General features: G+C 57.1%; 121 protein-coding genes and 3 pseudogenes (1 of these 124 only partly in view). 69 read left to right on the top strand and 55 right to left on the bottom strand.

The annotated features are described in order from the left end of the window. Positions 1-280: 280 nt before the first annotated feature. The 15 genes from FO488_RS20295 to FO488_RS00050 all read left to right on the top strand — a co-directional run bounded on the left by FO488_RS20295 (position 281) and on the right by FO488_RS00050 (position 8197). Positions 281-406 carry a hypothetical protein gene (locus FO488_RS20295; RefSeq protein ID WP_255516537.1) on the top strand — a complete coding sequence of 42 codons (126 nt, stop codon included), beginning with the start codon at positions 281-283 and terminating at the stop codon, positions 404-406. 140 nt (positions 407-546) lie between these two features. Continuing rightward, positions 547-693: a hypothetical protein gene (locus tag FO488_RS19740; RefSeq protein ID WP_240732085.1), complete on the top strand. Its 147-nt coding sequence runs from the start codon at positions 547-549 to the stop codon at positions 691-693. An 11-nt stretch (positions 694-704) separates the two neighbouring features. After that, positions 705-932, top strand: a complete 228-nt coding sequence (locus FO488_RS19745; protein WP_240732086.1) for a hypothetical protein — start codon at positions 705-707, stop codon at positions 930-932. Positions 933-1035: 103 nt separating this feature from the next. Continuing rightward, entirely contained in the window at positions 1036-1446 is a 411-nt protein-coding gene (locus FO488_RS00010; RefSeq protein ID WP_255516538.1) for an ATP-binding cassette domain-containing protein, read from the top strand. After that, entirely contained in the window at positions 1443-1634 is a 192-nt protein-coding gene (locus FO488_RS20300; protein ID WP_255516563.1) for an ATP-binding cassette domain-containing protein, read from the top strand. The genes FO488_RS00010 and FO488_RS20300 overlap by 4 nt, the downstream gene beginning before the upstream one ends. 209 nt (positions 1635-1843) lie before the next feature. Then, entirely contained in the window at positions 1844-2212 is a 369-nt protein-coding gene (locus FO488_RS19750; protein WP_240732087.1) for a hypothetical protein, read from the top strand. Beyond that, entirely contained in the window at positions 2184-2516 is a 333-nt protein-coding gene (locus tag FO488_RS19755) for a cytochrome c3 family protein (protein ID WP_240732088.1), read from the top strand. The genes FO488_RS19750 and FO488_RS19755 overlap by 29 nt, the downstream gene beginning before the upstream one ends. Positions 2517-2591: 75 nt before the next feature. Then, positions 2592-2828, top strand: coding sequence for a cytochrome c3 family protein (locus FO488_RS19765; protein WP_240732089.1), 237 nt, complete (start codon positions 2592-2594; stop codon positions 2826-2828). 3 nt (positions 2829-2831) lie between these two features. Next, entirely contained in the window at positions 2832-3071 is a 240-nt protein-coding gene (locus FO488_RS00020) for a hypothetical protein (protein WP_149208640.1), read from the top strand. Between the two features lie 557 nt (positions 3072-3628). After that, on the top strand, positions 3629-4477 hold the full coding sequence (locus FO488_RS00025) for an MtrB/PioB family outer membrane beta-barrel protein (protein ID WP_149208641.1): 849 nt from the start codon (positions 3629-3631) through the stop codon (positions 4475-4477). Next, positions 4465-4839: a hypothetical protein gene (locus FO488_RS00030; protein WP_149208642.1), complete on the top strand. Its 375-nt coding sequence runs from the start codon at positions 4465-4467 to the stop codon at positions 4837-4839. The genes FO488_RS00025 and FO488_RS00030 overlap by 13 nt, the downstream gene beginning before the upstream one ends. 90 nt (positions 4840-4929) lie before the next feature. Continuing rightward, complete coding sequence (locus FO488_RS00035; protein ID WP_168205803.1) at positions 4930-5880, top strand: ABC transporter substrate-binding protein; 951 nt, start codon at positions 4930-4932, stop codon at positions 5878-5880. Positions 5881-5944: 64 nt separating this feature from the next. Further along, entirely contained in the window at positions 5945-6331 is a 387-nt protein-coding gene (locus tag FO488_RS00040; protein ID WP_149208643.1) for a response regulator, read from the top strand. Between the two features lie 163 nt (positions 6332-6494). Then, complete coding sequence (locus FO488_RS00045) at positions 6495-7346, top strand: OmpA family protein (RefSeq protein ID WP_149208644.1); 852 nt, start codon at positions 6495-6497, stop codon at positions 7344-7346. Beyond that, a complete protein-coding gene (locus FO488_RS00050) occupies positions 7346-8197 on the top strand; it encodes a Smr/MutS family protein (protein WP_240732063.1) in 852 nt (283 codons plus the stop codon). The genes FO488_RS00045 and FO488_RS00050 overlap by 1 nt, the downstream gene beginning before the upstream one ends. Positions 8198-8295: 98 nt before the next feature. On the opposite strand, the gene FO488_RS00055 is transcribed toward FO488_RS00050, so the two are convergent. Next, positions 8296-8997 (bottom strand): AAA family ATPase, encoded by a 702-nt coding sequence (locus FO488_RS00055; RefSeq protein ID WP_149208645.1) that lies wholly within the window; start codon positions 8995-8997, stop codon positions 8296-8298. A gap of 179 nt (positions 8998-9176) precedes the next feature. Between FO488_RS00055 and FO488_RS00060 the strand changes: the two genes are divergently transcribed. From FO488_RS00060 to FO488_RS00075, 4 genes are all read left to right on the top strand, one after another. Beyond that, positions 9177-9467, top strand: a complete 291-nt coding sequence (locus tag FO488_RS00060) for a Dabb family protein (RefSeq protein ID WP_149208646.1) — start codon at positions 9177-9179, stop codon at positions 9465-9467. A 260-nt stretch (positions 9468-9727) separates the two neighbouring features. Continuing rightward, complete coding sequence (locus tag FO488_RS00065; RefSeq protein WP_149208647.1) at positions 9728-11323, top strand: acetyl-CoA hydrolase/transferase C-terminal domain-containing protein; 1596 nt, start codon at positions 9728-9730, stop codon at positions 11321-11323. Between the two features lie 168 nt (positions 11324-11491). Then, positions 11492-12196 (top strand): DUF4388 domain-containing protein, encoded by a 705-nt coding sequence (locus tag FO488_RS00070; protein WP_149208648.1) that lies wholly within the window; start codon positions 11492-11494, stop codon positions 12194-12196. A gap of 12 nt (positions 12197-12208) precedes the next feature. Further along, the gene (locus FO488_RS00075) at positions 12209-12904 is read left to right on the top strand and encodes a roadblock/LC7 domain-containing protein (protein WP_149208649.1); all 696 of its coding nucleotides are present in this window, start codon (positions 12209-12211) and stop codon (positions 12902-12904) included. Positions 12905-13033: 129 nt separating this feature from the next. Here the strand turns inward: FO488_RS00075 and xerC are convergent, their stop codons facing one another. The 3 genes from xerC to FO488_RS00090 form a co-directional block, all read right to left on the bottom strand. Continuing rightward, positions 13034-13933: a tyrosine recombinase XerC gene (gene xerC / locus FO488_RS00080; RefSeq protein WP_149208650.1), complete on the bottom strand. Its 900-nt coding sequence runs from the start codon at positions 13931-13933 to the stop codon at positions 13034-13036. Between the two features lie 430 nt (positions 13934-14363). Further along, positions 14364-14786, bottom strand: coding sequence for a hypothetical protein (locus FO488_RS00085; protein WP_149208651.1), 423 nt, complete (start codon positions 14784-14786; stop codon positions 14364-14366). Continuing rightward, positions 14783-16615: a bifunctional homocysteine S-methyltransferase/methylenetetrahydrofolate reductase gene (locus tag FO488_RS00090; RefSeq protein ID WP_149208652.1), complete on the bottom strand. Its 1833-nt coding sequence runs from the start codon at positions 16613-16615 to the stop codon at positions 14783-14785. The genes FO488_RS00085 and FO488_RS00090 overlap by 4 nt, the downstream gene beginning before the upstream one ends. A gap of 106 nt (positions 16616-16721) precedes the next feature. Between FO488_RS00090 and FO488_RS00095 the strand changes: the two genes are divergently transcribed. The 3 genes and pseudogenes from FO488_RS00095 to FO488_RS00105 all read left to right on the top strand — a co-directional run. After that, positions 16722-17330 (top strand): DedA family protein, encoded by a 609-nt coding sequence (locus FO488_RS00095; RefSeq protein WP_149208653.1) that lies wholly within the window; start codon positions 16722-16724, stop codon positions 17328-17330. Between the two features lie 40 nt (positions 17331-17370). Next, positions 17371-18171, top strand: a complete 801-nt coding sequence (gene pgeF / locus FO488_RS00100; RefSeq protein WP_149208654.1) for a peptidoglycan editing factor PgeF — start codon at positions 17371-17373, stop codon at positions 18169-18171. Between the two features lie 162 nt (positions 18172-18333). Further along, a pseudogene (locus FO488_RS00105) lies at positions 18334-19386 on the top strand (YifB family Mg chelatase-like AAA ATPase); the annotation flags it as partial. Here the strand turns inward: FO488_RS00105 and FO488_RS00110 are convergent. Then, complete coding sequence (locus tag FO488_RS00110; protein WP_149208656.1) at positions 19316-20863, bottom strand: recombinase family protein; 1548 nt, start codon at positions 20861-20863, stop codon at positions 19316-19318. The pseudogene FO488_RS00105 and the gene FO488_RS00110 sit on opposite strands and share 71 nt — an antisense overlap. Before the next feature lie 152 nt (positions 20864-21015). Here FO488_RS00110 and FO488_RS00115 point away from each other — a divergent pair, with 152 nt between their 5' ends. Continuing rightward, complete coding sequence (locus FO488_RS00115) at positions 21016-21246, top strand: hypothetical protein (RefSeq protein ID WP_149208657.1); 231 nt, start codon at positions 21016-21018, stop codon at positions 21244-21246. On the opposite strand, the gene FO488_RS00120 is transcribed toward FO488_RS00115, so the two are convergent. After that, positions 21243-21803 carry a helix-turn-helix transcriptional regulator gene (locus FO488_RS00120; RefSeq protein ID WP_149208658.1) on the bottom strand — a complete coding sequence of 187 codons (561 nt, stop codon included), beginning with the start codon at positions 21801-21803 and terminating at the stop codon, positions 21243-21245. The two genes, FO488_RS00115 and FO488_RS00120, sit on opposite strands and share 4 nt — an antisense overlap. A gap of 112 nt (positions 21804-21915) precedes the next feature. On the opposite strand from FO488_RS00120, the gene FO488_RS00125 reads away from it, so the two are divergent. The 16 genes from FO488_RS00125 to FO488_RS00190 all read left to right on the top strand — a co-directional run bounded on the left by FO488_RS00125 (position 21916) and on the right by FO488_RS00190 (position 31529). After that, the gene (locus FO488_RS00125) at positions 21916-22137 is read left to right on the top strand and encodes a helix-turn-helix domain-containing protein (protein ID WP_149208659.1); all 222 of its coding nucleotides are present in this window, start codon (positions 21916-21918) and stop codon (positions 22135-22137) included. Positions 22138-22228: 91 nt separating this feature from the next. Further along, complete coding sequence (locus FO488_RS00130) at positions 22229-22945, top strand: hypothetical protein (protein ID WP_149208660.1); 717 nt, start codon at positions 22229-22231, stop codon at positions 22943-22945. 39 nt (positions 22946-22984) lie between these two features. Continuing rightward, positions 22985-23137 carry a hypothetical protein gene (locus FO488_RS19220; protein ID WP_168205804.1) on the top strand — a complete coding sequence of 51 codons (153 nt, stop codon included), beginning with the start codon at positions 22985-22987 and terminating at the stop codon, positions 23135-23137. After that, complete coding sequence (locus FO488_RS00135) at positions 23124-23435, top strand: hypothetical protein (RefSeq protein WP_149208661.1); 312 nt, start codon at positions 23124-23126, stop codon at positions 23433-23435. The genes FO488_RS19220 and FO488_RS00135 overlap by 14 nt, the downstream gene beginning before the upstream one ends. Then, a complete protein-coding gene (gene trfA / locus FO488_RS00140) occupies positions 23432-24295 on the top strand; it encodes a plasmid replication initiator TrfA (protein WP_168205805.1) in 864 nt (287 codons plus the stop codon). The genes FO488_RS00135 and trfA overlap by 4 nt, the downstream gene beginning before the upstream one ends. 499 nt (positions 24296-24794) lie before the next feature. Next, positions 24795-25373, top strand: a complete 579-nt coding sequence (locus tag FO488_RS00145; RefSeq protein ID WP_149208663.1) for a hypothetical protein — start codon at positions 24795-24797, stop codon at positions 25371-25373. Position 25374: 1 nt separating this feature from the next. Then, positions 25375-26301: a ParM/StbA family protein gene (locus tag FO488_RS00150; protein ID WP_149208664.1), complete on the top strand. Its 927-nt coding sequence runs from the start codon at positions 25375-25377 to the stop codon at positions 26299-26301. A gap of 5 nt (positions 26302-26306) precedes the next feature. Next, complete coding sequence (locus FO488_RS00155; RefSeq protein ID WP_149208665.1) at positions 26307-26621, top strand: hypothetical protein; 315 nt, start codon at positions 26307-26309, stop codon at positions 26619-26621. Between the two features lie 163 nt (positions 26622-26784). Next, on the top strand, positions 26785-27075 hold the full coding sequence (locus FO488_RS00160; RefSeq protein WP_149208666.1) for a helix-turn-helix domain-containing protein: 291 nt from the start codon (positions 26785-26787) through the stop codon (positions 27073-27075). A gap of 82 nt (positions 27076-27157) precedes the next feature. Continuing rightward, entirely contained in the window at positions 27158-27319 is a 162-nt protein-coding gene (locus FO488_RS19225) for a hypothetical protein (protein ID WP_168205806.1), read from the top strand. Between the two features lie 394 nt (positions 27320-27713). Continuing rightward, positions 27714-28250 (top strand): lytic transglycosylase domain-containing protein, encoded by a 537-nt coding sequence (locus tag FO488_RS00165; protein WP_149208667.1) that lies wholly within the window; start codon positions 27714-27716, stop codon positions 28248-28250. A 24-nt stretch (positions 28251-28274) separates the two neighbouring features. Then, the gene (locus FO488_RS00170; protein ID WP_149208668.1) at positions 28275-28994 is read left to right on the top strand and encodes a DUF2786 domain-containing protein; all 720 of its coding nucleotides are present in this window, start codon (positions 28275-28277) and stop codon (positions 28992-28994) included. 43 nt (positions 28995-29037) lie between these two features. Next, on the top strand, positions 29038-29649 hold the full coding sequence (locus tag FO488_RS00175; protein WP_149208669.1) for a hypothetical protein: 612 nt from the start codon (positions 29038-29040) through the stop codon (positions 29647-29649). Then, positions 29650-30282 carry a hypothetical protein gene (locus tag FO488_RS00180; RefSeq protein ID WP_149208670.1) on the top strand — a complete coding sequence of 211 codons (633 nt, stop codon included), beginning with the start codon at positions 29650-29652 and terminating at the stop codon, positions 30280-30282. 1 nt (position 30283) lies between these two features. Next, positions 30284-30658 carry a TSCPD domain-containing protein gene (locus FO488_RS00185; protein ID WP_149208671.1) on the top strand — a complete coding sequence of 125 codons (375 nt, stop codon included), beginning with the start codon at positions 30284-30286 and terminating at the stop codon, positions 30656-30658. Next, positions 30648-31529 carry a radical SAM protein gene (locus FO488_RS00190; protein WP_149208672.1) on the top strand — a complete coding sequence of 294 codons (882 nt, stop codon included), beginning with the start codon at positions 30648-30650 and terminating at the stop codon, positions 31527-31529. Before FO488_RS00185 ends, FO488_RS00190 begins: the two co-directional genes overlap by 11 nt. A gap of 140 nt (positions 31530-31669) precedes the next feature. Here FO488_RS00190 and FO488_RS00195 read toward each other — a convergent pair whose 3' ends face one another. Next, entirely contained in the window at positions 31670-32086 is a 417-nt protein-coding gene (locus FO488_RS00195; protein WP_149208673.1) for a type II toxin-antitoxin system HicB family antitoxin, read from the bottom strand. A gap of 13 nt (positions 32087-32099) precedes the next feature. Beyond that, positions 32100-32288, bottom strand: a complete 189-nt coding sequence (locus tag FO488_RS00200) for a type II toxin-antitoxin system HicA family toxin (protein WP_149208674.1) — start codon at positions 32286-32288, stop codon at positions 32100-32102. Positions 32289-32931: 643 nt separating this feature from the next. Between FO488_RS00200 and mobF the strand changes: the two genes are divergently transcribed. From mobF to FO488_RS00275, 15 genes are all read left to right on the top strand, one after another. Continuing rightward, positions 32932-35784: a MobF family relaxase gene (gene mobF / locus FO488_RS00205; RefSeq protein WP_240732294.1), complete on the top strand. Its 2853-nt coding sequence runs from the start codon at positions 32932-32934 to the stop codon at positions 35782-35784. Between the two features lie 19 nt (positions 35785-35803). Then, a complete protein-coding gene (locus tag FO488_RS00210; RefSeq protein ID WP_149208676.1) occupies positions 35804-36037 on the top strand; it encodes a hypothetical protein in 234 nt (77 codons plus the stop codon). Then, positions 36027-36257, top strand: coding sequence for a hypothetical protein (locus FO488_RS00215; protein WP_149208677.1), 231 nt, complete (start codon positions 36027-36029; stop codon positions 36255-36257). Before FO488_RS00210 ends, FO488_RS00215 begins: the two co-directional genes overlap by 11 nt. A 306-nt stretch (positions 36258-36563) precedes the next feature. Then, positions 36564-37130, top strand: a complete 567-nt coding sequence (locus FO488_RS00220; RefSeq protein ID WP_149208678.1) for a hypothetical protein — start codon at positions 36564-36566, stop codon at positions 37128-37130. Between the two features lie 60 nt (positions 37131-37190). Further along, entirely contained in the window at positions 37191-37508 is a 318-nt protein-coding gene (locus FO488_RS00225; protein ID WP_149208679.1) for a ribbon-helix-helix protein, CopG family, read from the top strand. Then, entirely contained in the window at positions 37505-38053 is a 549-nt protein-coding gene (locus FO488_RS00230; protein ID WP_149208680.1) for a hypothetical protein, read from the top strand. Before FO488_RS00225 ends, FO488_RS00230 begins: the two co-directional genes overlap by 4 nt. A gap of 15 nt (positions 38054-38068) precedes the next feature. Continuing rightward, on the top strand, positions 38069-39946 hold the full coding sequence (locus tag FO488_RS00235; protein WP_149208681.1) for a type IV secretion system DNA-binding domain-containing protein: 1878 nt from the start codon (positions 38069-38071) through the stop codon (positions 39944-39946). Between the two features lie 137 nt (positions 39947-40083). After that, positions 40084-40980 (top strand): hypothetical protein, encoded by an 897-nt coding sequence (locus tag FO488_RS00240; protein WP_149208682.1) that lies wholly within the window; start codon positions 40084-40086, stop codon positions 40978-40980. Between the two features lie 4 nt (positions 40981-40984). After that, a complete protein-coding gene (locus FO488_RS20515) occupies positions 40985-41461 on the top strand; it encodes an RNA-guided endonuclease TnpB family protein (RefSeq protein ID WP_205743392.1) in 477 nt (158 codons plus the stop codon). A 214-nt stretch (positions 41462-41675) separates the two neighbouring features. After that, positions 41676-42074 carry a phospholipase D family protein gene (locus tag FO488_RS00250; RefSeq protein ID WP_240732091.1) on the top strand — a complete coding sequence of 133 codons (399 nt, stop codon included), beginning with the start codon at positions 41676-41678 and terminating at the stop codon, positions 42072-42074. Positions 42075-42341: 267 nt separating this feature from the next. After that, complete coding sequence (locus tag FO488_RS20520; protein WP_370514296.1) at positions 42342-42629, top strand: DUF3775 domain-containing protein; 288 nt, start codon at positions 42342-42344, stop codon at positions 42627-42629. A gap of 131 nt (positions 42630-42760) precedes the next feature. After that, entirely contained in the window at positions 42761-43693 is a 933-nt protein-coding gene (locus FO488_RS00260; protein WP_149208684.1) for a hypothetical protein, read from the top strand. A 104-nt stretch (positions 43694-43797) separates the two neighbouring features. Beyond that, positions 43798-44076, top strand: coding sequence for a type II toxin-antitoxin system RelE/ParE family toxin (locus tag FO488_RS00265; RefSeq protein ID WP_149208685.1), 279 nt, complete (start codon positions 43798-43800; stop codon positions 44074-44076). 16 nt (positions 44077-44092) lie between these two features. Next, positions 44093-44389, top strand: coding sequence for a HigA family addiction module antitoxin (locus FO488_RS00270; RefSeq protein WP_149208686.1), 297 nt, complete (start codon positions 44093-44095; stop codon positions 44387-44389). 117 nt (positions 44390-44506) lie between these two features. Beyond that, positions 44507-45202, top strand: coding sequence for a hypothetical protein (locus tag FO488_RS00275; protein ID WP_149208687.1), 696 nt, complete (start codon positions 44507-44509; stop codon positions 45200-45202). 439 nt (positions 45203-45641) lie between these two features. On the opposite strand, the gene FO488_RS00280 is transcribed toward FO488_RS00275, so the two are convergent. The 29 genes and pseudogenes from FO488_RS00280 to FO488_RS00415 form a co-directional block, all read right to left on the bottom strand. Beyond that, entirely contained in the window at positions 45642-49109 is a 3468-nt protein-coding gene (locus FO488_RS00280) for a conjugal transfer protein TraG N-terminal domain-containing protein (RefSeq protein ID WP_149208688.1), read from the bottom strand. A 9-nt stretch (positions 49110-49118) separates the two neighbouring features. Next, the gene (locus tag FO488_RS00285) at positions 49119-50606 is read right to left on the bottom strand and encodes a conjugal transfer protein TraH (protein WP_168205807.1); all 1488 of its coding nucleotides are present in this window, start codon (positions 50604-50606) and stop codon (positions 49119-49121) included. Then, positions 50594-51301 carry a hypothetical protein gene (locus tag FO488_RS00290; RefSeq protein WP_149208690.1) on the bottom strand — a complete coding sequence of 236 codons (708 nt, stop codon included), beginning with the start codon at positions 51299-51301 and terminating at the stop codon, positions 50594-50596. Before FO488_RS00290 ends, FO488_RS00285 begins: the two co-directional genes overlap by 13 nt. Positions 51302-51303: 2 nt before the next feature. Continuing rightward, positions 51304-52029, bottom strand: a pseudogene (gene traF, locus FO488_RS00295) (conjugal transfer protein TraF); the annotation flags it as partial. Positions 52030-52204: 175 nt separating this feature from the next. Next, a complete protein-coding gene (locus FO488_RS00300; RefSeq protein WP_149208692.1) occupies positions 52205-52753 on the bottom strand; it encodes a S26 family signal peptidase in 549 nt (182 codons plus the stop codon). Further along, positions 52722-53072: a hypothetical protein gene (locus tag FO488_RS00305; RefSeq protein WP_149208693.1), complete on the bottom strand. Its 351-nt coding sequence runs from the start codon at positions 53070-53072 to the stop codon at positions 52722-52724. The genes FO488_RS00300 and FO488_RS00305 overlap by 32 nt, the downstream gene beginning before the upstream one ends. Next, a complete protein-coding gene (locus FO488_RS00310) occupies positions 53062-53373 on the bottom strand; it encodes a hypothetical protein (protein ID WP_149208694.1) in 312 nt (103 codons plus the stop codon). Before FO488_RS00310 ends, FO488_RS00305 begins: the two co-directional genes overlap by 11 nt. Further along, on the bottom strand, positions 53355-53627 hold the full coding sequence (locus FO488_RS00315; protein WP_168205808.1) for a hypothetical protein: 273 nt from the start codon (positions 53625-53627) through the stop codon (positions 53355-53357). Before FO488_RS00315 ends, FO488_RS00310 begins: the two co-directional genes overlap by 19 nt. A gap of 53 nt (positions 53628-53680) precedes the next feature. Continuing rightward, positions 53681-54769: a vitamin K epoxide reductase family protein gene (locus tag FO488_RS00320; protein ID WP_168205809.1), complete on the bottom strand. Its 1089-nt coding sequence runs from the start codon at positions 54767-54769 to the stop codon at positions 53681-53683. Further along, complete coding sequence (locus FO488_RS00325) at positions 54756-55373, bottom strand: HD-GYP domain-containing protein (RefSeq protein ID WP_168205810.1); 618 nt, start codon at positions 55371-55373, stop codon at positions 54756-54758. The genes FO488_RS00320 and FO488_RS00325 overlap by 14 nt, the downstream gene beginning before the upstream one ends. Positions 55374-55380: 7 nt before the next feature. Continuing rightward, the gene (locus tag FO488_RS00330) at positions 55381-56193 is read right to left on the bottom strand and encodes a TrbC family F-type conjugative pilus assembly protein (protein ID WP_205743313.1); all 813 of its coding nucleotides are present in this window, start codon (positions 56191-56193) and stop codon (positions 55381-55383) included. A 2-nt stretch (positions 56194-56195) separates the two neighbouring features. After that, complete coding sequence (locus tag FO488_RS00335; RefSeq protein WP_149208699.1) at positions 56196-57188, bottom strand: TraU family protein; 993 nt, start codon at positions 57186-57188, stop codon at positions 56196-56198. Beyond that, a complete protein-coding gene (locus FO488_RS00340; RefSeq protein WP_149208700.1) occupies positions 57166-57777 on the bottom strand; it encodes a hypothetical protein in 612 nt (203 codons plus the stop codon). Before FO488_RS00340 ends, FO488_RS00335 begins: the two co-directional genes overlap by 23 nt. Continuing rightward, entirely contained in the window at positions 57774-58892 is a 1119-nt protein-coding gene (gene traN / locus FO488_RS19230; RefSeq protein ID WP_168205811.1) for a conjugal transfer protein TraN, read from the bottom strand. Before traN ends, FO488_RS00340 begins: the two co-directional genes overlap by 4 nt. A gap of 2489 nt (positions 58893-61381) precedes the next feature. Further along, the gene (locus tag FO488_RS00350) at positions 61382-63424 is read right to left on the bottom strand and encodes a hypothetical protein (protein WP_149208702.1); all 2043 of its coding nucleotides are present in this window, start codon (positions 63422-63424) and stop codon (positions 61382-61384) included. Then, the gene (locus tag FO488_RS00355) at positions 63396-65963 is read right to left on the bottom strand and encodes a TraC family protein (protein WP_168205812.1); all 2568 of its coding nucleotides are present in this window, start codon (positions 65961-65963) and stop codon (positions 63396-63398) included. Before FO488_RS00355 ends, FO488_RS00350 begins: the two co-directional genes overlap by 29 nt. Before the next feature lie 4 nt (positions 65964-65967). After that, on the bottom strand, positions 65968-66429 hold the full coding sequence (locus FO488_RS00360; RefSeq protein ID WP_149208704.1) for a TraV family lipoprotein: 462 nt from the start codon (positions 66427-66429) through the stop codon (positions 65968-65970). Continuing rightward, entirely contained in the window at positions 66392-67705 is a 1314-nt protein-coding gene (locus FO488_RS00365; RefSeq protein ID WP_149208705.1) for a TrbI/VirB10 family protein, read from the bottom strand. Before FO488_RS00365 ends, FO488_RS00360 begins: the two co-directional genes overlap by 38 nt. Beyond that, positions 67695-68705: a type-F conjugative transfer system secretin TraK gene (locus FO488_RS00370; protein WP_149208706.1), complete on the bottom strand. Its 1011-nt coding sequence runs from the start codon at positions 68703-68705 to the stop codon at positions 67695-67697. Before FO488_RS00370 ends, FO488_RS00365 begins: the two co-directional genes overlap by 11 nt. Continuing rightward, entirely contained in the window at positions 68695-69318 is a 624-nt protein-coding gene (locus FO488_RS00375) for a TraE/TraK family type IV conjugative transfer system protein (RefSeq protein ID WP_149208707.1), read from the bottom strand. The genes FO488_RS00370 and FO488_RS00375 overlap by 11 nt, the downstream gene beginning before the upstream one ends. 12 nt (positions 69319-69330) lie before the next feature. Next, a complete protein-coding gene (locus FO488_RS00380) occupies positions 69331-69609 on the bottom strand; it encodes a type IV conjugative transfer system protein TraL (RefSeq protein WP_149208708.1) in 279 nt (92 codons plus the stop codon). Positions 69610-69675: 66 nt separating this feature from the next. Further along, positions 69676-69981, bottom strand: coding sequence for a hypothetical protein (locus FO488_RS00385; protein WP_149208709.1), 306 nt, complete (start codon positions 69979-69981; stop codon positions 69676-69678). Positions 69982-69983: 2 nt separating this feature from the next. Next, positions 69984-70697 (bottom strand): DsbC family protein, encoded by a 714-nt coding sequence (locus tag FO488_RS00390; protein WP_149208710.1) that lies wholly within the window; start codon positions 70695-70697, stop codon positions 69984-69986. Then, positions 70694-71323, bottom strand: a complete 630-nt coding sequence (locus tag FO488_RS20525; protein WP_149208711.1) for an OmpA family protein — start codon at positions 71321-71323, stop codon at positions 70694-70696. The genes FO488_RS00390 and FO488_RS20525 overlap by 4 nt, the downstream gene beginning before the upstream one ends. Continuing rightward, a complete protein-coding gene (locus tag FO488_RS00400; protein ID WP_149208712.1) occupies positions 71320-71637 on the bottom strand; it encodes a hypothetical protein in 318 nt (105 codons plus the stop codon). The genes FO488_RS20525 and FO488_RS00400 overlap by 4 nt, the downstream gene beginning before the upstream one ends. After that, positions 71634-71810 carry a hypothetical protein gene (locus FO488_RS19235; protein WP_168205813.1) on the bottom strand — a complete coding sequence of 59 codons (177 nt, stop codon included), beginning with the start codon at positions 71808-71810 and terminating at the stop codon, positions 71634-71636. Before FO488_RS19235 ends, FO488_RS00400 begins: the two co-directional genes overlap by 4 nt. Then, complete coding sequence (locus tag FO488_RS00405; RefSeq protein WP_205743315.1) at positions 71807-72592, bottom strand: hypothetical protein; 786 nt, start codon at positions 72590-72592, stop codon at positions 71807-71809. The genes FO488_RS19235 and FO488_RS00405 overlap by 4 nt, the downstream gene beginning before the upstream one ends. 20 nt (positions 72593-72612) lie before the next feature. After that, positions 72613-72846 carry a hypothetical protein gene (locus FO488_RS00410; protein ID WP_149208714.1) on the bottom strand — a complete coding sequence of 78 codons (234 nt, stop codon included), beginning with the start codon at positions 72844-72846 and terminating at the stop codon, positions 72613-72615. A gap of 515 nt (positions 72847-73361) precedes the next feature. Then, positions 73362-73826: a helix-turn-helix transcriptional regulator gene (locus tag FO488_RS00415; protein ID WP_255516539.1), complete on the bottom strand. Its 465-nt coding sequence runs from the start codon at positions 73824-73826 to the stop codon at positions 73362-73364. Here FO488_RS00415 and FO488_RS00420 point away from each other — a divergent pair. The 12 genes from FO488_RS00420 (at position 73742) to FO488_RS00475 (ending at position 90777) form a co-directional block, all read left to right on the top strand. After that, complete coding sequence (locus FO488_RS00420; protein WP_149208716.1) at positions 73742-74302, top strand: ATP-binding protein; 561 nt, start codon at positions 73742-73744, stop codon at positions 74300-74302. The genes FO488_RS00415 and FO488_RS00420 overlap by 85 nt on opposite strands. A gap of 320 nt (positions 74303-74622) precedes the next feature. After that, positions 74623-75840, top strand: coding sequence for a cytochrome c3 family protein (locus tag FO488_RS00425; RefSeq protein ID WP_240732077.1), 1218 nt, complete (start codon positions 74623-74625; stop codon positions 75838-75840). 30 nt (positions 75841-75870) lie between these two features. Continuing rightward, positions 75871-77061, top strand: coding sequence for a hypothetical protein (locus FO488_RS00430; protein ID WP_168205814.1), 1191 nt, complete (start codon positions 75871-75873; stop codon positions 77059-77061). A gap of 59 nt (positions 77062-77120) precedes the next feature. Continuing rightward, positions 77121-77651: a cytochrome c3 family protein gene (locus tag FO488_RS00435; protein ID WP_149208719.1), complete on the top strand. Its 531-nt coding sequence runs from the start codon at positions 77121-77123 to the stop codon at positions 77649-77651. 48 nt (positions 77652-77699) lie between these two features. Further along, entirely contained in the window at positions 77700-79625 is a 1926-nt protein-coding gene (locus FO488_RS00440; RefSeq protein ID WP_149208720.1) for a hypothetical protein, read from the top strand. Between the two features lie 19 nt (positions 79626-79644). After that, positions 79645-80709 carry a 6-bladed beta-propeller gene (locus tag FO488_RS00445; RefSeq protein WP_149208721.1) on the top strand — a complete coding sequence of 355 codons (1065 nt, stop codon included), beginning with the start codon at positions 79645-79647 and terminating at the stop codon, positions 80707-80709. A gap of 4 nt (positions 80710-80713) precedes the next feature. Beyond that, entirely contained in the window at positions 80714-81505 is a 792-nt protein-coding gene (locus FO488_RS00450; RefSeq protein ID WP_149208722.1) for a cytochrome c3 family protein, read from the top strand. A gap of 23 nt (positions 81506-81528) precedes the next feature. Continuing rightward, positions 81529-82527 carry a cytochrome c3 family protein gene (locus FO488_RS00455; protein ID WP_149208723.1) on the top strand — a complete coding sequence of 333 codons (999 nt, stop codon included), beginning with the start codon at positions 81529-81531 and terminating at the stop codon, positions 82525-82527. A 529-nt stretch (positions 82528-83056) separates the two neighbouring features. After that, positions 83057-83845, top strand: a complete 789-nt coding sequence (locus tag FO488_RS00460) for a cytochrome C (protein WP_149208724.1) — start codon at positions 83057-83059, stop codon at positions 83843-83845. Between the two features lie 51 nt (positions 83846-83896). Continuing rightward, positions 83897-88108: a hypothetical protein gene (locus FO488_RS00465; protein WP_149208725.1), complete on the top strand. Its 4212-nt coding sequence runs from the start codon at positions 83897-83899 to the stop codon at positions 88106-88108. Between the two features lie 470 nt (positions 88109-88578). Then, a complete protein-coding gene (locus FO488_RS00470) occupies positions 88579-88896 on the top strand; it encodes a hypothetical protein (RefSeq protein WP_149208726.1) in 318 nt (105 codons plus the stop codon). Between the two features lie 9 nt (positions 88897-88905). After that, on the top strand, positions 88906-90777 hold the full coding sequence (locus FO488_RS00475; protein ID WP_149208727.1) for a tetratricopeptide repeat protein: 1872 nt from the start codon (positions 88906-88908) through the stop codon (positions 90775-90777). A gap of 51 nt (positions 90778-90828) precedes the next feature. Here the strand turns inward: FO488_RS00475 and FO488_RS00480 are convergent, their stop codons facing one another. From FO488_RS00480 to FO488_RS00565, 18 genes and pseudogenes are all read right to left on the bottom strand, one after another. Then, complete coding sequence (locus FO488_RS00480) at positions 90829-91599, bottom strand: glycosyltransferase family 2 protein (RefSeq protein WP_149208728.1); 771 nt, start codon at positions 91597-91599, stop codon at positions 90829-90831. Between the two features lie 57 nt (positions 91600-91656). Continuing rightward, the gene (locus FO488_RS00485) at positions 91657-93534 is read right to left on the bottom strand and encodes a tetratricopeptide repeat protein (protein ID WP_149208729.1); all 1878 of its coding nucleotides are present in this window, start codon (positions 93532-93534) and stop codon (positions 91657-91659) included. Continuing rightward, a complete protein-coding gene (locus FO488_RS00490; RefSeq protein WP_168205816.1) occupies positions 93531-95207 on the bottom strand; it encodes a tetratricopeptide repeat protein in 1677 nt (558 codons plus the stop codon). The genes FO488_RS00485 and FO488_RS00490 overlap by 4 nt, the downstream gene beginning before the upstream one ends. A 13-nt stretch (positions 95208-95220) precedes the next feature. Further along, on the bottom strand, positions 95221-96843 hold the full coding sequence (locus FO488_RS00495; RefSeq protein ID WP_149208731.1) for a tetratricopeptide repeat protein: 1623 nt from the start codon (positions 96841-96843) through the stop codon (positions 95221-95223). A gap of 56 nt (positions 96844-96899) precedes the next feature. Next, entirely contained in the window at positions 96900-97568 is a 669-nt protein-coding gene (locus tag FO488_RS00500) for an FKBP-type peptidyl-prolyl cis-trans isomerase (protein ID WP_149208732.1), read from the bottom strand. Between the two features lie 60 nt (positions 97569-97628). Further along, entirely contained in the window at positions 97629-98423 is a 795-nt protein-coding gene (locus FO488_RS00505) for a glycosyltransferase family 2 protein (RefSeq protein ID WP_205743316.1), read from the bottom strand. Between the two features lie 49 nt (positions 98424-98472). Then, complete coding sequence (locus FO488_RS00510) at positions 98473-99651, bottom strand: glycosyltransferase family 2 protein (RefSeq protein WP_149208734.1); 1179 nt, start codon at positions 99649-99651, stop codon at positions 98473-98475. A 458-nt stretch (positions 99652-100109) separates the two neighbouring features. Continuing rightward, positions 100110-101300 carry a glycosyltransferase family 4 protein gene (locus tag FO488_RS00515; protein ID WP_149208735.1) on the bottom strand — a complete coding sequence of 397 codons (1191 nt, stop codon included), beginning with the start codon at positions 101298-101300 and terminating at the stop codon, positions 100110-100112. A gap of 68 nt (positions 101301-101368) precedes the next feature. After that, positions 101369-102459, bottom strand: a pseudogene (locus tag FO488_RS00520) (DegT/DnrJ/EryC1/StrS family aminotransferase). A gap of 41 nt (positions 102460-102500) precedes the next feature. Continuing rightward, positions 102501-103613 carry a glycosyltransferase family 2 protein gene (locus FO488_RS00525; protein ID WP_149208736.1) on the bottom strand — a complete coding sequence of 371 codons (1113 nt, stop codon included), beginning with the start codon at positions 103611-103613 and terminating at the stop codon, positions 102501-102503. Beyond that, positions 103613-104569 carry an SDR family oxidoreductase gene (locus FO488_RS00530; protein WP_149208737.1) on the bottom strand — a complete coding sequence of 319 codons (957 nt, stop codon included), beginning with the start codon at positions 104567-104569 and terminating at the stop codon, positions 103613-103615. Before FO488_RS00530 ends, FO488_RS00525 begins: the two co-directional genes overlap by 1 nt. After that, complete coding sequence (locus FO488_RS00535) at positions 104566-105534, bottom strand: NAD(P)-dependent oxidoreductase (RefSeq protein ID WP_149208738.1); 969 nt, start codon at positions 105532-105534, stop codon at positions 104566-104568. The genes FO488_RS00530 and FO488_RS00535 overlap by 4 nt, the downstream gene beginning before the upstream one ends. Beyond that, a complete protein-coding gene (locus tag FO488_RS00540; RefSeq protein WP_149208739.1) occupies positions 105531-106508 on the bottom strand; it encodes an NAD(P)-dependent oxidoreductase in 978 nt (325 codons plus the stop codon). Before FO488_RS00540 ends, FO488_RS00535 begins: the two co-directional genes overlap by 4 nt. Before the next feature lie 37 nt (positions 106509-106545). Next, positions 106546-107004: a dTDP-4-dehydrorhamnose 3,5-epimerase family protein gene (locus FO488_RS00545; protein ID WP_149208740.1), complete on the bottom strand. Its 459-nt coding sequence runs from the start codon at positions 107002-107004 to the stop codon at positions 106546-106548. 54 nt (positions 107005-107058) lie between these two features. Further along, positions 107059-108279 (bottom strand): class I SAM-dependent methyltransferase, encoded by a 1221-nt coding sequence (locus FO488_RS00550; RefSeq protein WP_149208741.1) that lies wholly within the window; start codon positions 108277-108279, stop codon positions 107059-107061. A gap of 64 nt (positions 108280-108343) precedes the next feature. Continuing rightward, positions 108344-109675, bottom strand: a complete 1332-nt coding sequence (locus FO488_RS00555) for a flippase (protein ID WP_149208742.1) — start codon at positions 109673-109675, stop codon at positions 108344-108346. Between the two features lie 114 nt (positions 109676-109789). Next, a complete protein-coding gene (locus FO488_RS00560) occupies positions 109790-110776 on the bottom strand; it encodes a hypothetical protein (protein WP_149208743.1) in 987 nt (328 codons plus the stop codon). A 70-nt stretch (positions 110777-110846) separates the two neighbouring features. Beyond that, positions 110847-111608 carry a hypothetical protein gene (locus FO488_RS00565; RefSeq protein ID WP_149208744.1) on the bottom strand — a complete coding sequence of 254 codons (762 nt, stop codon included), beginning with the start codon at positions 111606-111608 and terminating at the stop codon, positions 110847-110849. Between the two features lie 279 nt (positions 111609-111887). Between FO488_RS00565 and rplU the strand changes: the two genes are divergently transcribed. The 3 genes from rplU to FO488_RS00580 all read left to right on the top strand — a co-directional run. Then, positions 111888-112196 (top strand): 50S ribosomal protein L21, encoded by a 309-nt coding sequence (gene rplU, locus FO488_RS00570; RefSeq protein WP_149208745.1) that lies wholly within the window; start codon positions 111888-111890, stop codon positions 112194-112196. Positions 112197-112226: 30 nt separating this feature from the next. Beyond that, on the top strand, positions 112227-112481 hold the full coding sequence (gene rpmA / locus FO488_RS00575) for a 50S ribosomal protein L27 (protein WP_149208746.1): 255 nt from the start codon (positions 112227-112229) through the stop codon (positions 112479-112481). A gap of 201 nt (positions 112482-112682) precedes the next feature. Further along, a protein-coding gene (locus tag FO488_RS00580; protein ID WP_168205817.1) for a methyl-accepting chemotaxis protein crosses the window boundary here: on the top strand, positions 112683-113781 show its 5' portion. It continues 1028 nt past the right edge of the window; the window shows 1099 of its 2127 coding nt (coding positions 1-1099); its start codon is at positions 112683-112685; its stop codon lies off the right edge, out of view.

A 113781-nucleotide genomic window follows, 5' to 3' on the forward strand; every position in this document is an offset into this window, starting at 1 on the left:
TGAAGAAGGCCCTGGCGCTGGACCCGTCCGACGGCCATGCCGCTTATGAATACGGCGAGGCGCTCTACATCCTGGGGCGCTACGATCAGGCGGCCGAGGTCTGGGCCGAGGCGCTGGCCGGCCTGGCGGAGGGTGAGCGGGCGCGCCTTGAGACGCGCATCGCCGCAGTTCTGGCCGGCAAGGTCCCGCTGGTCCCCCCTGGATTATCTGACGCCCTGTCGGTGGCATTGGGGAGCGCCAGGCCGGGCGCAACGATGAGGCCGCCGCCATCATCGAAGATGTGCTGGCAGACCCTTTCTTTGCCGAGCAGTTCCCCATGGGCGAGGTCTATTACCTGCTGGGCACCTGTTACCAGGAGATGGGCATGGAGAACGAAGCGGCAGAGGCATTCAGGAGGAGCGCATAAATGTTGTTCGGGTTCAGTGTCGCCGATTGGATTTTCATAGGATTCATCCTGGTCGTCATCTTTGTCTGCGTGGTCCTGAGCGACATGCGGCGGAGCAATAAGCGGGACAAGGCCGCATAACGGCATTTGCCGAGGTGCCCATGGAAGAGATCGACAACGACGGCGAAGAGCGGCGGCCCCTGGGCATTGTCCTGCTGGGGGGACTGTACCTGTTCTTCTTCATGCTGACCGTATCCACCTTCGGCCATCCTTTTCCGCTGCTGGGGACGATCTACCAGGGCGCGTAGCGGAAGCGCTGGTGTTCGCGGACAGCCTGATCAGCCTCTATCTCTTCCTGGGCCTGATGAAGCGGCAGACCCTGACCTGGTACCTGCTGATCGGTTACAATGCTTTCGAAGTGGTGAATACGCTGATCAATCTGATAGGAATTTCCGCGGAGAACTGGAAAAAGCGCTCGGCCAACCGGTCGATGTGCGCGGATTGGCGGCTGACAACCTGTCGGTCATGGTGGCCATACTGTTGCTGACGGCCTTTATTTACAAGCATCGCGGGTATTTCACCAACCGGTCCAAGTATCTGCTGACCCGGTAGGCACGTATACTGCATTTAAATTTTTTCGAGAGTCCTCCATGTCCGTGCACGGCATTGCCGTTCGAATTGAAAAGCTGAATAAATCCTTTGGCGGCAATCATGTCCTCAAGGATATCGATCTCGATATCGCGCCGGGAGAGACCTTTTCCATCATCGGTCCCTCCGGCACCGGCAAGAGCATCCTGCTGAGGCACATTATCCGCCTGGAAACGCCCGATAGCGGCCAGATCTACTTTAACGGCCAGCCGGTGTTCGACAATGGCCGCCCGCTGCCCCAAACGTTCCGCAGCAGCATGGTGTTCCAGTCGTCGGCCCTGTTCAACTCACTGACCGTTGCCGAGAACGTGGGACTCTGGCGCGGGAGCACCGCATCTGCCCCGAGGCGCGCATCCGCGAGCTTATTACGGAGAAGCTCGCCATCGTCGGGCTGGAAGGTACGGAAGGGCTGAACACCTCGGAATTGTCGGGCGGTATGCGGAAGCGGGTCGCCATTGCCCGCTCCCTGGCGATGGAGCCGGACCTGGTTCTCTACGATGAACCGACCGCCGAACTGGACCCGGTCACCACTGACGAGCTGGCGGAGACGATTCTCTCCCTGAAAAAAGACCGGCAATACGACGATCATCGTCACCCATGACCTGAACTTTGCCCTGTACCTGTCCGACCGCATCGCCATGATGCACCGGGGCGAGATCATCGAAATCGGCGTGCCGGACCAGATACGGAACAGCGCCAATCCGATCGTGCAGCGCTTCATCCGCACCACCACCAAGGGGATTCAGGGGGGCTGATTGCAGTCCGGAAGCGTGAAGGAGACCGCGATGAACAAACGTTGGCAGAGCTGTTGTGTTTGCGGGCATCGTCCCGGGCGCCCTGGTCCTCGTGTCGCTGCTGGCCGCCGGGTGCGCCGGGATGAAGCAGTCCCATCCGCTCCTGCCGGTCGCCGAGTACGAGAAGATGATCGTCGGCCGCCTGGATGCCGACTACGTGGGGACGGACAACTGCGTGGCCAAGTGCCACAAGCATGACAAGATCACCAGCGATTTCAAGCGGAGCGTGCACGGCGAGCAGATCAAGCCTGAAACCGGGTTGCCGCTGGTCAACTGCGAATCGTGTCACGGGCCGGGGAGCCTGGCCATCGCCAATATTGAGGAAACCAAGCGCTTCACGGCGAAAAAGGGGACAAATGCGACGTCTCCACCCTGCTCGATCTGAAAAAACTCCCCCCCCAGGCCAATCCCTGATCTGCCTGAAATGCCACTCCGCCGCCTCGACCCCGGCCCTGGCCCACTGGCATTCCAGCCCCCATGCCCTGAACGATTTGAGCTGTTTTTCCTGCCACCAGTTGCATGAGGGGCCCCAGCAGAAGGTGAGCCACGACAAGATGGCCGAACTCTGCTATGGCTGCCACCCCGACGTCAAGGCCCAGTTCAGCCTGTTTTCCCCACCCGGTGCGGGAAAAGAAGATGGGAGCTTCGACTGCCATGATCCCACGGTTCAATGCAGCCCAAGCTGTTGAAGGGGAGCACGCAGCGCGACCTCTGCACCCGCTGCCACATGGAGAAGAGCGGCCCGTTCGTCTACGAGCACGGGGATGTTCACCGAGACCTGCACCAATTGCCACGTGCCCCACGGTTCGGTCAATCGCCGGCTGCTCTCGGCGGCCATGCCGTTCCTCTGCCTGCAGTGCCACAATCCGGGGCACCGCAGCGTCATGAACAGCGACTCATCCATGAAATCGCTTTTTTCCAACCGGTGTACCGACTGCCATTCATCTGTCCATGGTTTCCGATACCCCGATAACCGCGGGTACGGAACATTGAGGAAGTGAGCCATGTCGAGCCGTTCTCGCCAAACAATGCTGTTTGCTCCGCTGGTCGTCTGTTCTGGCCTGATGTTGCTGACGCTGCCGGCCCTTGCCTCCGACGGCGCCGCGCCCGACGTCGGGGTGGAAAATCATGAGGCCCAGGCGGAGTCGGAAACCGAGGCCTATCGTTTCGCCACCTCCAGGCGGGATACCAGTTCCTCACCCCCGATGGCCCAGGCGCGGCGGCGGCCCCCTACACGCGTCTGAAATCCGGCCTGGCGGGTGGGTTCTCCGCGGCACGCTCGACTCCTGCCTCAAGTTGTCGGGGGAGGGCCTCATACTCCACGAGGACGATTATCGCGCCAACCTGTTTCTCGACTATGGCGGCTACTACCGTCTGCACCTGGAAACCGAGGCCTTCTGGCACAACCTGCTGACGGAGCAGCTTCCCCGGTCAGCCACCGGCCAGTATGCGACAACCCAGTCGCCCGCCCCGGCGGACGGCTATGGCATGCGTATCGGCATCTCCCAGGTGGAAAACCGCATCAAGCTGGGCAACAACCCCGTCCACATCAACCTGGGATACTGGGAGCTGAGCCGCCGGGGGACCGATCAGCTCCGTTTCGCCGACTACTATTTCAGCGATCCGCAAACAGGATCGTCTCCATCAACCGGCAGGTCAACCAGGTCACGCGGGAGGGGAGTGCGGGGGCCGACGCCCACCTGGGATTCTTCGACGTCGCCTACGGGTTCCGCATCAGGGAGTTCTCGAACCAGGCCCCGGACACCCGCTACCCTTTGCCGTAACCGGCAACGGGGCGCTCGTGCCGGGCACCCAGGCGACCAACGTCGTTTCCGACAGCCGGGTGACGTCCCACACGGTCAGGGTTTATACCGACATGAGCGGCGGTCTGGTGGGGACGGCCGCCTATGTCCTGACCCAGCGGGAAAACGATGCCGACCGCGGCGATGCGCGCCCCTCGTCCAAACCTACCCAGACGCTCCATTCGGTGGCGGGAGACCTGACCTATACGCCGTTCAAGGAGCTGTCCCTCGCCCTGAAATACCGGCGGCAGGAGAGCCAGCGGGAGACGCCCGCGACGATTTCATCCTCCTATTCCCAGATTCCGTCCACGACCACGCTGCCCGGCGTCTATACCTCCACGTCGGGGGTTCTGCTGGTGCGGCCCGGCATCGACACGACCAAGGATACCTTCACCCTTTCCGGCATGTACCGTCCCAGCCAACAGGTGACGTACCGCCTGGAGTACCGTGCCGTCCTGGAGTCCCGTGACAACGTGCCCAACAGCGACCTCTCGCCCGGCGACCCGGCGGCGATCCACAACGAATACCGCCAGACCCATACCGGCCTGGCCAACGTCGCCTGGCGACCGTTGCCGGGGTTCAAGATGAACGCCACCTACACCTACAAGACGGCGGATAATCCGGAATGGAAGACCTCCGCATCGGAAAGCCACAAGGGGGAGCTGTTTGCCACCTATGCGAAAAGCGGCGTCTGGGGGGGTACCGCCAGCTTCATCACCACGTTTGAGCAGAGCGAAAGCTCTGCCTCCACCGTCGCCCCGGCCCCGGTCGCCAGCTATACCCTCCCCGGGAGAACCGCTCCTATTCGGCCAATGCGAGCCTGTGGTTCACCCCTGTGGAGCGCCTGACCATCACCGCCAACTATTCGTACCTGGAGACGGTGACGGACCAGTCCATGCTGTTTTCCAATATCATTGTGGACCCGGACCCGCTCGTGGCGACCACCTACCGGTCCACGGCGCATGTGTACGGCATCGATGCCGTCTATGCCGTGGCGGAGCCGCTGGACCTCTCCTTCGGCATTCAGCAGGTGCGTTCGGCGGCGCGGTTCGATGTCCCGGTCAGGGTGTTTACCCTCGCAAACGTGACGGGCAGTTTCGATACCAGCGGCATCACCAGCCTCACCCGGCTGGACACGGTGGAAACCGGCGTAACGGCCCGGGCCCGACTGGCGCATCAGCAAGCATGTGGGTTGTTCGATGAACTATAGTTTCCGGAATTACAATTCCGGCGATGCTCTCTACGACGGCTCGGTCCACACGACCATGGTGTCGTTGACTTCACGGTGGTAGCGGAAGGTATGCGCCGAAGAATCCTCTCCATAACGCTGATGGTCCTTTTCCTGTCGTGCTGGTGCTGGCCTTCGGATTGCCGCGCCGCCGGCAAGGTCATCGCCGCCATCATGAGCAGCGACCAGCCCCGCTATCGCGAGGCGCACCAGGCGTTCATCAAATCCCTGGCCGCTTTGGGCTATACCTCTGCCAATGTGGAGATCATCCTGCAAGTGCCGAACCCCGATCCGCTCTCCTGGTCCAATACGATCAGGAAATTCAACGCCTACCGTCCCGATTTGATCGTGGCCTACGGGGCTCCGGCGGCATTCGTGGCCATGAGGGAGTCGGACGGGATCCCGGTGGTGTCCGTGGATGTCTTTGTCTCGGACGGACCGCATCGGGGCATGTGCGGCGTCAGTTCGCGGGTGCCGTTGGTCACGCTGATAAAGACCCTGAAGGACAGCCGTGAGCACATCAAACCGTACCGGCGGGTCGGGGTCGTTTACAATTCCCGTGAAAGCGGCTCGCAGAGGCAGCTTGAGGAAATCAGGAAATTCGCGCCCCAGTACGACATGGTGGTGGCGGAGGCAAACGTTGCCTCGTCCGCTGCCCTGGACTCGGCGCTCCCCTCCCTGCTCGACCATTCCGATGTCATCTTCGCCACGGAGAGCGGCGTCGTTTCCCGGCAGTTCGCCAAGATCGTCGCCCGCGCCCGGGCCCGCAACATCCCGGTGCTCTCCACCATGCCCGGCGCCGCCGAACGGGGCGCACTCATCTCCCTTGAGATCCATCCCGAAGAGCAGGGGCACCTGGCGGCCGACATCGCCACCCGCATCCTGGAGGGCGCCCGGCAGAGCCATCTCTCCCTGATCTCACCCCGCCGTATCGAGCTGGTCATCAACATGCGCGCTGCCCAGGAGCTTGGGATCAACCTCCCCTTCACGGTCTTGAGCAATGCCACGCGCGTCATCAAGTAGCGTCCTGCGGGCCCCGTATTTTTTTGCTTCATGGGCGCGGTAAAATCGACTATATTGTACTACTATGGGTAGAATATTATTGATCGACGACGACCAGGCCTTTACCGAATTCCTGGCCGGGTACATACATGACGCCTATCCCCTGTTGCGGGTTGATATCTGCAACAGCCCGGTAACGGCCTTGAACTCCATCAGGGCCGGCGGATACGACCTGTTGCTCATCGACCTGGAAATGCCGGCCATGGATGGTTTGAAGCTGCTTTCGTTCGCGACCCAGGCGGGGATGGACAAAAACCGGGTGGTGATCCTCTCCGGCCGGGATGCCGACTTTCTCCACGACCTCTGTCCCATGGGCACCTGCCTGGCGGTGCTCAACAAGTTCGAGGCCCGGCAGAAAACGGTGCTGGACATGATCTTCAGCTCTCTCAGCAAAAAAACCGCCGGGCGGTAGCGCCGGCAGTCCCTGCATACCCCCGCTCCCAGAGCGGTTCCCCATGAAAAACCTCATTGCAAAACCTGCCGAGAAGTATAAAATCGAAGCCAGGGTACCGCCCGAAGCCCGAACGGATGGGCCGGTGCCGTGTGCCTGCCGAGAAACCCCAAGGAGGTCGCGTATGCTGAAACGAGTCATATATCTGGCAGTGGCAGGTCTGATGGTCCTGGTGTTCACGGGCTGTGTTTCCCAGGGGACGTATCAATTGAAGGAAAACGAAGCCAAGGGATTGGCGGGGGAGCTTGGCGACCTGAAGCAGAAATACGGGCAGTTGAGTTCCGACAACAACGCGTTGAAGGCCGAGTTCGACAAGCTGAAGACCGAGGCCGCCGGGCTTGAGAAGGACCGGCAGGCGCTCACCAAGGACAGGAATGAACTGGAGCAGGTGCTCAAAGCCAAATCAGACACCCTTTCCAGGAATATCAGCGACCTGCGCCAGAAGATAACCGATCTGGAAGGGGAGAACGGGCGGCTCAAGGGTGAGATCGCCAGCCTCCAGAAGGCCAAGGAGGAGAAGGTCAAGGAGGTCAGCAGCACGTACGAGCATCTGCTGGAGAACATGAAGAGCGAGATCGCCCAGGGACAGGTGACCATTTCGGAATTGAAGGGGAAACTGACCGTCAACATGGAGGCCGCCATCCTGTTCGATTCCGGCAAGGCCGATGTCAAACCGGACGGCGTCACCATCCTGCTCAAGATGATCCCGACCCTGAAAGAGGTCAAGGACAAGTCGATCCGCATCGAGGGGCACACCGACAACGTGCCGATCAGGTCGGCCCAGTTCCCCTCCAACTGGGAGCTTTCCGCGGCCCGTGCCATCAACGTGGCCAAATATCTCCAGCAGCAGGGGCTCGACCCGGCGAATCTCTCCGCTGCGGCCTTTTCCGAATATAGGCCGGTGGCCGACAACGACACCAGGGAAGGGCGCGCCAAGAACCGCCGCATCGAGATCACTCTGGTGGCCAAGGACTGATGGGCAAGAAGCAGCGCCACGAAAAGCCGGCAGCGGCCGCTCAGTTTCGCGCCAGCCATTTTGCTGCCCTGAAAGGGGTGGCTCTCGCCCCGAAGGAGGAGCCGGCTCCGGCTGCGCCCCCTCCCCAGCCGCCCCGCCGCGAAACGCAGCCGGTGGAGGATGACGACCTGTTTCTGCGGGCCATGGCCGATGTCAAGGTTGTGCGCACCCGCGGAGGGGGCCCCAAGGCCGGAACGGAGCGTGAACGACCGGCTCCGGGCGGCCCGGCCGAGGATGGGGAGGCTGAACTGTTCCGGCGCGCCATGTCCGGCGTGAAAGCGTTGTCCGTACCTCCGGAGGGCGCGGCAAAGGCCGGGACGGCTCCGCCTGGTGCCCGCGCGCAGGCCCCGTTGCCATCTCCTCCCCCCCCGGACGGCGACCGTGAATCCGCGGAACTGTTTCTGCAGGAGATCGGGCGCTTGAAGCTGGAAACGAAATTCGCCGATGCGCTGCCGGCCGATGACGAGTTGAAACCGCTTTCGGGCAATCGCCTGCGCCAGGTGAAGCAGGGGATCATCGCCGTCACCCACCAACTCGACCTGCACGGATTGACGCGGGAGGAGGCCCTGGCGGCGTTGCCCCGTTTTTTGAACACGGCACGCCACAAGGGGCAGAAAGCGGCCCTGGTCATTACCGGCAAGGGGAACAACTCGCCGGGCGAGCCGGTGCTCCAGCAGGCGGTCGCATCCTGGCTGCGGGACGCCGGGCGCGGGATGGTGCTGGAATTTGCGCCGGCCCCGCGGGAGATGGGCGGAAGCGGTGCCTTTATCGTCTTTCTCCGCCCCCTGGCGGAAGCTCCCGCCGGTGCCTGACCCGGCGCTGCCGGCAACAGTCCGCACATGCGAAGAGGGGTGCTTTCCGGCACCCCTCTTCATTTTTTTCGCCCCCCGTATCCTCCGGCGGGGTGGCGCTACAGGGCCGTCACATACTCCGCAATGGTGCGGGCCATGGTGTCCACACTGTTCTTGTCGTTGTTGAGCACCAGGTGGTAAAAGCCCAGGTCGCGGGCATCCCGGTCCAGAAAGTCGCGGATGAAGTTGTCCCGCTGCTTCTGCTGTTTGGCGATGATTTTTTCGGCCTCTTCGGCCTCAACCCCCATCCGGTGCGCTATGGAGCGCACCTTGAACCCCGGTGAGGCGAACAGGCGGAAATGGAAGCAGTTTTTCAGGGGCTGGGTGACAATCGAGCTGCCCCGGCCCACGATGATCACGTTGCCCTGTTCCGCCAGGGAAAGCACATGGCGGCACAGTACCCGGAAATGGTCCTTCTCGCTTTTCCAGCGTGAAGAGAACGTGGCCAGGATCTCGTCCAGGAAACGGCTCTTCTCTCCCAGGCTGTTCAGCACGTTGGCGGACAGGTGGTGGTCCTGGGCGACCTCGTCGAGCAGCCCTTTGTCCAGCAACACCCACGGTTCGCCGTGCTTCTTCTCCATGATCTCCCGCAGGCGTTCCGCCATGGGGTATGCCTCGCAGCCGAACTCCCGTGAGATGGTGATGGTCTGCCGCTTTTTGTGTTTGGCGGGGGATGATGCCTCCATGTCACGCTTGCGGTTGAACTCCAGCAAGGAGCCGAGCCTCATTTCCACGGACGGTATCAAGAGTTTTTCCGGCATGGCGACCTCCGTAGCCTCGAAATGGTCTGTCTGGCATCAACTGTAGCACGCGGGCGGCGATCCGCAAGTGCGGCGCTGATTGGTGCGACGGCGCCATTGACACGGGCGGTGCGGCGCGGTATACGGATAGGCATTCCCTCGAGGCCACCGCCAGCCATCAGCCAAGGAGCTATCTTGCCATGATCACCCATATCGTTTTTTTCAAGCTGTCCGACGCGAGCCCTGAAAGTCTTGCGGTTACCCGGGAAAAACTGCTCAGCATGCAGGGTAACGTCCCCCAACTGCGCCACCTGGAGGCCGGCATCGATGTCATCCGCTCCGAACGCTCCTATGACATCGCCCTGGTGACGAAGTTCGACTCCCTGGACGACCTCGAGGCCTACCAGATCCACCCCTACCATGCCGGAGAGGTGCTCCCCCATATGAGGTCGGTATGCTCCTCCATCGTCGCCGTCGATTACCGGGACTGACCGGCTTCAAACCGCCCGGACCTGCGCGCCGCGCCGGGATGGGCGGCTTTTCGTGCGGCGGTGATCCCCAAACTGTATACATTTTGACTTGACTAAACATGTTTGCACGCGTAAAATCCAGTTCTATTCACACTGCTTCTCGTTTGACCGTACAATATTCTGTAATTGCTGATTATTTGCTGACATGGTGTAGTTCTGCTCGCAAGGGTGCCGGAATAGTTTTGAGGCTGTAGACACTAAATGCAAACAGGAGGTAGAAAATGTCGGAGTATGGTACATTACAGGATCGCGTACGTCACAAATCGCTTCTGAGCAAGGTCATGACAGCCGAAGAGACCATCCAGTTCTTCAAGCCGGGGATGAACCTGGGGTGGTCCGGCTTTACCCCCGCCGGCTACCCGAAGGTGGTCCCGATTGCGCTGGCTGACCATGTGGAGAAGAACAACCTCCAGGGGAAATGGAAATTCAACCTGTTCATCGGCGCTTCGGTAGGGGCTGAAACCGAGGACCGCTGGGCTTCTCTCGACATGATCGACCGCCGCTGGCCGTATCAGACCGGTAAGAACATCGCCGCCGGCATCAACGAGGGACGCATCCGCATGGGCGACAAGCACCTCTCCCTGTTCGCCCAGGACCTGGGGTACGGTTTCTACACCAAGGACACCGAAACCGGCAAGCTCGACCTGGCCATCATCGAGGTTTCGGCCATCACCGAGGACGGGGGCTTGGTCCCCACCTCCTCCTGCGGCGTCATTCCGGAGATCCTGATGATCTGCGACAAGATCATCATCGAGGTCAACACCGGCGAGCCGTCGTTCGAGGGGATCCACGACCTGGTTTCCTGCGGCACTCCGCCGAATCGCCAGGTGTTGAACATCACCAAGGCCGGCTCCCGCATCGGCTCCACGTCGATCCCCTGCGACCCGAAGAAGATCGTGGCCGTGGTGGAATCGAAACTCCGCGACCAGGGGCGCGCCTTCGCCGAGCAGGACGACACGTCCGAAGCCATCGCCAGCCATATCATCGATTTCTTCACCCATGAAGTCAAGATGGGGCGCCTGCCGGACAACCTGCTGCCGATCCAGTCGGGGGTCGGTTCCATCGCCAACGCCGTAATCGGCGGCCTGGCCAAGGGGCCGTTCTACAACCTGTCCGTCTATACCGAGGTGCTCCAGGATACCATGCTCGACCTGTTCGATTCGGGCAAGCTGGACCACGCCTCCTCTTGCTCGCTCTCCCTTTCGGCGACACCCGGCTTCCCCAAGTTCTTCGAGAACATGGACAAGTATTTCGACAAGATCACCCTGCGGCCGCTCTCCATCTCCAACGCCCCGGAGCCGATCCGGCGCCTGGGGGTCATCGCCATGAACACCCCGGTGGAGATCGATATCTACGCCCACGCCAACTCGACCCTGGTCGGCGGCACCCGCATGATCAACGGCCTGGGCGGCTCCGGCGACTTCCTGCGCAACGGCTTCCTCAAGATGATGCATACCCCGTCGAGCCGTCCGAGCAAAACCGACCCGACCGGCATCTCCTGCGTGGTGCCCCACTGCTCCCACATCGACCACACCGAGCACGACCTGGACTGCGTCATCACCGAGCAGGGGTTGGCCGACCTGCGCGGCCTCTGCCCGCGGGACCGGGCCAAGGTCATCATCGACAAGTGCGCCCATCCGGACTACAAGCCGATCCTCACCGAGTACTTCGAAATGGCCAAGGCCGACTGCCTCAGGCGCAAGGTCGGGCATGAGCCCCAGTTGTGGGACCGTGCCTTCAAGATGCATCTCAACCTGGAGAAGAACGGCACCATGAAGATCAAGAACTGGGACGTGAAGGTGGACCTCTGCGAATAGCGGCGTCACCCATTCCCGCAAACGACCCCGCCGGCACAGCCGGCGGGGTTTTTTCATGCTACCCCGCCCATATACTGCTTGAACTTGTCCCGCACTTATGCTTTAAATAACACGATTTACCTGCCTGTCACCACCATGAGAATCAATTTCACTCCCGGGGCGGTAGCGATGGCTGATACGATAAGCGGTTTCCAAGGCGCCGTGGTGGGTCTTTCCCTTACGGACGTCATCCAGCTCAAGGGACACAACAAGTATACCGGCGGCATCACGATCGAATACGGTGAGCAAAAAGGGGCCATCTATTTCGCCGACGGCGAGATCATCCATGCCGAACTGGGGCCGGAGATCGGCGAGGAGGCCATCTACCGGATTATCAAGTGGCCGGGCGGCATCTTCAATATCCACCCCGAAATGACCTCCAACGTCTGCACGATCCACTACCGCACCGATTACCTGCTGCTCGAAGCCCTGCGCCGCATGGATGAAGAAAACGCCGGAGCGCCCGGATCAGGCGGCGAATCGGCCCCGGCAGTGGCCCCGCGGCGGACCATGAGCAAGGTCGCGGCGCGGCTCCAGGACATTGAGGCGGTCACGTACGCGGTGCTGCTGGACAAAGCAGGCAACCCGCTCCAGGATAACAGCATCGAAGCCGTGGCCCTGGCCGCCAAGGGACTCTTCCTGGCCACCACCGGCAACCGTTTCGGTGAGCTTCTGGGGCTGGGAGAGATCAAGGCGGCGGCCGTGCAGACGAAGCAGTATCACCTGCTGATGTACGACTCCAAACAACATTATCTCAGCATCGCCGTCAAACCGGAAGCCAACCTGGAGAGTGTGGAGAGAGAGATCAGGGCGGTATTGATCCCCGGCAAGTAGGAGATTGGCACCATGCAGGATATCTTGCAGCATATCAACAGTGTCGAGGGGGTTATCGGCAGCGCCGTTTTCGGCGGCAGGGGCGAGGTCCTCGCCCACGCCTTTCCCTCGCTGATCGATGCTGAATCCCTCAAAAAAACGGCGGCCCTGTCGCTGGAGTGCACCTACGGGCTGCAGATCGAACAGAACCTCGATATCCTGGACCTGCGCTACGCCGATGGCCGCATCCTGGTGAAGGCCTTTCCCGGGGCCATGCTCTGCCTTCTGTGCGCCAAGAATATCAATCTCCAGGTTCTGTTCATCACCCTCAACCTGGCGGTCAAGAAACTGGAATCGCTTCTGCCCAAGCAGGGCGAGCCCACGGCGGCGGTGCGGCAGACCGACGCCCCGGCTGACCAGGGAGGGGCGGCCGCCGCCCTGAGGCTGCGCATCAGCCACCTTGCGAACAAGGAGGCCAGCAGCAGCTTCGATTCGTTCGGCATGGTCGCCATCAGTCAGCCCACCTCCAAGTATATCGGCGATTTCTACAAGGCGCCGTTCAAAAAGCTCAGGCTGGTCAACGAGGCTGCGGGCACGAGCGGGACATTCCCGGTCATGGTCATGAACGACATGGGGCAGCAGTACGACGGCACGATCATCGTCGGACCGGGGATCGAAAAGAAGCTCAAGGTGAGCGACGGGGACAAGATCGAGGTGGCGCTCGGCTGACGCCGGCAGGCAGCAGTGAAACGTAACGGGGGGCGGGATTCCGCCTCCCGTTTTTTTGTGGCCGGGCGGTGGCGTAACGAAGGGGCCGGGGCGGTACGGTTGCAGGTGCCGTGAGCCGGATGGCAGGGGTTACCCCGGGTTCTTTGCCTTGGGATGCGCCTTGTCGTAGACCTCCATCAGGCGGTCGATGCCGACGTGAGTGTATTTCTGGGTGGTGGAGAGGGAGGCGTGGCCCAAAAGCTCCTGGATCGACCTGAGGTCGGCCCCCCCTTCCAGCATGTGGGTGGCGAAGGTGTGCCGCAGGGTATGGGGGGAGATACGCCTGAAGGCGGCCACCCGCAGGACGTGGGCATCGATGATGCGCGTCACGCTGCGGCGGTTGAGGCGTTGGCCGCGGGTATTGAGGAAGAGCGGGCCGGTTCCGGCCAGTTCCCCGCGCTGGGCCAGGTACTCCCGGACGGCCTGGGCGGCGCGGCTCCCCACCGGCACTATACGCTCCTTGCCCCCCTTGCCCAGCACCCGCACCATGCCGCCGGACAGATCGAGATCGCCAACGTTCAGGCCGGTCATTTCGGAAACGCGCAGCCCGCTGGAATAGAGCAGCTCCAGGACTGCCCGGTCCCTGAGGGCGTACTTCTCGTCTGGCGAGGGGGCCTCCATGAGGGCGGTAGCCTGGTCGATGTCCAGGTGAAATGGCAGGCGTTGTTCCCTCTTGGGCGTGGCGGTCAACTCGGCCGGGTTTTTGTCGATCTCGCCCCGCCGCAGCAGGAAACGGAAAAAGGTCCGTATGGCGGCCAACTTCCGGCCGATGGAGCTTTTCATCGCCGTTTTGCCGAGCAGGGCCAGATAGCGCCGCAGCAAAAGATGGTCCATCTCCCCGGCCGAGACGTCATCGCCCCGCTCTTTGGCGACAAAGAGCGCCAACTGCTCCAGGTCGCGGCGATAGGCGGCCAGGGTGTGGGGCGAAACGTTGCGCTCCGTCTCCAGGTAGGCACAGAAGGCGGTTATCTGTTCGGCAAGACGTGCCACGGTAAAAGCCTCAAAAGCGAAAATCGTTTCTCACAGAGCACACAGAGGCACAGAGAAAAGATTGGAATATATTCGCCTCTATCTGTAATCGTTCGGTTTTATTTGTGTCTTTCGTATTTTTCGTGAATAACCGTTATTTAGATAGAGAGCCAGCGTTGTCCGGTTTAGTCTTTGCAATAGAGTTTAGACCCTGCTTTATCCCCTCACCCGGCCTTCGGCCACCCTCTCCCGACGGGAGAGGGGATGGTGAATATCCCTTCTCCCACCGGGAGAAGGTGCCCCGAAGGGGCGGATGAGGGGGCTTTTGACATGCTACGCAAACCTAACCGGACATTACGGATAGAGAGCCATTTTTTTGATGTTCTCCGTGCCTCTGTGAGCTCTAGCGAACGAAGTGAGCGAGTGAGCGAGTGAGAGATGCCTTTGACTCTCATTCAAAAGGAGGTAGGCCGCTCTTCACCTTCCAGCTCTTCCGTTCGTTGATGTCGCGGTAGACCCAATCCTGCCGGTAGCTCTGGGTCTTGATACGGTTGGAGGGGAGGATGTAGTAGTCGAATTCGGCCACCACCTCGCCGGTCCCCTTGTCCGGCAGGCATTCGGAAGTCAGGATGCGGAAATCGGTGATGGCGACCTCCCGCTTTTTGATGTCGGCGGCGGCTTTCACGAACTCGTCGCGCAACTCGGGCACCATGTAGGCCATGCCGGCCCCCTCGATCTCATGCCAGCGCAGCAGCTTGTTGTAGGCCTTCATGCTCTTTTCGAACTCCTCGCGGATGGTCGAGTTCGGTGTGCTGCAGGCGGTTGTCATCAGGCAGCAGAGCAGGAGCAGCCCCGCCTTGAACGTTTGTATCATCGCCGTTCCCCTTCCCGTGCGTGAATATAGTCGATCAACTCCAGGGCCAGTTCGCATTTTCCGAAGGGGGGGATCAGGTAGTAGCCTCCGGCGGCAGTGAAGGTGGCGTCGATGAACTCCTTGGCAATGGCCAGCCCCTCCCGGGCGCCGGCTTCCTTCTCCAGGCCCTTCATGCGGGCGCGGATCGCGTCCGGGACGCTGATGCCCGGCACCTCGTTGTGCAGATACTCGGCATTGCGTTCGCTTACCAGCGGCATGATCCCCGGCAGAAGCGGGATGCCGCAATCCCGGGTCTGTTCAAGGGCCTCCAGGAACAGACCCGGGTCATAGACCGGCTGGGTCTGGGCAAAACGGGCGCCGTTGGCCGCTTTCTTGCGCAGCCGTTCGGCCTGGAGCGCCATGTTCTTCGTATTGGGATTGAAGGCCGCCCCGACGGTAAAGCCGGTCCCGCTGCCGATGGGGTTGCCGATGGCGTTCACGCCGCGGTTCATGTCGGTGAGGAGCTTGATCAGGGTGAAGGAGTGGAGATCGAAGACCGACGTGGCCCCGGCATGGTCCCCCATGGCGGCGGGATCGCCGGTCACCGCCAGGATCGTGTGCAACCCCAGCAGGCTGGCGCCCATCATGTCCGACTGCATGCCGATCAGGTTGCGGTCCCGGCCGGTGACGTGGATGATGACCTCGATGCCGACCTCGCGCTGGATGATGCTCCCCAGGGCGATGTTCCCCATGCGGGGGCGGGCCAGGGGATTCTCGGCCAGGTTGATGGCATCCACCCCGGCCTCCTTCAGGCGCCGGCTGCTCTCGATGATCCGGCGGCAGTCCATCCCCTTGGGCGGGTCGAGCTCTACGGTGATGACCTTGCGGCGCCCCCACGGATCCAGAAACGAAGCCCTGTGGGGCCGGGAGCCTTCCTGGACCCCAGCGGCGGCATGGGCAGACACGGGGGGGCGCGGAGAGGGCCGCCTGCCTGCCAGGGTGCGGGCGAGTGCGGCGATATGTTCCGGCGTGGTCCCGCAGCAGCCGCCGATCAGGCTGGCTCCGGCGGCGGCCATCTCTTCCGCCATGGCGGCGAAATAATCGGGGGTGGCGCGGTAGATGTAGCGCCCTTCATGGTACTCGGGAAAGCCGCTGTTGGCATAGGCTGAGATCGGCTTGGCGGTCAGGGCCGCCAGGCGGCGCACCACCTTGACCAGTTCCAGCGGGCCGGCACCGCAGTTGGCGCCCAGCATATCGGCTCCGGCCGCTTCCACGGCGGCGCAGAACGCCTCCACCGTCGTGCCGTCGCCGCTGCGCCCCCCCTCCATGAAGGCCATGGAGGCGCAGACCGGCAGGCCGGTCTCCCGGGCCGCCCGTACCGCTGCGACCAATTGCTCCAGCGAGCCAAAGGTCTCCAGCAGGAGCAGATCCACCCCCCCTTCGGCCAGAGCGATGCACTGTGCCCGGAAATGCCCTGCCATGACGTCGGGGGTCAACTCCTGTTCCTCGCCCTTCATGCGCACCAGGGGGCCCACCGAACCGGCGACGAGTTTGTCGCCATTCCCGGCCGCCTCCCGGGCGATGCGCGCCCCGGCCCGGTTGATCTCGCCGACCTTGTGCCCCAGGCCGATGGCCGCCAGTTTGGTATGGTTGGCGCCGAAGGTGTTGGTCTCGATCACCTGGGCCCCGGCGGCGGCGTACTCGCGGGCCAGTTCCAGCACCAGGGCCGGACGCACCAGGTTCAAGTGCTCGAAGTTGCTGTCGAGCCCGATCCCCCTGGCGTAAAGCATGGTGCCAACGGCCCCGTCTCCGGTAAGGATCTCTGTTGTGAGTCTGTCGAGAATAGTCATGGGGTAACCACGTTCTTAGGAGCTGGCGTATCTGCTGTTGCCCGAATCCCCGAGATGGGGTATATAGAACATTCTCCTATTTTTGCTCCAGGATGGAATACTTACGATGCATGCTCTTATTCAATGGCTTCTCCACACCATCGGCACCATGGGCTATCCCGGCATATTCCTGCTTATGGCCATGGAGAGTTCGGTGATCCCGGTGCCGAGCGAGTTGGTCATGCCGCCGGCCGGCTACCTGGCCTTCCAGGGAAAGATGAACCTGGCGGCCGCCATTGCGTGCGGTACCCTGGGAAGCCTCGTGGGGGCCTACGCCAACTATTTCGCCTCCCGCTACCTGGGGAGGCCGCTGATCATCAGGTATGGCAAATACGTCCTGATCCCGCCGGAGAAGTTTGAACGGGTGGAGCGTTTTTTCCTCCAGCACGGCGAGATCTCGACCTTCATCGGCCGGCTGCTGCCGGTGGTCCGCCATCTGATCTCCATTCCGGCCGGCCTGTCCGGCATGGGGCACATCCGCTTCTCGCTCTACACCCTGGCAGGCGCCGGCCTCTGGTGCAGCATCCTGGCCGTCATCGGCTATGCCATCGGCGAGAACCAGCAGTTGATCATGCAGTACTCGCACAAGGCCCTCGCCTGGGTCATTGTGTTCAGCATTATTCTGGTTGCAGTCTATGTATGGCGCTATCGCCGGCGCAACGGTATTAAAGCGTAAAGCCGGCGAGAAGGCAAAAGATTTTTCAGAAGGAGCACGCATGCAGATCAAGCGCACGGGGCGCATCCACTACGTTGCCGTCGATTTTGCCGGTTCACCCGGATCGGTTCAGGGGTTTACCACCCGCCACGAGGGGGTATCCCGTCCCCCCTACAATTCGCTCAACCTGGGGATGAACACCCAGGACCAACCGTTCAACGTCGAGGGTAACCGCAGCATCCTGACCCGCACGTTCGGCGTCAACCAGGAGGCCCTGGTCAGCGTGCGGCAGGTGCACGGCACCGATATCCTGGTAATCGACGAACCCAACGAGGATTACAGCCACTTCTTGAGCGTGGAGAGCGACGCCATCATCACCAATCAGCCCGGCGTCATGATCGGCATCTGCGTGGCCGACTGCGTGCCGATCCTCCTCTGCGATCCCCGCAACAGGGTTGTGGCTGCGGTCCATGCCGGCTGGCAGGGCACCGCGGCCAAACTGGTTGCCAAAACAGTGGCCGGGATGGGTTCGCTCTTCGGCAGCGATCCCAAAGAGTTGCAGGCCGCCATCGGCCCCAGCATCGGCAAATGCTGCTACGAGGTGGATGCTCCGGTCAGGCAGGCCTTTCTCCAGAACGGGATGCCCTGGAACTCCTTTGCCGAGGCCCGCGGCGAGGGCACGTGGCTGCTCGATATGGCCGCCGCCAACCGGGACCTGCTCCTGACCGCCGGCGTGCCGGCCGCCGGGATACAGGTCTCCGATATGTGCGTCTGCTGCCGGAAGGACCTGTTCTTCTCCTACCGCCGGGATAGTGGGGATACGGGCAGGCAGATGGGCTTCATTATGCTGACGCCGCCATAACCGGGGCTTTCCTTGCCGCTCTGAACACCTCTTGACATAGTTGATACGTAAGCACCGCCGTTCTGGACTCGCTGACCCTGGTATCATCCGCATTCTGACGACGTATCCGCGAAGGCCCCGCTGCCGGACGATTCCCGGGTACCATGGATTGAGAGGTGAGATATGCTTGCCAAAGTCCTCAGCAGCGCCCTGATCGGGATCGATGCCCTGCTTGTGGATGTGGAGGTGGATCTGGCCCCCGGCCTGCCCGCCTTTGCCACGGTCGGCCTGCCCGACGGCGCCGTCAAGGAGAGCAAGGACCGGGTCAAGGCGGCCCTCAAGAACTCGGGCTACGATTTCCCGGCCCGGCGCATCACCGCCAATCTGGCGCCGGCCGACATCAAGAAGGAAGGGGCGGCCTTCGACCTCCCCATCTCCATCGGCATCCTGGCGGCGACCGGCGTGGTGAAGACGCCCCGCCTGCGGGAGTACCTGCTTTTGGGGGAGCTCTCCCTGGATGGCGGCCTCAAGGCGATCCGCGGCGCCCTTTCCATGGCGGTCGCCGCCAAGCGAGCCGGCCTGGCCGGCGTCATCCTGCCCGCGGAGAACGCGTCCGAAGCTGCGGTGGTGGAGGGAATCGACATCATTGCCGCCACCGCCCTTTCCCAGGTGGTGGAATTCCTCAATGGCCGTGACGGGATCGACCCCTTTGCGGTGGACCTCCAATCCCTCTTCACCAGCGGTTGCGAATATGGCGAAGACTTCAGCGAGGTCAAGGGGCAGGAACACGCCAAGCGGGCCCTCGAAGTCGCCGCCAGCGGCGGACACAATATCCTCATGATCGGCCCTCCAGGGTCGGGCAAGACCATGCTGGCCCGCCGCATCCCCACCATTCTGCCGCGCATGTCGTTTGACGAGGCCATCGAGACCACCAAGATCTTCAGCGTCAGCGGCATGCTGGAGAGCGGCCGGGCGCTCCTGGCGGCCCGGCCGTTTCGTTCCCCGCACCATACCATCTCCGACGTCGGCCTGATCGGCGGCGGCACCACGCCCAAGCCGGGGGAGGTCTCCCTGGCCCACAACGGCGTCCTGTTTCTGGACGAGTTGCCCGAATTCAAAAAAAACGTCCTGGAGGTGCTGCGCCAGCCGCTGGAAGACGGCCGCGTCACCATCTCCCGCTCCCTTCTGACCCTGACCTATCCCTCCCGGGTAATGCTGGTCGCGGCCATGAACCCCTGAAGTTGTGTGAACCTTTCTCTACTGACTCAAAGGAAGAGATATAGTAAAACACGAAGTGCAGTGAATCTTCGGAGACATCGATCCTCTCCACAAGTTCCTTCACAACCTGCCGACGAGCCTCATAACTGAGCGTATCCCAAAGTGTTGCCAGTGTTGTTGCCTTTTCAATTATGAATGTTTTACCTATTTCATTCGTTTTGATGAAATCCATTTCTGCTTGAAGACGGGGGATTTCCAGAGACACATTCTCAATCCGTGCCTTCAGTGGTTCGTATCGGGTTTTGAAACCGCTTTGATCGATTGCTTCTTTACTATACAAATCGACTAGAGCATCAATTTTTTTATTTACGCTCTTCTGCTCTTTTCTCAGGTGCTCCAATAGCTCGTGCTTGTCTTTAAGTTCCTTCTTTAAATCTTTATCAGGTCCAAGTTGATCTGGCGTAATAACGATTTGCTTTAAAGCAATTTTCAAATTATCTGCAATGACATCCTCATTTATTCTCATGCGGCATTTTTTGCATGCATAGCGTGGAATTTTCATGGCAGGATACGGGGCAACGTAGAGCTTTGTGCCGCATCGACACTTCAAGATCCCGGAAAAGAGAAACCTGCCGACTTTTGGTATCGTCTTGGTGGATGAATAACGGCCTGCGGTCTCCTCAAATATCTTACTCACTGCGGTCCATTCTTCTTCAGATACAAGGGGCTGAACGTTTACAAAAACCCAATCCTCTTCCGGCTTAAGTACCCAATTTCTCTTGTTGCCGAGGCTTTTGGCGTAATTAGCTCTGCGTAATCCCTTATAGATCGTGTCGGAAAGCAGACGTTTAAGGGCTGTAGGCTTAAATATCTTTTTGTTGCGAGAATAAAGCCCTTCTTCCTGAAGTCGATTGCACGTGGTTAGTAATTTGCCGGTTTCAAGAAAAATTTGGTATGCCCTTTTAACAACAGGCGATTCTTCGGGATTAGGGACTAATTGTTTTTCTACCCAATGATAACCAAAGGGGCCCTTCCCTCCTATATGTTTGCCAAGTTTGGCCCGGATGGGAATAGATGCTGCCACGCGAGCAGATATCTCTTCTCGTTCCCACTGGGCTAATGCGCTCGTCAGCGTATATAGGAGTCTGCCTGCGGGTGAGGATGTGTCGATATTTTCTTCGAGGCTGACTAGGTTGGCATCATACTTTTGAAAATAATCGGCAATTTCGAGTAACTGTCGGGTATTGCGGGCAAGCCGGGGGATTTTAGAGAATATCAGAGACTTTATTTTGCCGGAAGAGATGTCGGCGAGCATTCTTTGGGCTTCGCCATGTTCCAAAACATCCTTGCCGGAGACCCCGGACAGGTCGTAGCGCTCAACAACGGTCCATCCTTTCAGTTCAGCATACATCCGCGCTCGAGCCTCATGATGCTCAGGCGATTCGCCCCTTGCTTGGTCCTCTGTTGAAACCCGTATCCAAATACCAACGTTCATAGTCACAATTTAAAAGTCTCTCCGGTATCTTATATAAGGTGTCTTCATGGCTTGAAGTTCGGAATTAATCTCAAGTGATTGATATCTTAGTCTGTGTGTACAATGATCATGGCGCCACATACACGGCATACCACACACAGGAGGAGAAGAAATTGAATCAGTATCAGCAGTATAACGCCCTGAAAGATGCCCTGGCATTCCGAGTGATCAGGAGCAAGGTCGATAACCTTTTGGGGTATATGCCACCGGCAAAACTACTTATCCTGTTATTGCACCTGATCAATCCAGGATATGTTCGGCCGATCCTCATAGGCATCCGGGACAATATCTCCGGAATGTCTGACGAGGCGCTGGACAAGCTAATAGACGAGTTGTTGGATTAACCCTCTGCAGGGCCTTTTTTCAGGTGGGCAAGTTCGATTACCCCAAACAGGTCCTGGGCCAGATGATCTGGTGCTCCTGACGGGTTCCTGAACGGGATTTCACCAAGTTTCAACCATCGCATACGAATTCCATACTCGAACGCTACCGCCCGCGTAACCAGCCCTGGTACCGGGCGGCCTGCCCTGATCCTATCCAACTCAATCATATCCATCTCAATTTTCGCGCAAAACTCTTCATCGGTCAGGTCCAGCAGCGACGGTAATTGGAGAAACCGAATGCTCATCTCTGAGAGATCTTCTGGGGGGAGTGGAGTGAGGTTTTCTGGAGCCGCTTGCGTCGGTTGTCGGCGCTCCATGTTACCCTCGCCAACAAGTAGCCATTTGAAATTAACAGAGTAAATTTTCTCTATGGCAAGGGCAGCCTCTGGCGTTAGTCGTTGCTTCCCCAGTTCGATATCTTTGACTTTCGTCCACTTAAAGCCAAGAGATTCCCCGAGCTGGCCCTGCGTGAGGCTCAGCCCTTCTCGTACAATTTTAAGTCTCTCTCCAGGTGTCATAGAAGAATACCCAGAGTAAATTATCTCTTGACAGTAGAGATTATTTACTCTATTGATTATGCATCATCATATATACGCACCTGCTTATTACCAGAAAACCGGAGAAAACGGAATGAAAGATGTTGATTTTGCCGCAACTCGCGATCGCTGTTCCGATCGCTGCATAAACGTAGCAAAACTCGCACGCAAGCACGGAATCAATAAAAACACGATGACAAGATACCTGCACGGCAAATTGGACGGCACGCCGGGTCAGGGGGTGTATGGGCAGATTGAGAATGCCCTTGAGCATGAAGGATTGCTGGTCCACCAGCGTAAAAGTAAAAACCATTAACACATTGCCAATTCTATTGAAAGTCTCGTTTTGGGCTGAGTGTGTCGCCACCCCTGTAGAGAGTTAGATACGAGGCTAAAGGAGCGCTGTGATGGAAAAGCACATGAAGATCATCCAAGAGATGCTCGAAGTCTGGAAAGATACGGCATACGTAGCTGAAAACATGCTGCCTTTTATTCCTGTGCAACTTTTCGACGGCATGGTCGAGCGGATGGTGAAGGAAGGCGTCCATGTAGATCAGGCAGCCACGCAACAGGCCCGCGCTTTGGCGCCGAACGTGATTGTAGTCATCGAGGTTGATGGCGACCTGGAATACCTCAAAATGGACAGCCTGGGGAATATTGAGCAAATCGGCTATGACCTGCCTAATTGCGACACCGTGCTGGTAGCGGCCGACAAAATTGACTTCATCTATGGTGATGGCCCCAACAGGATCACGAAAGAAGATCTAAAAACCCTTCGGCATGTTGTTCGGGAAGATAAGTGGTTATACGACTACGAAGATATTTATTGCCTCTTGGAGGAAAAAGAGACCGCCCGCAAAGCCCGCTATGATGAGCTGCGCACCGTCAACATCGACCTTCCTGACGAATTTCTCCTCCTCTGCGAACAGTACAACCTGACACCTGCTGTTGCCCTGCGGAGCTTTATCGGCGACGTGTGCGGCATCGTCAACTATGCCACTGATCCGCGGCAGGACGGGTACAACTCGGGCGGCAGCGACGAACGGGAGATGGCGCGAGGCTATTTCAATCGGTCGTGGTGGAGGCCGGAAGTCGAAGAGAAGCACGGAATCTCATATTTCTAGCAAGCGGTCAAGATTATATGGATGTGGAGACATCTCCGAATGAAAATTAGTTTCGAGTTCAAACAGCCGGATTCAGGTGCCGAAGCACGTTTAAGCCGCGTGATCGGCATCATCCGGCGCGATCTTGAAAAACAAGAAAAGAGGGCTGAGCCAGATCCAGAAGCCCGGGAGACAGCAAATGCAGCAGCTTGATGTGGCTATCATCGAAGACTGGTTGTCCAAAAACACCATATTTTGCGAACGGCTCAACGGACGTTTCAGCGCAAAGCAATGCCCGCAACGCTCATATTCTTGCGAAGGGTGCCCTCGCGGGGTTGATTCAAAGAAAGCCAAGCTGCTGCAAAAGATGTCAAGGAATCGCCGCACACTCGCGGCATGGCCTAGTGAAGAGATCGACACCATGCCGCCTGAAATACTTGAACCAACCATGTCTGTGACAGTTCAATTGTTGAATGCACGGCTCCCAAAAATCAAGCGAGCGGCCGCGTGAAAAAAAATCATTTACCGACGGCAATAACGCCAGAAGCTGTGCCCAAGTGGATCCAGGAGAAAGCGGAAGAAGCCCAACTGAAATTGCAATTGTTTCTGCCGTTTTGTGCTCCAGAGTTTCGCCAGATACCGAATGAGATCGTGAGATCAGCGCTATTCACGTGCCGAAACCGAAATACCCCACGAGAGAATTATAAAAAAAAGCCAGTCGTAGTTATAGGCGACGGCAACATCATCTACCAGGGTGAAGAGCTGAGGCAAGATGACGAAGCCGTATGGATGCATCTCATATATTTGGCCCGCGAGGTTCAACTCGGCGAAGCCATACAGTTTGTTCCTCATGTCTTTTTGCATGATATCCGTTGGCCGACCAACGGATCTGGATATGACCGTTTGAGAACGTGTCTGGATCGTATGGCGGCAACAGGCCTAACCATAATCTCGTCACGGCTTGATGAAGGCGTGAACGTGTCCCTGATTCGCAAAATCGAGTACTCGGCACAGTCTGAAGGGAAGGTAATCCCGTTGAGGGTCTGGCGGGTCTGGATCGAGCCAGAAATGAGGCTTCTTTTCGATTCGGAATACCTCACGTGCATCAGGTGGGAGATGTACCACGCTCTGAGGAGTGGGGTCGCAAAGAAATTGTTCCTGTATTGGTCCTCGCACAAGGCACCGTTCCCGGTGAAAACGGACACCATGATGGAGCTCTGTAGCACCAGAACCAACCGTAGAGAATTTAGGCGGACATTGTCCGAAGCACTTGGAGAGCTTCAAGGTGTTGGGTTCTTGGCGTGTTGGAAAGTTTCCAGTGATTTATGGACGGTCAAGCGAGACAAAATCACCGATAAGTGTGGGTCATAAGTCGAACACCAAGGCCGCACCACCAAAGGATTTTCAAGGAAATCAGCCATGACAATTTGCACTCGGAAATTCAACAACCGCAAGATGAATACGACGGGGAGCAATTCGACTTATGACCCACGGGGAGTAAAAAATAACGCGCAATTTAACAATGTTGCATCACAAATTCGACTTATGACCCACGCCCATTCGACTTATGACCCACGGCTTCGACTTATGACCCACGCGTGGCATCTGAATATTAGAGTAAATACAGTGAATTACAGAGTTATCAACATATGTATTTCCGATTCGACTTATGACCCACGGAAGTTCGACTTATGACCCACGGAAGTTCGACCTATGACCCACGGGGGGGTAGCCAGTTTAAAATGATACTGACAAGTTATGAAGTTTTCCACAGGTGCTAACCGTTTTTTAACCGTCTTTTAACCTTTATAAAAAACACGCGCGCGCGTGCGAGCAACAAGGGTGCCTATGAGCACTGGAGATAGTAAGCATGGAACCGGAAGTGGCAATTAGATGGGTTCAAAAAAATAAGGTGATCGCTTCACATGCGAAGCGGCTAGAAGCCATTACCGCTTACGAGGCGGCAGACTACATGCAAAATGCCTTAATGGCTGCCCTTAAAGCGTATGTGCACTTTCCTGAAGTCTCGTCTGAGGATTTCAGGAGAACTTTTTGGAGCATCTTTCGTCAACACAACTTTTCAGAGTCTATTCCAGTTACATTATGTACAAGCGATGAATCTATTCTAATTGATGTAAGGGATAACAAAAAACTTTCTCAAGTCGATTACTGCAAAATAATTTTTTTGTGGGGAGCTCCAGCACTTTCAAAACAAGAGAAGAGAGCTTTGAAATTAGCCCTTGGGCTCGATCATGATGGGAAGCAATTGTCAGAGCGTGAAATTGCAGAAAAGCTAAGTATCAGTAAAACACGTGCACACCAACTGCTCGAAAATTCAATTAATAAAGTTATCACTCTTATTGAAGAAGGGGACCACAAACTAATCCTAAAGACCGTATTTGAGGCAATAAACGACTCATTTGAACATTCTCAATTGAAAGGAAACTAAAATGAACCTGATCACAGACGTAGGCTTTGGAGACGTGAAATTCCTATCAGACGGCGTGCCCCAAAAATTCCCAACCATCATCATCCCGGAACCTATCAACGCCGGGGGGATTGACTTCGGTGAAAACATGGCCCAGGTCTACGAACACGGAGGCCTGCGCTACATCACCGGCAACGACGCAATAGAGGCAATCAAGGCCGGTGCCGAAGGCGGCAACATCCAACGGAACACCACCTGGCTAGTCGGTCGTATGCCGATTCTGACCCGGCATGCGGCATATCTGGCCGGCGTTGAGGATCTGAAAGATGCCTCGTTGACCATCGGCCTGCCACTGGGCGATTTTCGTGCCCTGGAGGGGAGGGTCAAGGAGATCCTCCAGCCGCTATTTGCTGACGTAACCGTCTTGAGTCAGGGGGTCGGCATTCTGGCCGATCATGTGTCGCGCCATGAGCACCCGGGATCAGGGACGATTCTGGACATCGGCTTTGGAACGGCCATCGTCCTTACCTATCGGGACGGGAAGCCTACGAAGGCGGGAACACAGCAGTACACAAGCAAGGGGCTCTCAGAGGCAGCCAAACGTCTCAAGAAGCGCATTCTCTCACTGACGGGTACCGACATACCCCTACCCGAGGCGAACGCCTACATAGCCCAAGGAGGAAACATATTTCGCGGCAACGGAAAAGAGATCGATCTGGCTCCGCTAATCCACGAGGCCTTAGCCAGCTACACCGAGGAATTGGTGAACCTGCTCATGTCCAACCACGACACGTCGCTCAACCGTGAAAACACTATCATCCTAGCAGGCGGCGGAGCCTACCACGTTGAGCGGTACCTGAACGAGTCCTATGACGGCCAGATCATCGTGCCGCCCAGTCCCGAATATGCCAACGTCAGAGGCTACGGCTATCTGGTGAACGGAAGGTAAGCGCCATGGCAAAAGTTACAGTCAAGGTCTCATTCGAACACACTGACCCTCTGTACCGGTTTCTCTCAACGTACGGCGAACGGTTTGGCCACGGCGGGGCTTCCGTCACGGCCCGGCTTATGCTCGACGCAGCATTCCAGTCGGCACCATCGCTCAACCCGTTCGAGAGATTCCCCGAACGGCGGCCTCAGCTGCCGCAACCGGGGCAGGCGGCAGGCGAAACGATGGCAGACGACCGAGGGCCGGCACCGGAGGAAGTACCGGACTCGGGCCGGCAGGACTTGCTTGCGGCGATCAAGCAGTTCCAAACCGAGCTTTAGACTGTCGGGCCTTGTTGAGCCTCGTTAAGTTTCAGGTAAGACCCGACGAGACTTATTAAGCCCCTTCGATGCCTAAAAGAGCTTGAACGAAGGCCCATAAAGCCCTGTCAAGCCTCAACAGGACTTGTGTCCGTAGGCCAAGTATACGAAACGAGCATATTTTATGCAGAACTGTATCCAAGCCGAACTACGGAAAATCCGGCTCAATATCGGTTTCAGCATCCGGGAGATGGCCGCTGATTTAAACCTCCACCCGGCCACCTACCAGAAATACGAAGATGGCTCTCGGACCTTGCCGGCGGAAGTTCTGAAAATGGCCTGTGAGTTGAAGCAAAAGGTTGACGAATTCATGGCCGGCATGCCGGCACGGATCGACGCCAGGATAGAAGAAGATTACCCACACGGGATACCAGGCAGGGGAGGATCGGATGTTCAGGAGATTGAGAAGCAATAAAGGATCGGTAGGCGGTGCGCTGATCGTAATTCTCGCTGCGGCGGGATGTTGGTACGCCTACAGGAGCTGGAAGGCGGGAAACTTGTCCAACGACCTCTCCGCCATGCTGACGGATTGCCAGCGGATCACCGGCCAAGTGACCATGACCGCAACCGACCGGACTGTGCTTGACCAGGCGTATGCCACCATCGCCCAGATCGCGGCGAAGTACCGAATCTCGACACCAACAACGCCAACACCATAGGAGGCCCACATGGCGACTGCAATTGACCATGAAACAATCGTTTTCTCCCTTTTCTTGCTGTTTGCCGAAATCGGCGTCGGCCGCAGTCTACGCCTGCGGAGGCCTCAACAACTGGCGCATGGTCGCCTACTGGACGGCCGCGTCGGTCCTCACCTACTCGGTGACATGGTGACGGCATGTGCGTGACCATGACTTGTAAATGCGGCCATGCTGCCGACCTAGACGAATTCTGCCGGACTCCTATAGGTGGTGACTTGCCACCGGGTTACTTCCAATGTCCGGGGTGTGGTTATGCCTTTCGGCGGGTGGAGAGCGAGCACCGGCTTCTACGAGCGGGTGACGAAGCGATGATTATCCCCGGCAAGGTGGATCTGGTACCAACGGAACGGAGACTATGAAAGCACAAGGCATCATCATAGCGGCAATGCTGGTGATCCCGGCCTTCTCCCACGCCTTCTGCTTCGAGGAAGCGGGCCGGGAATACGATATTTCCCCGCTCCTCCTCTGGAGCATCGCGAAGAATGAAAGCGGGTTCAACCCAAAAGCGGTTGGTCGGAACGCTAATGGCACCTTCGATTATGGTGTGATGCAGATCAACTCCTCCTGGGCAGCCACATTGGGGCCTGCCCGCTGGAACGCCCTCGCGGATCCCTGCACCAACGTCCGCACCGGCGCCTGGATACTGAGGCAGTGCATCGACCAGTACGGATATGACTGGCGTGCTGTTGGTTGCTACAACTCCCGGACGCCTGCCAAGCGGGATCGTTACGCCGCGAAGATTGAGCGAATTGTCCGAGACGTCCGCAAATATGTCCGGCCAGTGCAACCAGTGGCAGATTTGCCACAACCGAAAAATGGAACAGCGGCTGCCGAAAAGCCCTGGGAGCTGGTGTTCGGCAAAACCGACGAAACCGAACGGGTAGTACAGTGATGGCAAAGCAATGTGAGGTGGACAATGAGCAAACAGAAGATCATCGAGCGTATCAAGAAGTTGCTGAAGCTGGCCAACAGTAGCAACGAACACGAAGCGGCTGCGGCAGCAGCAGCAGCTAAAGCCCAGGAACTCCTTTCTCAATATAACCTTGACGAGTCCCTGCTCTCTGAAGGAGGTGAGGATTCCAAAGCAGCCGGCATGGCCAGTGTCAAAACTCTTATACGTCTGCCGTCATGGGGATACACGCTTGCCTCAGCGGTCGCGGCAGCTTTCGATTGTGATTATTACCACTGTAGCGGAACGGGCGACATCTGTTTTATTGGCGTGGATCTCGACCATGAAATTGCGAGCTTCACCTTTGAATATCTGTTCAAGACCATCAGAAGCCTCTCCACCTCGTTTATGCGTAAAAGCCAGCAGCGTAGGTTGACGCCAAAGGGGCAGATAAGGGTCAGGCGATCCTACTGTCAGGGATGCACTGAGGTCGTGTGCCGGGAACTCCAGGAGCAGGGTATGAGAACCCCCGTCACCACGAAAGCGTTGGTGCCTGTCAAGAAGGCACTGATCGCTGCGGAGATGGAAAAGATCGGCATCACGACGTTTGATCTCAAAACAGAATCCCTTAGCCAGCGGGCATACTGGACCGGTCGACGCGATGGCGCAAACATCGACTGCGGCCGTAAAGGGCTCCAGGGCAGCAACAAGCCATACTCCATGATTGGAGGTGGCCATGCCCAGTAACTTTAGTGTTTATAGGCAGTTCCTTGGATGTTCGGAGAGTGAGATGAATGAATTTCTTGGCCCACCTGCGATGGAATGGCTGTATAGGCAAAACCGCCAACTTATTTACGAGATAGACGGAAACCCAGTCACATTCACGTTAGACAACGGCCGGGTCAATGAAATAGGCCAGCTTGCGGAACGCAGGTTTCATCGTCGGCTTGAGCCAACTGAAACAACCCGAGTGATTATCAGAACTGATAACTCGATATTTGAGGGGGTAATTGATGATGTCTCGGAGCGTAGCATTGCGATAACTATAACAAACGTGCTTGATTCTCCAGAAGAACAAGTAAAGGTTACAATTTGTACTCAACTACGTACTTCTCAGTTAGTAAAGAAGTGCATCGTCCTGGAAGGCAAAATCCATTCACGTAGAAACTCTGCCAGCCAAAAAAAGATAATTATAATATTCACCCAAAAGGGAACGCATTCGCACCAGATACTTCGAGAGTTCATTAACTATCATTTGGCTGTTTTGTCTTTGAAAGGGCACATCGCTCTGCCCAACTCGGCCACATCAGGCCAGACCACAATTAAAAGTGATTGGTGTGGATACTGCCCTGACCAGTTATGCGAAAAAACGACAAATTTCCATTTTAGCAAGGAGTTCTAAATGTCAAATAACCTCATAATCGGCGGTCCCCGTACAGGCAAAACATCTCTTCTCAGAAAATACTTCCTGGAAAATTATGACGGCGGGCCGTGCATCATCTTCATGAGAGAAGCTGAGGGCTCAACACTAAAGACATGCCTTATTGGTGACGGGCTTTCGGAAACAGATTTTCTGCACCTGCGAACAAGCGACATGATGAATTTCTCTATTCCCAAAGTAATTCCCCCAATCGTTTTTCTAACCGTCAGCGGTGAATTTAACGGCGAACTCAGCCAAAGCTTTAAGGATATGGTAGTTGCCCTTGTAAAAAAAATGCCTATAAGCACAGAAATTTACCTGGATGATGCGGGATATTGGGGGGAGGATGTGCGGCTATTTGCTGATTGCAACTTGACCGCAATCTATCAGTCAATGAATCAGCTTTCCCAAATAATTGTTGAACACGAAAAATTCGTTGACACCTTCCAGTTCATAACATTTTTCGCAAATAACGACACAAAAACACACGAGCTGGCCCGACGCTGCATGTTCAAAAAGGAGTTACCTGTTACGGCTGATATAGGACACGTTATCCGAAATTTGCCTAGACACTGCTTACTCCTTGCCGGCCCACCTTCGCAAATCGAGCTATAGAATGGCAACTTTACAGCCCAAAGCCCTGCCCGGCACCACCTACGAAATGCCAACCGCATGCGGCCCGATCTACGTCACGATTCTTCGCGATGCTGATACCGGTCGTCTTCATGGGCTCAAACTCCGCTTCGGCAAGAGTGGCGGCTGCGGTGCCGCCTTTGCCGACGGCATGGCCAGCGTTGTCAGTTCTGCTCTACAGGCTGGCATGGAGCCCTCCCTGATCTCCAGGGATCTTGGTGGCATAAATTGCCATCTGGGGAATAACACCTGCATGCACGCCGTCGCATGCGCATTCGCTGAAGAGTTGGGGATTCCACCAGAAGACAACAGCCCTTCGGGTGTACCGATTATTGAGGATTCATATTATGGAGAATAAGACGGCTTCCGCTTTTGACAAATACCGTGGCGGCCACGGGACCAAAGAATGGGCCGAAGAAACCTACAGCATCGGTACAGGGTGCGCCCACGGCTGCCTGTATTGTTCCGTCAGAAGTAGGCAAATGAGGCTGAAACGTATCGGCTCGCGTGAAGAATGGTTGGCGGAGAAGATAAGACTGAAAGCCACCGGAATCAAAGCTCTGCGAACTGGAGTGATCATGTTCCCCTCGTCCCACGATATCTCACCACACTACCTCGATCATTCCATCGAGGCACTGCGGCAGACGTTGGCCGCTGGCAACAAGGTGCTGATCGTCTCAAAACCACATATTGAGTGCATCAGGACCCTGATCGGTCAACTTGTGCGATATAGGCACCAGATACTGTTCCGCTTCACCATCGGCGCTCTAGATGAAGACCTTGTCAGGTTATGGGAACCCTATGCGCCGCCCCCGGAAGAGAGGCTGGCGGCATTGGAGTACGCCTATGCAGCCGGTTTCAACACATCAGTCTCGATTGAACCCATGCTGGCAGGCGTGCAAGAGACACTAAAGGTAGTCGATGCGGTCTCCCGGTCTGTCTCGGAGACCATCTGGATCGGAAAAATGAACAGGATTCGCGAACGGGTTGATGGCATGAACAAGCTGGAAGTCGCCCGGGCCGTGGAGCTCCTCATGGAACAGCAGACGGACGGCGATATTCTCGAACTCACCACGCTTCTCCAAGACAACCCCCAGATTCGCTGGAAGGACTCCATCAAGAAGGTGTTGGCCAAGCACAGAAAAAAGCACCCGGCTCAAGAGCTTCTGCATAGCTGTATGGAGGGGATTCGTAGGCTATGGTCGCCCCTGGGAAAAGACGGTTTTTAGGACACGATTACATCGAGGTCGAGACGAGGGGAGAGATACCCCGCGTTACAACATAGCAGGCCGGGCAACAGGGCCGAGACAGTCAAAGACAGTAACGCTTCGCTCTGTCCATTCGTTTCACTCATAAACGCGGACAAAAATCAGATGACATCAACCACAAGCTTCTTTCCGAAAATCGCCAACGCTGTCTCGATCTGCTCGATCCGGCTCTTGTGCCGCAGAGACAGAAGTCGGTCCACCAGAGTGGGAGCCAGGTTCAACATACGTGCGAGATCCGCTTTCTTTTTGCCAGCGTCCAACATGGTGTTGTGCAGGATCACTTTGCCGGCAGCTACGACCGGCAGCACAACAACAGGGCGTCCATTGGCCGGAGACGGATATGGAATACGTTGCCGATCGTCCATATACGATTCCAGCATGGTTTCGAGAGCGTCCTGTGCCCAAACGAGAGCCTCGGTTTCATCATCTCCCTCGGTGATCGCCTCGGGAATGTCGGGAAAAGTAACCACAAACCCGCCTTCTTCAGCAGGTTCGAGATGTACGGGATATGCCAACACGCTTATCACCTCCTTATTTCAGGCCGAGTTGCTTTTTGACACCCTCAACCAAGCCCTTTTTCAACTCTCTGCCATGTCCATGCATCGGCAGTTCGCTCTTGCGGTCGCCGAGTTTCACGATCAGATGGCCGCCACCGCCCTTCTTTGCCTCGAAGGTGCATCCTTGTTTCTCCAACCATCTTTTCATTTCGGCGCTGTTCATGAACTAAATATAAACAAATATGTTTATAAAGTCAATAAAAAAATAAACATAAATGTATATTTTTTGCGGCCACTTTGTTGGCCCGTCGAGGCTTGGCAGGCATTGAACCCGTTTTTACATACCTCAAGACAGGTCTTTACAAGCCCCTTTAAGCTCCGACACGGCTTAAAGGGGCTTGTTGGGGCTTGCGAGGTCTCCCGAAAGGCCCCGTCAGGGCTTATCGGGACTTAAGAATCCCCGTAAAGGCCCGTCAGGGCTTTACGGGAAAAGATGTTTTTGGGGATCCATGGTGTGCGGACAGCGTCCGCATCGTCCACAAGTCCATAGGCCATCGGGCCGTAAGCGAAAGACTAGCTTTCGCGGGCCGATGAGGCTGTGGACCCTGTGGACGAAAGAGCAGTTGGTTACATTCAGACCTGTCCACATTGTTGGTAACTCCAGCGCACGAAGGAACCGCAGGCGAGTTATCAACATTGTGGGCAGGTCGTCCGGCACCCGAAGGGGCGACGACTCGCGGCGGTTTGCGAGCCGTCGGGCGTAGCCTGCCGTAGTGGGGACCCGCCGGAGGCGGGTTCGTTTTTCGGAACCGGTCGCGGAGCGACCCCGCGCGAATTTTTTACCCAGGGGGAATTACTTGAAACCCATGAAGATTACGGCTGGCAAGGCGGCCGAATACTATTACCAGGCCGACCCCGTGTTCGGCGACGGTGCCCAGGGTAATGGCGTCTGGCTAGGCGGCGGAGCCGAGGCCCTGGGCCTTGCCGGCACAGTGGACCTGGAGCAGTTTACCAATCTGCTCTACGGTATGAGTCCAGACGGCACCGACCGACTCGTCGGCAAGCCAGCCGACCACCACAAGAACGCCGCCACGGACATCATTCTTGACTTTCCAAAGTCCATGTCGCTGATCGCGCTCTATGACCCGAAGTTCCGTGAGGGGCTCAAAGAAGCGTTGCGGGAGACGGCACAGCACGTGGACCGCCACATCTACGGCCGTCAGACCAGAGACGGCGAAACTGAGCTGGTCAAGGGCAAGGGCGTTATGGCGCTCTACTTCCACAGCACTAGCCGCGCCAACGACGTCCACATGCACGGTCATCTGGTCAACCTAAACATGGTTCAGCGGCCAGATGGCAGTTGGTCAACGTTGGAGAATCGACCGTTGTTCGTGGCTCAGAAGGAGAATCAGCAAGAATTGTACAGCCGCGTTGCGGTCTTGGCTCGTGAGTGTGGCTATGGGATAGAGCTCTCCCGCAACAAGGGTGGCATGATTGTTCCGGAGATCGCCGGAGTCTCCCGGGAGGTGATTGAGCAGTTTAGCAAGCGGTGGTCTGACATCAAGGAAGCGGACAAGTTGGCCTCTGTGCTGGCCCAGAAACTACCAGGACTGAACGAAAAGGACATCAACGAGCTCGTGCAGCTCCACACCAAGGCTGAGAAGAACCTTGCCGTCACTGAAGATGAAATGGTCAAGGGCCACACCATGCAGTTAAGGGCCATGGGGACCTCCCCCGAGCAGTTGCTCATCACTGCCAAGGAACTCGGTTCCACTCAGAAGTTATCTGGAATGACCGCCCGTGACTACATCAAAACGGCCACAACGGACCTCGTGGAACATGAATCCGTTGTTAGTGGCTCAAAAATCGTTTCTGAGGCGGTCAAGATATCGGTAGGGGAAATGACCAGGCCTGAACTTGAAGCGGCTTTCCAAGAGGCACGAATGGCCGGAGAATTCGTCAACTACGGTAAGGACCGGTTCTCCACACCCGAAATGCAGCACATGGAAGTTATGGTTGCCGAAACTGCGGTACGCGGGCGGGAGGCCTTCACTCCGCTCATGTCGCCGGAGGCTGCCCGGGCGGCGGTGGAGGACTTCGAGGCGGCCCGGGGGATCAAGGCCACGGACGGCCAGACCCGGTCCATTGAGTATGTTCTGACCGGGAGTGGAAGGTTGATGTTGATCCAAGGGGACGCCGGCGCCGGGAAGTCCACGGCCTTCGCAGCGATATTCGCATCCCTGAAGGATCGGGAAGATGTGACGGCCCGGGGTTTCGGCTTCCAGGGTAAGGCCGCCGCCGAGTTACAGCGCAGCTCCGGGCTGTCGAGCCAAACCATAGATTCCTTCCTGCTTTCCAAGCCGACCGAAGATACCGGCCGGCAGCTCTGGGTTGTGGACGAGGCCTCCATGGTTGGTAGCCGTCACTTGCACGGCATGATGGAGCGGGCACTTCAGGAAAACGCCCAGATCGTGCTTGTAGGTGACGGCAAGCAAATAGCGGCTATTGCCGCCGGCAAATTGTTCCTGGACTTACAGGAGCATGGGCTGGTGGAGAGCTCGCGTATGGAGGAAATACAGCGGCAGAAGACCGGCTACACCAAGGAGATCGCAGCGCATTTGAAGAACCATGACGTAGGCGCCGCCTTCTCGGTCTTGGACCGCGAAGGCAACATCTACGAGATAAAGGATAGGGAGGAGCGAATTCAGTTCGCAGCCGAGCGGTACGTGGCGGCCGGCAAGGACGCACTGATTATGACCGTCACCAACCGTGACCGGAAAGACCTGATCGAGGCAATCCGCGCCATGGAGAAGGCATGTGGAAGAATCGGAGAAGAGGATCACGTCTTCAACGTCCGGACGCCGGTTAATCTCATTGGCATCGACAAGAGGCTAGCAGCCTCGTACGAGCCGGGCAACATGGTATTCCTGCGGGATGACGTTGCAGGCCTGCGGCGAGGGAGCGAGGCGCAGATCATCGAGCGTGACACTGGCAGCAACACGATCAGGGTAAGGGATGTGGGCGGCCGGGAGCACGACATCGACCTGCGTCGGCATGGAGGAGACCTGTCGCAGTTTGAGGAAAAAGCGACACCGTTCAGCATTGGCGAAAAGGTCATGTGGACCAAGAATGACAACAGCGAATATGGGAAGAATAACAGCCTGAAAAATAGCGTCGCCGGGCATCTTCAAGTGTTTAATGATGACGGGACATCACAGATTCTGACTGAACATGGCAATCTGGTCAAGATTCAAATGGAAGGTGCCTACATTACCAATGGCCAGGGGGCCACCATCGACAAGGCCCAGGGGGTAACCGCAGAGTTCTGCATCACAATGATGCCGTCCGACGCGCCGGCAGAGCTGCTGTCTGAAAATAAAAACTACGTGGCCATGACACGCATGACCCACGAGCTGGAACTGATAACGGACTCAAAAGAAGACCTGCTGGAGATGGTCGATGATCCGCAAATCAAGACATCCACACTGGAGCACATGTCACAGCGGATTGCAGAACTCAAGGAGAGCGCGGAACAGTCCCTGGCCGACCAGAGGGAAGAACTAGAGCACCTGACCGATCAAGAGACATCAGCGAACCGGCAGATCGACCGACAACTGCTCCTGGAGCAGGAGTTGAATATTACTGATGCAGTCGAGAAAGAACATGAGCCTGTTCATGATCATGATCACGGTCATGATGACATGGAAGTAGGCCTATAACAACCTGGAGGAAAAGACCATGGCAAAGCAGAAACCAACGGCTGATGAAATGTTGAAGCGGGCACAAGCGATGCTCAAGAAGGCGTCGGCTGCCAAGAAGGAGGAAGAGAGGGCAAAACTGGTCAGGCTAGGCCAGCTCTTGACGGATTGTCTGAATGAGAAAATTACCGTGGAGCAGATGCTGACCGAAGCAAACGAAGTCGCAAGGCTTACGGGTGCAGGTGCAGTCAAAGGTGCAGTGAATGAAACCTGAAAACGACGCCTGTGAACGGATCAAGGGCATGCTTGCGAAGATCGAGCAAGGAACGATCGAGCCGTATGAAGGATTCAGAAACATCCGCTGGCACGCCGACTTGTACATGGTGTGGGCAGATATGACCGGACCGGCTCCCCGGCCTGTGGTTGAGGAGCCGGGGAATGCTGATGCAGGTCAGGCTGAATTTGCCGATGTCAGGCTCCACGTGGAGAGGTAATCGATGGCTGAATTATCTGCTCCACAACTGGCATATGGGCGTTCCCCCTTCGGGGCCGTTCTGGCGGTCTGCGACCCAAGCCTCGCATGCCCCCGCGAGTCTTGGCCCTGCGGGCGCCGGCCACTGAACGCAAAACCTCTATCGAGCGTAAGCCCACGGCCCAAAGCGGCAGGCCGCGAACTTACGCTCGAAGCTTCACTCCCTCCAGTCGCAAAGCTAACCCAAAATCTCTCGTCCACAGGGTCCACAGCCTCATCGGTCCACGAAATCCGGTCTTTCGCTTACGGCCCGATGGCCTATGGACTTGTGGACGATCATTCCCTGCAAAAAAAATGCAGGGAATGGAAGTCAAAATCAACACCGAATAACCTGACAAAATTGTCGATGTTTGTAGGTTCACATTATTCAAGCTGCATTGTTGACGATGTTGAAAACCGCTTGTCGTCCACAGGGTCCACAGCCTCATCGGTCTGCGAAAGCTGGCCTTTCGCTTACAGACCGATGGCCTATGGACTTGTGGACGATCATTCCCTGCAAAATACCGCAGGGAATGGAAGTCATAATCAACACCCGAACACCCGAGTTGCGTTGCTTTTTGCTCTACGTTCCAAAGGGGAATTTATTCCCCTTTGGAACCCTTCCGACATCTGTGACAGCAGCATCAAAAATCAACACCTCAAAACCGAAATTCAAAGGCAGGAAAGTGGTCATTCTGACGATGAAAAACAGACAACGGGAAACATGGCACCCCACGCAAGCTCGCGCATGCCATGTAAGGCAAAAATCTGCACCAACACATCAAAATCATTAAATAAATGTTGGCTGCCACGTTTTGAGGGCGTCGGCGGCCAAATGGCAGCCGATTGTTTTTAACAGTTTGAAATATCAAGTAATTTGTCGGCTGCCGTTTGGCCGCCAATTTCAGGGGGAAACATGACCAAAGCAAATCGAATTGTGGTGCGGTTGGATGATGAGACTGATCGGTTGCTGTCAGCATTCGCCGGACGGCGAAAAACGAATCGTGCAGACGCCGTGAGAGAAGCCATAAAAATGGCGGCCAGCGATGCGGGTCCACAGAGGGTCGCGGACCATCTCGAAGAGATTGTTCGGCGATTGGCAGACATGCCAGCGATAGCGAAAAACATGCTGTCACTTTCGGCCCAAATGGGCGACATGGCAGAGGCGAACAACGCCAATACGGATCGCATTGCTGGCATCCTGAAAATACTCCTCGAAAGGACAAAGCAATGAGCGATGAATTGGAAAAGCTTTTTAAAGAGAACCAAGCGAAAGCCGAGGCGAAACCGGGTGAAAACGAACCGGAGGAAATGGAGCGTTTGCGGCTCGAAGTGCTTGCTGCGGTTGCTAAAACAAAGGAGGTGTGCACGGCGGGAGAAGCGGCGTTGAGTGACGCCTATACCAAGCTCGAAACTTTTGCGACGAACAAGATCCCGCGGCTGATCCAGACGAATGTGGAGGCGGTGACTCAAGTTGAAATAAAGGCAGCGGTGGAAGGGATTATGCGGCCATTGAGCGAGGGGATCATTGGCACGGTCCGTGACGTGGAAGTTTGTCGCTCACGCCTCCGGGGGCTGTCCTGGAACTGGCGGCTGTTTGTTGGCCCGGTGGCCATGGGGTTGGTCACAGTAATTGTCGGCGGGTGCCTGGTCTTTTTCGGAGTACTTGGCGATCTGCGGCGGTATGCAAATTGGGGCCGAAAGGTGGAAGAAAAGATCGACACCTATAGTCCTAAAACGCGAGAGGTTCTGTTTCAGGATTTCGGCGGCAGACCATAACAGGGAGGAGGAAAGATGGCTCGATATGGAAACGACAATGTGATAGACGGCACCCTGTCACAGACCACCCGGATGCGGATGCGGTGGCAGGGGTTCAAGATCCGGCTGATTGTGTCTCTCTCAGTCGGAATTATGGCCGGAGCCGGCGCAATCTTTTTGAAGCCGCCGCGGCCAGTTCCGATTCAGGAACTGGGACCGGAGGCGCATGTAGGTTTCATAGACCAAGTGCAATGGAAACTGGCCGAGCATAATGTTCCGAAGGTCCAATTTCCCCGCATACTTCATATCGTGGCCGACCTGCCGGAACAGTATAGGGAAGCGGGGCTGTTGTTGGTAATTGCTGCGGTAAAAAAATACTGGATGCAGTTCATGTGGTATCTGGGTGCCGGACTGAGTGCCGGGGTCATCACGTACTGGATGATGGTGCGGAGCTCTCATAAGGAAATGAGGTCTCGTACTGAGGATCAATATGTGCGTGGGTCGAGGCTTGTCAGCGTTGATAGGCTGACCAAGGAAACTAGACGGGAGGGTTCCAGACTCCAACTGGCAGGGGGCTGGGTGCCACAAAGTCACGAACTTTCTCCGTGGTCATTTGTGGGGAGACCTCGGATTGGTAAAACCGTTGCACTTAAATCACTGCTCGATCAGGTGATGGACATCGGTGCGAGGATAATTTTTGACTCAAAGGGGGATATGATCGTCAGCCATTACCGTCCCGGGGATTTAATCTTCGCGCCAGCAGTCGATCAACGGTCACTCACGTGGACTATCTTCAACGACATCACATCGGTTTCGCAGATCGCAAGCATCGCCGCGGCGCTGATCCCGGAAGGGACCGGAAACAACAAAATGTGGGCGGTGGGTGCGCGAGAGGTCCTGGAAGGACTCATACTTCATGCATTCTACAAAGGAAAAAAGACGAATAGGGAGTTGTGGAATCTCTGCTGCCTCGACCCGGAACGAATGCACGGAATCCTTAGCGAGACTCCGGGGGCGGAACGGGCGGCCGGCATGCTGGCCAACCCGAAATCGAATACGGCATATTCGTTCTATGTCTCGCTGATTGCGTTCCTCAAACCTATTCAGTTGCTGGCCAAGATGGACGGCCCGTTTAGCGTCAACGCCTGGCTCAATTCCGATCCTGCAAACAGCATTTTCATCGTGGCGACGCCCGAGCATCAGGAGGCGCTCAAGCCGGTCATGAGCCTGTTCCTCTCAATGATGATCAATTCGCATCTATCGATGCCGGACGATCTGGACCGGAGGATCTGGTACTTTCTGGACGAACTCACAATTCTGCCGAAGATCGAGAAGCTCATCGACGCCATCAACTTTGGGCCAAGCAAGGGGCTCATCTGTATCCTTGGATTTCAGGCGCTGCAGCTACTCGATGAAATTTACGGCCAACGGAACAGGGAGACTCTCTGGTCAGCGGTCGGCACCCATGTGATGTTCTCGGTTGGAGAACGGGCCACCCAGATGAAGATATGCGAGGCGATCGGTGAGATGGAGGTCCTGGAGCATCGGAGCACCATGTCGATCGGAATCACCGATAGCCGCGACGGTGCGTCGGCCATGGAGCAACTCACCAAGCGGGTCCTGGTCATGCCAGACGAGATCAAGGATCTGCCAAAGTTGACAGCGTATCTGAAAATCCTGGGATTTCCCGCTGCGAAGCTCAAATTCACCTACAAGCCATATAAGAAGGTCGCAGAGGGACTGGTGCCCGACCCAGGCTTCAGCATAGACGAGTTTATCCGCGAGTTGGTGGCCCTGAAACGCCGGGCTGGGACAGTGGAACAGGAAGTGTCCAACGAATTGGAGCGGACCAGGGAGCGCGCGGCCGAGGAACAGCAGGCTATGGAATCTGGAGGAGAGGTATCTGAATGGTAGAGCGTTCCGAGGGCGGCAATATGAGGAGGCAGCTGAGAAACTGCTCGGTGAGAATCACCTGGATGCTTGGCGCTGGAATGCGGCTGAAGCCATGCCAGCAGTACCTGGAAAACAAAATATCGACAAGGAGGCAGCACATGAATAGATCATACCGTCTGATAGTGATCGGATCGTTGTTAATGGCAGCTCTTACCGGAGGATGCGGCGGTGGTGGAGGAAATACTCCTCAAGCGACGCCGGCAACCCCCGGTACACCGGTGACGTCGCCGGTGGCGAGGGCGAGCGATTTCACTGGGAGCTGGTCGGGAACGTACTCGACGGGCGCTGGTGTGGGCACGCCGGTCACTTTCTCCCTCGTTGGTATTAATGCGGCAAATACCGTGACCGGCAACGTCTATTCGGCAAACCTTTCGGGCACTTTCACCGGCGTGCTGGATGAAAGCGGCAATGTCTCCGGTGTTGTGGCGAACATGATCGACGGGCAATCTTGGACCCTACAACTGGGGATCCTCGGCAATGTGTTGAGCATCGTCAAGATGACTTATGGTGCTGCTTCGCTGGGGGCAGGATCGTGCACGGCCACTCCGGCGTTGACCGTGAACATGGCGGGTTCGTGGAAGGGCACCATGATGCAGAAGAACACAACAACAGGCCTCCCCATTGTCGGGACGACCCAGGACGTAAATGTCGAACTTGCTTATGATGGGTCGGGAGGATTCATTGGGGCAATCGTGAGTGATAAGGGGCTTGCGGCAAGGGTGAAGTTTGTTGCCCTGGCGGGATACTGGGCGTGCTATATTGACCAGGCGTCATCATGGGGTACATACATCCCTGCACCGCAGACCGGAACCATTCTCACGGAGGGTATGATAGTCTCCACAGCGTCGATGCAGCAGTCGTTTGCGGACAACGCCGCAGCACCAACAGGCATGGCCTCAATTGTGCTGTCCGATTCATACCCCACTGGAACCTATGCACCCAACGGCTCAGAATATATCGGGTACATTGAATTTTTGATGACATTGACGAGGTAATACAATATGCACAGTCAACTACCCCGCGCAGGAGTCCCCTTACGTAAGGTGGGGGAGGAAGCGCGGCAATAAAGAATCACGCTTTGCCAGAGATGTAAACCACTGCATAAGCAAAAGCATCGTGGCCAGAGCGCAAGGCACCGGCAAGGGAATCGCGTTGGAAGACCTGACGCACATCCGCAGCCGGATAACGGCTAGACGCTCCCAGCGGGCCACGTTGCACAGCTGGTCGTTTGGGCAACTCAGGGCATTCATTATGTACAAGGCAGAGGTTTTGGGGATACCAGTCTCCTTGGTGGACCCAAGAAACACGAGCCGGGAATGTCCTACTTGTGGCCATACGGCCAAAGAGAACAGAAAAAGCCAATCCAAGTTCTTATGCACGTCCTGCGGACATGCTGGTGTCGCAGACGTGATCGCGGCGGGCAACATTGCCCGTCGGGCCGAAGTCAGCCGGCCAAACGTAGCGAAGGCGGCTTAAAGCCTTTAGTTACAAGCCCCGTTGCTTGCGGCGGGGTCGTTGACGCCGAGTAAGATCCTCTGCGACAACATAAATAGTCACCGGAGGTCCTCATGAGACTCGCAATCCTCATAGTAACCTTGCTCATCCCCACTGCGGCCATAGCTGTACCCGTCCCGATCACTGGGACGGCTGAAGTGTATTTCTCCCCCGGGGTGGTGCCGCTGAGGCGGTAGTGGCGGAGATCAATCACGCCCGGCAGGAGATACTTTTGCAGGCCTACAGCTTCACCTCGAAGCCGATCGCCAAGGCGCTCCTGGATGCCAAGAAGCGTGGCGTGAGGGTAGAGGTGGTTCTCGATAAGAGTAACGCGACTGCTAAATACAGCGCTGCGACCTTCCTGGCCAATACCGGCTTCCCGGTACTGATCGACGCTGAACACGCCATCGCCCACAACAAGGTCATAATCATTGACCGGGCAGTGCTGATCACCGGCAGCTTCAATTTCACCGCCGCCGCCGAGGATAAGAACGCCGAGAACCTGCTTGTCCTGAAAGGGGACAGAATTCTCGTAGAAAAGTACATCAAAAATTTCAACGTGCACAAGGCCCATTCCAAGCCGTTCATGAGGTAATGTTTTCATAGACCCCACCACGCTTCCTCCCCTGACTTGTGTCGGGGAGGAAGCGTAATAAGTGACTAAACCTGCTTTGCCTTTATGGCATACTGCTAGCTATTAAATTGTAGACATTTCTCACATTAATGGCTTAGAGTTTTTTCCTTGTGGCAGCACCATTGAGGTCAATATGCCGAGGACGATACATGTCATTCATCGAATACAACAAGCCGTTTAAATGCAACGCAGATCTTATTGCCCATCTTCGCGACAAAGGGCTCTCAGTTGCTTCAGAACCGGAAGCGTTGGACGTCCTGCAGAAGATTACCTACTAGGGGTCCCCACAGAAAACGTAAGCTGGTCGACTTTGTTTCAGGCTTGAGCTATGAACAATCTATGGATATTGTTGCCATCATGTATTCTGGGCGTGGTGACGGCACGTTTTCAGAAATGCGAGAGTATGTCGACAACTTTAGCCATGAACAGTGCATGAATGTAATCCATGGCAAATTTGGCCGATTAGCTGAATACTTGAAAAGAGGCCTTGCCAGGTTGAATACCTCAGGGAGCTAATGCTGACGGGTTATCAAGGAGTTGGGCAAATTGAATATAATGATCGATATACGATCCCTTTAAAAATATTGGTCGAGGTGCGGCAAACTCTGACGTTCAGACCGTGGATGGTGTCAAAGGAGGATAATTAATTGTCGTTTTCTTCAAGCAGTTCAAAAGATCCCTACGTATACCGCTACGACGGTTTCGAAAGTCTTTGGAAGCAAAGATCAAATGACAAGGTATTGCGTGGTAGACGCAGTACAGGGGATGAATCATACCGTCATGATCAGGTAAGGGAGGCCCACAGCTCTATTGCAGAGGGTAGTGCTGTCTTCCGGCTTTCGTTTTGGTTAAATCTGGAAATTGCCAAAAGCCAAGTAAATTACCTGCATCGGCAGGGTTCTGTAATTCAGCGCATCAAAGCAGATCATCCCGTATTAGGGCACTTTCAACGTGGAGAAGACCAGCATCTCCCCGGCAAAGCAGATCTCTACTGGGCTACAATGGCTATTAATGAAGAAAACCCAGACTGGTCCCCAATTGGAATACCACATGACGATATCGAGGTACTGCTACCGGATAATACCTGGCTACCTATGGGGCAGGCAGGGGGATTCCGGGACACAGAACCGGGATGGGAGATTTTCTCTGATGGAGGAAAGAACCTCCTCCAGATCAAGCAGGGACAAAGTAATGATGGGGATTGTTGGGTATTTATCCGCCAACGTTCTGGGTTAGGGGGCTCTGCCTATAATGACTCAACGATGTTGACTTCCCCGATTGAAACTTTTGTGAAGGCGCATGCGTTGCTACCGGATAGATGCCGTTGGGGGTATGCTTTGGAAATGCCGGATTGCGTGCTAGCATTTGAGTTTTTTCCTCGATTCATGCAGCGCAAGCGTGCTTGTTTAGCCGGCATCGCAGACCGTTTGTTTAAAATAGACCGTGGGTGGGAGGTTAAGGTTGGGGGCGACTTCACAAGCCTGGATCAGGCTACTACCTCAAATCTCTATAGCGGGTTAGGGTGTGCCCATTTGTTGATACGCGGCGGCAACTGGACCTGTTTTCCCGATGCGAAATAATTGAAATTGTCAGCGGACCAACAGCCATTGGCATAGTATTAAACCAAGGTAAAGATATGCATTTTATGTTTGACGTAAAGCATAATATAAAGTAGACTACAACCATGATTCGTTCATTCGCGTGCAAGCATACCGAAAAAATATACAACGGTGAACGGATACCGCGTTTTCAGGCTTTTGCCCAACAGGCTGAGAAAAGGCTCCAAATACTTGACAGTGCCACCTGCATTGAAGACTTGATGAATCTTCCGAGTAATCGTTTCGAGGCATTGAGTGGAGATCGAAAGGGGCAGCAGAGCATTCGGATTAATCAGCAGTGGCGCTTATGCTTCGAGTGGCGCGAGGATGGACCGTACGACGTCGAAATTGTTGATTACCACTGAAAGAAGGAATGGTTTTATGAATGCTATGCGCCCCATACACCCCGGGGAGGTTCTGAAAGACGAGCTTATCGAGATCGGGATGAGCGCCAATGTTTTTGCAAGATTATTGTGTGTGCCCACCAACCGGATCACGGCCATACTGAATGGCGAACGGTCTGTCACTGCCGACACAGCGCTTCGGCTCTCTCGATTTTTCGGGACGACCCCTGAATTCTGGCTGAACCTCCAGACTGCTTACGATCTTAAGGTTGCGAAGCAGACATCTGGTGAAAAGATTGAACTTGATATTACCCCAATGAAACAGGCGGCATAATGCAGATGGACGAATTCTTCGTTGAGTTGAATAAAATAGTCCAGGAGTGGGAGTCCGGAACCCGTGACGCCGAGCGTGCCATGGAGATCATCTCGGGCCTATTACGGGAGGTGGACAGTGCTCAAAGATAAGATTGTGGTCAGTGGCTTGATGATCGTCGTGGTGATGATGCTGGGAGGGTGCGGCAGCAGTTTCAAGAACGTCAATTCAGTCTGCATCGAAGGGCCAACTGCCTCCTCAATCTCTGCACCCCGGAGGGTCGGGGTCTTGGTCGTGGGAAGCAAAACTAAAAAATCGACAAAAATTGCAGAACGTCATCTGGTTGGCGCTCTCAGAGATTCAGGCCTGAATGCCCATGCTGTCGAACAATCCAGCGCAGTAGGGGCTTTTTTAATGAATTATGGCGCGCTTGGTCGTTCAACGGCTGAGGGTATAAATTCTCCCTGTACGGCAAATCTGGGCAATCTCAATAAGATTTTCGAGGACGAAGGAATAGATACCCTTATCGCCTACGATGGCACAGAAGAAGGAGAAGCTACGGTTTTTGGCACGCTGGTTGGCTTTGCAGATGCTGCGGCAAATGTTGGTTTATCAGCAGCGACGAGAACCGTAATACCCCGTTCAACTCCAGCAAAACAGACCTATAACGCAGTAACAGTTAATCACATATCGATCATCACCCCAGACGGCAAAATATCACGCTATGTAAGCGGTGTGCTCCCCCGCCAGAATGAACGGCTTTATGAATCGGAGCGAGTCGAAATCGCAAAGCAATTGTCAGAAATTATCATAAGTAAAGAACCGGCAAAATAGTGGGATATCGAGGATAGGGAGATGAATAAAACAAATAGGGCTGAACCCGTCAGAGGGAAATTGCATTCTTCCTTGATCGCTGTGTCGGTATTGTTACAGGCCAGCCTAGCCCCGGGGGTGATAGTCGGGCTCGCCTTCAGGTGCTCGCTCTACACATTTATTGTCTGCCTCGCGGTGATTTCCCCGCTAGTGCTAATGGCACTCTGCGGGTGGGCCACACATAGGCGATTGTACCGAGGCGCACGAAGTGGAATGCCGATTTGGCCGTTATTGAAGTATGCAGTGCAGTCGGATGAGTACCGGCAGTTTCCATCATCTGATCCGTGGTTTGATTGGCTGATAAACTACAACCAATACTATCGTCATCGCGATGAGTGAAATTCCCAATCAATGAGAAGTGAGAAAGGGCCCACCGTATTAGGTTGGCCCTTTCTCGTTATTATTTTGGTGTGAATTTTCCAGACCCTGGTCTGCTGATGCTCGGTCTGTTCCCCGGTCGTACAGAACTCGATGCCGGTCGGGGCATTGTCCTGCCGTGCGGCACCTGGGATGTTCTACTCTGGTTTTGAAGAATCCTCACTGTTTTCTGATTTGCCTGATGCGTTTTTACTTGGTGAGCTCGGGCGGCCTCCTCCGCCGCTCTGGTCTCTTTTTGCACAACTTCTTTGTTGGCTGCAGCTCGTCCTTCTTTCCCAGGTTTGCCAATTACGGTTTCTGGATCTCGCAATGCCCTTGAAAGGTTTTTAACATCGTTCAGGGTCTGCCCAGTCTCATGTAACGCCCCCTGCCCAATCGCGATGGTCGTTGCTAGCGTTCCAGGATTTATGTTGCCGTCCTGGCCAAAACCAGCGCCTTGCGCCGCTGAACCGGCGAGATTCTGTTTCGACTCCACCCTGTTTCCGAATGTGCTGGTGTTGCTTTGATCCAACTTGACGCCGCCACTTCCCTTGACATCCACGTCGGGTTGGCCGGATGTACCACGAGAACTAACAATTGCGGCACCATGTTCGTTGTTGCGCACGAATTCCTGTTCCGTGATTTCGGTAGTTTTGCCGGCAACCAGATTGCCATTGGTGTCCGCCTTGCCGGATACCTGTGCATAATGGAGGCGCCCGTCTTTGTCCATCTGGTACGCAAGGACGGACTGATTGATGCCGTTCTCGACGGTGCCGCCGATGAGCTTGCCATCTTTACCGTAGTAAAGATCACCTTTAACCTCCATTTCCTTTCCACCTATCTGCATCATATAGGTGCCATGCTTGGCAGTCTGGTTGAAGTTCTGGTTATCATACCCGGTCTTGATGAAGGTGCCGGCAGTTTCCCGGAGTCCTTTGTCCACCGTGGTCACATCACGGTTGATCTTCTCAAAATCATGGCCCGACCGTTTTGAGTCGAGATTGTAATGCTCCGACTTCCCGCCGCCGGTCGTATGGGCCATGGTGATCGAACCTGTCGATGCGTCGTAGCCGAACCGTACAGCATCGCCTGCTTTGGAGTGGAAATCCTTATGCCCGGCGGCATGCATTTGTGCGTTGAGAGCATTTGACTCAGCCCGGGTGAGTATGCGTTCCTGGGAGCCATTCTTTTGGGCGTAGGAGTCGGCCAACGCCTTGTAATCTCCAGAGGCAATAGCTGAGCCAAGGGCTGCAGAAGCGGCCTCGAAGTTTTTGAACTTCTCGATGCTGTCAATGTTCGAATGTGCCCCCATGAAAGCGGTTGCCTGACGGGGGTCCATGCCAGTTGCTTGCTGTGTGTGCTGCCAAGTGTCCATCCGGCCGGCGTCGGACAAGATGCCGGCACGCCCCATCTCCTGCAGGTCCTGGTCACTGACCTGCCCGTTTTGGATGGCCTTGAGCATCCCTACATCCTTCATCTTGTCGATGGCGGCCCTATTGCCGGCAAACTCACGTAATCCCATGCCGGCAGCGTTTGCCGCCTTCATCACGGCATCACGTTCACCCTGAGCGAGATTTTGAGTACCTTCAAGGAACTTCGCGTAACTTTCACGATCTCCGCCAAAGGCCTTAGCCGTCGCTTCACCGGATGCATTGTTGAAATCCGCGAGAACCTTGTACGCCTCTGTTTCTGTCTTAAGGCCCAAAGCCTGCTGTATTCTCTGGGCCTGTTGGTGGGCACTGACTCCTTGAGCGTTATCCTGCAGTGTGCGGACGGCCGCATTCTCGTACGCTTGCCTTGTTGACTGGTTATCAACAGCGCCGGCCTCTCTCATGGCATTATTGGCTCCAAGTCTGGCCGCCTGATCGGAGGTCAAGTTCGCCCCATGGCTGAAACGGGTGCTTGCATCCACGGTTGACGCTTGGTGGGTTGAAGCCTGGAGGCCTCCAGGGGTTCCGCCGCCAGCAGCCTTAGCCCCCAAAGCGTCGCCCGTTGCACCGGATATTCGCGCCTCGGCCGCCTCGGCGTAATTGCTCATACCGTGGACGCCAGATGCCAGCGAGGCGACCATTGCGGCCCGTTGGCCAACCGCTTCCTGGTTGCGCATATCGGCCCGGCCCGGGTCTCTTAAATCGTGGTCGGTCTGTTCGTTTTTGGAGGCGGTGTGCATCTGCAGCCGGGCCAATCCTTGGTCAGTGAAATGAAACAGGGTTCCGGAGATGATGGTTGCAAAAGTGGAAATACTGGCCCGGGCAATGCCCAGGTTACTGAGCATACTGCCAATTTTCGTGTTGAGGGCCAGGGCTGTGGAACCGCCGATGCCACTGTTGTTGAAGGCGGATGCCATGGCGGACTGATAGAACGTTGCCCAGATTCTGAATGCGATCACGTCGAGTCCGCGCATGATCATGACAAAGAAAAGGAAGCCAAAGAGCAGGGCAAATACCTTGCGCCACATGCAGGTAGCCATGACCAGGCTAATGAAGGGGATGATCATGATCACGTACGCCAAGTAGATGTTGATCATCTGTGGATTGGTGATGCCGGCGGACACGCCGGAGTTTATGTTGCCCTGTTGCAGTTGCGTTATGAGCTGCACGGATTCTGCGTTGCCGGACGCCAAGGCGTACGATGTGATGTTGGCCACGGTCTGCTGGGAGATGAACGACATGGGATCTATTCCCACTCCCAGGGTGTTGTTGAGTGTGGTCTGGATGAGGCTCTGGCATTGCATCTGGTCGGAGAAACCCGACCCTCCGCAGGCGTTGAGCGCTGCGGCGGAGGCGTTGGCCGGGTTGGTATAATATGACTGAATGGCAGTATATGCCTGTTGGCATGATATGGGGTTGTTCTGGTAATCGGCCGTGAAGACGGCCGGGTTGGCTGCCTTACCCAGCGTATCGAGAATCGTGACCCCGCAGCCGGGCTCCATGACGTTGTCAATGGTTGTAGTGGTGCCGGGCTTCAGAAGCTCGAACGTCAGGCAGTCCTGGACGTAGTTTTGAATGTACCGGGCGTAATTGGCATCGCTGATGAAAGAACTGGCCGTAGTGGCGAGGAGTTGCGGGGCTACCGTCCCCCCGGAGGTCTGGTACTGCATGGGAGGCATGGCGCCGCAGGCGGTCGTGGTGCCCTGGCCGGTGCTATCAGATATGTTGACCTCAATCTGTTCTATCAGGTTCGCTGTCTCGGCAATCAGTACAACGGCCAGTGGCAGATCTGCCACAACAACATCCTGGTTGTAGACCGGATCGAAGATCTCCATCGAGACTTTAGGCACGAATAACCCAAGATACAGGACCATGCCGATCAACGTCAGGTAGAACCAGGTCAGAGGATTGGCGCCTTCGAACATGACTTTGAGGTATCCGACGGCGGCGCCGGCCATTATCCCCAGGATGACGAAGGCGGTTATTGCACCTTTGTGATCGGCGGAGCCGAATATTGCGGCGCAGTTCTGAAAGGCTGCGGAAACGGACTGAAACCCGCCGTAAGTGTAATAGGTGAACATCAAGGCCTCCTAGCTGTTGATCCCCAGTTTCTGCTTCATGCGGGCGGCGACCGATGGACTGAAATGCTGCTGGAGCTTGGCGTTGAGGATGCCGTTGATTTCCTGCAGTTGGTCGCCCACGGTTTTGACGAGTTGAAAGTCATTCATCTGTTTTTGTAGGCTGGCGATAATCTTTTCCTGAAGGTGCTTTGCGTTGTCTTCCAGTTTCTGGATGCTGGCCTTGCTCATCTGTGAAGTCACCGAGAGCTTGCACATGGTCCCGGAAGCACCCGAGGTGTCGGTCGAGTTGCGGGCCACGTCCTCCAGGGAAAAGAGTACCTGGTCAAACCTCGTGATGGCATCGTTGACCGCCACGGCCATCCATTCCGTGGCTGCCAGCTTGGCGAGAGTCGGCAGCATGTTGTCCTGGTTGCCGGACAGAATGGCCATCCGCAGTCCGTAGAGCACGGGCAACGGCATGCTGGACAGAAATTGCGTATCATCAGGTGACAGCTGACTGCCGGCAGTCATGGCGCTCATGATGCTGGCCAGCTTCGTTGACATGTAGTTCTGCAAATTACCGTTGACGTCCGTCGCCTGGGAACACTTCATGTTGATGTCCCTTACCTCGAAAGTGCCGGCCGTCAGGAAGTCCAGGTCGGCGTTCTTGTTGTTGGGGCAGGCGTCCAGAGGAAATACTTGTATTCCGCCGTTGGAGATGGTGAGCATGTCGCCTATGAACCCTCTCAGAAAGCCCTGGTACGTGTCGGGCAGGCCGATGGTGTTCCCGATGACCTGGATAGCGCTTCGCGGGTAATTGTTCGCATCGGAGGGGAACAGGCCGGCTAGAATCGGGTCGGTGCAGCCGGATGTGCTCGGAATGTTGCTTGACGGTTTGCCGCTCTGGGTGTTGAACCAGCTATCCATTTCGGAAAGGGTTTTGACTGCTGGGATACTCTGCTTCAGGGTGGCATACGAATCGGTCAGGGCCATGTCCACTCCGCTGGAAATGTCACCCATCTGCATACTTGTCGCAATATCCTCGGCGGAATTCCTGACAGTGGTTACTAGGCCCTTAGCGGCAGTGCAGTCGTCCATGGACATTTTGTTAAGAGCGTTGGACAGATTCTCGCCGGCGTGACCCAGGTTGAGGATCTTGGACGATAACGTGTCGAAAGCAATCTCGAACGCGATGTATGCGCTGTTCTGGATGACGTTCTGGATCTTCTTGACAAGCATCTCCGGTTTCAAAAAAGCCAGATTGCCACCATAGAAATCGATACTTCCACACCCTGCGGAAACATGGGGAGGGGTGGCAGTGACGAGCTGGTTGTTCTCAGAGACGGGCCAGTGGCCCGAAAACGAACCACCGAACAGCATGCCTCGTTTCTGGCCGTTGTAGTAGTTGGCGCTGCCGGAAGTTTTGCTTGATATCCAGTCATCGAGAAATCCGCCGGCAAAAGCGGTGTTCGAAACCAGTACGAAACTGACGATGATGAGCGGTTTTATGCGTCGCACTGTTTCCTCCTTTTGGGGAATCCGGCCCATATCTTCCACCAAGGCCTTTTGAGATCCCGGGTATATGATTGGAGATCTTCATGGTTGAGTTCGAAGGTTCGGCTTTTTGAATCAATGACCTTGGCGGTCAGGGTGAAGCTGTCCTGTCGCCAATCTGCAGCGTCGTTCCGATCTATCATCTTTCTGACCACGGATATGTGCAGAGGCTGTCCAATGCTCTCCGCAGTGGTTCTGAGTTCGTCGCACGCCGCCTTGAAAGCCCAGTCGATGCGATAGTCATCCATTCTGATTCCGTGCAAGGTGGTGAGCCCTTGCGTAAAGAAGTGGAACTGGGCGATGCAGGTCCTGTGGTTGCCCTCCGCTCCGATGTAGATGTCGCCGCCGTCGATGGAGACGTAGTGCATGTACGGTTCCTTTGGACCGGTTGCCAGGTAATATCCCGGGTTATTCCTGAACATCGGCAGGTTGGACATCATCCGGCGGCCGTTGTGCAGCAGGTTGAGCCAGGTGCCGCCGGCATAGTCGGTGTGCCTGGTACCTACTACCTTGAAAACGTTCACCGAGGCGCATCCGTGGCTTTGTTCCTGAATGACGTATGGTTCAAGTTCGTGAAAGTTCAGGTCATGCCACGACAGCAAATGTTTATGGGCGAATGGCGGAGCGGACGGCAGCCCGAAATAGTCGAGTGGATCCACAGTTACCTCCTTGTCGGTTGATTTCTGTTGAGCGGTGCCAGTGGGTCGTAGGCGCCGCCTCGTTCGTATTCGCGCATTCCATACTGTTCCGGTGCGATCTGGCCCTCCATGAGCCGGACTGTGGAGAATACCCGGTAGTCGAGTTCCTCCAGGGAGACCACCCCATACGATATAGGCTGGTACCCACTGTTGCCCTTTTGCACCAGGATCAATGTGGGGGTAATGGTGACATTGAATTGAGCAGCGAGGTCAGGACGTTTTGTGATGTCGATGCCCTTGATCTCGATGTTCCGAGAAGCGTGATATGTGCGGAGGACGCCTTCCTGGGCTTGGCAGTACTGGCAGTTCGGCCGGTAGAAGTAAATCAGACCATACTCGCTACGGGCGGCAGCGAGCTTTTGACTCATCTCGGCGAGGCGAACCTCCTTGATTGCTTCCTGGCCAGGCGGATTAATTGAGGCGTCGTGCTCCATGGACACGTCGGGGTATGTGTTCACGACCTTTTGTTGGACTTTAGCGAATGCATCCGCTTTGCGGCGGCCAAGGTCAATCATCCGATAAAAGTCGTGGACGTGAGACTCCTTGAGTGTCCTGACCGACTGGTCCTTAAATGCGTCGAGCAGGTCGCTGAATTCCTTCGGTTTCATGTCCCAGAGCTGCTGCGGCGTAAAGTCTCCGAATTTGAGCTCCTTGCGGTTTTCCCATTCGTATTTTTTGGGTTCGTCCGGCTTTTTTTCCGGAGCCGCGGTTTCAGGCTTTTTCGCGGGCTCCTCTTTTCCTTGAGCTTTTCATACCAATAGTAGCCGTGAGTGCCCGCTTCATTGTCCTCATCGGGATAAAAACCGCTGGAATGCGCGGTGCCGCATGCGAAAGTAAGGATGAGGGCTGTTGCCATGCCCCTGTTTATAAAATCGCCCATGCTACCCCCGTAATCCGGTCCCGGCTTATGAAGCCGTAGACTCGTGAGTCGTAACTCCGTGCATCGTCACCGATGACGAATATCATCCCGGCCGGTATCCGGCCATTGAAGCAGAAAGGCGTGATCGGTTTGCCGGCGACCTCGCGTTTGGCCACGGCAAGGTATCGACCGTCGCAATAGTAGTAGCCGTTGGCGTCCACCGAGAGGTTTTCCCCTGGAGAACAACCGACGCGCTTGAGTAGGCCAATAGTATTCGCCGGCTCAGAAGTTTGGTGTCCAAAGAGGCTGGTGATGAATTCCCGGATAGACGCGACTTTGCCTATAACCATCGGCACTTTTTGGTCAAAGGTCACGTAATCGCCGGTGGATATGACCCGGTGATGCTCTGTGTCAGGCGTCCACCAAAATACCAGCGACTCCAGGGACCGTGTCAGGGGAATCCTTAGATGGCAGAGGACGTAGACCTCCACCACAAGGACGGCAGCGATAAGCAGCCAGCGTCTACTGTGCGGGATTTTTTTTATGGCTTCCAATGATGGCGTCTCCCATTATTACGATGTAATTCGACGGTAGGCTGTCGGCTAGGTTTGTGGCGGCCTGCATTTCCTGCTCGCTTACGGCCGCGGCCTGTTGTGGGGTTATCTGTCCGGCCGCTGCGAACTTCTTGATTTCAACCAACTTGTCGGGCACGTCGGAAATCACGATCTTCGTTGCAAAATAACGGTCGTAGGTCACGAGCGCCGCGAGAGTGGTAAAGAAACACCAGGCTGCTACCGTCAGGTACATTCTGGTCGTGGTTACGTACGTCGGCTGAAAGACGGCGGGGTGAATTTGTTCCTGTTCAGAGGACATCGACTTCTCCTTCGTTCTCTGGCAATATTGCCAGGTTCATGGGCAGGACCTGAGCGGCTACGGCAAAGGCGTCGGCCTCCTTCGGGCCGTCTCCGAGGGCTGCATAGAAAATTTCTTCCGGGTTCGGTTCGGTTACTCCCTTTTCCGCGAGGCTCTGCAGCGTCTGCTGCCTGAGCTGGTCGTAGTGGGCGGCCTGAGCTTTACGGTCCTGTTCCGCTGCAGGGCAAGGGATACCGCATTTGTGGCCCAGGATGATCCGGCCCTTGTGGCGGCCGCAGAACATCAAATTTTCTCTGGGCATAAGTCCTCCTTCTCCAGTATTTTTTTAACTGCATCGTGGGCCTTGAAAAACTCCTCGGCCTGGGTAGTGGAAACGGTCAGGTGAAGATTTTGACTGAGGCAGAGCGTTTGAGTGCTGTCATGGCTTAGCCGGGCCTTGCTGCCGGTACGTGCTAGGCTCATGAATCTTAGGTGATCGAGGATGACCGTCAATGGCGGTTCTGTCAGCAACTCCAGATCGCACCTGAATGGTCCGGGAGACGCGACGGCGTACATGACAAACCAACTCCCCTCCTCGATGGCCGCTCTTATGTCCTGTTGCCGCTTCATCACTTGCTTTGAAGCCGTTTGATGGTCGTAAGGACAATGCCTGCGCCGATATTCTCGATGCCGGAAAGGGTACGGCGCTCCCCTGTCACCCGGTTGCGTATCACGACTGCGGGCGTCATGGTGACGCCGTTCGCCCTGAGAAATGCTGTCGTGCTGTTGGTGAGTCCAGTGATGTCGGCGTAGTCAGCCATGCGCAGGGTGAGGCCGGCCTTCGTGAAGGCGCTCCGGACCTGCTCCTCGGTGGGGCGTTTCGTCGTGGCGGCCAGTCCCAGGAGAATTTTTCTGCCGGCGAGGTAATGAGGTTTGTCATTAAGCAACAGACTGGTGTGAAATGGCACGAAATTGAGGCTTTCCAGATGGACAGGATCATCAATGAATGTGTACCGAGCGACCTTGCCGACTTCCGGTAGCATGGCCTCAATTGTCGGTTCGATTTTACGGCAGTAATCGCAGAACCAGTCGGTGACAAAATAGACTTCCACCGTCGATGATTGGGGGCCGGCGAGCCATACGTCCTGCCGGATGGTGCTGATAGCTGCGACGTGATCGGCTGGGGCAGAGATGCCGGCAATGGCAAAGGTGAGGCTGCTGAACCCGATGCAGATCATGACAATCGCGTAACGTCCAACTCGCATGACACGTTTCCAGGACGGGGCCGGGTCCTGACCAATCCGGGAGAGGACTTCGCCGAGGCGGACGGCCGCCGCCAGGATCACGGTCGCTGCTATGACCATGCAGGTAGGGCAGTAATGGCCAATTATGTGCTTCTGTATGTAGATGAAGAGGATTTCTGCACCGACGGCGCCGGCGAGTTGGACGTCGAAGATGAAACGAAAGCCCCCATTGCCGTTGTTGCGGAAGAAACTTGCCGCGATGGCTATGATGAAAAACGGGATTCCCACGGTGGAGAAGTGCAGACCGAACAGGCTGTATTTCTCGGCGTCGCTGCAGCCTCCGGAACAGATGCCAAAGGCGGCCAGAATGCTGCCGACCAAAGCAATGGCGAGAAATAGCCATAGGACATAGCTGAAGAACCGGTCTGCCCGGGTGCCGCCGGCGAGGTTGAAGATAAAATCAAGCATACGCATAGGAATCCTCCTTGATGGCCTTATGTTTGCGAAACGCTGACAAATAGTTGATGACAGCCTTACAGACAATCTCCGAGCTACCATTGAAGAGCCCTTCCAGGTCCTGCTCCATTTGCGACAGGATGAATCTGTCGTCCGCAATGCTCCGACGATATGGCCGGTCTTCCAGGAGAGCGGATAGAGTATCGGCGATCCGTACCACCTTGGTAAGCGGTGCGAGTTCGCTGGCACGAAGTCCATGGGGGTAGCCCGTGCCGGCAGCGTTCTCGTGGTGATGGACCACGACCTCCGCATACCGTTCCAAACTGGTGTTCTTCACGAATTGAAGACCCCACGAAGTGTGCAGGCGCATGGTTTCCATCTCTCGATCCGTTAGGACCGACGGTTTGTTCAGGATGGACTCGGATACGAACAATTTCCCGATGTCGTGTAGCAGGCCGGCGGTGTAGGCATCTTCGGGCGAACAGGCAGGATCGTTGCCGCTGTCCAGAAGATTGCGAACAATCATTGACGATATCTCCGCGGTCTGGAGTGAGTGATCGCGCAATGCTACGCTTTTGGCGTACATGACATTGAGAAGGACGGTTTTCAGGTTGTGGTCCATGGATACCTCAGCGCCCCAGGTAGTGTGACATGGCGGCGAGTGTGGGGGATTTGGTGGTGTCTGCCGTCCGCCCGAACAGGTACGAAAGGGCGGCGTCGCCATAGATCATCGTCCAGGACGACGGGGAAGGTACCGGCACGTTTTCTGGGCTCCCCTCGCTCACATCCGGATCGACCGGGTGCACACCGCGGACATAGACCAGCGCAGGAACACTGGCAGGACGGAAACGGCGGTAAAGATTAGGATCAATGTCTATCTGAGTGCTGAATGTCGCACAATTAGCACCGCTGCACCCCAGGTCTTTCAGTCGAATTTGCATGAAGAACTCCATAGTTTTTGTGCCGTCCTGGATGCCGTCAACAAATCCGCGCACGACCATTACGACTCGGGGATCGCGCAGCCGGTCAATGCCCCGGGCATAGTTCCGCAGAGTCGATAGCGGCATCGAGGAGGATATGAACAGGTAGATACGTTCGTCTGCAGCGAGGTGCGGAATCTGGCCGGCGACGGTTGGCTGGGAGTCCGCATAGTAGGCGCCCGGCCGGTTGGCCGAGCCGCCGCCGAACATTTCGCGTTGGAGACGGTTGTGCTCTTTTTGGACCCGGTCCTGAAACGCCTTCGAGTTGACCGTGTCTATGACCTGTTTGGCTGTGGAGGTCTGGGACAAGCCGCTGGTTACGCTTTCCGGGAGTCGCTGCACATCCGTGTAGTATTGGGCGGAATTCGCCCGGGCATTATCGATGGCCTCTTGGGCAGTGCCGGCGAGGACCGGGCTGGCAAGAGCGAAAAAGGCCGCAGTTATGGCTGTCGTGGTGCGCATGATCATTGTCCACCGTAGATTTTCTGACAGCAGCGTTTCTTCTGGAACAGGACGTACAGGAAATTTTTGTCATTGTACGTCGGTGCTCGACCGGAGCCCCAGATCAGTTCCGATTCCCCGGCCCAGAACGGTGTGGAGCTTTTGACCGGTTTGGCCAACTGGAAGCGCCATTGAGAACTCTTCCAGACCGGCACGATCTGGCCCGAGCAGCCCTGGGAGTCAACTAGGTAATCCTCAACTGTGCCGAATTGGGTATTGGTGTAGATCTGCCGCGCCGCGATCTGGGCCGAGGCGGTCAGGTTGTGCGGCGAGTTGCTGTTGCCGGACAATGGGTAGATGTTGTCCCAGCCGCACCAGAACAGTGAGTCGTAGGCCGCCGGGAAAAAGTTGCCCGGTACCTGGGCGATGGCGTTCTTGGCGCCGCAGGCGATATCCGCGACCGGGTTGGCGACGAGGAATACCTTTGGGTCCTTCAGCATTGCCAGCCAGTCCTCAGTCCAGGAGGGGTCTATTTCGGACAGGTAGGTCATCTGCAGGGGGACTTGCTGGATGCACGACAGCCCCGTGAGCATGCCGAGCAATTGAATGGCGTTGAAGGGCCACCAGTGGACCTGTTTGAAGGTATGAGGAGTGGCCACGCTTTTGTCGTTGGTCCCCTGGTGCGATCCGTTGTCGTTACCGACGGTCGTGCCTACCACGGTGGAGCAGTACGGATCGTCCACCACCTCCACCAGGTAGGCCACGTCCCAAAAGCCTATCTGAGTGCCGATGAATGTGCCCGACGACGTGGTGCAGGTGCAGATCGGGTTGACAGTTCCCGTGGCACCATCCGGGGCGTTGTTGTTGCTGGCCACGGCAACACCGCCTACCCGGATCGGGAACAGACCATTCCAGGCAATGTCCGTGACTGGGTTGAAAACGGTACCGTTGCACGTGGCCATGGCCGGCACGGTGCAACTCATAACGAAGAGGCTAATGACGAGTGCTTTTAACATCTATTTCCTCCACATTCAGCGTTGCTCCGTTCTGACAGGCTACGGAGGGAACCCGCTCGACACCGAAAATTTCCAAGAGTTGTCGGTCGGCATAATAGACCGGACGTTTCAAGGCTTTCTCGGCCTTTTCGATGTCGCCATCGGTTAATAAAACCGGTGTGACGGGGTTAAGCGCCTGCTGAAACGATGCGAGCCATTTTTGTTGAGCTCGGTCATCAGCGTTGACGAATATTACGCAGGCGGGCATGGTGAACTGCTGGAGAGGGTTGAATACAAACCCACGCGGGTATTTGATCCGGCTCGGGTTCTGGGGATCAGGCACGTCCACATCAAGGGTGAAGGTCATGGTCACTTTGTGTACCCGGGCGGCTGTTGCGCGTGGAATCGCTGGCAGTTCAGGCCGGAAATGGCGCGCCTGTTCCTTTGCAGCCGCTAGGATATGTCTCCAATCCACCTTCCTGGCCCGCTCCACCACTTCCGTCAGGGCGTCTCGCTCTGCAAATTTGTAGGTTTGCCCCACAGTACCGATCACTTCGGCCATGGTGATCGCCGGCAGCAGTACGATAAAGATGATAAGCCGTCCGATCATGGTACCGCCTTATACGCTGGTGAGCTCTGTATGCTCTGTGCCGCTGCCGAGCCCGTAGAATTGATGAACCCCTGGACCATGGGCGTGATTTTGCTCATGTTCTCGTTCAGGCTTTTTTCCCATTCGGAGAGGTCCATTATGCTGAAGTTCAGGGCTTGAAACTCTTCAGGTGTGAATCCTCGGCAAATGGGGCTTTGCGCAGACCCCCACCCACTGCTGAAACTTTGGAGTTGCGGCCGGCCCTGCTCGTGCATGATTCTGGCTAGTTGGGATTGGAAGCAGCATGAGGTCTGCTTGTTGACCATGCAAATCCCGAGCAGTCTTGAACTACAATAACTTCCTACGATGTGACACATGCCGTTATGCTGTTCGGTAGCCTCCTGAATTTCACTCGATTCACAACCACCAGATAATTTGTTTGGATAGCAGCATTTGGTTTCGCTGTAGTTGCCAAGCATGCCCTGAGAGATGGCAGGAGAATACTGATCGGTAAGCGCCTGCAACTGTTGCAGGTATTGGTAAAACGCCGGCGTGGAGGCTTGCTGCGCTGCAGCATCAAGAAATGTCCCTGACCCTTGCAATGCATCAGCCAGATTCGCAAACCCCTCAGATGTACCAACCGCAGGCGCAAACTGCGGATCAACTTGCAGGGAACCTGGACTAATATCAATGTTGGAGGCAATGGCATCGGAGTTGACCAAACCAGAACTTCCCAGATTATCCTTCAAATATGATCCGAGAGATGGGAGAGCCTGCCCAATTGCGCTGATACCCATGCTTATCAATGTCGAGCTTGCGTTGAATTGACCTGTCGCCGCATCAATACAGGCATTAACTGCTGTATTTATGACAGTATTTACTATGGCTGTGGCTACAGTAGTACTGATGCCCGCCGAAACAGCCAGCGCAGCTCCAAGGGCAGCTCCAACACCAGTGGCTGCAAGCACAATCTGAGCTACCAGCTTCGCATATGAATTCAGCATCCCGTTGCGATCATAGAGCCGGCATCGCATGTCGTTACCGTTGAATAGATATATCTGGCCAAGACAATTACCGTTGGCATCATGAGCGCCATCATTGTTTTTGTCGTTCTGACCGGTGGGGGTGTCGGTCACAGAGGTCCAGCCAGCAGTGTTGGACTGGCAGTTGTTGGGTGAGCAATACTTGGCAGGTTGGCCACTGCTGGTGAGGGTTGTGTCACCTTGAACCTGGTAACAGGATGACGTTCCCACAGGGCATGTAGCAATTTGACAGCCGTGCGTTACTGTCGAATAGACTCCAAGGTTACAAATCGGCACAGCCTCGCACTTTTCGACTGGGAGGCCGTTATAAGTCGTGCCGGATACGCAGGTGTGCTGAGTGTCAGAAATACATTTATTTATGCTAGTGGAATAGGCAATGGTGCTGGCCAATGAATATGCCGCGTCTTGAGGGCATGTGGGCGCTTGATAACATTTCTGCGCGGTCGAGTCCCATGTGTACGTCCCGCAATTCTTCGTTACAGTGGCCTCACATCGGTCTTTTGCAGCGACAAATGCCCCGTTTGCACAGATAGCCCCTGAATAACATATTGAGTTGGCCGCATCGTAGGTGTATGAACTGGCGCATGAGGTGGTAATGGCCAGCTCGCAACGGTCCTTTGAGGTGTTGAGGACAGATGAAATCGCGCACGTCGGAGCCTGGACGCACTGGCCGGACGTGGAGTCGTACGTCCAGCCACTACCGCATGAGGGTGTCATGGAAGCCCAACAGACATCGTTGCCGCCGTCGAAATTTCCCCCTGTACATGTGGGGTTGGCCTGAACTAGCGTTGAGCAGGTTGAACCAGACAGAGTGCCACCGGATGGGCAGGTGTAGGTTCCTCCATAACTGCCTGCGGCTGGGGCTATATATAGAGTAAAGTTTTGCGAAGTAAAAGGGCTGTAGAATACTATTGGTATTAGGCCAGGATATGCTACTTTAGAGACACATGCTGAACCAGCAGATATCCCGTGTGTATCGACTACTTCAATATATGAAGTATAATTTGTGTAATCGTAAGCTGGATATGCAAATGAAAGAGGCCCTGTAGATCCAGGGAAGTTAGAACTACAACCGCATGCTGATGAAGGTGCATAACCTGCTAAAGTGAAAGCTGTAGAGTTGCCACTTTCATCTGGCCAACTTTGAGAGGCTGTACTGTAATAACCTGTACGCCCGAAAAAATTTGACGCATTGTAAACCGGTACATTATATGCGCATGAGCCTGACAAAGTTGCTGTATATGTAGATCCTGACTCGCATTTATTCGTAGTTGAATTATATGTCCCCGTTGGACATTCCGGCGCCTTTTCGCACCTATTCCGAGCGGCGACCCAGGAATAGCCGGTCGGGCAGCTTGGGGAATACGGCTGCATGCACTTATCATAGGTGGTGCTGTAGGTTCCACCAGTGGGGCACGCCGGGGCAATGTAACAGAGATTGGCGGTCGAATCATAGGTGAAGCCACTGGCGCAGTTCGTCGTTACCGTGAGCTCACAACGATCCCGGGCGGCATTATATGTGCCACCACCCGAACAACTCACAGGGGCCGTGCAGACGTTGTTTGAGGAGTCGTAGGTGTACCCGGTGGGGCAATCGTTCTGCACAAGCTTTTCACAACGCTGGGTCGTTGCGTTGTAGGTTCCGCCGGCGCAGACCGGCGACGAAACACATTTGTCAATTGATGAGTCCCAGGTATAGCCAGACGGACATGTGACGGTGGGTGCCACCTGGCACATATCGCGAGAGGTGTTGAGTGTGCTTCCGGTGGGGCAGATAGGATTCTCAGTGCTTTCGTTGCAAACGGCCTTGTCGAGTGGGCAAATTTCCTGTCCAGTAGTGGTCTGAACACACTGCACCAGGTTCGACTGAGTTTGATTTGTGCACCAGAGTTGCCCCTTATCGCTGTCGGGGAGTGGTGTCACAACTGGTGTCGAAATGGCAGTATCCGGTTTTACACAATCAAGGGTCGTGTTGGGCCATTCCACGATGGCCGGCAAGGTGATCGGCGTGGGGCCGTGGTCGCCTTCGTCGGACCAGAAACCATCTGTGTTAATGGCACCCCAGTTCTCGCCGTAGCAGATGTGGCTGGGATTTGCGGCCATTTCATCTGTAGTGCAGTACCCATCCGGCTGACCGGTTGCCCAGTTGCTGAAGGACGAGGTGCCATCCGGCCAGGAAAACCGGCTTGGAACAATCACTGACGTTTGCCCGGGCATGCTCCAGTCTGGAATGTTGTTGGGATCTTCAATGCCGATCCAGGCCTTCTTAGAAGGATACGAGGACACCTGGGCCGTGCCGAAACCGCTTGAGAAATTGCCGAAGATCGCGCTGTTCCGATTGGAACTGGTGATGACGGCGAGGCGGCCACCCTGGGTGGTGGCAAGCAATCTGGCAGCCGGCCACGTCATAGGTGCCTTCGTGATTGCAAAGGTGCTGACGCCGTCCGGAGCGAGGGCAAACTTGACGAAGGTCGTTTGGTCGCAGGTCGTGGACGCAGCGTTGGCCAACTCGGCAAAACCGCTCTGGGTGATTACGAGAATCCCGACGAGTACCGCCAGGAGGACCTGTGTAAGTGTTGTCTTTAGTTTGCTGAGCATATGGCATCCTGGGCCGCACTGCCGGCGGCGTTAAGTGCGCCGAGCGCGTTACTCATGTCCGCGCTGCAACCGCACTGAGTCACGATGACCTCACCCTTAGTGACGTCGGCTGGGCAGGTGAACTTCCCGCTGCCGCTGTCGAGACAGTCCTTGTAGAGGAACTGGTATTGCGTCGCGGTTTTGGCTGAGGTGGTCTGGGTTGTCGATTGCGGCGTGTCCGTGTACAACACGCCGGTCTGGGTTATGGGGATTTTTGTTTCACACACCTGCGAACAGTCAGGCAGAGGAGATGCCGACGGCACACCCATGGTGACGATAGTGCCTCCTTGGACAGGATCCGTGTAGCGCATGGATGAAGTAGTCGGCATGGCCGCGCTGTTCTCAATGATAGCCGCATTCGCGCTCGCCTTGCTGAAGTTGTAGGTCGTGGTGTTTTTGCAAAAATAGCTGCGGTTTTGGACGAACCAAGGTTTACAGACGGTAACTGCGGGGAGCGTCCCCACGCCGGGAAGCGTTTTGCAGGATTGCCCCAACTGCTTGTTGTTCATCGGCAAACCGTTGACGACCACCGGCCGACCGTCCCAAACATCCTGCTGTAGCGTACAGCTTGAATTGTTCTCGTATTGAGCGCAGCCGAGGTTGGACACATCCAGCTCCTGCTGAGTCACAAACTGGGCTGTGAAGGTCCATCCGAAAACGGGATATTGATAACCGGATGCGCCGCAAATGCCATTGATGCTGGCGCCCGCGATCTGTGTGCCGATGCCGACTCCGGGCGTCCACATGGGACTGATGGACAATCCGTTGCATCCGCCGGAGTTGGACCAACTCCCGACCAATGATACGGATTGAAGAGTGTAACCTCCGAGCATGGTGGAGGGCTGAAACGTGTAGGTTATATTGGGTTCGTGATAGCCCTTGTTATCCCAACTGGAGAACACAAAGGTGTTTTGGGCGGTTTCGGTGAATGTCCAGGTCAGGGTATGATCCACAGCAAAGTTCGTGGTGCCGCTTTGAGATTGCTGCAGCGTGACCGATGATAGTGACGGCTGCACCGAGTTGGTGCAGGTCACTGTGGTGCCGGCCTGGGTTGAAGCTGAGTTCATTACCGTGTTGTAGAGCGAGTTCGGAGCCGCCTTCTGGGCGGTCAGCGCATTCTGCGCAGCATTATTGAGCCCGGCCGAATCGGTGTAGTATGTCTGTGGGGTCTGGGTATCGGCCGCTGGCATTACCGGCATGGCCTCGACTTCACTGGTGGTCATGGTGGCTGTGTTGCTACCCTTAGCAAGATTTGTAGGTTTGTAGCCGTAGTATGTGAGCACCGCGGCGCCGGCGGCATTGCTCCCGGATGTGGCGCTGGTGATGGCCATGCCGGTGTTGGCCGACAGAAATGCTGTGATGATCCCGCCGCCCACATCGGAGGCGATGTTGGCCTGTTCGAGCAGGGAGTTGTTGGCTCCGGTGCAGTAGTTGTTGAAACAGAAACAGCCTTTCAGACCGCCTACGCTGCCGGCAGTCCCGGGTTGGCCGCCGCTGGCGGTCATGGCCGTTACCGCGCCGTCGGCACCGGCCGTCCAGGTGCGGTAGCGGCAGTTGGTGAAGTTGGGGCTGCACTGGATGTAGCCGTTCTGGCAGACGCCGGAAATTTTCTGGCCGCTCGGTCCATCGCCCGGCACGGGGAAGGTCTGGGCGTAACCGAGCGTGCCGCTACCGGTGAGATCCTGCTGCAGGATGATACTGATGTCTCCTGTTGCTGGATAAGGGGCCATGGTGACGAGAAGCAGTGGTGTGCCCGACGTCTGGAAGCCATTGGCGGTGAATGTGGTCTTGCCATCCTGGGTGGTGATCTGGCTGGCGTGCATGAGCGGGGTCACCAGATTGTTGGACAAGGCTTGTCCGGAACCGGCATACGAACGCATGGCCGTACCGGCAGTTTTGGCCGCATCCTGCCCCTGCTGCACGTCCGTGGCACCGTGGGCGGTGGCCGCTAATACGAGACTAAGACCTATATTTGCGCACCATCTCATTGATGGCCTCCGTCCAAGTCATGCCGTTTTTCACCATCGCCTCCATTTCGGCGTTCTCCCTGCCGTTCGAGGTGAACAGGAAATAGTTGAAAGGGTTCTCGGCGATGCGGACCACACCAGATCCATAGGGCGTGTCCATGTACATCTCCGAGTATTTCGTACCGTTGCGCTGTAGGCCTTTCAGGAGCTCGATAGTGAACTCGTCGTAGTCGATCAGCTTTTCAGAGAGAGCCTTCTCAAAGTCGGGAGATTCCAGGTAGAATTTGTAATCGGCGTTGCCCCAGATGACGTCACCTACTGCGCCGATCTTGAGCTTATCGAGGATGCTCTGCAGGATTACCCAGAAGCCGCCCTCGTATTTACGCGCCCGGCGGAATCCGCCACCGATGATGTCAACGAACATAGGGTTCTGGCCACGGCCGTAGAGAACTTTCCACGCTTCGTCAAATTTAACCAACCGAGGATTGGACCGGTCTGACAGGTACAGATCACGAGTCATGGCGTCCAGTACCACCAGCGTGAGCGTGTTGAACAGGTCCGGAATGTTCTGGAGGGTTTCCAGCTCGAAAACGACCAGACGCTCATCCTTGATGTTGAAGTTCGATTTGCCGGTGAACATCTTCCCGAAACGGCCGGAACTGGTAAACTGGCGGAGGTTGTACGCCAAGTGGACCGCCTGTTCCCTGAGCGTGTCAGTGCAAATGTCGTGATCCTTCACGTGCTGCGGATATTCTTTAAGGTATGCGTACACATCATCGACGCTGGCATCATTGCCGTTGGCTTCTAAAAATGCCCAGTCTGTCGCGTCTTTCAGCAAAATATTTTCAGTGCCGCTGATGATGGGGTTGTCAACGGTTGAGAACGCCATCTGTTTCATGATGGACGATGTGGCGGAGAGGTCCAGGAGTTGCGGCGAGAAGCCCTCTTCATCCAACTTGTTGTCAAGGCTGATGGTTGTGAAAGGGTTAACGTTGATATCCTCGTGGGCGATATCGATGAACCTTCCGTTGCGTATCTTGCAGAGCTTTTTATATGAATATCCGATGTCGATGAGTCTCAGGATCGTGCCGGTCGTCAGCTCGTTGAAAGAAACCTTGTTTTCTCCGAAGCTCTTGCCGCCGCCAGAGGTCGCGCATATCAGGCCGTTGTAGTTAAGAGCTGACTTGGTAAAGATGGAAAACGGCACGATCTGACCGCTGCGCCCCTGGAATATGGTCTTCGCATCCGGTGATCCGGAAAACTCGGCCTGGATGGGGAGCATGTTGCACACGGCGTCAGGATCGGCGACCCGGTCGCGTTTGAGGAGGAACAGGTTCAGCTTGTTGGCCCGCATGTTCAAGGGAAGGGCGGAAAGGAACAACGCCGACAGGATGCGTCTTTCCTCCTGCATGACGTAGCCGTTCGACTTGAAGATGCTCTTTGCGCGTTTTACCGCTCCGTCGGCTCCCTCGGGGGTTTTGTCGTAGAACCACATGATCGGCATGACGCGCGCGAAGGACTGGCCAAGTTCTATCTTGTCGCTGGCCCAAAGGTGTTCCTCCTTGCGGCGATTAAGCGAGCGCACCTTGGAGCCGCCCACCGCTTGCTGCATCATGATGAAGTCGGTCTTTCGGCCGATATAGTTCGAGAGGTCATCGTAAATGATGTTGAGTGTGTAGATGTACGGCGTCCGGTGCTGGTCGTTGTCGGACCGAAGGCCCCAAATTCCGCCGCAGATGGCTTCTTTCGTCTGGAGAGGGTCTACTTCCTTTGGATACTTTTTAGGGGTCAGGCACCGCCAGTATCGATTCCCTATCTGCATGTGATCCTTTTCAACATTAATCTCTGTTTCAGCAACAAGGATCTGCTCGTTGATGGGTTGGCTGTCGTCATAATAAGCGGCCAGGTTCTCGCCGGAGGCGGACGTTTCGGGAACGTCGTCGTTCATGAGCCGGCGCAGCCATTCCAAAAAATGGCCCGGCTTCATGGGGCGGGGGTCGAGTTTCATGCCGACTAGGATCTCATGGACGGTATTCCTGATTTCGGAGAAGACTACGTCCGATTTCTGGGGGACCTTGAGAGAGATGATTAGTCGGAAATTGCGCAACGGGATATACGACAGCTGCTTGATGCCTTTCGTACAAGACTCCAGATAGTCGCAGTAGTTTTCAACCGCCTCCCGGATCAGCGGATCAAATGAGGGAGAATTGGGGTCACACGCATCCGCGCGCAATGCACGGTAGGAATCCAAGTAGGGCTTTATGTGGTCGTCCGCATGGAAGAGAACCGACAATACCGACATGGGCGGCAAGGGAAGGCCGAGCAGTGCCTCAGAAACTTCCAGGACCTTTTCCGAACTGAAGCAGAGAGGGGTGCATTCCCAGATGGCCCCCTGCGTCCCGTCGCTATTGTTATATTGGTCCTCGCCGTCGTCATGGGCGAACCAGGTGAAGTATTTGGAAAACGGGTTATGCCAATGCATGTCTTCCAGTTCCTTTGCAGTGGCGCCTGCATAATCGCCGGCAATTTTTTGAGCAAGCCGTCTAAGCTGTCTGAGCATGGTGTCATTCCCCCGGGCGGATGAGCTGGTTGCCGAGCAGGAATTTGGGCTTGCCCAGGATGACGAACCGGTAGGAGTCCATGTCCAGGACATCGCCGGTTTCTCCCTGCATCGAGAAAAACTTGATACGCATGACGGGCGGTGGCACCACAATCGGTGTTGCCGGTTGCTTGAGCAATGCCGCCTCTTTGGTGAGGAGTGCTTCCTCATAGGCGCTTAATGCGGAAGGGGTCTTGGTTGGTTTCCTGACTCCCTTCTCGCAGTCAGGGCAAGCCAGGACCACCTCACCGGCGGGAGCATGTTCTACGGGCTGACCGTCAGCAACCTGCGAATAGACTTCGGGGGTGGAACCACAGATGCCGAAAGGTGTATCCTTCCCGCAACGGAATTCCGCTGCGTACGGGTTGCAGCCTGCGGCGGCGAGCAGGCTAATACCAAGTAAGGTTTTTGTAATTTTTGATTTCAAAGTCTACCCCCTTCGTTACGACAATGGTGATCTTCTTGCCGTTTCCGACCTCAACGGTCGGCAGTGTCTGGTGCAGCAGGTCGGCGTACACATCGGTGATTTTTTTAACACCACTGGATATGCCTTTTCCGAGTGCGGCGATGCCCACATCTTGGGCTGATGTGCCGAATGAGGTTATCGGGCCGGCAGCGCTGATGGTGTTGGAGGCCGACGTGAGGGCCATGCCGTCGCCGAGGCCACCCAAAAAGCCAGCAGCTGCAGCAAGACGGACGATCTCGCCGAATTTCGGTGCCGCGATGATCCCTTTCAAGCCCGGAAAGCCGTCGGCATCCTCCACAAACCCCTTGATGTCCGATTCGATGACGGCCTCGCCCTTTTTTGACAAGCAGGTAAGCGATACAGGCCGGACCTTGGCACGAGATGTTGCAAGATTGCCTAGTGCCTCGGCTACGACAAAGCAACCGCTAAGTTGAGCTGATATGCCGTTCGGAAGCTGGGCGGGAGCTGATATCCTGATGATGAGGGGGGTGAGCTCCCCTTTTCCATCCTCAGTGGCTGGCACCATCAAGCCATTGAGGGTTCGAGCGGACATAAAACCCACGGGCAGGTGGACTATCTTTTTCTCTTTTTTTTTATCGCCGTGGGAATCCTTCGAGCCATCCGGCTTTTCGGTTTTCTGTTTGGCGTCGGGGTTTTCCTTGTGTTCGATGTCACCGCCCCAGGTAAATTCCTTCTTTTTGACCGCATCGGCCTGTGGGTAATAGGTACCGTTTTCGCCGGGAGGTGTCGGAGCGGTAAAACCGGTTTTACCAGAACTTGGCTGCTTCGGCAGGGGAGTCTTGAATAGGGACCCAGCGGCGCGGTTGCGGTGTTCGTTCGGCGCCGGCTGGGGTTGCAGCTGTTCACTGCTCTTCTGTTTCTTATCGATCAGTTGATCAATGACGTTCGGTTTCACGATGGTGCCTGGTTGCCCGGCCACTGCCGAACGAGCGGTCGAATAGGGTTTCATGCCGCCGGCTTTCCTCTTTTCCTCTTCGGCCAGTGCCTTATTGATAGCCGCCAGCTGCGCGGCCGTGGATTTTTCCATAAGGGTTTTGCCGTCGATGGCCAACGGCTTGACCTCGGCCTTGTGCGCTGACCGGGGCTTGATCATGAAGGTGTCCTTCTTGAAGGTCCAGATGATGATCAGCATGGCAACCACCACACCAACGCCTACGCTGATCCAGATTCTTCGCTGTGTCTCCGGCTTGAACTTATCCATCCATTTATTTGCCATCGCTGGAAATCTCCTCTTCCTGGACGGCCTTGAGCTCGACGACGAACATGCGTGCTCGCTCTCCTTTCGCCGGTTTCTGCGGCAATATCCCGATGGCTGCTATCGCCAGTGGGTTTGCCGATATTTCTTTACGCCTGAAATCGTTTTCAGAGGCGAATTCGATTCCGTCCACCTGGGGTACGATATAGAATTCCTTGAGGATTATGCCCTCCCCGTCGATGGTTATGGTGCGCTTGAGGGTGATCGATACATCTTTGAATATGGTGACCGGGGTGCTTTCCGCCTTTATGTCGAACGAGTCAGGCAGATCATCGCTGTAGGCCCGGCGAATGATCTCCGTGATCTTTTTCTTCGTGTCGTCATCGCGAAACATGGTGATGTTGTCGCGCATTTTGGTGGCCTTGCCACTCCCCAAGCGGATGGTCTGGGTCGGGACGCCCATGGGTACGCCCACGATCGAGTAGATGACGTCGCCACAGGGGATATGCATTTCGGTTGGTATGGGATCGGGGTAGATGACCTTAGTGCCGTCTGTCAGAAACTGGAATTTAATCAGCCCGCTACTGGTGGTTGGATAACTCTTTTTGACGTGTTTTTCGTCGCTGGTCCATATATCCTTAATAGCTCCGTCGTTGCAGATAACCCAGTTGTTGTCCGTACGCGACATTTTTGCCTTCTGGGTTATAATCGGCAGTGCAACCTGACCGCCGCTCATGTCGTCAGGGGTGGTTGGCGGCAGCGGGACCTCATCATAAACCTCTTGCGGGGATTTATTCGGGGCCTCTACAGCTTGCTGCACTTTCTTGACCGCTGGTTCCTTCTTTGGTTTGTCTCCGTAGGCGTAGAAGTTGGTTGAGTCTTGCCCCCCTTTGCCGGCGGGAACGGTTTTCTCGGCAGTTGCGGGCACAATCTTGTCAGGCTGCAACACCATTTCCTGGTCGGCTGAAAAGGCAGCGGTCGCCAAAAGAACGAACGGAATGAATAAGAGCTTATTTTGCATTTCTGTCTCCCGGCTGAGGAGCAGCCGTGGAATTGGTTCCGGTCGGTTGCTGCTTAGTCTTCTCACTGATTGAGGTGATCTGGAACATACCGTCGTTCACTTCGTATGCTATGACGTAGGCTTTTTCCGTAACATCGACGAAGGCCATGTCTACCCAATGCCGTTCGGAACCCGTAACCGTTATGAGCCTTTTGTCGCTGTCGATCTCTATCGGTTTGCCGATGATGAATGACGACGAAAGCCGGGCACTCTTTATGGTGTCGGCAAGGGAATAAAATTGCGTACGAGCTGCCTCGAAGACATCGCCTGATTTGAAGTACTGCAACAGTTCGCCGTACTGGCCGCGAACCGAGTCTGGATTGTAATTGAACGCCAGCGTGCAAATATCGCGGGTATGTTGGTTGATAATATCCTGTGGAACTTCGTCGCCGGTAATCACCGTCTTTTTAACGATCCTGTTGGGCATTAGTATGGTGCGCTGGTATTTCATCGCTAGGTCGATCTTGTAACCGAGGAAAAATTCTCCGATGGTGAGGAGCACGATGCAGAACTTTAGGAGGCTGTTCTGGGCAATCAAGTTTTTCAATTTGCTTTCATATAGCGAGAATTGCATGATGGTTTTTCCTTATTCATGGAAGTGCTTTTCAAAGTAGCTGGGATACCCGTCGAATTTGGTCCAGCCTAAGCAATACATCATGTGCTGCATGTAGCCGGGCGGGTTTCGCCGCTTGGCCCTTGTGTAGAGGTACGTCACAACAGGTGCCAGGAGGCAGGCCGGCTTAAACATGAACCAGGAGATGAATACAAAACCGAAAAAAATGGCAATCTCATCGATCTCCCAGAAACAGAATTGGGGCAGAAGATGAATGTACTGCGGAAACTTAGCGCCGTAGGGAACCGACATAAGGCTGACTCCTTCTCGCGAAAGGGAGAGGACATATCCGCCCGTTTGAGCGGATATGTCCCTGAATTACAGAATGAGGCCGAAGTTGTTGACCATCGTGGGCAAAACGAAGAAGCCCGCAGCAGCTATAAAGCAGCAGATTGCGATCCACAGATTGTTATGGCCCAGTTGCCAGAAGCCGGCGCCGCCGAAGCCGAACGCGAAGAGAAACCCTAACCCCGTGTTGTACAAGGTGATCGCCAGGTCATACAGGGTGTATCCGGTAGTGCCGGTGGTGGGGGCCAGGAATGCCCCCGCCGTGGTAGTAATGGCGCATAAGAGTGCCAGGGTGAAAATTCCGATCACCTTTTTGTTCTTGCTGAGTTGTTCCATTTTCAATGTTTTTCTCCTTTCGTGAGAAGCTTTTCGATTTGGGGAACGTTTGCCCCGTTGACAAAACTACCGTTTATGAAATATGCCGGAGTGCCGTTGATGCCGGATATCAACGATTCCGCATGAGCCTTGATGCGGGTGTCATTCAGGGCGATGGTGGGAATACTGACCTTGTCGAACTTGCCACTCTCGACATCATCCAGGGCAGCTCCCGGGTCCTTGGCGGACAGGATGTAGTCGGAATGGGCTTTGGCTTGCGGGTGAAGCTGTGTCAAAGGCATAAGAAACACATATCGGGTCACGTCGGAGCGCTTCTTCCAGAATTCGCCCATACGCCGGCAGAACGGGCAATCGGGATCAATGATCTCGATCACTTCGTTAGGACCGCTGCCGATCTTGATGGCGGATGTCAGGCGCTTTTTGATGACGTCGTACTTGGCAGCCATGATCCGGTCCCTTGCCGCGGCGGTAACGTCCAATCCCTGGGGGGACCACATTTCGCCGCCTATGATCAGGTGGCCGGAGGCTGGGTCGAAGTAGAAGACGCCGTTCCCGGCCGTTACCTCATAAAGCCCGTGAACCGGTGAGGGGGTGATGGCCTCGAATGTGAACCGGGGAAATAATTTCTTCAGCTTGTCGGCGGCACTTGGCTCGGCCGCGCAGGCAGATGCGGCCATGGCCACCAGGGCAACGAGAGTCAGCAGTTTTATTTTCACGGGATATAATTCCTTTCCTTGATGACGATTTCTGCACGGCGATCCCTTGAGAGAGGCCCCCCCAGCGGTTTGCTCTTGCCGAGTCCCACCACCTCCCGAACAGGGATACCCAGTTTTCGGAGATATGTAACGACGGCAGCAGCGCGGCGCCGGGAAAGCCCCATGTTGTACCGCGCTGTTCCGATACGGTCAGTGTGCCCTACCACACGGAGCACCACGCCGGTGTCGATTCCAGCCGCCAAGGACTTACGCAGACGGAGTTTTTCTTCCGGCCGCAGATGGGCCGAATTGAAGACGAAGTAGACCGTCGTGAGGGTGTGGGGGGACACGACCGTGCGGGCGGGGGCGCTGATGGTAGTGTCTGGTGCAGGGATTATCCCATCGACGCTCAGGAGTTCGGGAGAGGCCGAAGGTGGAGGTGTTACAGGCGACTGAGGGGGGGGCGGCGCCAGTGCAAGCCGCCGTGGTGCCGTACATTGGTCGCAGATCACATGCTGGCTCTCGGCAACTTGGTACTGGGCCGCACCTCCTTCATATCGCACTGTAGCCACACGAAGATCGGCGGCCGAGACCGCAACGGGAAGTGAGAGCAGGGATAGGGTCGAAAGGGTGGAGATCCTGGTCATTGGCCGGCACCGTTCTGACGTTTGCGGAACGTCGCTTGGAAACCTGCTGTAAGACCTATTTCAAAAAATGGGTAAACGATCCCGGCAACGGCCATGCCCAGACCCAGACATGCAAAAATGTAGATTATCAGGCTGTAGTACTCGGCACCTGAAATATGTGCAGATTGCGGTGACAGGGTATTTATGGCCATCCAAAATGCCGTGACTGGCGAACTCCGGAGGGTATATTGGAAATACTTCACAGCGATCATTGCGAAGTGATCCATAAGATATGCGGAAAGAAGCAAGCCAACGGCAAAGGTACGCACGATCACGGCTGTACCCCCTTTTCCTCATCATCCAACCCAATTGTGGTGAATGGGTTGACGTTGATGTCTTTTGGGCCGAGGTTCATAAACCGCCCGTTGAGTGGATGGTTGCATAATTTCCTGTACGAAAGGCCGATGTCGATGATTCTCACGGTCGGGCCGGTAGGCAGACTGATCATTGCTGCACCTCCTTGCCGGCCTCAGCCGCGGCGATCGGTGCAGCCGGTACGAAATATTTCCGGTCACAGATCAGGTATGTCCCGGCTTTACCAACCAGGACCACCTTGCGGATCTTGGAGAAGAAACCCATCTGATTGGACAGCTCGGGGGGGATCACCACCAGGTAGTCGTCCAGGAGCGGTACCAGCCTCACGGAACCGAAGCCCCTCAGCCGTACAGTGGTTGCCTTTTCCGACAGGAGCTTGAAAGCTTCATATTCAACTGTGTTCTGGACACCCGACAACTTGGTGGCTGAGTCGGCAGCCTGCGCCCGAAGCGCTGCAACTGTCTTGTCTTTTTCGGTGCTGGTTGCGGTAGAGGCGGCAAGTGAGCTTTTCAGGCTGTCGAGCTCTTTCTGCAAAGCTGCGATCTGGGCGCCTTTCTGTTGGGTGAGTGTCTGTAATTGCGAGTCGCAGGTCGCTACCGACGATGCTAAGGCGATCTCACGGGGCGCTGCAATGGTTGCTGGCGGCTGGCCCCCCGCTGTGACGGACGTTTTTTTCGCCGGCAGATCAGGATTGATGAAGCCGACCATCTGCTTTCCAGATTCGAGTTTGTGAGCTGTACCGACCTTGAGCCACCCATCTGCCAGCTTTGACAGGATGCTGACCTTTTCTCCCTCCTCCAGATAGCGGAAACAGGGGCTGGTAACGTCGGGTCGCTTAAATATCCGGACACGCGACTTGAGCTCCATTTGGTCACCGGCGAACGCCGTGGCCACCGATAAGATAACTATTCCCATGATTGTTGCGCAGATGTGTTTCACCTTTTTCCTCCCGTCCATTCTTTGGTTGGTATGAGCCGCTTGTCGGTGCTGGCTGCTGAACGTTGCTGGTCAGCATCTTCAGGTGTATTTTGTTTTTTCTTCGGTGTTGGTGTCAGTGCCGAAGAGTCATCATGGCGTCCCGTCTGCTTGTTCTTGCCAGCACCCTGGAGCAGATACACACCGATGCCCACCAATGCGCCGACTCCGAGTGCGATAAGTGCCTCCTGCATTCCACCTCCTCTTGAAATCTGAAAATTTGCCTCTCATATAGATACTTGTTCAGGGTGGTCAGGGTGAAATGGCTATTATGAGAATAATATAATTATTTATTAGAATAACTTACTGATTTCGCTACACATATTTTTTGCAAATAGCATTTGCGGCTGGATACAAAAAAGCCCCTTTGCCTTTCGGTAAAGGGGCTTTCCATTTAATTACACCAAACTTCCGCTTTCAGAAGGTTCTGCTAAGTTTCCAACAAAAACTGTTAATCGTGTTCGAGAATTTTTCTCATGCGTCAACAACCTGATAATGCTGTTAATAGTGTGAACGGAACCGTCTGACAGCGGCATGACCGCTGCCAGACGAATACGATCACCGTCGCACCGTCACACCGTCACACCGTTTCACTGTCGCACCGTTTCACCGTCTAATACTCACACTATTAAACCGTCAGAGAGTATCCCTGTCACAGAGTCTCAGACTAACGCCGCCCCATGTCACCAGCCCTAAGCTGCATTTGGTATCACGTGCCATTCTCCAAAAACTGCTCGATCTTTTCAATATTCTTCCTGAGCGGCCGGCGACCACCCCCCAGCCAATCTCTCAGTTGGTCAGGGTGCTGGTTCATTCTCCGGCCCAATTCGGGCAGTGAGAGACCATTAACGCGTTTGTACCAAGCTAGGCGTCCCATAATATCGCCTGGGCATTCGAACGGAATATAACCTAGAAAATTTATTATTTTAGGGCTATATTGCTGCTCAGGCTCAATACCATGTTCCCAATTCCATATTGTGTTTTCGCTGACACCAATAGTCGCCGCTACCTCTCGTTGGAGGAGGCCGAGATCCATCCGCTTTTTACGAATGTGGTCACCGATTGTGAGGGGGTGTTCAGGATATCCTAATGCAGGCCGCTTCTGAAGCAAAATACGGATTGAGAACGAGTGCCGTTTCGGGTTGGAGTGGTAGGGAAAGGTACACACACCCATGCCCCTGCGGCTACCTGGCCGATCCGGTCCACCCCTGCGTCTGTACCCCCCTTGCCATTCACCGTTACCGGTCGCGCATCTCCGGCCCGCTTCTGGACCGGATCGACATCCATATCGAGGTGCCGGCCGTCACCTACCGCGACCTGTCCGACCGGGGAGAGGCCGAGAGTTCCCGGGATATCGCCGAGCGGGTGGCGCGTTCCCGAAAGCGCCAGGCCGAGCGTTACCAGGGGACCAGGGTCCATTGCAACGCCCAGATGACGCCACGCTTCATCAAGAAGTTCTGCGAGCTGGACAGCGCCGGCAGCCGCATGCTGGAACTGGTTACCGATCGTCTCGGTTTTTCCGCCCGGACCTACAACCGTATCATCAAGGTCGCCCGCACCATCGCCGACCTGTCGGACAGCGAGCAGATCCGCGAAGAGCATATCGCCGAAGCGATCCAGTACCGCAGCCTGGACCGCAAGGCGCCGTAAACAATTATTCTGTTTAAAAAAATGTATCGATAGTATACATTTATAAATCAGGCTTTTATGTCTGAAACAGGGCGGGCCCGGCCCAGGGGGCGGGGCAGGCTGGTACGGTACTTGCTCGTAATAATTCCGGCGAGTTAGATATATTCAAACCTGCCGCCGTTTTTTTTGCCTTTCGGGCCTTTTTGATGGAGATAATCTCGATGAATCTTAGATCTGTGGGCCTCCTCCTGCTGACGGCGATATTTCCGTGCGTCGCCCAGGCTGCCGATGTGTCATGTAAAACCGCAGAGTGCCATACGTCAATTGGCGGAACGCAGAACATGCATGAACCGATCAAGGAGGGGGACTGCTCGGGGTGCCACAAACAGACCAACCAGCTTCACCCGATCAAAGGCGCCAAGAGCTTTGCCCTGACCGCGCAGGGGGCCGCCCTCTGCTACCAGTGCCATGACACCTTCGGCAAGAAAAAGGACGTGCATCCTCCGGTCAAGGACGGGGAGTGCGCGTACTGCCACAAGCCTCACGGCGGCGCCGGCCGCTTCCTGCTGGAGGGGGGGGACGACCAGACCGCTCTCTGCATGGGATGCCACGATGCCGCCGATTTTAAGAAGAAAGTCAGGCATGGCCCGGTAGCCGTAGGTTCCTGTAGCCGGTGCCACAATCCCCACGAGTCGGATGAGAAGAAACTGCTCAGGGGACCGGTGTGGGAAAGCTGCCTTAAATGTCATGCCGATTTTTTGAAAACACTCCAGGACTCGCCGTTCATCCATCCGCCGGTCAAAAAGGGCCCCTGCACCTCCTGTCATACCCCGCACAGTAGTGAAAATGGCCAACTGCTCAAGAAAAAGATGCCGGATATCTGCATCAGTTGCCATCCAGGGGTGGAAAAGAAGCTGAAACTGAAGCTTGTGCACAAGCCGCTCAAAGAGGCGGGGGGATGCGGCAACTGCCATTCCAGCCATTTTTCCAAGGCCAAAGGACTGCTGTCGGGGGACGACAGGAGCGTTTGCCTCGGATGTCATGATACGGATAAGCTCGGCAAGCCGCCCCTCAGGAACATCAAGAAGGAAATCGAAGGAAAGAAATACCTGCACGGCCCGCTGGAGCTCGGTGAATGCCGGGCATGTCATGACCCTCACGGCAGCGACAATTTCCGCCTGCTCAAGGGGAGCTATCCGACGGACCTCTATGTTGCCTACAAGGAGGGACTCTATGGCGTATGTCTGTCGTGCCACGAGAAGAATCTGCTCCGCTTCCCGGAAACCACGATTTATACCAAGTTCCGCAACGGGAATCGCAATCTGCACTATGTCCACGTCGTCAATCGTAAGGGGCGCACCTGCCGTGTCTGCCATGAGCCCCACGCCAGCACCGGAGAAAAGTTGATCAGCAAGGAGGGGGTACAATTCGGCGACTGGAAGATCCCGATCAATTTCAAGCTCACGGCAACGGGGGGGAGTTGTTCGCCGGGCTGCCACCGCCCCTTTACGTACGACCGGGAGAAACCGCAAAATTATCAGGCAGAGGACAAGAAATAGAACAGGTGAACGTCAGCAAGGAGATTACGTATGCATACAGAGACAAGACCGTTGCAGGGAGTTGTAAGGATCCTAAAAACCATTGCCATGATCATGACCGGTACGCTGCTGCTGGCAGGCTGCGCCGCTGCGCCGGTTGCAAAGAAGACCTCGGTGTTTTTCCCCGCTCCGCCCAATGAACCCCGGGTCCAGTTTTTGAGAGCGATCTCGGGCTCCAAGGATGTGGAAGACCAGCAGAGCAAGTTTTCACTGCTTCTGAGCGGTGCCAGCGATCGCGACGTCAACAAGCCGATCACCAGGCCATACGGGATTCACTATACCAGGGGGAAGCTGTATATCTGCGATACTCAGGGGGCTTCCACCGTTGTCATCATCGACCTTCAGAAAAAGACCTTCGAGTATATGAAGGAAAATCCCGGGCTCGGGAAGCTGAAAAAGCCGATCAACCTGGCGGTCGACAAGGACGGCAGCATCTATGTCGCCGACACGCTCCGGAAAGAGGTCCTGATCTACGACCCGTCCGGTTCCTATGTCGGGAGCATCGGCAAGGGAAGCAGCATGAAACCCGTGGATGTGGCACTGGATGGCGACAATGTGTATATCCTTGACCTGAATGGCAACGACATCAAAATTTTCGACAGGAAGAGCCGGGAACTCATACGCAGTATCGGGCAATTCGAGGACAAATCCCTGGGGCTCGCCCTGCCCACGAACTTCACCCTCGACGACAAGGGCTTGATCTATGTCACCAATATCAACGACGGCAGCGTCAAGATCCTGGACAAGGATGGCCATTTTATCAGCAAATTCGGTAAATTGGGTGACGCTTTCGGTGAGTTCACGCGTCCGAAGGGGATCGCCGTCGATGCCAGACATCGTATCTGGGTCGTTGACGGGGGGTTCCAGAATGTGCAGATTTTTAATGAAAAACAGCGTTTGCTGATGTTTTTCGGCGATCCTCCGCTGCTCTCGGGCGCCTTGAACCTGCCGGCCGGGATCGACGTGACAACGGACAACCTGGATTATTTCCAGCAATTCGCCGATCCTGATTTCATACTGGAGGCGGTCGCCTTTGTCACCAACCAGATGGGGGACGCCATGGTTTCCATATATGGGTTGGGGCATAAAAAGGGGGCAGCCGACGTCCCGGAGGGACAACAGCAGGGTGTGACCGGACAGTTCGGTGCCAAAAAGGCGGGTGACAGCCGGGGTACGGAGTGATATCGGATCGCTTTCTCCATAGGCTCCGGCAGGTTGTATATTTTGCCGCTATTGCCTGTATGATCTGGGGCTGCAGCCCGCTTACCAGGTATAAGCTGACCTCGACCCTGTTCGACGGCGTCCCGAGCATGCCTCCAGCCGAACAGTACTGCGCCGACTATGCCGCCCAAGTGGTCGCCAAGACGCGCGCCGAGGCTGAAGGGAAGAGCAGTGCCGCCGGGGATGCGGGCAAGGCGTCGTCCCACAACCCCTATGACGAAAAAAAATGCGATAACTGCCATGACAAGACCACCGAAAGCGGCCTTGTCGTCAAATCCAAAAATGAACTCTGTTTCGTCTGCCACACCGGGTTCGTCAAGGGCTCCTTTGTGCATGGCCCGGTGGCGGTTGGGGATTGCCTTGTCTGCCACGAGCCGCACAATTCGCCCAACCCCGCGCTCCTGAAGGTGCGTCCGTCGGAGGTCTGCGCTGCCTGCCACCACGAAAAACGGCAGGCGGCTTCTCTGCACGAGAAAGCGGCAAGCCACGGCCTGATCTGTATCAATTGCCACGATCCCCATTTCGGGAATGTGCTCTTTTTCCTGAAGTAACCGGGAGCGTGCATGCGGCAGCCAACCCTCCCTCTCATACTTCTGTTTTTGCTGCTGACATCCGTTCGGGAGGCCGGAGCGGCCAGGTTGGGTCTTTTGCTGCTCGGCACTCCGCAACAGCGCGTTGACTTCACCTATCAGTTCAACGGACAGCAGCAGGCCACTACCTCGCAGCAGCACCAGATGGAGGAGGATTACACCTTCAAGATCGATTACGGCATCATCAGGCCGAGTCTGCTGAAGGGCTCCTTCAGGACCGCGCTGCGTTTCAACCAGGGGCTGACCTATCAGAGCGGTTCCCGGGATCAGTCGTCTTCGAAAATTGGATTTTTGTATGACATCAAGGGGCTCCTGCTCGGGCAATCGGTCGCTCCGGCAGAATTTTCCGCCAAATCGGACATCACCCAGGTTTCGGTCCCATTTTCAAAATCATACCAGGTGACCAATACGACGTATAACCTCTCGTGGTCGCTGAAAAACAGGATGCTGCCGTTCTCCATCGAATACGCCACAGGCACCTCGGAAACCAGCGGATTGCAGGTAGACACCAAGCGGGTTCGCGACGAGATCCGGCTGCATGCCGCCCATAATGCCGCCATCAGCACCACCGCCGTCGATGTGTACAACATACACAATACCTACAGCCCCGCCCAGGGGGGGCTCAATTTCGACAACCATTATGAAATCAGACTCCAGAACGATTTGGTGTGGGCAGACGGTGCGAAAGCCCGCAGGGTGAGTTCCCGGCTGCAGGCATCGGAATCGACCGGGATCAACTTCACAAAAAATTTCGAGTGGAGCGAAGCAGTCCACTGGGATTGGGGGAAAAGCCTCCGCAGCGGCGCCAACTACTCCTTTGGGAGCACGGGCGGAGACCCCGGCGCCCAAAAACATAATACCGGTGGCGCCTGGCTCCAGCACCAACTCTTCAAGAGCCTGACCACGCGGCTGGACCTACGGGCCCGGAAAAACGACTACCCCACGGGCTACGATCAGGAGATCAACGGTGGCGTGTCGTTCAACTATGTCAAACAGCTCCCGGCCCAGAGCACGCTTTCGCTCAACGGCTATCGCCAGTACACCCTGGACACTCGCGACCTTGGCACCGACCGGCTGCACATATATAATGAACAGCATACGGTGTCCTTTGCCTCCCATCTCTATCTGGCACAACCGAACGTGATCGCCAGCAGCATCACCGTGCGCAACGCCGACGCCTTGAAACGCCTGGCTCCCTATGACCTGAACGTGGATTACCAGGTGACCGTCAGCGGGGCCCTGACCGAGATCGTCCCGTTGACCAGCGGGGCGATCAAGGATGGGGACAGCCTGTTGATCAGTTATGACTACCAGGTGGATCCCCAGTTGAAGACCACAACCAATGCGTACGGCTTTGGGGGCAATATCCAGTTTCTGGGCGGGAAATATCGCCTGTACGGTGATTTTTCCCAATCGCACATGGACCGTTCCGCCGGCCAGGGGCAGTTGGCCAGTCTGACGGCCCAAATAAGGTCTACGCTTGGTCTGGAGCGGAAATGGGACTCCGTTACGCTTGGCGCCGAATACAACAGCTTTGATTCGGAAGCGGACAAGCACGAATCGCTTACGGCGCAGATGCGCTACAGCAACGAACTGCGTGACGGGGTCCTGTCGCTGACACTGGTCGACCAGTATCTCTGGTACGGGCCGGTTACCACCGGCACGACCACCAGCCGCAGGGCAGACGAAAACTCCTTCACGGCAACCGCCGGTTATGGCAAGCGACTCTTTTCCACGACATACATGACGCTCAACTCGACCTATATTAACGTAACGGGCGCCAACACGAAGGACAGTCTCACGGTTGGTGCCTCCCTGCGCTGGTCCCTCGGGAAGATGATTGCATCGTTGAACACCTCCCTGGGGCTGCGCCGCGAGGGAGGCACTACGGCCACCGACGAAACGGTGCGTTTCACGGTGTCACGTTATTTCTAAATCAACGGTAGGTGCCCCAATGGGAGAATACAACCACACACCGACGCGGGGAACATTGGTCGGCCGTCTCGCAGCCATCGGCATCCTCTGCATGCTGCTGGCCGCCTGCGCCGGTTCGGCGGCACAGACGACGCGGCGGATAGAATGGCCGCCTCCACCCGCACAGCCCCAGATCGCCTGGGCCGGAGAAGTCGGCAGCTATCTGGATGCAGGGATACGCAAAGGCTTCTGGCGCCGGCTGGCGGATGTCTTCGTAGGGGAAAGCGATGTTCGTATCGGCCGCCCCTACGGCATCTACGTTGACGAAACCGGGCGGCTCCTTATCGCCGATCCCGCCTTTGGCGTTGTCCACGTCATGGATGCCGGCCAGAACACCTATACGATCATCGGCCAAGGGGAAGGGCCCGCTTTCAAGAACCCGATCGCCATTACCGGCGACGGGGCGGGCAACGTTTATATTACCGACTCGGCGGCCAGTCTGGTGTACCGCTATAGCTTCCGGGATAACGCCCTGACCCCTTTTATCCATTCCGTCGAACGCCCGACCGGGATCGCCTTCAACCGGAGGAACCGGCTGCTATACGTGAGCGATACTACCTCCAGCCAGGTTGTCGTCTGCGACCTGAGCGGCAACGAACGCTTTCGCATCGGAGGAACAGGCTCCGGGCCGGGGCAATTCAACCGCCCCACCGATCTTTTTATCGACAACAGCGGCACATTGTACGTCACCGATCCCCTGAACTCACGCATCCAGGTGTTTTCCGCCGAGGGGGTCTTCCGGAGGGCGTTTGGGCGGCCGGGCGACGGCGGCGGCGACTTCTCCAAGCCGAAAGGGGTTGCCGTGGACAGTAACGGCACCATCTATGTGGCCGATGCCCAACTCGATGCGGTACAGGTATACAACATGTCGGGCGGCTTCCGTTTTGAATTCGGTGCAAGCGGGAGCGAGGCCGGCACGTTCTGGATGCCGTCGGGCGTGCATATCGACCGCAACGACAGGATCTACGTGGCAGATACCTACAACCGGCGTATCCAGATCTTCCGGATTGTCCCGCCCGCGGCCCCGCAAGGAAAGGAGAAGTGACGCCATGAAACTCTTCCGCGCCATCCTGGCGGCTCTGGCGGTAGCAACCATGGCCCTGCCTTCCCGATCAGGCGCCGACAGCATCGTCAACTCTCCCCACAACCTGTCGTCGGGAAGCACGGCCCGGGTGATGTCCACGGAAGAGACGCGGGTCTGCATCTTCTGCCATACCCCCCACCACGCGACCAAGCTTTCCGATACCAGCTATACCGGGCCGCTCTGGAGCCGCGAGGAGAACACCGCCCAGGACTATACTCCCTACGCGTCCACTACCATCGCAGCCAGCCCGGGCCAGCCCCAGGGGCCTTCACGACTCTGCCTGAGTTGCCACGACGGCACCATTGCCCTTGGCGCCCCGGGCACCCACGCCACCTCGGCGACACTTGGTCCCCTTACGCCGCCTCCCACCGGGAAATCGACCGTTCTGGGCAAGGACCTGCGCGACGACCATCCGATCTCCATGGAGTATGGCCGCAAGACCTCCGAATTCCGGGATGCCGCCACGGTGACCGGAACCACCCGCATCAAACTGGTGAGGCGCGCAAGCACCCTGTACGTGGAGTGCACCTCCTGCCACGACCCCCATGACAACCAGTACGGCAATTTTTTGGTGTTGGACACCTCCAGCCACCGGGATGCACTCTGCACCGTCTGCCACGCCAAGACCGACTGGACGGGGAGTGCCCACGAGAACGGCGGCACCCGCTCCAGCGGGAGCATCCCGGCCGATGTGGCCAAGAACGGCTGCGTCAACTGCCACACCCCCACGGGGCCCAGCAGGGGGTCGATCTGCTGACGCTCACCGCCGCCGGGGCCAGCATGGACACGAACTGTTACGCCTCCTGCCACAACAGCTCCTCGTACCCGTCCAACGTCTACAGCCAGTTCGCCGTCTCCGGCGCACACCACCCGTCCGGCGGTTATGACAGCGCCGCCAACAAGCATAGTGAAACGGAAACGCTTCCCCTGCCGGCAACCGACAAGCATGTCCATTGCGTGGATTGCCACAATCCCCACCAGGCGATCTGGCAGAACGCCCCCCTGAGCAACGCCACGGCCTCGCCCAACGGCCCGCCCAGCGTGAACGGCGTCCTCAAGGGGGTGCGGGGCATCGACATCAACGGCAGTCAGAAGACCGTGGCCAGCTACGAGTACGAGATCTGCTTCCGGTGCCACTCCGGCGATGCCGCCCTGGCAGGCAACTATAACACCTATCCGCAGGTGTCACGCACCTTCGGCTCGCTGGACGAGCGCGAGCGTTTCGACTGGGGGAGCGCCAAGTCCTGGCACCCGGTGGCCAAGGAATTCGTCCGGGTCGGGAACAGCCAGGGGCTGAGCCTCAAAAGCGCCAGCATGACCATGATCTACTGCAACGACTGCCACGACTCCCACGGCTCGGGCAGCCACCTGCTGCGCCTGGAAAACCCGGACACCTTCTCCCAGGGGCAGAGCATCTCGAACTACCCGCTCTGCTATAGCTGCCACGACGAAACCTATCTCACGAGTTCCGCCACCAACATCGGGAAACTGCACCGGGCCCACGTCTGGGGCCAGCACAACCCGCTCAGCACCAACAGCAGCTACCGGGCCTCCTGCTCCGCCTGTCACGACCCCCACGGCGTCCCGTACAAGGCCGGGCTCACCACCAGTTCCAATGCCCTGCACCTGATAAATTTCGACCTGCGCTACGCCGGCAGCGGGTCCTCCTACGATGCGTCAACCAGCAGCTGCCTCGTCACCGGCACCGGCACCAGCGGGCTTTCCTGCCACCCCACGACAACCGGCACGGCCAGTTTCAACCCCTATCCCTACCCCTGACATCCCCGGCTGGCGGCCAGGCAAACCGTGCGACCCCTCTTCTTCCGTTTCGGGAGGAGAGGGGTCTTTTGTCATACCACGTGAAAAAACAGTGCCTCCGTGAAATAACCGTAATGGGGGGACGCTAAGTAACCAATAAACCGCAAAAACGACGAAAAATATATATGGTTAATTTTGAATGTTTGAGCGCCCCGAATAGGGGAAAAAACTCGTAAGCATTCTCAATTATTTAAACTATTGTTCCCACCTCCCTCCCTGATCCCGACCGCCACGGTGTGCAATCCCCCCATTTTTGTTTGTTGGCACTCATGTTGCTATCAAGACCTGTGGATAAATATCTGAAATATAGTAACAACCTGGAATTACAGGCCCAGGGTAAAAAACAGCACCAGGCTTTTCCGGTACTGACAAACCGGCGAGAGGAAAGGCGGAAAGGAGACGAGGCAGACAGATACCAAACCCGAATGCTGTACGAAAGAGACTGGCAGTAGAATCCAATTTTAGACGAAAGAAAAGGAGACAGCTTACAATGAGAAAACAGATTTTGACTGCACTTGTGTTTGGTGCTCTCGGCGTTGCCTCGGCTGCACTCGCCGCGCCTGGGGATGGTGTTCTCAACTCGCCCCACAACATGACGACTTACGGCTATACCGATTCCAACGGGCGCGTGTGCGCATTCTGCCACACCCCTCACCATGCCGCCACCAGCACGAATGTCAGCGATTATCTGCCGCTTTGGTCCCGCGCCACGGATACCACGGTGTTCACCACCGCTTATGCCAGCTCGACCATCAACGCCGCCGAACTGCAGGAAACCACCAGCGACAAGGCTATCGGCCCGACCCGTCTCTGCATGAGCTGTCATGACGGCACGATCGCCCCTGACCAGCACTACGGCAACACCGGCACCGCCGCCATGTTGACCGGCGACAACTTCCCGACCCTCGGCAACGGCGCAGGCGTTGGTGCCGGCACCGCCGGTCTGTCCAACGACCATCCGGTCGGCTTCAGCTACACCGATGTGGCCGTCGGCCCCGCCACGGGCAGCCCGTCCGCCAGCGATATCTCCGCCGCCACCGCCAATCAGGATCCCTGGATTCGTCAGGCGAGCGTCACCTACACCGGCAACACCTACAATATCACGGTTCAGGACCGCCTCTATTTCTCCAACGGTAAATCGTACATGACCTGCGCTACCTGCCACGACGTGCACAACAAGAAGAACACGTACACGACTACGGGCACCGAGCCGGTCAACTACCTGGTGCTGGCACCGCAGAAGGATTCCGCCCTCTGCCTGACCTGCCACATCAAGTAGACCGGCCTGTAGGCAGAAACTTAGCGATTGAGAATCTGAAAGGAGAAAAGAATGCGTAAATCTGCAGGCTTACTTATAACAGTCCTGCTTCTCCTGGTCGTTCCGGTCCTCGCCAGCGCGATGACATTGACGATCAAGGTAACGGGACCCACCGGCGTGGCGGGCAACAATGTCGCGCTCTCCGGTGGAACTGCGGCAACCGTGACGTCGGGTCTGAAATACTACTACCCGACCACCGCCACCTCGGCCACCATCAGCATGGCTGCCGGCTATACCTCCACGGTCAAGGTCGACGGCATTACCCAGAACCCCAACTATACGGGTACGGTCGGTCCCTGGACCTCCGGCTCCCACTCCGTTGAGGTCGCCTACAGCGGCACCGCCGCCACGACCTATGCCGTGACCATCACCCAGACCACGGGCGGCACCGTGTCCATCAAGCTGCCCAACGGCACCTCCAACTCCAGCGGCGCTTCCGGCGTCTCCTCCGGGACGAGCATGCCGATCACCATCTCGGCAGCCGCCGGCTACAAGATCGCCACCTATAACATCGGCGCAGGCGTCGTGGCCTACGGCGGCACCGTTGCCGGCGAAGTCCTGACGCTGCCGTTCACCTGCACCGCCAACACGGCGGTAACGGCCACCTACACCCAGGCCCCCACGCTCAGCGCATCGCTGTCCGCTCCGCTGAACGGCTACACGAACACCGCGGTCAACGTCAAGACCACCGCAACCAGCACCGCTTTTGCCGCCTACACCTCCTCCACCGGCATCATGTACAAGTACAATGCCAGGAAAGCAGCCGCCGGTTCCGCTTCGGTCGGCGCCGCCGACAGCACCACCAAGACCTTTGCCTTCACCCCGGATACCGTCACGGACTACATCGTTTCCGTGAAGGCATACCTCACCGCCAATACGGCGGTCTTCAAAAACATGTCGAGCCGCGTCACGGTGACCTCCCTGACCGCCGCCATGAACAACCAGTGCACCTCCTGCCACGGTCCTTCCCCGCTGACCTTCTCCCAGATCGTGGCTGACTACAACGCCGGCGTCAATGCCGGGGTAACCGCATGTAACAACGCGGCCTGCCACGGCGGTTCGCCCCACACCAGCCTGGACCTGCAGAAGGGTAATTTTGCACTGTCCTCGCACAAAAACGGCGCTCACGGCATCCTGTACGGAGCTAACATCTGTACTACGTGCCACAGCCATAAGACAAACCCCACGGCCGCCTATGTTGCGTACTCCTCTACCGGCAAAGTCTCCCGTACGCAAGCTTGCCAACAGTGCCACGCAATCGGTTCCGGCTATGGCGTGTTCAACAGCCAGACCGACACCGACCTGAAGAAGCCCCACGGCAACGCCAACAAGGTCTTCACCATGAACGTAGGCGTCACCACCGTCGGCTGGTACTCGGGCAGCAGGTACGTCTTTGCCAATGCATCGACCTCCTACGTCTCCCCGGCCGACGCCTGCTCCAACTGCCACGGCCACAACAACGTGATCAACGGCGAATACGCCGAGAACTACCATTCGGCCAACAACCGCTGGAAAACCTCGTCGAGCCGCGCCTGGAAATACCAGGGGTACAGCTCGGCGGTAACGCCGGCCAACGTCTCCACCGACGGCTGCGTACGCTGCCACACCACCACCGGTTATGTGAATTTCGTAGCTAACTTCACCAACCTGCAGGCCTGGGGCTTCCAGGAGACCGGTTACACGGTGCAGACCTCTTCGGCCGCTGCAAACAACACCAACACCGTCTCTGAAGCGGTCAACTGCCGCGCCTGCCACACCGACGCGGAAGGCACCGTGCGTGTCGTCGCCGCCGCACAGGCCTACTACAACATGACCACCGTGCCGTTCGGCAAGCTGAACAGCGGCCTGGTCCAGTACAGCGACTTCAAGAACTCCAACGTCTGCATCCCCTGCCACATGGGGCGCAACGGCGCCACCAATGGCAACCTGCTTGACACGATCGCGACGAACTTCGCCGCCTTCGCCAGCATGACCAGCTTGACGGTCGGTACCGTCTCCGTCAGCCCGGGCGTACCCCACGGCGTCAACCAGGCCGGTATCCTGGATGCCAACATGGGCTACAAGTTCGGCAACAGCTACGTCAACGGCACCAACAGCCACGCCTACCTGGGCCGCTCCGGCGGCGATGTGGCCACCACCACCGATGCCGGTCCCTGCGTGACCTGCCACATGGACAACGACAGCGGCCACCGCAAACACGGCTTCGAAGTGTACAGCGCCACGGCCGGCAACAAACTGGCAGTGCCGACGGTCTGCTCCAACTGCCACGGCAAGGCCTTCAACGGCAACAACATCATCGCGGCTGAAGAGAAGTTCAACGCCGCCGTCAAGGTCCTGGCCGAGATCATGGCCGACGAGACCCTGACCTTCACCGGTACCCCGCTCCTGAGCACCAGCTACGGCTGGGCCAATGCTGGTGGCGGCCCGGGTGCAAACTCCGCCGGCAACAAGTATAACTTCGCCGGCAAGGCCGCCGACCTGAAGAAAGTCCTCGGCGCCTACTACAACCTGAAACTGCTGCAGAACGACGTGGCCGCCTTCGCCCACAACCCGGGCTACGCCAAGTGGCTCATCGCCCAGTCCATCGACGCGGTTCGCGTAACCTCCGCCTCGACCCCGGCTGCCGGCGTAACCTCCAAAACAACCACCTCGGCCGCCGACGCCATCAGCAAGGTCACGCCGGTCACGGGGAGCACCAGCCGCCCCACCGCTTCCGACATCACGGAAGCCGCTGAGTTCCTCAAGGCGGACGGTCACTACGCATCCGGCACCTACAAGGTCCAGTACGTACTGAACGGCGGCAGCGACTGCGCAACCTGCCACTACCCGAATGAGTCCGATACCCAGGCCGCGGCCCGGGTCGCCTGGTCCGAGTCCGGCCACGGCGAAACCACCGCTCTCCCCTGGATCCCGGCCTCCAACCACCTGTGGAGGGCTGCCGGTGTAACGACGTCGTTCGCCACCAACGTACCGGCAACCGACTGCGTACGCTGCCACACCGCAGCCGGCTTTGCCCAGTTCGTGGGCGCCGACGGCTCCACGGCATTCACCAACGTCAAAGCGGTAGCTACCGACGGTACGGTCAACTCGCCGCTCAACTGCAACACCTGCCACGTTAATCCGCTGACCTCCACGAGCGCACGGCTTACCGTCCCGGCAGTCTCCACCTACTACAACATCAGCTCTGCTGGTGTGAAGGCTCACCTCAACGCGACCTTCCCGGATGTGGGCGAGTCCAACATGTGCATCCCCTGCCACGCCGGCAGGCTCTCCGGTGCTGCCCTGGTAACGGCTGCCCCGGGTCTCAACTTCTCCAACAGCAGCTTCCAGAACAGCCACTACATGGCGGCCGCAGGCCTCATGTACGCCAAGGTCGGCTTCACCGCCTTCACCACCGCCACGACCCCGGTTGCCTCTGGCAGCACCACCTCCTACGGCATGTCCCTCACGTCCAATGCCGACATGACCGTCAGCACCACCGGCGCTGCAATCGCCGGTGCACTCACCAGTACCCACCGCAACCTGGGTACCGCCGCCATGCATGGCGACAGCCATAACACGGCGTACTTCGTGTCCGGCAACCTGGACACCAACGGCCCCTGCGTCACCTGCCACCTGAAGGGGTATGAAACCGACCAGACCGTGCGCCCCGGCGCCGGCCATTCCTTGAAGGTCGATGCCGCTGCCTGGCAGAACACCTGCAACAACTGCCACGCCGCCGAAGCGGGCATGAACGCCGCCGGCGACCAGCCGCTGCTGGTTGAAGAGCAGAAAGTGCCCTTCGACACCGCAATGAGCATCCTCCAGACCCTGGTCCAGACCAAACTGGGTACCGAGTTCGATTCCTCGGCCTATCCCTACTTCTACAAAGCGGGCTTTGCTCACACTTCTGCCAACGCTCTGAAGAACTGGACCGCCTTCACCACCGGTCTGGCAACACCGCTGAAAAACGAAGGTGCGGCATTCAACCTCAACCTGCTGGCACGCGAGCCGTATGCGTTCCTGCATGCCCGCACCTACACCCGCCGCCTGATCTACGACACCATCGACTACCTCGATGACGGTCTGATGAACCAGTCGGTCAGCACGTACCTGGCCGCCAGCGGCGGTATCGGCGCCAAACCGGCCGATGCCAGCGGCACCACGGCCAACGATGCGGTATGGCAGTACTTCCTGGGCTACAACCGTACCTCCAAGGCCTGGAATACCGCAGAACGTCCGTAGTCATGATGTAGTTGCCTGATATGTTGTGCAATATGGCCCCACCTCGTACGAGGTGGGGCTTTTTTTAAACCGGCAGTGCGGAGGCGGACGTTACAGACGATGGTCCACGAAAGACGCACGTATTCGGCGCTGTCCGGTGTCGTCTTGGCAAGAGAGTTTTATCCCCTCACCCGGCCTTCGGCCACCCTCTCCCGGCGGGAGAGGGTGCCCCAAAAGGGCGGAGAGGGGAATGTTGGTTTGCCGCACCAACCCGACCGGACATTGCCGGCACCTATTCAAAGGTGCCCCAGCCTGCCGGGTGAAAGGCCGATTCACCGTACCGCCACGTGGTTCGTGTTTTTCGTGGATTCAAAGGCTGTTTTAAGGCTAATGCCGTTGCGGTCGGCCCCGGGATTTGATAGCATGCAGATCGAGTGCGGAAGGCTCCGCAGGGTGGGCTGCTACAGTCGGCGGGAGATGGGGGAGGCGACATGACAAGGGAATTGGCGCTGGCCGGGTTGATGATGGTGCTGTACGCCCTGCCGGTTCAGGCCGGCCACGGCACCATCCGCGAGACGGATACGGAGATCGTCATCGAATACAGCGGCGACAGCCAGGACAAGCCGGCTGAAACAAAGGCGGCGCAGCCCCCTCCACCCACCCAGGCCGTCCCCGCCGATGTGGATCGGGCGCCATCGCGCCGGGCCCGCGGGCAGAGCGGCGACTCCGATTCCCAGGAAACGGACGAAACCGCACGGTCCCGGGCGTCGCACCGGGCCGAGCCGCCCCGGGGACCAACTTCGGAATAGGATCCTGCCATGGCGGCTTTGAACTCCGACAGTACGCATGATGCCGTCGTCAGGCGGTTGCGCCCCCACCTCCTCCCGCTTGCCCTCCTTGCGGCAGCGACATTCCTGGTATACGGCCGGTGTCTTGCCCATCAATTCCTGAACTGGGACGATCACGGCTATGTGACCGCCAATAGCGCGGTGATGGGCCTCACGGCAGAACATCTGCGGAGAGCGTTCAGCGACTATTTTGTCGGCAACTACGCACCGGTCCAGATTATCTCCTACATGGCCGACTATGCGCTCTGGGGGTTGCGGGCCTCGGGCTTCATCTTCACCAACATCCTGATCCATGCCGCCAACGGCATGCTCTTCTATGCGCTGCTGCTGCAGGTGACCGGCCGGCGGCTCTGGGCCTTCGGGGCGGCGTTGGTCTTTCTCCTCCACCCTGTGCAGGTGGAGTCGGTCGCCTGGATCTCCCAACGGAAAAACCTCCTGGCGATGCTGTTCTTTCTGGCGGCATTCCTGAGCTACAACCGGTACCGGGAGTGCCCCCCGTCCCCGCTTTCCTCGGGAAAAAGAGCCTATTACGCCCTGTCCGTCGTCCTGTATGTTCTGGCGTTGTTGTCCAAGTCGGTGGCCGTGGTGCTCCCTCCGGCGCTTCTCGTGTTCGACCTCTGCTACGGTTGCCGGAAGAGCCTGAAGGAGCTGCTGTACGACAAGATTCCCTATGCGATCGCCGCGGGGGCGGTCGCCCTGATCGCGCTTGAAAGCCAGATGCCGGAGGCGGGTGGCGGGAGACGGGATTATTACGGTGGCTCGCCCATGGCGACGGCATTGACCATGGTGCCGGTCTTCGTCAGGTACCTTGGGCTGATGTTCTGGCCGCACCGGCTCAGCGCGGTGTACACGCCGCAGGTACGGACCGGCGTGGATGCCGTGGTTGTCCTGTCGGCATTGCTCCTCACGGCGGTCCTGGGTGCCGCCATCATGCTCTTCCGCAAGGACCGGCGCCTGTTTTTCTGGGTGGCCCTCTTCTTTATCGGCCTGCTGCCCGTATCCCAGATCGTGCCGATTGTAACCTTGATGAATGATCGCTATCTGTATTTTCCTATGCTGGGAGGCGCCGCCTTTGTCGCGGGGAGTGGGGTATGGGCATACGACCGCCTGCGCGGCACCAGGAGGGCGGCGGCCTGCGCGGGTCTTGCGGTGCTGCTGGGGCTTGCCATGCTGTCGTTTCAGCGGGCGGCCGTGTGGAAAGACTCGTTTACCCTGTGGAGCGATGCCTACGCAAAGGCACCGCAGACGCCGCAGACCACCTATTATCTGGCCGACGCATATAACGGGCTGGGCAAAACGGACGAGGCCCTGCGCTATTACCGCCTGGCTCTCAAGCAGTCTCCCCATGACCGGGACATCCTGATCGCCTTGGCCGACCTCTGCGTGCAGACCGGGCGGCTTGAGGAAGCGGGGCCTCTCCTGGATGAGCTTCTGAGGAGCAATCCCGGCTATGCGTACGGCTACCAGGTCATGGCGATGTATCACATCAAGCGGGGAGATGTGGTGCGAGCCGAAGAGATGGCCCGTGTTTCCGTGGGGCTGGACCCCGCTTCGCCCGAGGGGCTGCACTGCCTCGGCAAGGTGTATGCCGCGCGCGGCAACTACCGGGGGGCGCTGGATCTGTTCCACCGGGCGCTTCAGCTTGATCCCCATAATCCGATGCTGTGGTACAACAGCGCCTGTGCGGAAGCCGCCGTCGACAATGTGCCGGAGGCGCTGGCCCACCTGCGCAGGGCACTGGAGACGGGACTGCAAAAAAATCCCCGCGCCATCGCGAATGACCCCCGGCTACGTCCCCTGACAGCCGTTCCCGAGTTCGAAAATATCCTCCGGCAACGCTAGTGTCCCGTGCGGGGGGTACCGTTGGCCGTCTTGGGATGAAGGCGGCACCGCCTATGATTGCCGTACCCTGTGTGGCGGGGTGTCCTGGCGGAACAGCCGCGACGTGAACAGCCCCCAGGCGGCGAGCCGGAAACTGAGCGCGGTTTTCAGGACGCCAAAGCCATAGACGGTGCTGCGGTAGAAATTGATGGAAGATGCCTCGGGGAAATACTTGGTCGGGCAACTCACCTCGCCGATCCGGAAACCGAAGAAGACGATCTGGGCCAGCATCTGATTGTCGAAGATGAAGTCGTCCGAATTCATGCCCAGGGGAAGGGTTTCAAGGAGCCGGCGGGAAAAAGCCCGGTAGCCGGTATGGTATTCCGAGAGCTTCTGGCCGAGCAGGATGTTCTCAATCAAGGTCAGAAAGCGGTTTGCAACGTACTTGTACAGCGGCATGCCCCCCTTGAGCGCCCCGGTCCCGAGGATGCGCGAGGCGAGCACGGCGTCGAACTCCCCGTAGGCGATCATCGAGGCCATGGCCGGCACCAGTTTCGGCGTGTACTGGTAATCCGGGTGCAGCATGACGACGATATCGGCCCCACATGCCAGCGCGGCACGGTAGCACGATTTCTGGTTGCCCCCATACCCCTTGTTGACCGGATGGATAATGACGGGAATACCGAGGCGGCGAGCCACCTCCGCTGTGTCGTCATGGCTGGCATCATCCACGAGGATCATCTCGTCCACGATGTCGGAAGGAATTTCCCGCCACGTCATCTCCAGGGTTCGCGCCGCATTGTAGGCCGGCAGTACCACCACGATCCTCTTGCCGTTGAGCATGTCATCACATTCCGTGCCGTAGTTTTGCGCCGACGTCAGCCCCCGGTGCTCTGCGCATCAGGGTTGGGCGGCTTGTAAGCGTTCAATCTCCTGCAGCATCCTGGTGGCCTTGGGGTCGCCGGGCCTGAGTTGCAGGACGGTCTGCAATTCGCGGACCGCCTCATCCGCATATCCCTGCAACAGCAGCGCCAGGGCCAGGTTGTTTCTGAAGTCGATGCGGCCGGGGCGCAGCCGCACGGCGATGGAAAACGCCTCGACCGCCCGTTCGGGGCTGCCCAGGTGGATGTAATTGCCCCCCATGTTGTTGAAGGCGTCGGCATTGCTGCTGTTCAACGTCGTAGCCCTGTGATACATGGCGGTGGATTCCTGGACCATCCCCAGTTCCTTGTAGACGATGCCGAGGTTGTAGTAGGCGTCGGCATAATCCGGTTTCAGACTGATGGCGTTCAGCAGCTCGCCGAGGGATTCGGCGTGCCGGTTCTGCCGCACCCGGATGGTCGCTATCATGTTGTAGGCCCGGGCCTTTCGGGGGCTTTTCGCCTTGACGTCGCTCCAGAGGCGCTCGGCGTCCTGCCAGACGATGTTGCGCCGGAAGGTGGCGACGGAGAGGGTGGCGACGGCCACGGCCAGCACCACCAGAAGCGCGCCGCCGGCGTGCGGCAGGCGGGAACGGAGCCGCTCCGCCCCGGCGAACAGCAGGGCTGCGACGGCCACGAACAGGCCGGCCGACGGCAGGTAGACCCGGTGCTCGAAGATGACGTCGAGAATGGGGATGAGGCTGGATTCCACGGCAAGGGTGATGAAGAACCAGAGGATGCCGAAGGCCATAAGACGGGAAAGGGCTGCGCTTTCTCCCGCCGCGCCTTCTTTTTTATCCTGGCGGTAGAGCCACCCGGCCAGGGCGAGCAGGGCGAACAGCAGGGCCAGGGAGAGGAAGGCCCGGGGCTCCAGCAGGGAGTGGCTGATGGGGTAGTCGTGGTCCAGGTTCTGGTTGACCGGGAGCAGGAACAGGCGCAGGTAGGTGACGATGACGCTGAACTGGGTGCAGAGGTATGCCCAGCGTGAGAAGGGCCATTTGAACGAGGTCGCGTCGTTGATGACGCTGCCGGGCGCCCCGGTGAGGGCGCCGAAATCGATCATGGTGGCCGGTATGATCAGCATGGTCATGAACATGGGTGCCAGCAGGAGAAGGAGCCTGCGGCCCGGCCTGCCGAAGAAACAGAACTCGTAGAGGAGCACGGCCAGGGGGAGGGTAAAGGCGATCTCCTTGGTTTTCATGGCCAGAACCGCGGCCAGGAGCGACAGCAGATAGAAGGGGGCCACCCGCCGGGAGCGGAAGGGCGCCCCCTCGGCTTGGGCCATCCGCCAGCGAATATGCAGGAGCAGTGCCGCCAGGTAGAAGAGGGTGGTCAGGGATGCGACCCGCTGGTAGATGTAGGTGACGGCCTGGGTCTGCATGGGGTGGCAGACGAAGAGCAGGGCGGCGCAGAGGGGGAGCAGGCGGATGGTCTGGTCGTGTGCGCCGGGCCGTTCGCGGAAGAATGGTGTGCGCAGGGTGAGGGTCACGAGCCCGTAGACGAGCAGGGCGTTGATGACGTGGATGGCCAGGTTGACCACATGGTATCCGGCCACGTTCAGGCCGCCGAAGTAGTAGTTGAGGGCAAAGGTGAAGATGGCGATAAAGCGGTTGGGGAAGTTTTCATAGCCGCTGCCGTTGGCAAGGAAGTTGCCCAGGGACCGGATGACCGGGTTCTCCACGATGTTTTCTTCGTCGTCGAGATGGAACGGGACGTGGAAGGTGTTGGCATAGCAGAGCAGGCCGACCACCAGTATGGCGAGCAGCGGGATGTAGGGTTTTGAGGGGAGCCTGGCGGCGATCCTCGCCAGGGGGGACTCCTGGGAGGGCGAATGCGTGGGGGACGTTACCGTTTTCATGGGCGTGCTTCTCCGTCAGTAGTCTCAATTTGTGCCTGCCGGTCCATCTCCCGCCGGATCTCCTGCAGCAGGACGACAGCCCGTTCCTCGTCCGGCTTCAGCCGCAGGCCGGCTTCAAACTGCTCTATCGCCTCCCCGTAGCGTCCGGCAAGGTAGTAGGCCTGGGCCAGGTTGAAACGGGCGTCGGCGCTTTTCCGGTTGAGCCGCACCGCGGCCGTGAACGCCTGGACCGCCTCGTCGAGCCGTCCCTGTTTGGCATGGTATACGCCGATCTCGTTGTGGGCGCGGAATTTTTTCGGGCTCTTTTTCTTCACGTCCTCCCAGAGGGAGAGCACGCTCTCCCATACCATGTTGCGCCGGTAGGTGGCCGCCGACAGCACGAGTGCGGAGAGGGAAAGCAGCACGATGATGGTGCGGACGGCGGGAAGGTGGGCTCCGAACCGTGCCGCGCCACAAAAGAGCAGGCTCGTTGCGGCCATGAAGAAGCCGGCCGACGGCAGGTAGACCCGGTGTTCGAAAATAAAGTCCGAAATCGGGACCAGGCTGGATTCCACGGCAAGGGTGATGAAGAACCAGAGGATGCCGAAGGAGGCCAGGCGAGGCAGGGGGCCGGCCTCCGGGGAGGCGCCGCTCCTGCGCCAGAGCCGCAGCGCCAGGGCAATGATTGCCAGCAGCAGGGCCAGGGAGAGAAAGGCCCGCGGTTCCAGCAGCGAGTGGGTCAGGGGGTAGTCGTAGTCCAGGTTCTGGTGGACCGGGAGCACCAGCAGGCGCAGATAGGTGACGATGACGCTGAACTGAGTGAGCAGGTAGTTCCACCGGGGGAGCGGATCCCCGCCCGGCCTGGTCGCGCTGCCGGCCTCGGCGAGGATGGCGCCGGCCGGCCGGTGCAGATCCACCATGGTGAGGGGGATGACCAGCATGGTCACGGCCAGGGGCGCGAGCAGGAGGAGGAGTCTGCGACTCGGTTTGCCGAAGAAGCAGTATTCGTAGAGGAGCGCGACCAGGGGCAGGGTGAAGGCGATCTCCTTGGTTTTCATGGCCAGCAGGGCGCACAGGAGCGATAGCAGATAGGGGATGAGCACCTGCGGCGAGGCAACGGCCTTCCCCCCGGCGTAGGCGAGCCTCCAGCAAATATGGAGGACCAGCGCCGCCAGGTAGAAAAGGGTGGCCAGGGAGGCGACCCGCTGGTAGATGTAGGTGACGGCCTCCGTTTGCAGAGGGTGGCAGACGAAGAGGAGGGCGGCGAAGAAAGGGATGAGGGCCGCCGGCTGAGAACCGGCGGGGAGCGCTGCGAAAAACGGGGTGCGGAAGGTCAGCCGGAGCAGGGCGTAGAGCAGGAGCGCCGTGACGATGTGGATCGCCAGATTGGCGATATGGTAGCCAACCACGTCCAGCCCGCCAAAGTGGTAGTTGAAGGCAAAGGAAAGGGTGCCGACATAGCGGTTGCCGTTGAACTCGTAGCCGCTCGCGTTGGCAAAGAAGTTGCCCAGTGACCGGATGACCGGGTTGTTCTCGATATTGTCCAGGTCGTCGAAGACAAAGGGTACTCTGAAGGTGTTCGAGTAGCAGATGAGGGCGAACAGCACCAGAATTGCGCCGTGGAAGAGCGCGTGGTGCAGCAATGCCCCTCTTTTCGTTTTTTGCTGCTGCATGGGATCCGGTATCGTGGACATGGGCCGCCCGTCGCTAAGGTGTGGTCTGCCCCTGGAGAAGCTTGAGGGCTTCCCGGGCTTTTGCATGCTGTGGATCGAGAGACAATGCGATCCCGTACTCGCGGGCGGCTTCCCGGGTGCGGCCCTGTGCGCCGTAAAGCTGGGCCAGGTTGAAGTGAACGTCAGGGTTCCAGGGATAGAGCCTGTTGACGGTTTCGTAGGCCCTGATAGCCTCGTCATAACGTTCCACCGAGGTGTAATACATCCCCAGATTGGCGTAAATGCGCGGCTTGTTCGGGCTTTTGCTTTTGGTGTCCGTCCAGAGGCGCTCGGTATCCTGCCAGACGATGTTGCGCCGGAAGGTGGCGACGGAGAAGGTGGCGACGGTCACGGCCAGCACCGCCAGGAGCGCGCCGCCGGCGTGCGGCAGGCGGGGACGGAGGCGCTCCGCCCTGGCGAACAACAGGGCTGCGACGGCCACGAACAGGCCGGCCGACGGCAGGTAGACCCGGTGCTCGAAGATGACGTCGGCAATGGGGATGAGGCTGGATTCCACGGCAAGGGTGATGAAGAACCAGAGGATGCCGAAGGCGGCAAGGCGGGAAAGGGCTGTTGCGCCATCCGCGCCGGCTTTTGCGCTGCGGCGGTAGAGCCACCCGGCCAGGGCGAGGAGCGCGAACAGCAGGGCCAGGGAGAGGAAGGCCCGGGGCTCCAGCAGGGAGTGGCTGATGGGGTAGTCGTGGTCCAGGTTCTGGTTGACCGGGAGCAGGAACAGGCGCAGGTAGGTGACGATGACGCTGAACTGGGTGCAGAGGTATGCCCAGCGTGAGAAGGGCCATTTGAACGAGGTCGCGTCGTTGATGACGCTGCCGGGCGCCCCGGTGAGGGCGCCGAAATCGATCATGGTGGCCGGTATGATCAGCATGGTCATGAACATGGGTGCCAGCAGGAGAAGGAGCCTGCGGCCCGGCCTGCCGAAGAAACAGAACTCGTAGAGGAGCACGGCCAGGGGGAGGGTAAAGGCGATCTCCTTGGTTTTCATGGCCAGAACCGCGGCCAGGAGCGACAGCAGATAGAAGGGGGCCACCCGCCGGGAGCGGAAGGGCGCCCCCTCGGCTTGGGCCATCCGCCAGCGAATATGCAGGAGCAGTGCCGCCAGGTAGAAGAGGGTGGTCAGGGATGCGACCCGCTGGTAGATGTAGGTGACGGCCTGGGTCTGCATGGGGTGGCAGACGAAGAGCAGGGCGGCGCAGAGGGGGAGCAGGCGGATGGTCTGGCCGTGTGCGCCGGGCCGTTCGCGGAAGAATGGTGTGCGCAGGGTGAGGGCCGCGAGCCCGTAGACGAGCAGGGCGTTGATGACGTGGATGGCCAGGTTGACCACATGGTATCCGGCCACGTTCAGGCCGCCGAAGTAGTAGTTGAGGGCAAAGGTGAAGATGGCGATGAAGCGGTTGGGGAAGTTTTCATAGCCGCTGCCGTTGGCAAGGAAGTTGCCTAGGGACCGGATGACCGGGTTCTCCACGATGTTTTCCGAATCGTCGAGGACAAACGGCACCTGGAAGGTGTTGGCGTAGACAAGCACCGCCAGGGTGACGAGGATTGCGGCATGGGCCAGCGGAAAACCGGCATGTCTGGTCGCCGTGGTGCGAGTGGTCATGCCGGTTGTCCTGTCGCGCCGAATGATGGTGTTCTCATGGTGTATCGCCAGCCCTGCTATTTTACTATTTCCAGAAGTTCAACCTCGAACACGAGGACGGCGTTGGGGGGGATGAGGCCGGCACCGGCGCCACTTTCGCCGTAGGCAAGCCGCGGCGGGCAGACCAGCTTGGCCTTGCCGCCGGTCTTCATCTTCTGCACCCCTTCAGTCCAGCACTTGATCACCTTGTCCAGCGGAAATTCGGCCGCTTGTTCCCGTTTGTACGAGCTGTCGAATTCCTTGCCGTCAATGAGGGTCCCCCGATAGTTGACCTTTACCTTGTCGGTCGCACTCGGGTTCGGCCCGCTCCCCTCTTGGGTCGCAACATAGATCATGCCCGATTCGGTCTTGACGGCGCCCTTCTCCTGGGCGGCCTTTTCCAGAAACTCGTTGCTCTCGGCCGAGAGCCTGCCCGCCTTGCGTTTCATGCGTGCATCGGCCAGATCCCTGGACTGCTTCTTGTAGTCGTCCGGGTTGACGAGCAGTTTTTTCCCGGCCGCGGCGTCGGCAAAGCCCTGTTTCACCAGCTCAAGTTCGGCCGGAGAGAAGTTGAAGACGGAGATATGGCCGGCCAGCATCGAGCCGATGGCATACATGGTCTTCTGTTCTTCGGTTTGTGGCTCGCTGGCGGCGAAAACCGGGACGGCCAGCAGGACAAGAAAGGCAGCGACAATATTTTTGATCATGTTTTTCCTTCCCCTTTGCTTTTGTTCGTTGCCGGCGGCAACGAGGGTGAGTGTTCCTGATTACATTTTTTCCCGTGGTTTCAACCAGCGGTAGGCCATGCGGGTCCGCAGGCTGAGCAGCCGATGGACCGGCAGCATCAAACGCCCCGGGATCCCCAGGGGGCCGACATGGCGGCACGCCGTGGCGTAAGCCGCATCGAGCTGCTCGCCGGTCTGCCGGCTTCCCTTGGCCGCACCGTGGATGCGAAAGTCCGCAAGTTCCTCATGCAGCACGATCGGATCGCTGATCCGGGCAAAGCGCAGCCATTGGTCGTAATCCATATCGAGGTGCAGATCGATGTCGAGGCCCCCGGCCATATCCCAGAGCGCCCGATTCCAGAAAAGCCCCTGCTGGGGGATGAAATTCTCGGTCAACAGCTTGAGGCGTGAAAAGCGCCGACCCCGCCAGTTCTTGTAGTGGGCGATGAAGCTCATGACCGGCGCCCCCTGGGCGTCAATCAGACTGGCCTTGCTGTAGAGCCATGCCGGTTCGTCACGGGCCAGCAGGGGTGCCACCTTGGCCAGCGCCCCCGGACGAAGGCGGTCGTCCGAGTTGAGCCACCCCAAGACCCGGCCGCGGGCCAGCGCCATGCCCCGGTTTACCGCATCCGATTGCCCCCGGTCCGGCGCAAAGTGGAGGACGAGACATTCCCCGTATTCCTTGTGCAGTTCCAGCAGCAACTCCCGTGAGCCGTCGCTGGAACCGGGGTCCATGACCAGCAGTTCGACCGTCACCCCCTCTTGGTCGAGGACCGAGCGCACGGCCTCCTCCAGGTAGGCGACCTGCTGGTATGACGGCATGACGATGGATACCATGTCGCGAATCCTGTTCTGTTGTAATCTTGCCGGTTCACGCATGGGCGGGCTATTCCAGGTGATCGTTAATACCGCTGCCGATGGGGTTCTTGGTCTTGAGAAAGAGCATGGAGAACATGAAACAGTTGAATATCCCCTGGCCGGCAATGGTAATCAGGGTGAGCGCGGGAATGACGTGCCTCATGGTTACCCGGACATCGAGCGCGGGGTAACCTGCCGCATACCATCCCCAGAAGCTGATGGAAAAGATGATGATGCCGGCGAGGCCGATTGCGCCGAACACGACAAGGAGCTTTTCGAGGGAAAAGCGTTTGAGCTGTTTGATGAAGGCCGTATCCGTCGGCAAAATGCCGATGAGATGGGCGTAGAGATTGGCAAAAAGCCCGGCGAATATGGTCTGGATGCCGACAATCGTCATAAACGACATGGTCAGCAGGGAATGCACGTCAAGTACTGCCGGCCCGATCCGCACCGCGTCCAGGAGCAGCATGATGCCGAGGGCCAGTGCGGTCAGGACCAGGGCCATTCCGGGGTAGATGAAAAGCCAGTTGGGCGCATGCAGGAGCATGAAGCGCAGATGGCGCCAGCCGTCGCGCCAGCGGCGGAGATGCGGCGGGCGATTTCGGCCGTCCTTGTACAGCGTGATCGGTACCTCCGTCATCTTCAAGCTGTTGAGCCTGCTTTTGATGACCTGTTCCGAGGCCCATTCCATCCCGGTGGTGACCAGGCCGATGCCGAGTACCTTGTCGCGTCTGAAGGCCCGCATGCCGCAATGGAAATCGCTGGTCTCGATATTGAAGAACAGCCTTCCGATAAATGTGAGTATGGGGTTGCCGAGCACGCGGTTGAGCGTGGGCATGGCCCCGGGCATGATGGTGCCTTTGAGGCGGGTGCCCATGCAGACGTCATAGCCTTCTTCCAGCTTTTGCAGCATCGGGTAGGCTTCGTCGAAGTGATAGCTGTCGTCGCTGTCGCCCATGATGACATAGTCGCCCCGGGCCTGCTCGATCCCGTATTGCAAGGCGGCGCCATACCCGCGGACCGGGCAGATGACCACCCGGGCACCGAGCTCTTCGGCGATTTTCTGGCTGCCGTCCGTTGACCCGTTGTCGGAGACAACGACTTCGCCATCTATGTGATGCCTCTCAAGGAGCTCTTTCGCCCGCCCGATGCAGGTCGGCAGGGTCAGGGCCTCGTTGAGGCACGGCATGACTATGGAGAGTCTCATGGGGTAATCCTTGATGCTCCCGGCACGGGACGAAGGCGTCTGCTGCCACGCCACCTTCGCTCTGCGGAGCGGGGATGGGTTCTTGCGCTTCCAAGGGGCAGAATATTTTAATGCAAAATCTTGACCGGCCGGTTCTGCTATCTGTTGAAAATAATAGCCGCTTTGCCGTAATTACGGATAATAGAAGGAGAAAGTTTGAGTTCCTTAACCGCCATTCGTATCAAGTTCTCGTCATTTATGGTCTTATTGGCAAAAATCGGTGCCCCGATTTTGGTGCCATGCATGAAAATGGCGTTTCTTGTTTCGCCGAATAACGGATCATTTGAGCAGATCCACCGGAACATGGCCGCCCGGTTACGGCAATTCCGGGGGCCAGTATGCCTGCCGTGACTATGGGAAGCTGCAAAGAGAGAGTACGAGGGGATTTGTGCCGGTAGAAACCTGTGTGTGCATGGTTATCATGGGGGGGGATTTGTGCTTTCGGTGCACAGACCGGCAATGACCTCGGTGGCCTGCGCGAGTGAACGCCGCCAGTCGTAATTGCGGGCACATTCCAGAACGCGCTCGGGAAAGTCTTCATGGGCAAAAAGAAAGTTGAGGTATTCTGAAATGCTCTGAGCCCAGTCAGCTATGGACAGCGAATTGATCAGCCTCCCGCACTCCGCGGTCACGAATTCCACCGGGCCGCCACTGTTGTGGGCTATTACCGGCGTGCCACAGGCGATTGCTTCGAGAGGGGCCATGCCGAATGGTTCATCGACACTGCCGTGGAGGAAGAGCGTTGACCGCAGGTACAGGGACGCAAGGGCCGATTCCCCGATTTTGCCATGGAAGACGACCTGTTGCGCTACACCAAGTTTCTTCGCCAACAGTTGGAGTTCGGCCTCCTCCTCACCGGTGCCGACGATATGGAAGGTGAGGTCCGGGAACGTTTTCAGCAGTTCCCGGAAAACCTCCAGCAGAAAGTCGATCCGCTTGAATTTCGTAAGCCGGGCCACCGTGATGAGCGCCCGCTCTTTCCGCCATCCTGAGCCGGTAAAATCCTGAAAATCCACGCCAGGATGTGCAATCCCGTCCACTTTCAGCCCGTAAACGCGCTCCACCTCCGCTGCGGTAAAGCGGCTGTTCGCGACAATGCGGTCACAAACGTTCACCAGGGAGACATCGATGGCCGCCAGAACAGGCTTCAGAACACGGGCCACCAGGCTCTTCCAGGCAGGTCTAAGAGCCCGAATCCATGCATCGGAATGGATAAAGGCACTTGGCTCGTGACAGATCCAGACCAGTTTAGCCTCCGGCCTGTTCCGCTTGTAGAGCCAAGCCCACCAATTCGACGGAAAGACTTGCGGGACGAGCACGCCGGCCCGCCACGTGCTGATAGCCCGATTGATCCGGGCCTGCCAGAATGGGAAGAGCAGCCAGTAGAACATGCTCGAGGTCAGTGGACCACCAAGGGAAACCACCTCGATCCCGGCCGGGAGAGCAAAGGAATCCCTCTTGATCCTCATGACCAGAAGCCCGACCGTGGCGCCCCGCTCAAGAAGCTGTCCGGCGAGGTGCAGGGCATAGCTGCTCGCCCCGCCCGGAACGACGAGGTGAGGCAGGAGAATAAGGATGCGGGTGCCCTTCAGGTTGTGCGTAACGTCCATCGATGAGCCTATGTTGTTGTGCTGGCCGCCAGGGCGGCACTTCACCGATGCTGCGCCGGCCAGGGCTGTCAGGCCCCAAAGCGGTTCATGACATCGATTACCCGTGATATGTCTTCCCCGGTATGACAGCTTGAGATCGGAAGGCTGAGCGTTGTCACGTGGATTTCGTCTGCAAGCGGGTATGCGTCGGCATCAAACATCCCCCGAAGCGCCTTCTGCCGGTGGGGGGGACGGGGTAATGAATATCGGTTTGAATCCCGTGTTCCGCCAGATACTTCTTGAGCTCGTCCCGGCGCTTGTGGCGGATGTTGTAAATATGATAGACATCGAAAAAATCGTCCCGGATGCACGGTTTGACAAAATCGTCCCGCAAGCCGTGGTGATAGAGATTGGCCAATTGCCTTTTGTGTCCATTTATACGGTCAAGCGAGGGGAGCTTGACCGACAGAAAGGCCGCCTGTATTTCATCGAGGCGGGAGTTCAGGCCAACTACATCATTGTAATATTTTATCGTGGAACCATAATTCCTGAGAGCCTTCAATCTCTCTGCTATCGCGCTGTCGCTTGTCGTAATGGCCCCGGCATCTCCCAAAGCGCCAAGGTTTTTGGTCGGATAGAAGCTAAAGGCCGCGCAGTCGCCAAATGTCCCGGCTTTTTTGCCTTTCAGTGAGGCCCCATGGGCCTGGGCACAGTCTTCAAAAATCTTGAGCCCGTGCCGGTGCCCGATTTCCAGAATCTTCTCCATGTCGCAGACTTTGCCATAGAGGTGAACCGACATGATTGCCACTGTTTTCCCGGTGATATGTTCTTCGAGCCTGGCCGGGTCAATATTGTAGGTCCAGAGATCGGGTTCCACCAGTACCGGCTTCAGGCCGCAGTGGAGAATGGCGAGGATCGTGGCGATATAGGTGTTTGATGGTGCGATGACCTCGCTCTCTGCGGGAAAATCGTAAGCTTTCAACGAAAGGATCAGGGCATCGAGTCCCGAGGCCACGCCGATGCAGTATGAACTCCCGCAGTAGTCAGCAAACTCCCGCTCGAAACGCTCAACGTTCCTGCCCAGAATATACCAGCCGCTCTCAAGTGTTTCAGAGCTGGCCCGTTTCAGTTCCGCCAGGTATGGTGCATTAACCCTGCTGAGATTCTCGTATTCAATCATACAGGTACCCACTCCGGTTATCCGTGTTCAAGAGTGTCGTGTCAGCCGAGTTCCGGACGCTTGGGCCGGAACTGCCGTAGCCAATGGACCGCAAGCGTCCCGCAGATCAAACAAGCCTGTCTGATCTGCGCCAGTGCAAACATGAGCGTAGTGCGAAAATTATCAGATCCCCCGGCGCTTGCAAACGAGGATTTTGTCTTTGCCGTCTCTTTGACAAGTCTCGATAGAGCGCGACAGGCCGCGGCAGGACCGAACGCTTTTCGGGCAATTTCCAGCCTGGCAGACTTATAGGCGTAGGTGACCAGGTGAAGTTTGCATATTTTGGCAAGGTTTGAATCGTAATCGGCCAATAAGCCGGGGTGTTTTAATACCTCGCCGCATCGCCGTACCAGTTCCTTGCCGGCTTCATGGTACTTGTCCAGCTCAAGGTTGCTTTCACTCCATGATCCGGTATGGGCCCGCATAAGAACAAATGGCACATCCGTGTACGCAATTCTGTCAAATTGGCCGCATCGTATGAGAAAGAGGTACTCGCAATAGAGGCCTATTGCAGAATCGCACAGCTCCTCGACGCCGCCAACAATGCCCCTGAGGGCGGCAGTGTCGAACAGGCCCGAGGTTGAGACGATTTTCAGCGAGCCGATAAAACGCCCGAGAAATTCCCGGCCTGTGAGCAGATCCATTGTGTGGAACATTTCTTGGCCTTGAACCGCACCCGTACGTGTATCTTTTGCCGACGAAAGGAAGGAGATATTTTGCAGTCCGGGGAGCAATTTGTCATACCTCAGAACCCGGCATGACGAAAAGAAAGCCGGGGGGAAATTGCTTTTAGTCAGGAGTGCGCAAGCGGTTGCCAGAAAATCGGGTTCGTAAAGGTCGTCATCAAACAGCCATGTGAAGTAACGTCCCGAAGCCAGGGCGAGCAATGCATTCATGTTGCCCACTTCCCGCAGGTTGCGGGGATGGTTGACGAAGCGGATACGCGGGTCGGATATGCCGAGCATATCGCCAGTCAGCACCTCGGCAGTAAAATCATTGCCGACGATAACTTCGAAGTCGGTGAAGCTTTGGGAAAGAATGGAATTCAGGGTGTCCCGCAGCAGGTCATGCCGGTTGTACGTCGGTACCCCTATGGTAACGAAGGGACGCGCCACTAATCGGCCTCCCCCGTGTGTCGCGTGTTCGCTGCTTCAAGCAGCTCAATGGTTGCCTGTATGCCGCGGGCCAAATCTCCCTTGTAGGCAAAACCGGCATTCCGGAAGCGCTGGCTGTCGACATGGTAGGAAAGCTGGTTCATGATCTCCGTATCAACATACCGGATGGAGATTTCCGGAACGAAACGCGAAATGATCTCTATAATCGCATTTACGGTGGTATTGGTCGTGACTACGTTATAGACCCTGCCGTCATAGAGCTCTCTGTGTATGATCATGATCAGGGCCTCAACTGCATCGGCCAGGTCAAGATAGGGACGGTACTGATGCAGCGCCGTCTTCCACACGGTGATCGGCAACCCCATCACCGCCTGCCAGCAGAACTTGTTGATGGCAGTATGAAACCGCATGCCGGCGGATGTTCCGAAAATAGTGCCGAAGCGGCAGGTGACAAAGCGCAGCCCCGCTTCCCGCCCCAGGGACTGAAGCATCTGCTCCGCCCGCAATTTTGAATCGGCATACGGGCTTTGGGGCTGCAACTCTTCGGGGGAACAATCCTCGTCTACAACCTTGACTTGCGAGCCGTAAACGCTTGTCGTGGATATGAAAATCAGCGGGGTGCCGGTGCGGCAGCACGCCCGGGCAACTCGCTCGGTGCCCTCGAAGTTGACCTGCTCAACCAAGTCCCGGTTCTGGAAACTGCCCGCAGCGTTGGTGATGGCTGCCAAGTGGACGACGACACTGGCGCCGCTGAAAATGGCGTCAAGGTCGGCGGTCAGCACATCCGTTTCCAGAAAATGGTAGCGGCCATGGGGCGGAAGGTTAAAGAGGGAACTGTATCGTTGGGTTGAAAGGTTGTCCAGCAACATGATCTCGGCACCGGGAAAATGCTCGGGAACTGTTCTGATAAGGCGGGAACCGATATGCCCCAATGCTCCGGTAATAACAATTTTCATGGCGTCTCTTCTCCCTGGCCCTGCTCAAAAACGCGTTTGATGCGGTGGAGCCCCGATTCCAGGTCGTGGCGCGGTTTCCAGTCGATAATCGAACGCAGCCGTTCGGAGGAAAATACGACATGATCGATTTCTATACGTTTACGCTCATCCGGCCACTCGATATGCGTGACTTTCCCGCGCTGAAATATCTGGACGGTCTTTTCTGCTATTTCTCGCACGCTCAGGTGCTGGTCGCCGGTGGCGAACCAGCTTTCCCCCACGAGACGCGGCTCATGAGCCGCCCGCCACAGGATGTCCACCGCATCGTCGACGTACAGGACATTCCGGGTCTGGTTTCCCGTGCCGAAGATCCTGATTTCCTGGTTCGTCCAGGCCTGGTGGATAAAATAGTTGATAAAGCCGAACTCCTGATACCCCTTGCCATAGGGGCCGTAGAGATTGGCAAAGCGCAGGACGATGGTATCAAGGTCATGAATGGTGTGGTAGATGCGGTAATATTTTTCTGCCACCCCTTTATTGGCAGAGTATATTTCCAGTGGCCGCTCCCAGTGGTCTTCATTCACAACTTCCGTTAATGCCTTGCCAATGACGGTGCTGCTTGACGTGTAGACTATCCGTGCTGTCCCATTCAACAAGCGTATGCTTTCCAGCAGCTTCAGATTTCCCAGGCAGTTGATCTCCGCATCAAGGAGCGGGTACTGGATGGAAAGGGGATGGGACGTCTGTGCTGCGCAGTTAAAAATGATGTCCTGCCCCTGGACGATGTCCGCCAGCAAGGTCTCGTCGCGAATATCCCCCCGCACGAAGCGTATCTGTGGCCAGATCTCCCTAAGATTTCTGGTGGTGGCATGCAGATGGGGATCGAGCGAGTCCATAACCGTAACATGGACGTTCTGCTCAGCCAGGCAACGCCGCACAAGGTTGGCGCCCAGGAAGCCCGCCCCGCCAATGATCAATACATTCATGAAAACGCCTCCATGGTACGGTCGATACCCTCGTCGAGGGCGTAGTGCGCGCTCCAGCCGGTTGCCACGGAAAACAGCCGGGAATCCGCGACAAAATGCCGCTGCTCAATTGGAGAAAGGTCATCGGGAGGCTCAACGTGCTGCACGGTGACCTGTCTCCCGGTTTTTGCCGTTCCACGCCGTGCAATCATGTGCATGGCTTCGGCAATGGTATGCCCCTGGCCGCTGCCGATGACGAAAAAGCGCCCGTTAAGCTTCTCGCCATGCCGAGCCGCGGCGATGAACGCCCGGGCGACATCGTCCACATATACGTAATCGCGCAGATAATCTCCCGCCCCGTAGACCGTAAGGGGGTCGCCGGCAAGGGCCCGGTGGATCATCTGGTTAAGGATGCCCCGGTCGGAACGGCTGCTGCGCGGCCCCGGTCCATACACGTTTGCCAGCCGCAGCGTGACGCCATGCACAACCCCCTGTTCCGCATACCAGCGCAGGTACTGTTCTGCCATCTGCTTATGGAGGTCGTATATGGTAAGCGGGTGGTCCTGGTGCGTTTCGTCCACCGGCAGGCGCTCGGGTATGCCGGCGACAGTTGCCGTGCTCGAGAAGCAAAGCGTCGGACGCTTCCCCTGTCGTCGGCAAGCCTCCAGCAGGTGAAGCATCGGCATGACATTGGTCGCCTGATCGTCGGCCGGCCTTGCATTGGCAACATAGGTGCTGGTTTGGGCGGCAAGATGGAAAATGAAATCAATATGTTCCAAATTCCGGTCCCATATGGCAGGGTCACGGACATCCCCGCACACATCGGTGACGTGCGCGGTGCCCGCCACCGGTTCCCAATGTGCGTCATGTCTGTCCAGCCTGACGATGTGACACTCTGCATGCTTCAGAAGGGACACGAGGCCGGAGGCCAGATAGCCGGCACCCCCGGTTATCAGGATCCCCTTCCCACGGAAGGCGTCAGTTGTTCTTTCCATAGTCATAGTTCGGTGCACCCTGCGCGAGGTGACTCGATCACGTAATCGCCGGCCCGCGTAGCCAGTCGAAATCAATATCCGGATCGTTATAGGGAATGCGTATCTCGTCGGCTGGGTCGTAGGTGTGGGAGGTTACATACAGCAGATTCACCGGTCCCTGTATGGTCTTGCAGCCGTGGGCGATCCCCGGGGGGATCTTGAGCGCCTGGACCGGTTGCAGGTCACCCATGAGGAAATCCATCGTTTGCCTGTACGTCGGAGATCCTGGGCGCATATCGCAGAGGCCTACCCGCAGGACGCCGCTGACCACATACCACCAGTCGGTCTGGACGTTATGAAAATGCCATGCCTTGATTACGCCAGTGAACATAAGGGAGTGGCTCCACTGGCCGAATCCCTCGATAAAAAAATCGTCATCGCGGCGGATGATTTCACGGAAAAAACCGCGTTCATCACCATGGGTCGTCAACTCCTTGAAAACGATGCCGTCAATCATTCGTTTTTCTCCAAAAGAGGCTCCAGCATTCCATCGGATACAGAGCAGGCAGCGTCAGTCCAGTATCGCCACCTGCGGTACATACACAATCCATTTGCCGCCGCCGACACGGAAACTCTCCTCCTTCTCCATTATCTCATGGACGTGATTCCACGCGAAGAGCAGGGCGAAGTCCGGATAGTTTTGTACGAACTCTTCATAAGGCCGGACCGGGATGTGGGCACCGGGGCTGAATTTGCCCTGCTTGATCGGCGTGGTGTCGCTGATGAATTCTACCAGATCAGGCGTGATGCCGCAGTAATTGATGATGGTGGTGCTTTTGGAGGTCGCTCCATAGCCAACGACCCTCTTGCCCCGGGATTTGAGGTCCCTAAGGAGAGCCATGAGGTGCTCGCGGGAAGATTCGCAGTTCCTGCGGAACCGGCTGTAGGTTTCCGGCAGGTGAAGGCCGATATCCTGTTCCTTTTTTTTCTGCGCGGCAACGTGGGGCAACACCGGGAGGGCTCCCTTGTGGGCGATGACATATCTCATGGAGCCGCCATGGGTCGTCTGTGGCTGCACGTCTATTACTTCCATGCCATACTGCTCAAACAGGTAGCTTATGGAGGCAACCGAAAAGAGGAAGGTATGCTCATCGTATATCTGGTCGTAGGAGGTCTTCTCGATGACATCCCCCAGATAGGGGTCCTCGAACATGGCCACTCCCGTCGGTTTGAGCAGAATGCCGATGCCTTCGACGATCGAATGCAGGTAGGGGATATGGCACATGACATTGGCCGCGAGAAAGGCGTCGGCCTGCCCATGCTCGGCAACTATCCGCCGGGCGACATCAGCGTCGAAAAAATCGGTGATGGTCGTGATACCTTTCTCAATGGCCACCTGCGCAACGTTTTTTGACGGTTCGATACCCAGGTGGCGGATGCCGGACGCAGCGAAATTCTGCAACATAATGCCGTCATTGCTCCCCATTTCCACCACAAAGGGGTCCTTCCCGGGGAGGCGGCTGGTGATGACCTGATCGGCAAAGGCCCTGAAATGGTGCGCCATATAGCGGGATGTCCCGGAGAAAAAGGCGTAATTCTCATGAAACATCCGTTCGCGGTCGGGCTGGTCAAGCAGCTGCACCATGCCGCACGCGGCGCAGAACCCCACCCGCATGGGGAAATGGTATTCGTCCCCAAATTGTTCGGGGAGGAGAAAGCCATTCCCCAGAGGCATGTTCCCGAAATTAATGAATGGTTCAATGGGGGACTTGCAGATCAGGCAGCTTTTCATAAAAGTCGCATTCCTTTGCGTGTGTCGAAATAAATCGCTCCATCTTCCAAAGCGCCGGCCGATGTTACCATACTTTCGGATAAAAGATTGCTCGATTCATCATGGCTCCGGTCCTGGAAAGGTCTTTGAATGCAAAACAGGTGCCGTGTGCTACGAACCAGTAGGAAACACAGGATGCCGCCATCGCTCCCATACCGCCGTAGCGGGGGATCAGGAAAAAATTCAGCGCTACGTTGAGCAGGCAGCCCAGGAGGTCGGTGACAAAGTTGAGGCGTGTCAGGTTCATAACGGTCAGGTAGTGGCCGCGTGCAATCGCCAGGTTGATGAATATCCCGGCCCAGACCAGCCCCACCAGCATTGGGGCGGCCCTGGTATAGGCGGCGCCGAACATGAGCGGCACCAGCCCTCCCGCCAGGAAAGTGATGGGCACCGCAACAAGGTAGGCAAACAGCACCATCAGATTGTAGTACTGCTGGAGACGCTCATGGAAATATTCCTCACTGACCTCTCGTGCCGCAACCACGCCGGGAAAAATGGAGGTAGCCAGCGCCGTGGGGATGAAGTAGAGAGCCTCTGCAATCAGGGTGGCCACGGAATAAATGCCTAGTTCTGCATTGCCAACCATTTCGCCTATCATGATCTTGTCGATCCGCATGTAGACCAGCATGACAATTTCGGTAAACATGAGCGGCCAGCTGTCCCGCAGCAGTTCCTTTGCCATGGCGCGTGTCGCACGCCATGCGGTGATCTTCTGGCCGGTAGCGCGGTATGCCACAGCCAGCCCGAAGGAGCCCAGCGCGATATCGGCCACGCCTGCCCAGGCAAAGGCTGCGAGTGGCGCGTGAATGGCGATAAGGGCAATCTTGGCCGTGCAGGTGAGCAGGTAGGCGATGCTCCGGGCGTAGGCGGAGTATTTTGATCTGACTTGGGATTGAAACCAGAAATCTATGACGCCCACTGACTGGAACAGTGTGCCGATGGCGGTGATCCCGACAAGCAGCCGTGACGTAGGATCACCGGGGCGGATAATGGTTATGGCCGCCAGCATCACGAAAAATGCCGCTATGCCGCCGGCCAATTTCAGAACAAAGGCACTCCCCAGCACCTCGTCACGGCACAAGGGATTGCGGACGATATTGCGCACCACAATAGAGTCCAGGCCGAGCAGAGCTGAGGAAAAGAGCATGACGAACGCGGTGGTGTAGCTCAGCAGCCCAAACTGTTCCGGTCCGAGGTAGCGCGTGACCCATATGCTGACGAGAAGGCCGACGCCCATGCGCAGGATGTTGTCGACAAACAGCCAGCCGGTATTGCCGATCACCCGCTGCAGGGCTGGATGGCCTTCAACCCTCCGGCGGAGGGGAGCCGGCAGATAGCGAGTCCAGCCTTGGTCCATATGGTCAGCGTCCCTTCCTTCCATGCAATGAACCCGTTACGGTAGAATGCAACAAAGGCAGAAGAAGTCTGTTCCCCTGCCTTTGCGCATGATCTAGATTACCCGCTGGTCAATTCAGAGGGTTGACGTCACTTTTGTTACGGTCCATTTCGCAATGCGGCTGTACACGGTTGTCGTCAATGTGCCGCTGACATCATAGTTGTGAGTGAAGGAGCGGGTCGCCGAGTCCGTAACGGTGATGGTATCGGTGACGGTAGTTGTACCGCCCGCTGTCGGCCAGATGACATTACCACTGCTGTCCACCGCCTGCCAGTAAATGATGACGGGTACGGAAACCCCGACGGTCGCATCGCTCGTGATGGTGGCGGTGACCTGAAACGTGGTGTTGCCCGATGAGTCCTGGGTGGCGTTATAGGGCCCAAAGCTGGTTACTTTGATCTTGCCGCTGCTGTCGGTCGGGTATGTTGTCGCGGCAATGGTCGTGGAGGTGAACGTTATGGTATTGCTGCCGACGGTGACCGTGGTGACGGTCGAGGTCGAATTGGCGGCCGCGGAGGTGTGTCTCACCGTCAGCGTCTGCCCTGGGGCGATGGTGCCGGCGGTGCTGGTATAGGTGCCGCCATCGATGGAATACTCGCCCCCGCTGATGCTGATGGCGGAGGTGGCCCACGTGGAGGGGATCGTGAGGGTGTTCGACACGAGCAGGGTGCTGACGGCCACGTCGGTCTGGGTTGCGAAGGTCAACGTGTCGCTCGTGACCGAGGTGAAGGTGGTGGTGTAGCCCCCCACCGTGATGGTCGTGGTGGTGGCGGTCGATATGGTGCTGGCGGAGGTGTGCTGCAGGGTGAGCGTCTGGTTGAGCCCGATCTCCCCGTCATCGCTGGTGTAGGTCCCGCCGGCAATGGAGTATTTGCCGTTTTCTATATGCACCTTGGCCTTGAACTGGTTGCCGACGATGGTGACGGTGTTCGAGGTGATGGTTGAGTTCTGGGCGACGCCGGTTTGTGTCGTAAAGTTGAAATCCTGCGGACGGGTCAGGTCCCCGCATCCCGCAACCAGCATGATGAAAAAAACAACGACGGCTCCGTGCATCCAGCGCATACCGATGCCCCACCCTCTCTTTGGTTTGTTTTGAGAAGACATTTATCGAATCTAAATAGACTGCATGCGCCTATTTTTTTATTACGCCGCCCGAGAAAATGACGGTGTCGAAGGTCTTCTTAAGGGTTTTGCTGGTGAAGTTGGGCATGGGGGTGCCGGCCTGCAATTCCACGTCCGATCCCACCGCGACCTCCGTGGCGGGGATGGCGACCCAGGTCTTCTTGCCGTCCTTTTCGACGTTGAGGTAGGTATAGCCGCCGCCGTCCATGCTCTCCACAACCTTGCCGGAAATGGTGCCGCCGGTGCTCCCGGGGGCCGCCTGGGGCATGGCGCCGGTCGCGGGGTGCCCCTGGGGCAGGGCCGGTTGCTGTCCCAATGCCGGATGTCCTTGGGGCAGTTTTGCGCCCGGATCGACCTTGGGAAGGCCTTCAGGCTTCGCCTGATCGGCCTCGGTTACGAGCCCCGAGGAGAAAATGATGCCGTCGAAGGTCCTTTTGAGGGTGCTGCTGGTAAATTTGCCCATTTCCATGCCGGGCCTGAGCTGGACCTCTTGTCCGACCGTAACCTGCGTGGCCGGGATGGCAATCCAATTCTTGTTGCCGTCCTTTTCCAGGTTGATGTAGGTGTAACCGCCGCTATTCATGGTCTCGACCACCTTGCCGGAAAGAATCTGCGGTTTTGCCTCCGGGGCCGGCTGCTGGGCCGCGGCCGGGGAAGATGATGGCTGGGGTGCCGGTCCTGCGCTCTTTTGCACGGTGGCGCAACCGGTCTGAAGAGCTGCTGAGAGGATGAGGGAACAGCCTGCTGCAAGGGTGCTGGTGCGTACATTCATGTCATGGCTCCTGGCTGAGAAAATCGTTTGGGCAACGCAGCCCGAAGGTGCGATATGTTGCCTCTTTTCTAATTTTTACACTATTTCGAATTGTTTGGGAAGCCGTAAGTTTTTGTTTCGGCGTTTATTTCCCGTGCCGCAGACCGCGTGTCCGCGCGGGTATGGCGACCGCGGTAATTGCGTCTGATGATTGGCGGAATAAAAAATTAGCTTGACTTGCAAGGATTGTTTTCATATATTCCAAAACTCTGCAAAATTGAATTAGATGGAGACACCATAATGTACGCAGTTATCAAGACAGGCGGCAAACAGTATAAGGTAAGTGAAGGGGAATTCCTCAAGGTCGAGAAACTTGACGGAAACATCGGCGACAACATCGAATTCGCCGAGGTCCTCATGGTCGGCGGCGAAAAGGTCGCCATTGGCGCTCCGCTGGTTGCCGGCGCCACGGTGACTGCCAAGATCGCAGCTCAGGGTAAGGACAAGAAGGTTCTGGTGTTCAAGTCCAAGCGCCGCAAGGACTCCCGCAAGCTTCGCGGCCATCGCCAGGAGCGCACGGTCCTCAAGATAGAAAAGATCAGCGCATAATACACGATATTTTTCCCAGGAGATACGGAAATGGCACATAAGAAAGGTGTAGGCAGTTCACGCAACGGCAGGGATTCTGACGGCCAGAGGCTCGGCTGCAAGAAGTTCGGCGGCGAAGCCGTCAGGGCCGGCAATATCATCTACCGTCAGCACGGCACCCAGATCCACCCCGGCAATAACGTGGGCTGTGGCAAGGATTATACGCTGTTCGCCCTGATTGACGGCATCGTGACCTTCGAGCGCATGGGCAAGGACCGCAAAAAGGTTTCGGTGTACCCCAACTAGGCGGTTCGCAGACAGTTCCAAAACCCGGAAGATATCCCTTCCGGGTTTTTTTGTGATCGCGGTAATTAACAGAACGACGTTTAAATATATTGTTTGCACTCGTTCTAATTTTGCTGTATACTGCAAAAAATTTAGTATAACAAGCTAGTTAGCCATGGCTGGTCTGCTACATAACTACCCTCCTGACTTCAGAGGCTCCCCATGTTCAAATCAAAATTGACGCGCAAGATCCTGACCATGATCGGCGGCATACTCTGTATCGGCTTTGCCGGCCTGGGCATTCTCTCCATTTACCTCGAATACAGCGCCACGATGGACCTGGAAAAGCGCAACGCCCGCCAGATTGCGGCAACGGTGAGCCATGACCTGCTCAACCTCATGACTATCGGCGATATGAAGAATTTCGGCGCCTACGTGAAGGACATCAAGGCCAAGGGCGGCATCCAGGAAATCAGGCTGTTCAACGGCGAGGGGAAGGAATGGGGCGGCAACGGCGCGCCGAGCGAAGAGGTGCGTGCGGCCTTGCGCACGGGCAAGAACGTTGAAGTCCTGGACACGAAGGATGGCCGGCACCTTCTGACGCTGGCGCTGCCCCTGGAGAACGAACAGCGCTGTCACGGCTGCCACGATGCCACGGCCCGGTACCGGGGTGGACTGATGCTGACGACCTCCCTGGAAGAGGGGTATGCAAGCGCGTTGCGGCTGACGGTCGTGTTGTCGGTGGTCGGTTTCTGTTTCTTCTTTGCCATCCTGACGGCTTTGTACCTCTTCTTCAGCCGGACGCTGGTGCTCCAGGTCAGGGAACTGCACGGGCAGTTGGCCGAGATGGCCAGCGGCGAGGGGGATCTGACCAAGTCCTTGCGGGTCCGTTCCGACGACGAGTTGGGGAACCTGGGTACGGAGGTCAACCGGTTGACGGCCAAGATCCGCGAAACCGTCTCGCTTCTGTACCAGCAGGCCTGCATGATCGGCAGCGGCGTCTGCGAACTCTCCTTCGGCACAGACCGCACCCTGCGCATGAGCCAGGACCAGAAGGAACAGGCTTCGGCGGTGGCCGTGGCGTCGGAAGAGATGTCCATGACCATCAACGACGTGGCCGGCAACACCCACCGTGCGGCGACGCTCTCGTCGGACGTGGATGCGGCGGCCAGCGACGGCATGGCGGTGGTGGAAGAAACCTGGAACTGCATGCGCCAGATCAGCGAGAGCGTGAACAGTACGCTGGAGACCATCCGCCAGTTGGAGGCTTCGTCCGCAAGCATCGGCGAGATGGTGGTGCTCATCGAGGATATCGCCGACC

The organism is Geobacter sp. FeAm09, assembly GCF_008330225.1.
Classification (GTDB): Bacteria; Desulfobacterota; Desulfuromonadia; order Geobacterales; family Pseudopelobacteraceae; genus Oryzomonas.

What these genes read in the sequence shown, in the direction of transcription:
- FO488_RS19740 (WP_240732085.1), top strand. Translation starts at nt 547, where the DNA reads ATGGAAGAGATCGACAACGACGGCGAAGAGCGGCGGCCCCTGGGCATT.
- FO488_RS00010 (WP_255516538.1), top strand. Translation starts at nt 1,036, where the DNA reads ATGTCCGTGCACGGCATTGCCGTTCGAATTGAAAAGCTGAATAAATCC.
- FO488_RS19755 (WP_240732088.1), top strand. Translation starts at nt 2,184, where the DNA reads ATGCGACGTCTCCACCCTGCTCGATCTGAAAAAACTCCCCCCCCAGGC.
- FO488_RS19765 (WP_240732089.1), top strand. Translation starts at nt 2,592, where the DNA reads ATGTTCACCGAGACCTGCACCAATTGCCACGTGCCCCACGGTTCGGTC.
- FO488_RS00020 (WP_149208640.1), top strand. Translation starts at nt 2,832, where the DNA reads ATGTCGAGCCGTTCTCGCCAAACAATGCTGTTTGCTCCGCTGGTCGTC.
- FO488_RS00035 (WP_168205803.1), top strand. Translation starts at nt 4,930, where the DNA reads ATGCGCCGAAGAATCCTCTCCATAACGCTGATGGTCCTTTTCCTGTCG.
- FO488_RS00040 (WP_149208643.1), top strand. Translation starts at nt 5,945, where the DNA reads ATGGGTAGAATATTATTGATCGACGACGACCAGGCCTTTACCGAATTC.
- FO488_RS00045 (WP_149208644.1), top strand. Translation starts at nt 6,495, where the DNA reads ATGCTGAAACGAGTCATATATCTGGCAGTGGCAGGTCTGATGGTCCTG.
- FO488_RS00050 (WP_240732063.1), top strand. Translation starts at nt 7,346, where the DNA reads ATGGGCAAGAAGCAGCGCCACGAAAAGCCGGCAGCGGCCGCTCAGTTT.
- FO488_RS00055 (WP_149208645.1), bottom strand. Translation starts at nt 8,997, where the DNA reads ATGCCGGAAAAACTCTTGATACCGTCCGTGGAAATGAGGCTCGGCTCC.
- FO488_RS00060 (WP_149208646.1), top strand. Translation starts at nt 9,177, where the DNA reads ATGATCACCCATATCGTTTTTTTCAAGCTGTCCGACGCGAGCCCTGAA.
- FO488_RS00065 (WP_149208647.1), top strand. Translation starts at nt 9,728, where the DNA reads ATGTCGGAGTATGGTACATTACAGGATCGCGTACGTCACAAATCGCTT.
- FO488_RS00070 (WP_149208648.1), top strand. Translation starts at nt 11,492, where the DNA reads ATGGCTGATACGATAAGCGGTTTCCAAGGCGCCGTGGTGGGTCTTTCC.
- FO488_RS00075 (WP_149208649.1), top strand. Translation starts at nt 12,209, where the DNA reads ATGCAGGATATCTTGCAGCATATCAACAGTGTCGAGGGGGTTATCGGC.
- FO488_RS00085 (WP_149208651.1), bottom strand. Translation starts at nt 14,786, where the DNA reads ATGATACAAACGTTCAAGGCGGGGCTGCTCCTGCTCTGCTGCCTGATG.
- FO488_RS00090 (WP_149208652.1), bottom strand. Translation starts at nt 16,615, where the DNA reads ATGACTATTCTCGACAGACTCACAACAGAGATCCTTACCGGAGACGGG.
- FO488_RS00095 (WP_149208653.1), top strand. Translation starts at nt 16,722, where the DNA reads ATGCATGCTCTTATTCAATGGCTTCTCCACACCATCGGCACCATGGGC.
- pgeF (WP_149208654.1), top strand. Translation starts at nt 17,371, where the DNA reads ATGCAGATCAAGCGCACGGGGCGCATCCACTACGTTGCCGTCGATTTT.
- FO488_RS00110 (WP_149208656.1), bottom strand. Translation starts at nt 20,863, where the DNA reads ATGAACGTTGGTATTTGGATACGGGTTTCAACAGAGGACCAAGCAAGG.
- FO488_RS00120 (WP_149208658.1), bottom strand. Translation starts at nt 21,803, where the DNA reads ATGACACCTGGAGAGAGACTTAAAATTGTACGAGAAGGGCTGAGCCTC.
- FO488_RS00125 (WP_149208659.1), top strand. Translation starts at nt 21,916, where the DNA reads ATGAAAGATGTTGATTTTGCCGCAACTCGCGATCGCTGTTCCGATCGC.
- FO488_RS00130 (WP_149208660.1), top strand. Translation starts at nt 22,229, where the DNA reads ATGGAAAAGCACATGAAGATCATCCAAGAGATGCTCGAAGTCTGGAAA.
- FO488_RS19220 (WP_168205804.1), top strand. Translation starts at nt 22,985, where the DNA reads ATGAAAATTAGTTTCGAGTTCAAACAGCCGGATTCAGGTGCCGAAGCA.
- FO488_RS00135 (WP_149208661.1), top strand. Translation starts at nt 23,124, where the DNA reads ATGCAGCAGCTTGATGTGGCTATCATCGAAGACTGGTTGTCCAAAAAC.
- FO488_RS00145 (WP_149208663.1), top strand. Translation starts at nt 24,795, where the DNA reads ATGGAACCGGAAGTGGCAATTAGATGGGTTCAAAAAAATAAGGTGATC.
- FO488_RS00150 (WP_149208664.1), top strand. Translation starts at nt 25,375, where the DNA reads ATGAACCTGATCACAGACGTAGGCTTTGGAGACGTGAAATTCCTATCA.
- FO488_RS00155 (WP_149208665.1), top strand. Translation starts at nt 26,307, where the DNA reads ATGGCAAAAGTTACAGTCAAGGTCTCATTCGAACACACTGACCCTCTG.
- FO488_RS00160 (WP_149208666.1), top strand. Translation starts at nt 26,785, where the DNA reads ATGCAGAACTGTATCCAAGCCGAACTACGGAAAATCCGGCTCAATATC.
- FO488_RS00165 (WP_149208667.1), top strand. Translation starts at nt 27,714, where the DNA reads ATGAAAGCACAAGGCATCATCATAGCGGCAATGCTGGTGATCCCGGCC.
- FO488_RS00170 (WP_149208668.1), top strand. Translation starts at nt 28,275, where the DNA reads ATGAGCAAACAGAAGATCATCGAGCGTATCAAGAAGTTGCTGAAGCTG.
- FO488_RS00175 (WP_149208669.1), top strand. Translation starts at nt 29,038, where the DNA reads ATGAATGAATTTCTTGGCCCACCTGCGATGGAATGGCTGTATAGGCAA.
- FO488_RS00180 (WP_149208670.1), top strand. Translation starts at nt 29,650, where the DNA reads ATGTCAAATAACCTCATAATCGGCGGTCCCCGTACAGGCAAAACATCT.
- FO488_RS00185 (WP_149208671.1), top strand. Translation starts at nt 30,284, where the DNA reads ATGGCAACTTTACAGCCCAAAGCCCTGCCCGGCACCACCTACGAAATG.
- FO488_RS00190 (WP_149208672.1), top strand. Translation starts at nt 30,648, where the DNA reads ATGGAGAATAAGACGGCTTCCGCTTTTGACAAATACCGTGGCGGCCAC.
- FO488_RS00200 (WP_149208674.1), bottom strand. Translation starts at nt 32,288, where the DNA reads ATGAACAGCGCCGAAATGAAAAGATGGTTGGAGAAACAAGGATGCACC.
- mobF (WP_240732294.1), top strand. Translation starts at nt 32,932, where the DNA reads ATGAAGATTACGGCTGGCAAGGCGGCCGAATACTATTACCAGGCCGAC.
- FO488_RS00210 (WP_149208676.1), top strand. Translation starts at nt 35,804, where the DNA reads ATGGCAAAGCAGAAACCAACGGCTGATGAAATGTTGAAGCGGGCACAA.
- FO488_RS00215 (WP_149208677.1), top strand. Translation starts at nt 36,027, where the DNA reads ATGAAACCTGAAAACGACGCCTGTGAACGGATCAAGGGCATGCTTGCG.
- FO488_RS00225 (WP_149208679.1), top strand. Translation starts at nt 37,191, where the DNA reads ATGACCAAAGCAAATCGAATTGTGGTGCGGTTGGATGATGAGACTGAT.
- FO488_RS00230 (WP_149208680.1), top strand. Translation starts at nt 37,505, where the DNA reads ATGAGCGATGAATTGGAAAAGCTTTTTAAAGAGAACCAAGCGAAAGCC.
- FO488_RS00235 (WP_149208681.1), top strand. Translation starts at nt 38,069, where the DNA reads ATGGCTCGATATGGAAACGACAATGTGATAGACGGCACCCTGTCACAG.
- FO488_RS00240 (WP_149208682.1), top strand. Translation starts at nt 40,084, where the DNA reads ATGAATAGATCATACCGTCTGATAGTGATCGGATCGTTGTTAATGGCA.
- FO488_RS00265 (WP_149208685.1), top strand. Translation starts at nt 43,798, where the DNA reads ATGATTCGTTCATTCGCGTGCAAGCATACCGAAAAAATATACAACGGT.
- FO488_RS00270 (WP_149208686.1), top strand. Translation starts at nt 44,093, where the DNA reads ATGAATGCTATGCGCCCCATACACCCCGGGGAGGTTCTGAAAGACGAG.
- FO488_RS00280 (WP_149208688.1), bottom strand. Translation starts at nt 49,109, where the DNA reads ATGTTCACCTATTACACTTACGGCGGGTTTCAGTCCGTTTCCGCAGCC.
- FO488_RS00305 (WP_149208693.1), bottom strand. Translation starts at nt 53,072, where the DNA reads ATGTCCTCTGAACAGGAACAAATTCACCCCGCCGTCTTTCAGCCGACG.
- FO488_RS00310 (WP_149208694.1), bottom strand. Translation starts at nt 53,373, where the DNA reads ATGCCCAGAGAAAATTTGATGTTCTGCGGCCGCCACAAGGGCCGGATC.
- FO488_RS00315 (WP_168205808.1), bottom strand. Translation starts at nt 53,627, where the DNA reads ATGTACGCCGTCGCGTCTCCCGGACCATTCAGGTGCGATCTGGAGTTG.
- FO488_RS00320 (WP_168205809.1), bottom strand. Translation starts at nt 54,769, where the DNA reads ATGCGTATGCTTGATTTTATCTTCAACCTCGCCGGCGGCACCCGGGCA.
- FO488_RS00325 (WP_168205810.1), bottom strand. Translation starts at nt 55,373, where the DNA reads ATGGACCACAACCTGAAAACCGTCCTTCTCAATGTCATGTACGCCAAA.
- FO488_RS00330 (WP_205743313.1), bottom strand. Translation starts at nt 56,193, where the DNA reads ATGCGCACCACGACAGCCATAACTGCGGCCTTTTTCGCTCTTGCCAGC.
- FO488_RS00335 (WP_149208699.1), bottom strand. Translation starts at nt 57,188, where the DNA reads ATGTTAAAAGCACTCGTCATTAGCCTCTTCGTTATGAGTTGCACCGTG.
- FO488_RS00340 (WP_149208700.1), bottom strand. Translation starts at nt 57,777, where the DNA reads ATGATCGGACGGCTTATCATCTTTATCGTACTGCTGCCGGCGATCACC.
- FO488_RS00350 (WP_149208702.1), bottom strand. Translation starts at nt 63,424, where the DNA reads ATGAGATGGTGCGCAAATATAGGTCTTAGTCTCGTATTAGCGGCCACC.
- FO488_RS00355 (WP_168205812.1), bottom strand. Translation starts at nt 65,963, where the DNA reads ATGCTCAGACAGCTTAGACGGCTTGCTCAAAAAATTGCCGGCGATTAT.
- FO488_RS00365 (WP_149208705.1), bottom strand. Translation starts at nt 67,705, where the DNA reads ATGGCAAATAAATGGATGGATAAGTTCAAGCCGGAGACACAGCGAAGA.
- FO488_RS00370 (WP_149208706.1), bottom strand. Translation starts at nt 68,705, where the DNA reads ATGCAAAATAAGCTCTTATTCATTCCGTTCGTTCTTTTGGCGACCGCT.
- FO488_RS00375 (WP_149208707.1), bottom strand. Translation starts at nt 69,318, where the DNA reads ATGCAATTCTCGCTATATGAAAGCAAATTGAAAAACTTGATTGCCCAG.
- FO488_RS00380 (WP_149208708.1), bottom strand. Translation starts at nt 69,609, where the DNA reads ATGTCGGTTCCCTACGGCGCTAAGTTTCCGCAGTACATTCATCTTCTG.
- FO488_RS00385 (WP_149208709.1), bottom strand. Translation starts at nt 69,981, where the DNA reads ATGGAACAACTCAGCAAGAACAAAAAGGTGATCGGAATTTTCACCCTG.
- FO488_RS20525 (WP_149208711.1), bottom strand. Translation starts at nt 71,323, where the DNA reads ATGACCAGGATCTCCACCCTTTCGACCCTATCCCTGCTCTCACTTCCC.
- FO488_RS19235 (WP_168205813.1), bottom strand. Translation starts at nt 71,810, where the DNA reads ATGATCAGTCTGCCTACCGGCCCGACCGTGAGAATCATCGACATCGGC.
- FO488_RS00405 (WP_205743315.1), bottom strand. Translation starts at nt 72,592, where the DNA reads ATGGGAATAGTTATCTTATCGGTGGCCACGGCGTTCGCCGGTGACCAA.
- FO488_RS00410 (WP_149208714.1), bottom strand. Translation starts at nt 72,846, where the DNA reads ATGCAGGAGGCACTTATCGCACTCGGAGTCGGCGCATTGGTGGGCATC.
- FO488_RS00420 (WP_149208716.1), top strand. Translation starts at nt 73,742, where the DNA reads ATGCAGGCCGCTTCTGAAGCAAAATACGGATTGAGAACGAGTGCCGTT.
- FO488_RS00415 (WP_255516539.1), bottom strand. Translation starts at nt 73,826, where the DNA reads ATGGGTGTGTGTACCTTTCCCTACCACTCCAACCCGAAACGGCACTCG.
- FO488_RS00425 (WP_240732077.1), top strand. Translation starts at nt 74,623, where the DNA reads ATGCATGAACCGATCAAGGAGGGGGACTGCTCGGGGTGCCACAAACAG.
- FO488_RS00430 (WP_168205814.1), top strand. Translation starts at nt 75,871, where the DNA reads ATGCATACAGAGACAAGACCGTTGCAGGGAGTTGTAAGGATCCTAAAA.
- FO488_RS00435 (WP_149208719.1), top strand. Translation starts at nt 77,121, where the DNA reads ATGATCTGGGGCTGCAGCCCGCTTACCAGGTATAAGCTGACCTCGACC.
- FO488_RS00445 (WP_149208721.1), top strand. Translation starts at nt 79,645, where the DNA reads ATGGGAGAATACAACCACACACCGACGCGGGGAACATTGGTCGGCCGT.
- FO488_RS00450 (WP_149208722.1), top strand. Translation starts at nt 80,714, where the DNA reads ATGAAACTCTTCCGCGCCATCCTGGCGGCTCTGGCGGTAGCAACCATG.
- FO488_RS00455 (WP_149208723.1), top strand. Translation starts at nt 81,529, where the DNA reads ATGGACACGAACTGTTACGCCTCCTGCCACAACAGCTCCTCGTACCCG.
- FO488_RS00460 (WP_149208724.1), top strand. Translation starts at nt 83,057, where the DNA reads ATGAGAAAACAGATTTTGACTGCACTTGTGTTTGGTGCTCTCGGCGTT.
- FO488_RS00465 (WP_149208725.1), top strand. Translation starts at nt 83,897, where the DNA reads ATGCGTAAATCTGCAGGCTTACTTATAACAGTCCTGCTTCTCCTGGTC.
- FO488_RS00470 (WP_149208726.1), top strand. Translation starts at nt 88,579, where the DNA reads ATGACAAGGGAATTGGCGCTGGCCGGGTTGATGATGGTGCTGTACGCC.
- FO488_RS00475 (WP_149208727.1), top strand. Translation starts at nt 88,906, where the DNA reads ATGGCGGCTTTGAACTCCGACAGTACGCATGATGCCGTCGTCAGGCGG.
- FO488_RS00480 (WP_149208728.1), bottom strand. Translation starts at nt 91,599, where the DNA reads ATGCTCAACGGCAAGAGGATCGTGGTGGTACTGCCGGCCTACAATGCG.
- FO488_RS00485 (WP_149208729.1), bottom strand. Translation starts at nt 93,534, where the DNA reads ATGAAAACGGTAACGTCCCCCACGCATTCGCCCTCCCAGGAGTCCCCC.
- FO488_RS00490 (WP_168205816.1), bottom strand. Translation starts at nt 95,207, where the DNA reads ATGTCCACGATACCGGATCCCATGCAGCAGCAAAAAACGAAAAGAGGG.
- FO488_RS00495 (WP_149208731.1), bottom strand. Translation starts at nt 96,843, where the DNA reads ATGACCACTCGCACCACGGCGACCAGACATGCCGGTTTTCCGCTGGCC.
- FO488_RS00500 (WP_149208732.1), bottom strand. Translation starts at nt 97,568, where the DNA reads ATGATCAAAAATATTGTCGCTGCCTTTCTTGTCCTGCTGGCCGTCCCG.
- FO488_RS00505 (WP_205743316.1), bottom strand. Translation starts at nt 98,423, where the DNA reads ATGGTATCCATCGTCATGCCGTCATACCAGCAGGTCGCCTACCTGGAG.
- FO488_RS00510 (WP_149208734.1), bottom strand. Translation starts at nt 99,651, where the DNA reads ATGAGACTCTCCATAGTCATGCCGTGCCTCAACGAGGCCCTGACCCTG.
- FO488_RS00515 (WP_149208735.1), bottom strand. Translation starts at nt 101,300, where the DNA reads ATGGACGTTACGCACAACCTGAAGGGCACCCGCATCCTTATTCTCCTG.
- FO488_RS00530 (WP_149208737.1), bottom strand. Translation starts at nt 104,569, where the DNA reads ATGAAAATTGTTATTACCGGAGCATTGGGGCATATCGGTTCCCGCCTT.
- FO488_RS00535 (WP_149208738.1), bottom strand. Translation starts at nt 105,534, where the DNA reads ATGAATGTATTGATCATTGGCGGGGCGGGCTTCCTGGGCGCCAACCTT.
- FO488_RS00540 (WP_149208739.1), bottom strand. Translation starts at nt 106,508, where the DNA reads ATGGAAAGAACAACTGACGCCTTCCGTGGGAAGGGGATCCTGATAACC.
- FO488_RS00545 (WP_149208740.1), bottom strand. Translation starts at nt 107,004, where the DNA reads ATGATTGACGGCATCGTTTTCAAGGAGTTGACGACCCATGGTGATGAA.
- FO488_RS00550 (WP_149208741.1), bottom strand. Translation starts at nt 108,279, where the DNA reads ATGAAAAGCTGCCTGATCTGCAAGTCCCCCATTGAACCATTCATTAAT.
- FO488_RS00555 (WP_149208742.1), bottom strand. Translation starts at nt 109,675, where the DNA reads ATGGACCAAGGCTGGACTCGCTATCTGCCGGCTCCCCTCCGCCGGAGG.
- FO488_RS00560 (WP_149208743.1), bottom strand. Translation starts at nt 110,776, where the DNA reads ATGCGCTGGATGCACGGAGCCGTCGTTGTTTTTTTCATCATGCTGGTT.
- FO488_RS00565 (WP_149208744.1), bottom strand. Translation starts at nt 111,608, where the DNA reads ATGAATGTACGCACCAGCACCCTTGCAGCAGGCTGTTCCCTCATCCTC.
- rplU (WP_149208745.1), top strand. Translation starts at nt 111,888, where the DNA reads ATGTACGCAGTTATCAAGACAGGCGGCAAACAGTATAAGGTAAGTGAA.
- rpmA (WP_149208746.1), top strand. Translation starts at nt 112,227, where the DNA reads ATGGCACATAAGAAAGGTGTAGGCAGTTCACGCAACGGCAGGGATTCT.